Annotated in this window: 105 protein-coding genes (1 of these 105 running past the window's edge); 51 read left to right on the forward strand and 54 right to left on the reverse strand. The window is 69.9% G+C overall.

The annotated features are described in order from the left end of the window. The first annotated feature begins 226 nt into the window (after positions 1-226). Positions 227-607 (forward strand): anti-sigma factor, encoded by a 381-nt coding sequence (locus ABZU72_RS12540; protein WP_141803066.1) that lies wholly within the window; start codon positions 227-229, stop codon positions 605-607. Between the two features lie 49 nt (positions 608-656). Continuing rightward, positions 657-1,406, forward strand: a complete 750-nt coding sequence (locus ABZU72_RS12545; RefSeq protein ID WP_355019181.1) for a SigB/SigF/SigG family RNA polymerase sigma factor — start codon at positions 657-659, stop codon at positions 1,404-1,406. Here ABZU72_RS12545 and ABZU72_RS12550 read toward each other — a convergent pair. After that, positions 1,403-1,801, reverse strand: coding sequence for a hypothetical protein (locus ABZU72_RS12550; protein ID WP_355019182.1), 399 nt, complete (start codon positions 1,799-1,801; stop codon positions 1,403-1,405). The genes ABZU72_RS12545 and ABZU72_RS12550 overlap by 4 nt on opposite strands. A gap of 293 nt (positions 1,802-2,094) precedes the next feature. Here ABZU72_RS12550 and ABZU72_RS12555 point away from each other — a divergent pair, with 293 nt between their 5' ends. After that, positions 2,095-2,349 carry a WhiB family transcriptional regulator gene (locus tag ABZU72_RS12555; protein WP_008362075.1) on the forward strand — a complete coding sequence of 85 codons (255 nt, stop codon included), beginning with the start codon at positions 2,095-2,097 and terminating at the stop codon, positions 2,347-2,349. Positions 2,350-2,385: 36 nt separating this feature from the next. Here ABZU72_RS12555 and ABZU72_RS12560 read toward each other — a convergent pair whose 3' ends face one another. Further along, positions 2,386-3,876 (reverse strand): histidine kinase N-terminal domain-containing protein, encoded by a 1,491-nt coding sequence (locus tag ABZU72_RS12560; RefSeq protein WP_355019183.1) that lies wholly within the window; start codon positions 3,874-3,876, stop codon positions 2,386-2,388. 83 nt (positions 3,877-3,959) lie between these two features. Between ABZU72_RS12560 and ABZU72_RS12565 the strand changes: the two genes are divergently transcribed. Continuing rightward, on the forward strand, positions 3,960-4,799 hold the full coding sequence (locus ABZU72_RS12565; protein ID WP_160027663.1) for a DUF2785 domain-containing protein: 840 nt from the start codon (positions 3,960-3,962) through the stop codon (positions 4,797-4,799). Positions 4,800-5,051: 252 nt separating this feature from the next. On the opposite strand, the gene rsrA is transcribed toward ABZU72_RS12565, so the two are convergent. The 5 genes from rsrA to ABZU72_RS12590 form a co-directional block, all read right to left on the reverse strand. Next, a complete protein-coding gene (rsrA, locus tag ABZU72_RS12570; RefSeq protein WP_355019184.1) occupies positions 5,052-5,315 on the reverse strand; it encodes a mycothiol system anti-sigma-R factor in 264 nt (87 codons plus the stop codon). Beyond that, complete coding sequence (locus tag ABZU72_RS12575) at positions 5,312-5,962, reverse strand: sigma-70 family RNA polymerase sigma factor (protein WP_355019300.1); 651 nt, start codon at positions 5,960-5,962, stop codon at positions 5,312-5,314. The genes rsrA and ABZU72_RS12575 overlap by 4 nt, the downstream gene beginning before the upstream one ends. A 91-nt stretch (positions 5,963-6,053) precedes the next feature. Further along, on the reverse strand, positions 6,054-6,692 hold the full coding sequence (locus ABZU72_RS12580; RefSeq protein WP_355019185.1) for an alpha/beta family hydrolase: 639 nt from the start codon (positions 6,690-6,692) through the stop codon (positions 6,054-6,056). A gap of 1 nt (position 6,693) precedes the next feature. Further along, positions 6,694-7,455 (reverse strand): SOS response-associated peptidase, encoded by a 762-nt coding sequence (locus ABZU72_RS12585; protein ID WP_355019186.1) that lies wholly within the window; start codon positions 7,453-7,455, stop codon positions 6,694-6,696. A gap of 44 nt (positions 7,456-7,499) precedes the next feature. Next, the gene (locus ABZU72_RS12590) at positions 7,500-8,222 is read right to left on the reverse strand and encodes a hypothetical protein (RefSeq protein ID WP_355019187.1); all 723 of its coding nucleotides are present in this window, start codon (positions 8,220-8,222) and stop codon (positions 7,500-7,502) included. Positions 8,223-8,513: 291 nt separating this feature from the next. Here ABZU72_RS12590 and ABZU72_RS12595 point away from each other — a divergent pair, with 291 nt between their 5' ends. The 8 genes from ABZU72_RS12595 (at position 8,514) to ABZU72_RS12630 (ending at position 18,588) form a co-directional block, all read left to right on the forward strand. Continuing rightward, positions 8,514-11,012, forward strand: a complete 2,499-nt coding sequence (locus ABZU72_RS12595) for a sigma-70 family RNA polymerase sigma factor (RefSeq protein ID WP_355019188.1) — start codon at positions 8,514-8,516, stop codon at positions 11,010-11,012. Between the two features lie 57 nt (positions 11,013-11,069). Further along, the gene (gene aroA, locus ABZU72_RS12600) at positions 11,070-12,365 is read left to right on the forward strand and encodes a 3-phosphoshikimate 1-carboxyvinyltransferase (RefSeq protein WP_355019189.1); all 1,296 of its coding nucleotides are present in this window, start codon (positions 11,070-11,072) and stop codon (positions 12,363-12,365) included. Between the two features lie 7 nt (positions 12,366-12,372). After that, positions 12,373-13,383: a ribosome small subunit-dependent GTPase A gene (rsgA, locus tag ABZU72_RS12605; protein ID WP_355019190.1), complete on the forward strand. Its 1,011-nt coding sequence runs from the start codon at positions 12,373-12,375 to the stop codon at positions 13,381-13,383. A 97-nt stretch (positions 13,384-13,480) separates the two neighbouring features. Continuing rightward, a complete protein-coding gene (locus ABZU72_RS12610) occupies positions 13,481-14,353 on the forward strand; it encodes an inositol monophosphatase family protein (RefSeq protein WP_355019191.1) in 873 nt (290 codons plus the stop codon). A gap of 56 nt (positions 14,354-14,409) precedes the next feature. Further along, positions 14,410-14,844: a CBS domain-containing protein gene (locus ABZU72_RS12615; protein ID WP_355019192.1), complete on the forward strand. Its 435-nt coding sequence runs from the start codon at positions 14,410-14,412 to the stop codon at positions 14,842-14,844. 81 nt (positions 14,845-14,925) lie between these two features. After that, positions 14,926-15,609, forward strand: a complete 684-nt coding sequence (locus ABZU72_RS12620; protein ID WP_355019193.1) for a response regulator transcription factor — start codon at positions 14,926-14,928, stop codon at positions 15,607-15,609. Next, complete coding sequence (locus ABZU72_RS12625) at positions 15,606-18,209, forward strand: DUF4153 domain-containing protein (RefSeq protein WP_355019194.1); 2,604 nt, start codon at positions 15,606-15,608, stop codon at positions 18,207-18,209. Before ABZU72_RS12620 ends, ABZU72_RS12625 begins: the two co-directional genes overlap by 4 nt. Before the next feature lie 4 nt (positions 18,210-18,213). After that, positions 18,214-18,588, forward strand: coding sequence for an FKBP-type peptidyl-prolyl cis-trans isomerase (locus ABZU72_RS12630; RefSeq protein ID WP_141795436.1), 375 nt, complete (start codon positions 18,214-18,216; stop codon positions 18,586-18,588). 100 nt (positions 18,589-18,688) lie between these two features. Here ABZU72_RS12630 and ABZU72_RS12635 read toward each other — a convergent pair whose 3' ends face one another. Continuing rightward, a complete protein-coding gene (locus ABZU72_RS12635; protein WP_355019195.1) occupies positions 18,689-18,931 on the reverse strand; it encodes an RNA-binding S4 domain-containing protein in 243 nt (80 codons plus the stop codon). 178 nt (positions 18,932-19,109) lie between these two features. Beyond that, positions 19,110-20,387, reverse strand: a complete 1,278-nt coding sequence (locus ABZU72_RS12640; protein WP_355019196.1) for a DUF445 domain-containing protein — start codon at positions 20,385-20,387, stop codon at positions 19,110-19,112. Between the two features lie 250 nt (positions 20,388-20,637). Between ABZU72_RS12640 and ABZU72_RS12645 the strand changes: the two genes are divergently transcribed. From ABZU72_RS12645 to ABZU72_RS12670, 6 genes are all read left to right on the forward strand, one after another. Then, the gene (locus tag ABZU72_RS12645) at positions 20,638-20,937 is read left to right on the forward strand and encodes a hypothetical protein (RefSeq protein WP_141803049.1); all 300 of its coding nucleotides are present in this window, start codon (positions 20,638-20,640) and stop codon (positions 20,935-20,937) included. A 100-nt stretch (positions 20,938-21,037) separates the two neighbouring features. Further along, positions 21,038-21,886, forward strand: coding sequence for a nitrilase-related carbon-nitrogen hydrolase (locus ABZU72_RS12650; RefSeq protein WP_355019197.1), 849 nt, complete (start codon positions 21,038-21,040; stop codon positions 21,884-21,886). Positions 21,887-21,911: 25 nt separating this feature from the next. Beyond that, complete coding sequence (gene hydA / locus ABZU72_RS12655) at positions 21,912-23,336, forward strand: dihydropyrimidinase (RefSeq protein WP_355019198.1); 1,425 nt, start codon at positions 21,912-21,914, stop codon at positions 23,334-23,336. Between the two features lie 4 nt (positions 23,337-23,340). Further along, complete coding sequence (locus ABZU72_RS12660) at positions 23,341-24,381, forward strand: TIGR03842 family LLM class F420-dependent oxidoreductase (RefSeq protein WP_355019199.1); 1,041 nt, start codon at positions 23,341-23,343, stop codon at positions 24,379-24,381. Positions 24,382-24,621: 240 nt separating this feature from the next. Further along, positions 24,622-25,923 carry an aspartate aminotransferase family protein gene (locus tag ABZU72_RS12665; protein ID WP_355019200.1) on the forward strand — a complete coding sequence of 434 codons (1,302 nt, stop codon included), beginning with the start codon at positions 24,622-24,624 and terminating at the stop codon, positions 25,921-25,923. A gap of 23 nt (positions 25,924-25,946) precedes the next feature. Beyond that, complete coding sequence (locus tag ABZU72_RS12670) at positions 25,947-27,461, forward strand: CoA-acylating methylmalonate-semialdehyde dehydrogenase (protein ID WP_355019201.1); 1,515 nt, start codon at positions 25,947-25,949, stop codon at positions 27,459-27,461. 5 nt (positions 27,462-27,466) lie between these two features. On the opposite strand, the gene ABZU72_RS12675 is transcribed toward ABZU72_RS12670, so the two are convergent. Continuing rightward, positions 27,467-27,655, reverse strand: coding sequence for a hypothetical protein (locus ABZU72_RS12675; RefSeq protein WP_355019202.1), 189 nt, complete (start codon positions 27,653-27,655; stop codon positions 27,467-27,469). Positions 27,656-27,735: 80 nt separating this feature from the next. Continuing rightward, complete coding sequence (locus tag ABZU72_RS12680) at positions 27,736-28,872, reverse strand: endo-1,4-beta-xylanase (RefSeq protein ID WP_355019203.1); 1,137 nt, start codon at positions 28,870-28,872, stop codon at positions 27,736-27,738. 139 nt (positions 28,873-29,011) lie between these two features. Here ABZU72_RS12680 and ABZU72_RS12685 point away from each other — a divergent pair, with 139 nt between their 5' ends. Next, positions 29,012-30,259 (forward strand): FAD-binding protein, encoded by a 1,248-nt coding sequence (locus ABZU72_RS12685; protein ID WP_355019204.1) that lies wholly within the window; start codon positions 29,012-29,014, stop codon positions 30,257-30,259. A 7-nt stretch (positions 30,260-30,266) separates the two neighbouring features. Here the strand turns inward: ABZU72_RS12685 and ABZU72_RS12690 are convergent, their stop codons facing one another. The 6 genes from ABZU72_RS12690 to ABZU72_RS12715 all read right to left on the reverse strand — a co-directional run bounded on the left by ABZU72_RS12690 (position 30,267) and on the right by ABZU72_RS12715 (position 36,011). Further along, positions 30,267-30,557 (reverse strand): chorismate mutase, encoded by a 291-nt coding sequence (locus ABZU72_RS12690; protein ID WP_201451241.1) that lies wholly within the window; start codon positions 30,555-30,557, stop codon positions 30,267-30,269. Between the two features lie 43 nt (positions 30,558-30,600). Next, on the reverse strand, positions 30,601-30,969 hold the full coding sequence (trxA, locus tag ABZU72_RS12695) for a thioredoxin (RefSeq protein WP_355019205.1): 369 nt from the start codon (positions 30,967-30,969) through the stop codon (positions 30,601-30,603). A 121-nt stretch (positions 30,970-31,090) separates the two neighbouring features. Further along, entirely contained in the window at positions 31,091-31,231 is a 141-nt protein-coding gene (locus tag ABZU72_RS12700) for a hypothetical protein (RefSeq protein ID WP_350659602.1), read from the reverse strand. 82 nt (positions 31,232-31,313) lie between these two features. Next, a complete protein-coding gene (locus ABZU72_RS12705) occupies positions 31,314-33,521 on the reverse strand; it encodes a DEAD/DEAH box helicase (RefSeq protein WP_355019206.1) in 2,208 nt (735 codons plus the stop codon). Between the two features lie 306 nt (positions 33,522-33,827). Further along, entirely contained in the window at positions 33,828-34,586 is a 759-nt protein-coding gene (locus ABZU72_RS12710) for an alpha/beta hydrolase (protein WP_355019207.1), read from the reverse strand. A 42-nt stretch (positions 34,587-34,628) separates the two neighbouring features. Further along, positions 34,629-36,011: an NAD-dependent succinate-semialdehyde dehydrogenase gene (locus ABZU72_RS12715; protein ID WP_355019208.1), complete on the reverse strand. Its 1,383-nt coding sequence runs from the start codon at positions 36,009-36,011 to the stop codon at positions 34,629-34,631. A 135-nt stretch (positions 36,012-36,146) separates the two neighbouring features. On the opposite strand from ABZU72_RS12715, the gene ABZU72_RS12720 reads away from it, so the two are divergent. After that, positions 36,147-36,995 (forward strand): acyl-CoA thioesterase domain-containing protein, encoded by an 849-nt coding sequence (locus tag ABZU72_RS12720; RefSeq protein WP_355019209.1) that lies wholly within the window; start codon positions 36,147-36,149, stop codon positions 36,993-36,995. Between the two features lie 50 nt (positions 36,996-37,045). Here ABZU72_RS12720 and ABZU72_RS12725 read toward each other — a convergent pair whose 3' ends face one another. Further along, positions 37,046-39,256: a DNA methyltransferase gene (locus ABZU72_RS12725; RefSeq protein WP_355019210.1), complete on the reverse strand. Its 2,211-nt coding sequence runs from the start codon at positions 39,254-39,256 to the stop codon at positions 37,046-37,048. A 114-nt stretch (positions 39,257-39,370) separates the two neighbouring features. Here ABZU72_RS12725 and ABZU72_RS12730 point away from each other — a divergent pair, with 114 nt between their 5' ends. After that, entirely contained in the window at positions 39,371-40,486 is a 1,116-nt protein-coding gene (locus ABZU72_RS12730; RefSeq protein ID WP_355019211.1) for a glycosyltransferase, read from the forward strand. Positions 40,487-40,645: 159 nt separating this feature from the next. On the opposite strand, the gene ABZU72_RS12735 is transcribed toward ABZU72_RS12730, so the two are convergent. From ABZU72_RS12735 to ABZU72_RS12745, 3 genes are all read right to left on the reverse strand, one after another. Next, positions 40,646-41,557 carry an amidohydrolase family protein gene (locus tag ABZU72_RS12735; RefSeq protein ID WP_355019212.1) on the reverse strand — a complete coding sequence of 304 codons (912 nt, stop codon included), beginning with the start codon at positions 41,555-41,557 and terminating at the stop codon, positions 40,646-40,648. 11 nt (positions 41,558-41,568) lie between these two features. Beyond that, the gene (locus ABZU72_RS12740) at positions 41,569-42,441 is read right to left on the reverse strand and encodes an RNase H family protein (protein ID WP_355019213.1); all 873 of its coding nucleotides are present in this window, start codon (positions 42,439-42,441) and stop codon (positions 41,569-41,571) included. A 104-nt stretch (positions 42,442-42,545) separates the two neighbouring features. Next, positions 42,546-43,226, reverse strand: coding sequence for a DNA-binding response regulator (locus ABZU72_RS12745; RefSeq protein WP_355019214.1), 681 nt, complete (start codon positions 43,224-43,226; stop codon positions 42,546-42,548). Between the two features lie 99 nt (positions 43,227-43,325). On the opposite strand from ABZU72_RS12745, the gene ABZU72_RS12750 reads away from it, so the two are divergent. Further along, the gene (locus tag ABZU72_RS12750) at positions 43,326-44,255 is read left to right on the forward strand and encodes an aldo/keto reductase (RefSeq protein WP_355019215.1); all 930 of its coding nucleotides are present in this window, start codon (positions 43,326-43,328) and stop codon (positions 44,253-44,255) included. A gap of 3 nt (positions 44,256-44,258) precedes the next feature. On the opposite strand, the gene ABZU72_RS12755 is transcribed toward ABZU72_RS12750, so the two are convergent. Beyond that, on the reverse strand, positions 44,259-44,837 hold the full coding sequence (locus tag ABZU72_RS12755; RefSeq protein ID WP_355019216.1) for a TetR/AcrR family transcriptional regulator: 579 nt from the start codon (positions 44,835-44,837) through the stop codon (positions 44,259-44,261). Between ABZU72_RS12755 and ABZU72_RS12760 the strand changes: the two genes are divergently transcribed. Beyond that, positions 44,781-45,260, forward strand: a complete 480-nt coding sequence (locus tag ABZU72_RS12760; protein WP_355019217.1) for a DUF4383 domain-containing protein — start codon at positions 44,781-44,783, stop codon at positions 45,258-45,260. The genes ABZU72_RS12755 and ABZU72_RS12760 overlap by 57 nt on opposite strands. 76 nt (positions 45,261-45,336) lie before the next feature. Here the strand turns inward: ABZU72_RS12760 and ABZU72_RS12765 are convergent, their stop codons facing one another. Continuing rightward, the gene (locus ABZU72_RS12765; RefSeq protein ID WP_355019218.1) at positions 45,337-47,190 is read right to left on the reverse strand and encodes an AMP-dependent synthetase/ligase; all 1,854 of its coding nucleotides are present in this window, start codon (positions 47,188-47,190) and stop codon (positions 45,337-45,339) included. Between the two features lie 182 nt (positions 47,191-47,372). Between ABZU72_RS12765 and ABZU72_RS12770 the strand changes: the two genes are divergently transcribed. After that, a complete protein-coding gene (locus ABZU72_RS12770; protein ID WP_355019219.1) occupies positions 47,373-48,548 on the forward strand; it encodes a 4-hydroxybenzoate 3-monooxygenase in 1,176 nt (391 codons plus the stop codon). A gap of 51 nt (positions 48,549-48,599) precedes the next feature. Here the strand turns inward: ABZU72_RS12770 and ABZU72_RS12775 are convergent, their stop codons facing one another. The 4 genes from ABZU72_RS12775 to ABZU72_RS12790 all read right to left on the reverse strand — a co-directional run bounded on the left by ABZU72_RS12775 (position 48,600) and on the right by ABZU72_RS12790 (position 52,398). Continuing rightward, positions 48,600-49,667: a class I SAM-dependent methyltransferase gene (locus ABZU72_RS12775; RefSeq protein WP_355019220.1), complete on the reverse strand. Its 1,068-nt coding sequence runs from the start codon at positions 49,665-49,667 to the stop codon at positions 48,600-48,602. Between the two features lie 115 nt (positions 49,668-49,782). Beyond that, the gene (locus tag ABZU72_RS12780) at positions 49,783-50,616 is read right to left on the reverse strand and encodes an SDR family NAD(P)-dependent oxidoreductase (protein WP_355019221.1); all 834 of its coding nucleotides are present in this window, start codon (positions 50,614-50,616) and stop codon (positions 49,783-49,785) included. Between the two features lie 6 nt (positions 50,617-50,622). Beyond that, positions 50,623-51,345, reverse strand: a complete 723-nt coding sequence (locus tag ABZU72_RS12785; protein WP_355019222.1) for a DUF4386 domain-containing protein — start codon at positions 51,343-51,345, stop codon at positions 50,623-50,625. Positions 51,346-51,390: 45 nt separating this feature from the next. After that, positions 51,391-52,398, reverse strand: a complete 1,008-nt coding sequence (locus tag ABZU72_RS12790; RefSeq protein WP_355019223.1) for an NAD(P)-dependent alcohol dehydrogenase — start codon at positions 52,396-52,398, stop codon at positions 51,391-51,393. A 174-nt stretch (positions 52,399-52,572) separates the two neighbouring features. Here ABZU72_RS12790 and ABZU72_RS12795 point away from each other — a divergent pair, with 174 nt between their 5' ends. From ABZU72_RS12795 to ABZU72_RS12830, 8 genes are all read left to right on the forward strand, one after another. Further along, entirely contained in the window at positions 52,573-53,238 is a 666-nt protein-coding gene (locus ABZU72_RS12795) for a DUF2470 domain-containing protein (protein WP_355019224.1), read from the forward strand. Between the two features lie 85 nt (positions 53,239-53,323). Continuing rightward, positions 53,324-54,364: a diiron oxygenase gene (locus ABZU72_RS12800; protein ID WP_355019225.1), complete on the forward strand. Its 1,041-nt coding sequence runs from the start codon at positions 53,324-53,326 to the stop codon at positions 54,362-54,364. Positions 54,365-54,407: 43 nt separating this feature from the next. After that, complete coding sequence (gene gndA, locus ABZU72_RS12805) at positions 54,408-55,877, forward strand: NADP-dependent phosphogluconate dehydrogenase (protein WP_355019226.1); 1,470 nt, start codon at positions 54,408-54,410, stop codon at positions 55,875-55,877. 68 nt (positions 55,878-55,945) lie between these two features. Continuing rightward, complete coding sequence (locus ABZU72_RS12810; protein ID WP_355019227.1) at positions 55,946-56,701, forward strand: class I SAM-dependent methyltransferase; 756 nt, start codon at positions 55,946-55,948, stop codon at positions 56,699-56,701. 80 nt (positions 56,702-56,781) lie between these two features. Next, positions 56,782-57,225 carry a MarR family winged helix-turn-helix transcriptional regulator gene (locus ABZU72_RS12815; RefSeq protein WP_355019228.1) on the forward strand — a complete coding sequence of 148 codons (444 nt, stop codon included), beginning with the start codon at positions 56,782-56,784 and terminating at the stop codon, positions 57,223-57,225. A 24-nt stretch (positions 57,226-57,249) separates the two neighbouring features. Further along, positions 57,250-59,700 (forward strand): MFS transporter, encoded by a 2,451-nt coding sequence (locus ABZU72_RS12820; protein WP_355019229.1) that lies wholly within the window; start codon positions 57,250-57,252, stop codon positions 59,698-59,700. 6 nt (positions 59,701-59,706) lie between these two features. Continuing rightward, on the forward strand, positions 59,707-60,525 hold the full coding sequence (locus ABZU72_RS12825) for a YceI family protein (RefSeq protein ID WP_355019230.1): 819 nt from the start codon (positions 59,707-59,709) through the stop codon (positions 60,523-60,525). 171 nt (positions 60,526-60,696) lie between these two features. Then, on the forward strand, positions 60,697-61,581 hold the full coding sequence (locus tag ABZU72_RS12830; RefSeq protein ID WP_355019231.1) for a LysR family transcriptional regulator: 885 nt from the start codon (positions 60,697-60,699) through the stop codon (positions 61,579-61,581). 17 nt (positions 61,582-61,598) lie between these two features. Here the strand turns inward: ABZU72_RS12830 and ABZU72_RS12835 are convergent, their stop codons facing one another. Continuing rightward, complete coding sequence (locus ABZU72_RS12835; protein WP_355019232.1) at positions 61,599-62,531, reverse strand: AraC family transcriptional regulator; 933 nt, start codon at positions 62,529-62,531, stop codon at positions 61,599-61,601. 191 nt (positions 62,532-62,722) lie between these two features. Between ABZU72_RS12835 and ABZU72_RS12840 the strand changes: the two genes are divergently transcribed. Both ABZU72_RS12840 and ABZU72_RS12845 read left to right on the forward strand, forming a co-directional pair. Next, on the forward strand, positions 62,723-63,298 hold the full coding sequence (locus ABZU72_RS12840) for a flavin reductase family protein (protein WP_355019233.1): 576 nt from the start codon (positions 62,723-62,725) through the stop codon (positions 63,296-63,298). Between the two features lie 32 nt (positions 63,299-63,330). Continuing rightward, positions 63,331-64,911, forward strand: coding sequence for a 4-hydroxyphenylacetate 3-hydroxylase N-terminal domain-containing protein (locus ABZU72_RS12845; protein ID WP_355019234.1), 1,581 nt, complete (start codon positions 63,331-63,333; stop codon positions 64,909-64,911). Between the two features lie 55 nt (positions 64,912-64,966). Here the strand turns inward: ABZU72_RS12845 and ABZU72_RS12850 are convergent, their stop codons facing one another. After that, on the reverse strand, positions 64,967-65,302 hold the full coding sequence (locus ABZU72_RS12850; RefSeq protein ID WP_355019235.1) for a hypothetical protein: 336 nt from the start codon (positions 65,300-65,302) through the stop codon (positions 64,967-64,969). Positions 65,303-65,359: 57 nt separating this feature from the next. Here ABZU72_RS12850 and ABZU72_RS12855 point away from each other — a divergent pair, with 57 nt between their 5' ends. Further along, complete coding sequence (locus tag ABZU72_RS12855) at positions 65,360-65,818, forward strand: MarR family transcriptional regulator (RefSeq protein WP_355019236.1); 459 nt, start codon at positions 65,360-65,362, stop codon at positions 65,816-65,818. Positions 65,819-65,833: 15 nt separating this feature from the next. Here the strand turns inward: ABZU72_RS12855 and ABZU72_RS12860 are convergent, their stop codons facing one another. Further along, entirely contained in the window at positions 65,834-66,184 is a 351-nt protein-coding gene (locus ABZU72_RS12860; protein ID WP_355019237.1) for a metalloregulator ArsR/SmtB family transcription factor, read from the reverse strand. An 89-nt stretch (positions 66,185-66,273) separates the two neighbouring features. Here ABZU72_RS12860 and ABZU72_RS12865 point away from each other — a divergent pair, with 89 nt between their 5' ends. Continuing rightward, positions 66,274-67,596, forward strand: coding sequence for an NAD(P)-binding domain-containing protein (locus tag ABZU72_RS12865; protein WP_355019238.1), 1,323 nt, complete (start codon positions 66,274-66,276; stop codon positions 67,594-67,596). Here the strand turns inward: ABZU72_RS12865 and ABZU72_RS12870 are convergent. Together ABZU72_RS12870 and ABZU72_RS12875 are read right to left on the reverse strand one after the other, a co-directional pair. Beyond that, the gene (locus ABZU72_RS12870) at positions 67,583-68,032 is read right to left on the reverse strand and encodes an arsenate reductase ArsC (RefSeq protein WP_355019239.1); all 450 of its coding nucleotides are present in this window, start codon (positions 68,030-68,032) and stop codon (positions 67,583-67,585) included. The two genes, ABZU72_RS12865 and ABZU72_RS12870, sit on opposite strands and share 14 nt — an antisense overlap. Positions 68,033-68,062: 30 nt before the next feature. Beyond that, positions 68,063-68,734 carry an ArsR family transcriptional regulator gene (locus ABZU72_RS12875; RefSeq protein WP_355019240.1) on the reverse strand — a complete coding sequence of 224 codons (672 nt, stop codon included), beginning with the start codon at positions 68,732-68,734 and terminating at the stop codon, positions 68,063-68,065. A 46-nt stretch (positions 68,735-68,780) separates the two neighbouring features. On the opposite strand from ABZU72_RS12875, the gene ABZU72_RS12880 reads away from it, so the two are divergent. Further along, positions 68,781-69,497 carry an MIP/aquaporin family protein gene (locus tag ABZU72_RS12880; RefSeq protein ID WP_355019241.1) on the forward strand — a complete coding sequence of 239 codons (717 nt, stop codon included), beginning with the start codon at positions 68,781-68,783 and terminating at the stop codon, positions 69,495-69,497. On the opposite strand, the gene ABZU72_RS12885 is transcribed toward ABZU72_RS12880, so the two are convergent. The 7 genes from ABZU72_RS12885 to benA all read right to left on the reverse strand — a co-directional run bounded on the left by ABZU72_RS12885 (position 69,484) and on the right by benA (position 80,062). After that, positions 69,484-70,215 carry an alpha/beta hydrolase gene (locus tag ABZU72_RS12885; RefSeq protein ID WP_355019242.1) on the reverse strand — a complete coding sequence of 244 codons (732 nt, stop codon included), beginning with the start codon at positions 70,213-70,215 and terminating at the stop codon, positions 69,484-69,486. The two genes, ABZU72_RS12880 and ABZU72_RS12885, sit on opposite strands and share 14 nt — an antisense overlap. Then, the gene (locus tag ABZU72_RS12890) at positions 70,212-71,435 is read right to left on the reverse strand and encodes a benzoate/H(+) symporter BenE family transporter (protein ID WP_355019243.1); all 1,224 of its coding nucleotides are present in this window, start codon (positions 71,433-71,435) and stop codon (positions 70,212-70,214) included. Before ABZU72_RS12890 ends, ABZU72_RS12885 begins: the two co-directional genes overlap by 4 nt. Further along, positions 71,432-74,098, reverse strand: a complete 2,667-nt coding sequence (locus ABZU72_RS12895; protein WP_355019244.1) for a LuxR family transcriptional regulator — start codon at positions 74,096-74,098, stop codon at positions 71,432-71,434. Before ABZU72_RS12895 ends, ABZU72_RS12890 begins: the two co-directional genes overlap by 4 nt. Positions 74,099-74,118: 20 nt before the next feature. Beyond that, on the reverse strand, positions 74,119-75,402 hold the full coding sequence (locus tag ABZU72_RS12900) for an aromatic acid/H+ symport family MFS transporter (protein WP_355019245.1): 1,284 nt from the start codon (positions 75,400-75,402) through the stop codon (positions 74,119-74,121). Between the two features lie 70 nt (positions 75,403-75,472). Further along, on the reverse strand, positions 75,473-78,154 hold the full coding sequence (gene benC / locus ABZU72_RS12905) for a benzoate 1,2-dioxygenase electron transfer component BenC (protein WP_355019246.1): 2,682 nt from the start codon (positions 78,152-78,154) through the stop codon (positions 75,473-75,475). A 10-nt stretch (positions 78,155-78,164) separates the two neighbouring features. Next, positions 78,165-78,692, reverse strand: a complete 528-nt coding sequence (benB, locus tag ABZU72_RS12910) for a benzoate 1,2-dioxygenase small subunit (protein ID WP_355019247.1) — start codon at positions 78,690-78,692, stop codon at positions 78,165-78,167. A 2-nt stretch (positions 78,693-78,694) separates the two neighbouring features. Further along, entirely contained in the window at positions 78,695-80,062 is a 1,368-nt protein-coding gene (gene benA, locus ABZU72_RS12915; protein WP_355019248.1) for a benzoate 1,2-dioxygenase large subunit, read from the reverse strand. Between the two features lie 193 nt (positions 80,063-80,255). On the opposite strand from benA, the gene ABZU72_RS12920 reads away from it, so the two are divergent. From ABZU72_RS12920 to catC, 4 genes are read left to right on the forward strand one after another with little or no spacing between them, the layout of a single operon-like run. After that, positions 80,256-81,167 carry a LysR substrate-binding domain-containing protein gene (locus ABZU72_RS12920; RefSeq protein ID WP_355019249.1) on the forward strand — a complete coding sequence of 304 codons (912 nt, stop codon included), beginning with the start codon at positions 80,256-80,258 and terminating at the stop codon, positions 81,165-81,167. Further along, the gene (locus tag ABZU72_RS12925; protein WP_355019250.1) at positions 81,164-82,267 is read left to right on the forward strand and encodes an enolase C-terminal domain-like protein; all 1,104 of its coding nucleotides are present in this window, start codon (positions 81,164-81,166) and stop codon (positions 82,265-82,267) included. Before ABZU72_RS12920 ends, ABZU72_RS12925 begins: the two co-directional genes overlap by 4 nt. 36 nt (positions 82,268-82,303) lie before the next feature. Continuing rightward, positions 82,304-83,191: a catechol 1,2-dioxygenase gene (catA, locus tag ABZU72_RS12930; protein ID WP_355019251.1), complete on the forward strand. Its 888-nt coding sequence runs from the start codon at positions 82,304-82,306 to the stop codon at positions 83,189-83,191. Beyond that, positions 83,191-83,469, forward strand: coding sequence for a muconolactone Delta-isomerase (gene catC, locus ABZU72_RS12935; protein WP_355019252.1), 279 nt, complete (start codon positions 83,191-83,193; stop codon positions 83,467-83,469). The genes catA and catC overlap by 1 nt, the downstream gene beginning before the upstream one ends. On the opposite strand, the gene ABZU72_RS12940 is transcribed toward catC, so the two are convergent. Continuing rightward, the gene (locus tag ABZU72_RS12940) at positions 83,466-86,672 is read right to left on the reverse strand and encodes a BTAD domain-containing putative transcriptional regulator (RefSeq protein ID WP_355019253.1); all 3,207 of its coding nucleotides are present in this window, start codon (positions 86,670-86,672) and stop codon (positions 83,466-83,468) included. The two genes, catC and ABZU72_RS12940, sit on opposite strands and share 4 nt — an antisense overlap. 99 nt (positions 86,673-86,771) lie before the next feature. Between ABZU72_RS12940 and ABZU72_RS12945 the strand changes: the two genes are divergently transcribed. Further along, complete coding sequence (locus ABZU72_RS12945; RefSeq protein WP_355019254.1) at positions 86,772-87,479, forward strand: dienelactone hydrolase family protein; 708 nt, start codon at positions 86,772-86,774, stop codon at positions 87,477-87,479. A 123-nt stretch (positions 87,480-87,602) separates the two neighbouring features. Further along, complete coding sequence (locus ABZU72_RS12950; protein ID WP_355019255.1) at positions 87,603-88,643, forward strand: 2-oxoglutarate and iron-dependent oxygenase domain-containing protein; 1,041 nt, start codon at positions 87,603-87,605, stop codon at positions 88,641-88,643. On the opposite strand, the gene ABZU72_RS12955 is transcribed toward ABZU72_RS12950, so the two are convergent. The 7 genes from ABZU72_RS12955 to ABZU72_RS12985 are packed head-to-tail and all read right to left on the reverse strand — an operon-like array spanning position 88,627 to position 97,724. Beyond that, positions 88,627-90,699, reverse strand: coding sequence for an MMPL family transporter (locus ABZU72_RS12955; protein WP_355019256.1), 2,073 nt, complete (start codon positions 90,697-90,699; stop codon positions 88,627-88,629). The genes ABZU72_RS12950 and ABZU72_RS12955 overlap by 17 nt on opposite strands. A gap of 49 nt (positions 90,700-90,748) precedes the next feature. Beyond that, positions 90,749-91,750: an SDR family NAD(P)-dependent oxidoreductase gene (locus ABZU72_RS12960; RefSeq protein ID WP_355019257.1), complete on the reverse strand. Its 1,002-nt coding sequence runs from the start codon at positions 91,748-91,750 to the stop codon at positions 90,749-90,751. Beyond that, complete coding sequence (locus tag ABZU72_RS12965) at positions 91,747-93,093, reverse strand: TIGR01777 family oxidoreductase (RefSeq protein ID WP_355019258.1); 1,347 nt, start codon at positions 93,091-93,093, stop codon at positions 91,747-91,749. Before ABZU72_RS12965 ends, ABZU72_RS12960 begins: the two co-directional genes overlap by 4 nt. Next, positions 93,090-94,439 carry a deoxyribodipyrimidine photo-lyase gene (locus ABZU72_RS12970; protein ID WP_355019259.1) on the reverse strand — a complete coding sequence of 450 codons (1,350 nt, stop codon included), beginning with the start codon at positions 94,437-94,439 and terminating at the stop codon, positions 93,090-93,092. Before ABZU72_RS12970 ends, ABZU72_RS12965 begins: the two co-directional genes overlap by 4 nt. Beyond that, positions 94,436-95,704 (reverse strand): cyclopropane-fatty-acyl-phospholipid synthase family protein, encoded by a 1,269-nt coding sequence (locus ABZU72_RS12975; protein WP_355019260.1) that lies wholly within the window; start codon positions 95,702-95,704, stop codon positions 94,436-94,438. The genes ABZU72_RS12970 and ABZU72_RS12975 overlap by 4 nt, the downstream gene beginning before the upstream one ends. Beyond that, on the reverse strand, positions 95,701-96,456 hold the full coding sequence (locus ABZU72_RS12980; RefSeq protein WP_355019261.1) for a DUF1365 domain-containing protein: 756 nt from the start codon (positions 96,454-96,456) through the stop codon (positions 95,701-95,703). The genes ABZU72_RS12975 and ABZU72_RS12980 overlap by 4 nt, the downstream gene beginning before the upstream one ends. Then, positions 96,453-97,724, reverse strand: coding sequence for an FAD-dependent oxidoreductase (locus ABZU72_RS12985; protein WP_355019262.1), 1,272 nt, complete (start codon positions 97,722-97,724; stop codon positions 96,453-96,455). The genes ABZU72_RS12980 and ABZU72_RS12985 overlap by 4 nt, the downstream gene beginning before the upstream one ends. A 103-nt stretch (positions 97,725-97,827) precedes the next feature. On the opposite strand from ABZU72_RS12985, the gene ABZU72_RS12990 reads away from it, so the two are divergent. The 3 genes from ABZU72_RS12990 to ABZU72_RS13000 all read left to right on the forward strand — a co-directional run bounded on the left by ABZU72_RS12990 (position 97,828) and on the right by ABZU72_RS13000 (position 99,655). After that, entirely contained in the window at positions 97,828-98,265 is a 438-nt protein-coding gene (locus tag ABZU72_RS12990) for an SRPBCC family protein (RefSeq protein WP_355019263.1), read from the forward strand. A gap of 8 nt (positions 98,266-98,273) precedes the next feature. Continuing rightward, the gene (locus ABZU72_RS12995) at positions 98,274-99,170 is read left to right on the forward strand and encodes a MerR family transcriptional regulator (RefSeq protein WP_355019264.1); all 897 of its coding nucleotides are present in this window, start codon (positions 98,274-98,276) and stop codon (positions 99,168-99,170) included. 101 nt (positions 99,171-99,271) lie between these two features. After that, positions 99,272-99,655: a DoxX family protein gene (locus ABZU72_RS13000; protein WP_355019265.1), complete on the forward strand. Its 384-nt coding sequence runs from the start codon at positions 99,272-99,274 to the stop codon at positions 99,653-99,655. A 7-nt stretch (positions 99,656-99,662) separates the two neighbouring features. On the opposite strand, the gene ABZU72_RS13005 is transcribed toward ABZU72_RS13000, so the two are convergent. Then, entirely contained in the window at positions 99,663-100,112 is a 450-nt protein-coding gene (locus ABZU72_RS13005) for a MarR family transcriptional regulator (RefSeq protein ID WP_355019266.1), read from the reverse strand. Between the two features lie 64 nt (positions 100,113-100,176). Between ABZU72_RS13005 and ABZU72_RS13010 the strand changes: the two genes are divergently transcribed. After that, entirely contained in the window at positions 100,177-100,761 is a 585-nt protein-coding gene (locus tag ABZU72_RS13010) for a hypothetical protein (protein ID WP_355019267.1), read from the forward strand. 28 nt (positions 100,762-100,789) lie between these two features. Here the strand turns inward: ABZU72_RS13010 and ABZU72_RS13015 are convergent, their stop codons facing one another. Further along, complete coding sequence (locus ABZU72_RS13015) at positions 100,790-101,560, reverse strand: enoyl-CoA hydratase/isomerase family protein (protein ID WP_355019268.1); 771 nt, start codon at positions 101,558-101,560, stop codon at positions 100,790-100,792. 252 nt (positions 101,561-101,812) lie between these two features. After that, complete coding sequence (locus tag ABZU72_RS13020; protein WP_355019269.1) at positions 101,813-103,705, reverse strand: right-handed parallel beta-helix repeat-containing protein; 1,893 nt, start codon at positions 103,703-103,705, stop codon at positions 101,813-101,815. A 233-nt stretch (positions 103,706-103,938) separates the two neighbouring features. Here ABZU72_RS13020 and ABZU72_RS13025 point away from each other — a divergent pair, with 233 nt between their 5' ends. Beyond that, entirely contained in the window at positions 103,939-104,703 is a 765-nt protein-coding gene (locus tag ABZU72_RS13025; RefSeq protein ID WP_355019270.1) for a FadR/GntR family transcriptional regulator, read from the forward strand. A gap of 35 nt (positions 104,704-104,738) precedes the next feature. On the opposite strand, the gene ABZU72_RS13030 is transcribed toward ABZU72_RS13025, so the two are convergent. Genes ABZU72_RS13030 through ABZU72_RS13040 form a run of 3 tightly spaced genes read right to left on the reverse strand, consistent with a single transcriptional unit; the run spans position 104,739 to position 107,893 of the window. Beyond that, the gene (locus ABZU72_RS13030; RefSeq protein WP_355019271.1) at positions 104,739-105,611 is read right to left on the reverse strand and encodes a carbohydrate ABC transporter permease; all 873 of its coding nucleotides are present in this window, start codon (positions 105,609-105,611) and stop codon (positions 104,739-104,741) included. Beyond that, on the reverse strand, positions 105,608-106,603 hold the full coding sequence (locus tag ABZU72_RS13035; RefSeq protein WP_355019272.1) for a sugar ABC transporter permease: 996 nt from the start codon (positions 106,601-106,603) through the stop codon (positions 105,608-105,610). Before ABZU72_RS13035 ends, ABZU72_RS13030 begins: the two co-directional genes overlap by 4 nt. 30 nt (positions 106,604-106,633) lie before the next feature. Further along, a complete protein-coding gene (locus tag ABZU72_RS13040) occupies positions 106,634-107,893 on the reverse strand; it encodes an ABC transporter substrate-binding protein (protein ID WP_355019273.1) in 1,260 nt (419 codons plus the stop codon). Positions 107,894-108,108: 215 nt separating this feature from the next. Here ABZU72_RS13040 and ABZU72_RS13045 point away from each other — a divergent pair, with 215 nt between their 5' ends. The 3 genes from ABZU72_RS13045 (at position 108,109) to ABZU72_RS13055 (ending at position 111,334) form a co-directional block, all read left to right on the forward strand. Continuing rightward, positions 108,109-109,095, forward strand: a complete 987-nt coding sequence (locus ABZU72_RS13045; protein ID WP_355019274.1) for a hydroxyacid dehydrogenase — start codon at positions 108,109-108,111, stop codon at positions 109,093-109,095. Then, the gene (locus ABZU72_RS13050) at positions 109,092-110,567 is read left to right on the forward strand and encodes a hypothetical protein (protein WP_355019275.1); all 1,476 of its coding nucleotides are present in this window, start codon (positions 109,092-109,094) and stop codon (positions 110,565-110,567) included. The genes ABZU72_RS13045 and ABZU72_RS13050 overlap by 4 nt, the downstream gene beginning before the upstream one ends. A gap of 74 nt (positions 110,568-110,641) precedes the next feature. Further along, positions 110,642-111,334, forward strand: coding sequence for a TIM barrel protein (locus ABZU72_RS13055; RefSeq protein WP_355019276.1), 693 nt, complete (start codon positions 110,642-110,644; stop codon positions 111,332-111,334). 19 nt (positions 111,335-111,353) lie between these two features. Here the strand turns inward: ABZU72_RS13055 and ABZU72_RS13060 are convergent, their stop codons facing one another. Beyond that, positions 111,354-113,657, reverse strand: the 3' portion of a protein-coding gene (locus tag ABZU72_RS13060; RefSeq protein ID WP_355019277.1) for a right-handed parallel beta-helix repeat-containing protein. The gene runs 360 nt beyond the window's last position; the window shows 2,304 of its 2,664 coding nt (coding positions 361-2,664); its start codon lies off the right edge, out of view; it ends in the stop codon at positions 111,354-111,356.

Below are 113,657 nucleotides of genomic sequence, written 5' to 3' on the forward strand. Positions count from 1 at the left end.
GCACCAAGGGCACCCTCGACCTCGAGGTCGCCGACAAGCTCCTCGCCAAGATCGACGAGATCGCCGAGATCTTCTGGGCGACCAAGAAGGCCTGAGCCGCTTTCGAGGTCCAGCACGTACGCCACAGCCGCTCCGGACCGGAGCGGCTGTGGTGCGTTAACGGCACGGCGAGACCGGTCTCGTTGCATAATCGTCGGGACTCCCACAGAAGGACTGACAAACCCAGATGCCCCAGGTCGAGCTGCGCCTTCCCGCAGAAGGCGCTTACGTCTCCGTGCTGCGTACGACCACCGCCGCGCTCGCCGCGCGCCTCGACTTCACGCTCGAGGACATCGAGGACCTGCGGATGGCGGTCAGCGAGGCGGCGGCGATCTGCCTGGAGTGCGCCGCGGAGGCCGCTGACCTGGACGTCGTCTTCGACCTCGGCGAGGACACGATCGGAGTCACCGTGACCACGACCTGCGACGCCGAGGCGGAGATCGACGAGGAGAGCTTCGCCTGGCAGGTGCTCACCACGCTGGCCAGGGAGGTCACCGCCACCCCCGACGGTGATCAGCTCAGGATTTCCCTGGTCGCGGGAGCGACCCCGCTTGGAGCCGCGCGCTGACATGGCGCAGGAGACGATTCGGTCGTCGAGGTCCAGGAGCACCAGCGAGGTGGATGACGCCCGCGCACGCTCCCGGGAGCTCTTCAGGGCCCTCGCCGGGCCGGACCTGCCCGACGCGGAACGGACCGCCGCTCGCGACGAGCTGGTCCACCTCAACATGGCGCTGGTCGAATACTGCGCCTCCCAGTTCTACGGCCGCGGCGAGCCGCACGAGGACCTCGTCCAGGTCGGCGTCGTCGGCCTCCTCAACGCCGTGGACCGCTACGACCTCTCCCGTGACGTGGAGTTCTCGACGTACGCCGTGCCCACGATCCTCGGCGAGATCAAGCGCTACTTCCGCGACAGCCGGTGGGCCGTCAGCGTGCCGCGCCGCCTTCGCGACCTGCAGCAGAACCTCCGCGACGCCACCGCCGAGCTCTCCCAGGAGCTCGGCCGCTCCCCCACGGCCCGCGACCTCGCCACCCGGCTCGGGGTCAGCCTCGAGACCGTCGTCGAGGGCCTGGAGTCGAGCAATGCGTACGCAGCTCTGTCCCTCGACTCCGAGAGCGACGAGACCGCGCCGATGCTCGACTCGCTGACCGCCCACGACCTGCGCCTGGACGACGTCGAGGTGCGGGAGTCGATCAAGCCCGTGCTCGACAGCCTCTCCGCCCACGAGAAGCAGGTGCTGATGCTGAAGTTCTTCCGCAACAAGACCCAGACCGAGATCGCCGCCGAGCTCGGGGTCTCCCAGATGCAGGTCTCCCGGCTGCTCAACCGCTCGCTCCTCCAGCTCCGCAAGGCGCTGGAGGAGGACTAGGGCGCGTCTTCGGGCGACACGCCCGGGCGCTCCTCGAGCGCGGCGATGCTCGGGGGCGCGAAGATGCCGACGAGGGCGACGACCGCGACCACGGCCAGTCCACCCGCGATCGCGAGGTCATCACGCAGGTTCCAGGCCAGACCGAGCACGATCAGCTGGACGAGCACCAACGGCGCGCGGGCCCACGACTCCAGTCGCCAGAACATGGCGGCACACCAGCCGATGCCGGCGGCGCAGAGCAGGAAGAACAGGCCGCCCGCGATCGCGGTCGTGAGCGAGGCGGCGTCGGGGATGCGTACGAACTCAAGCGCTCCCCACACCAGCATCGCCGCGGTCTCGACGCCTGCGGCGATCACGGTCAGCAGGAGGGTCCAGGGGCGATGCGGCGCGGTCACCTCAGCAGCCTAGAACCATCGCCAAGCGTCAGAAAATTCGCAGTAGCATACACCACGGGATTTGCGGGTAACTCACCGCGTTACCGAATTGTCTAGCCCCAGGAAGACTGAGTGTTACGGTCCGGTGACGAACCAGACACTGGTTAGGGGTTGTTTCGGCGTCCATTTCTTGGAACTCTAGAGACCAGCACGCACGTGAAGACATTCACACATCCCCGCCACGTGCCGACTCGCAGGGTCTCGAACCATCAGGGCCTTGCCCATCCTACGTCAGAAAGAGGGTCTACCCAGCCATGGATTGGCGCCACCGTTCGGCTTGTCTCGATGAAGACCCGGAACTGTTCTTCCCCATCGGAAACACCGGTCCGGCCATCCTCCAGATCGAGGAAGCCAAGCAGGTCTGCCGGCGTTGCGACGTCCGGGAGCAGTGTCTTCAGTGGGCTCTTGAGGCCGGTCAGGACCACGGCGTGTGGGGTGGACTGAGCGAGGACGAGCGTCGTGCGCTGAAGCGCCGCAACGCTCGCTCCCGTGTCCGCACCGCCGTCTGACCAAGCCCTAGAGGCCATCAACCCCTAGCGATTCACCTAGAGCTCCAACGGCAGCTCGACCGCAGCTCTCGCCCCATGGCCATCAGGCCGGGGCCCCAACGAGAGTCGGCCCCCGAGCTCGCCTTCGACGAGAGTCTTCACGATCGACAACCCCAAGTTTGTCGATGTGTCGAGACTGAACCCGTCGGGTAGTCCATGACCGTCGTCCTCGATGGTCACCTGGAGATGCCCGGCGGGTTGCTGTCGTACGGACATCACGATCTTGCCGGTCTCGGGATCGCCCGGACCGTTGCCGCGGTAGCCGTGCTCGACTGCGTTCTGCAGCAGCTCGGTGACGACCATCGCCATCGGCGTGGCCACCTCCGAGGGCAGCGACCCGAACGAGCCCTCCCGGCGCACCCGCACCGCGACGCCGACCGAGCTGACCTCTCCGACCATGGAGGCGAGCCGGTCGGCGATCTCGTCGAACTCGACGGTCTCCTCGACGGCCTGCTGCGAGAGGATCTCGTGGACCAGTGCAATGGATCCGACACGCCGTACGGCCTCGTTCAGCGCATCTTGTGCGACACCGGAGTCGACCCGGCGCGACTGCATCCGGAGCAGCGCGGCCACGGTTTGTAGGTTGTTCTTCACTCGATGGTGGATCTCGCGGATCGTCGCGTCCTTGGTGACGAGCTCACGATCACGCCGACGCAGGTCGGTGACGTCGCGCAGCAGCACCAGCGCACCGATCGCCTCACCACGTGGCCGCAGCGGGATCGAACGCATGATGATCGCCATCACCCCGGTGTCGATCTCGGTGTCGCGGTGCGCCCGACCGCCGAGGACAGCGCTCAGCGTCTCCTCGTCGGGGCGCTTGCGCGGCGGCACCAGGGCGCGGGTCATCCCGGCCAGGGACTGGCCGGCGAGGTCGCCGGAGAGCCCCAGCCGGCGGAAGACGGAGAGCGCGTTGGGGCTGGCGTAGTCGACGACGCCGTCGGCATCCACCCGCACGAACCCGTCCCCGACCCGAGGGGTGTCGGTGTGGTCGCTGCGCTGGCCCACCGCGGGGAAGTAGCCGTTGGCGACCATCTGGGTCAGGTCGGCGGCGGTCTGCAGGTAGGACAGCTCGAGCTTCGAGGGCGTGCGTACGCCGAGCAGGTTGGTGTTGCGGCTCAGCACCGCGATGATGCGGCCGGCGCGGCGTACGGGAATGGTCTCGACCCGCACCGGGAGGTCGTCGCGCCACTCCGGGTCACCCTCGCGGACGAGCCTGCCGGCGTCGACGGCGTCGTCGAGGGTGGCGTGGCGCCCCTTCGGCACGAACATGCCGACGATGTCGTCCACATAGGCCGTGGGACCGGTCGTGGGACGCATCTGACCGGCCGCCCAGAAGCCGTTCCCGGACTTGTCCGGCAGCCACAGCACCAGGTCCGCGAAGGACAGGTCGGCCAGGATCTGCCAGTCGGCCATGAGCAACTGAAGCCACTCGACATCATCGCTGTCGAGTTCGGTGTGGCTCTGGGCGAGCTCACTCAGGGTGGGCACGCGGACAGCGTAGATGTAGACCTTGGTAGTGCATTGCGCGGGTCGGTGGTCGGCGCGTGGCCGGGTTTGGCAGGATGTTCCCCATGTCGGAGGCGTACTGGCGGGAGGTTCATTCAACCGGTCTCGCCGTACCCACCGACCGGCCGCTGGGTGACCTCACCATCGAGCTCACCCGGATGCTCGGCGACCCGGATCCGGACGTACGCAGCGGGCTGGCCGTGCCGGCCCTGTCGACGTGGATCCAGCGCGGTGTCTACGACGACCTGCTCGGGGGCCTGGGCGACGGCATGGCGGCCGGCCTCGTGGTCGGTCTCGGCGACTCCGGCAACAACGGCGTCTTCCGCCGGGCCTCCTCGGTCGAGGCTCTGGCCCAGTGCATCGCCCGCGACAACGCCCGCTCGCTGGTGCGCGCGGAGAAGGTGCTGGAGTGGGGCGACCGGATCGCCACCTGGCTGCTGCGCGAGCGTGACCTGCGCGCCTTCGTTCCCGAGCGTGGCTGGGCGCACGCGGTTGCCCGCGGTGCCGACGCGCTCGGCACCCTGGCCGCCTCCGAGCACCTCGGCAAGCCCGAGCTGACGGTGATCCTCGACGTGGTCGCCGACCGGGTACTCGCCCGAGGGGACACCATCTACGCTCACGGCGAGCCTGACCGGCTGGCGGCGGCGACGATGTCCGTGCTGCGCCGCAACCTGGTGCCGCTCAACATCATGGAGCCGTGGATCAACCGGATCGTCACCGTCGCCACCGCCACCCCGGAGACGCCCGACCGCGACCCGTTCCTGCTCACCGGCAACGCCGAGGCGTTCCTGCGGGCCCTCTACATCCAGCTCGCGCTCAGCAACGACATCCCGCAGATCCGCGGCGATCTGCTGCTGGTCGTCGTCGCGGCCCTGAAGAAGTCGAACGCCACCTACCTGACCTGACGGCCGGTCGAGATTCGCCCTCCCGCACCTGGGTTTGAGAGACTGTGCCGAGGCCCCTCGGGGTCTACGTACCCCAATGGAGGAGATCATCATGGGCAAGACTGGCCGCAAGCGCCGCGCGCGCCGCAAGAAGGGCGCGAACCACGGCAAGCGCCCCAACGCCTGACCGCTGTCCCTCTTCAAGGGTCAGAGCTGTCAAGACGTAAGAGCCCCAGCCAATCGGCTGGGGCTCTCGTCGCGTCTGTGGCCGGTTCAGGACCTGGTGCGGAGCTCCTGGATCTGAACCATGATCTTCGCGCGCAGGTCGCCCGGGGCGACCTCGGTGCACGAGCGTGCCACGACCGCCTTGACGATGCGCTGCTGGTCGTACGTCTCCAGGCAGGGATTGCAGCTCTGCAGGTGGAGCTTGACCTGGTCGGCATCCGCCGCGGTGAGCTCGTTGTCGATCAGGAAGACGATCTGCTCGAGGAAGTCCGCGCAGTCGGTCGGTGACGCGTCATGTTTGTGGGCACTCATGACGCACCTCCACGAGCGCCGGTGAGGTCGTTGGTGCGGACGTAGTCCGAGAGAAGATCGCGCAGCTGGCGCCGGCCGCGGTGAAGCCGCGACATCACGGTGCCGATCGGGGTTTCCATGATCTCGGCGATCTCCTTGTAGGCGAATCCCTCGACGTCGGCGAGGTAGACAGCGAGCCGGAACTCCTCCGGGAGGCGCTGCAGCGCGTCCTTCACCTGAGAGTCGGGCAGGTGCTCGAGCGCCTCCATCTCCGCGGACTTCAGACCGGTCGAGCTGTGCGACTCGGCCCGCGCCAGCTGCCAGTCCTCGACGTCCTCGGACATCGACTGCTGCGGCTGGCGCTGCTTCTTGCGGTAGGTGTTGATGAAGGTGTTCGTGAGGATGCGGTAGAGCCAGGCCTTCAGGTTGGTGCCGGGCTTGAACTGGTGGAAGGAGGAGTAGGCCTTGGCGAACGTCTCCTGCACCAGGTCTTCCGCATCGGACGGGTTGCGGGTCATCCGCATCGCCGCCGAGTAGAGCTGGTCGAGGAAGGGCAGCGCGTCCCGCTCGAAGCGCAGCGCGCGCTCCTCGGGTGTCTCGGTGGCCAGGTCGACGACCTCATCATCGTTGTTGTCGCTCATCACGTCCCAGGGTACGCGCGCGACCATCGGGGCGCTCATCGGCGACATATTTGCCACCGGGCGTTCGAGCAGAATGGTCATGTTGCATGAACGCCGCGACGGCCCACAAACATTCCCGCTAGACGATGACCTCGCGGACCAGCCACTCCAGGGTGGACTCGATCAGGATCGCGTCGGCGTCGGCCTGCGTGATCGGGCCACGCTTGCCGACGATGAGGGAGTGGTCCGCCCCCGGGATCGGGGTGACCTCGATCCCCTCCGGGAACTCCTCGGGCTTGCCGAACCTGTCCCGGGTGCCCTGCAGGACCAGCGTCGGCACCCTGGACTCCAGCAGCTCGTAGGCGCGCGAGATGCCCGGTTTGGCGATCGGATGCAGCGGGAAGGCCAGGCAGAGCGCCCCGGCGGCGCCGAACCCGCGCGCCGTACGGACCGCCGAGCGGGCCCCGGCGGAGCGGCCTCCGACCACCAGCGGTGTGCGCACCCGCATCCAGTTGGCAGCCAGGGTCAGCGCCGCGTCGAGCGACTTGGGCGGTGTGGCCACCGGCTTCCCCTTGACCCGCCAGGGCTGCTCGAAGCGGACCACGGTGATGCCCTGGGCCGGCAGCGCGTCGTTGAGCGCCATCAGATCGTGGGTGTCGATGCCGTTGCCGGCGCCGTGGGAGAGCAGCAGGGTCGCCTGTGGTCGCCGCGCCCGGCGGGTGTAGAGCCGCCCCTGTCCGTAGGGCGTGTCGATCATCTGCGTCGTGGTTCCACCCATGTCATCCCCAGGCTTCCTCGATCGGCAGCGGCTCGACGAGCTCGCGGCCGTTGTTGCGTACGTTGCTCACCAGCGTCGAGACCGGGTAGGCCTCCAGCCGGCCGGGCGCCGCCGGGGTCAGCAGATCCAGGTCGCCCGGACGGGTCGGATCGAGCCACTGGTCCCAACGCTCACGTTCCACCATGAGCGGCATCCGGTCGTGGATCCGCCCCAGGGAGTCCTCCGCCTCGGTGGTGATCACCGTGCAGCTCCACAGCCACCGGCCGGGGTCGTCCTCGGCCTTGGCGGGGTCGGGCCACAGCTCGTAGAGCCCGGCCATCGCCAGCACTCCCCCGTCCTTGGGAGTGATGAAGTACGGCTGCTTGCGGGCCCGTCCCTTTCCACTCAGCCCTTTCGCATCCTTCGCCTCGGTGGCGTACCACTCGAAGTAGCCGTCTGCCGGCAGCAGACAGCGGCGCTTGGCGAAGGCCCGGCGGTAGGCGGGCTTCTCGCCCACGGTCTCCATCCGGGCGTTGATCATCCGGTTGCCGATCTTGACGTCCTTGGCCCAGGACGGGACCAGGCCCCAACGTACGGAACGGAGCTGGCGCTCGCTGGACGCATCACCGTCCTCGCGCGGCGGACGCTCGACGACGGCATAGACATCGTCGGTCGGGGCTACGTTGTAGCTCTCGGTGAGCGGCTCCTGCAGGCGCAGCTCATCGATCTCGAACTCCTCGGCCAGCTCGTCGGGTTGGCGGCTGGACGCATAACGACCGCACATACGTTCACCTTAGCGCCGGGTGCCGGTGGTGTTCGGAGGTATTTCTAGGCTCCGCGGGCGAGCTCGTCGAGCAGGATGCCCGCTGACCTGTCGTTCTCGGGGAGTCCCTCGATCCAGATCCGGTCGGCGCTGTGCTCGACCATCCGCTTGAGGAGCCCGAGCCGTTTGACCAGCGTCTCGTCACGCGGGGCGACCACGACCATCCGACTGTGGCCGACCTGTCCGACCGCGGCGGCGGTCGCGAAGACCGAGCGGGCGGTCTGGCCCAGCAGCGACATCCGGCGGGCGGTGGCGATGCTGTCGGTCTTCCCGCTGGCGGCGCCCGGGAGGTGGGCGTCGGTGACGACCAGCGCGTGGCTGCGCGCCGTGGCCTCCCGGTAGAGGTCCGAGATGCGTTCGCGCAGGTGCGCGAGGGTGGCGAGGCCGGTGAGCGGGTCGGCGCAGGAGATGGTGTGCAGGTAGCCCAGCGTCGCCTCGCTCCAGGCGACGGACAGCGCGTGCACCTCGGTGAACGCCGGGTCGCGATCCTCCATGGCCTGAGTCGTCATCCGAAGGTCCTCGAGGCTCTCCCCGAGAGACACGCCTGACTCGGCGAGGTCATGGCCGGCGACCCAACAGGCCTCGGCGACGTAACTGCTGCGCTCGACGAGCGCCTCCGCGACGGCCTCGAACCGCGGCGGGAGCGCCGCGCGCTGCTCGTCGGAGAGCTCTGTGATCTCAGGCGAGGTCGATGCAGGCGCACGCCGACCTCGGGAGAACAGCCGCACAACTCACCTCTTTCCTCGTGTTTCCTGGCGTTGGTGTCGTTCCTTGTCCGAAGTTGCTGGGTCACGGATACAGTGGTGCGCGCGCTGATCTACCGCGTGCCCACATGGACTTGACGTACTAAATCGGCAACCATGACGCGGTAGCGACCCACATTTTCTGGGTTTCGCGAAACTTGTTGTCAGATCCGGGGAGGGGCGTGACGTGCGGGCTTCCGTAGTCGTTAGCACAACGCATGTCTCCCGTCGGCGCAACCCGCGTCATACCTCCGTCCTTCTAACGTCTCTGGTGCTGTGAGCGAATCGACCCCCATCTCTCTACCTACCCTCGACGCCCCTGGCGACGCCGAGCTGATCACCGCTGTCCGTGGCGGTGACCTGGATGCGTACGGGACGCTGTTCGAGCGCCATGTCGAGGCTGCACGCCGCCTCGCCCGCCAGCTGGTGTCGCCCGGTGACGCCGACGACCTCGTCTCCGAGGCGTTCGCCAAGGTGCTCAACGTGCTGCAGAGGGGCGGCGGCCCCGACCTGGCGTTCCGCGCCTACCTGCTGACGTCGCTGCGCCGGCTCCACGTGGACAAGATCCGTGCCGCCTCGAAGCTGACCACCACCGACGACCTGACCCCGTTCGACCCGGGCGTGCCGTTCGAGGACACCGCCGTGTCGGGCTTCGACAACCAGGCCGCCGCGAAGGCGTTCCAGCAGCTTCCGGAGCGCTGGCAGCAGGTGCTGTGGCACACCGAGGTCGAGGGCCAGAAGCCGGCCGAGATCGCGCCGATGCTCGGCATGTCGGCCAACTCGGTCTCCGCGCTCGCCTATCGGGCTCGCGAGGGCCTCAAGCAGGCGTTCATCTCGATGCACGCGCAGGACGCCGGCGAGGAGGCCTGCGCCACCACGCGCGCCAACCTGGGTGCCTACATCCGCAACGGCCTGTCCAAGCGTGACTCGACGAAGGTCGACGACCACCTGCAGGACTGCCGTCCGTGCACCGCGATCTACCTCGAGCTCACCGAGGTCAACTCCGGGATGGGCGCTTGGCTCGCTCCGGCCCTGCTCGGCGCCGCGGGCGCGGGCTACCTCGCCGTCGGAAGTGGCGTCGCCGCCAAGGGTGGCGTGGTGCTCTTCTTCGGGCGAGTCAGGGACTGGGTCCTGGGCGATCCGGTGGGACGTACGGTCGGTGCGGGTGCCGGTGTCGCCGCCGCTGCGGCCGTGGCCGCCGGGCTCGTACTCACCGGCGGCGACCCGGCTCCGAAGGTCCCGGCCGCCGACGAGCCTGCCGCCGAGGCACCGGCCGACCCCGCTCCGGCTGCTCCGGCCGACCCGGCCGCGCCTCCCGCCGACAACCCCGCGGCGCCCCCTCCCGCAGCGGCGCCTCCCGCCGACCAGCCGGCCGACCCGCCTGCCGACCCGGCTCCCGCCCAGACGCAGCAGGCGCCGGTCATCAGCCAGCCGCTGTCGACCGTGAACGGTCAGCCCGGTGGCAAGACCGTCATCGACCTGACCGAGGGGGCGACCGACGCCAACGGTGACCCGCTCTCTGTCAAGGAGGCCACCGTCGCCTCCCCCGCCCACGGCACCGTCACCAAGGGCGGCGCGTCGACCTCGGGTGGCAAGGGCGGCAGCGTCAGCGGCGCGATCTTCGGTGGCCTGCGGATGGCCGACGAGCCCGTCACCACGGTGACCTACCAGCCCGACCTCGGCTGGCGGGGCACCGACACCATCGAGTACGTCCTCACCGACGGCAACGGCGGCGAGGTCGCCGGAACCGTCGACGTGACCACTCCCAACGCCGACCCGAAGGCCGTCGACGACGACGCCACGGCAACGGTCACCGTTGACGACGCCAACAACGGCGTCGGCAACGGCGGCGAGGAGCGCTCGGCCAAGACCACCATCGACGTGCTCGCCAACGACACCGACGACAACGACGACGACGTGCTCCGGCTCGTCACGATCACCGAGAAGCCCGCTCACGGCGAGGCGGTCATCGAGGACGACCAGGTCGTCTACACCATGGCGCCCGACTACACCGGGACCAGCGACACCTTCAGCTACCAGATCTCGGACGGCCATGGCGGCACGGACGTCGGCACGGTGGAGGTGACCTTCGAGGAAGCTCCGCCGGTGCACGATGCCGGAATCGCCCTGGACCACCTGCCCTATGACGGGTACGAGCACGTCGAGGTCACGGCCGAAGGCATCCCCGAAGGGGACTACACCGCGACCTTCAGATACAAGGCGACCGGCGTCACGCAGCCGTATCCGGAGTCCTCGAACCCACAATCGATGTGGGCATGCTCGCAGCTTGCCGTTCCGCCCGTGCCGCAAGGCGGCGTCGTCGAGGGCGAGTGCACCCTGTCCAGCACGAACAACGGCCAGGCCGTACTCCATTTCGACTTCATCGCCGACGGTGAGTGGACGTTCGAGGCGAGCCTCACCGCTGTGGGATACACCGACCCCGAGCCCGGGAACAACGGTGTCAGCGCCGCGGACACCGGATCCCCTGAGCCGTCGCCTACCCCGACGCCGGACGTGCCGCAGGTGCCCACACCGCCGACGATTCCCGACGTGCCGCAGGTGCCCACACCGCCCACGACTCCCGATGTGCCGCAGGTGCCGACACCGTCCTCGGACCTTCCCAGCATCCCGGGCAGTCCCAGCGGCAGCCCCTCGATGCCCGAGGGTCCTGACGTGCCCAGCGCCAGCCCGAGCGCGACGCCCGAGGTCGAGCGCGGCGCCGCAACGGGCGGTCTGACCTGGAAGGGTTTCCTGAAGGCGCTCGGGATCGAGTGATTTCATCCCCGGTGACCGACGGCCGCCTCTGCCGGCGGAACCTCTAAAGTTGGACCTGTGACTACCACGACCGACCGTGCCGCTGACCCTGCCAACGGGCCGACCGACCCCTGGCCGGCGCCCCGTGCGCACGGTCCGGTGACGGCGACGGTTTCGCTGCCCGGAAGCAAGTCGCTCACGAACCGGGCGCTGCTGCTCGCCTCGATCGCGGAGGGGCCGTCCGTCGTACGTCGTGCGCTTCGGTCCCGCGACACGCTGCTGATGGCGGCAGCGCTGACGTCGTTGGGGTCGCAGGTGGACACCTCGGCAGACGACTGGGTCGTGACGCCCGGCGCGTTCGGCGCCGATGCCGAGGTCGACTGTGGGCTGGCGGGGACGGTGATGCGGTTCGTACCTCCGGTGGCCGCGCTCTCCACCGGCACGGTCGCCTTCGACGGCGACCCGCACATGCGCAAGCGACCGGTCGGCGAGGTGCTGCGTGCGCTTCGCGACCTCGGCGTGGACATCGAGGGTGACGGGCTCCCGTTCACGATCCAGGGGCAGGGCGTCGTGCCTGGCGGGACCGTGGTGGTCGACGCCTCGGCCTCGAGCCAGTTCATCAGCGCGCTCCTGCTGGCAGGGGCGCGGTACGAGCGGGGCGTCGATATCCGCCACGAGGGCAAGCCGGTGCCGTCGCTGCCCCACATCGACATGACGGTCGCGATGCTTCGCGAGCACGGCGTCGCAGTCGACGACTCAGACGCCAACCGGTGGACCGTGGCACCAGGACCGATCAACGCGCTGAACCGCACCATCGAGCCGGACCTGTCCAACGCGGCCCCGTTCCTGGCCCTGGCCGCGGTCTCGGGCGGCACCGTGACCGTGCGCGACTGGCCGCAGGCCACGGACCAGCCGGGCGACCAGCTGCGCGAGGTGCTCTCGCTGATGGGCTGCGAGGTGCGGGTCACCGACGACGGACTGACCGTGACCGGGCCGGAGCGGCTCACCGGGATCGACCTGGACATGCACGACATCGGCGAGCTCACCCCCGCCGTCGCGGCGCTGTGCGCGCTCGCCTCGACGCCGTCGCACCTGACCGGCATCGGCCACATCCGCGGCCACGAGACCGACCGGCTCGCCGCGCTCGCGCGCGAGCTGGGTGCGCTCGGGGCCGACGTCACCGAGCATCCCGACGGGCTGACGATCCGGCCGGCGGCTCTGCACGGCGGGGTGTTCCACACCTACGCCGACCACCGGATGGCCCACGCCGGCGTGATCATCGGGGCGACCGTCGAGGACGTCCTGGTCGAGAACATCACCACCACCAGCAAGACCTTCACCGACTTCGCGCCCTTCTGGGCGGGACTCTTCTGAGCACCTGATGGCCAAGGCACAGCGGCGCTACGGGACCGAGGACGTCGAGCACTACGACCGTCCCCGGCGCCGCACCCGGCCGCGGACGAAGGACCGGCCCAGCTACGACGACGCCGACCTCGGGCGAGTGATCACGGTCGACCGTGGCCGGTTCACGCTGGTCATGGACGAGGCCCCCGACGTCGAGGTGTGGGCGGTCAAGGCTCGGCCGCTCGGCCGTAAGGGCGTGGTCGTGGGCGACCGGGTGAAGGTCGTCGGCGACACCTCGGGCGCGGAGGGGGCGCTGGCGCGGATCGTCGAGCTCGAGCCCCGGGAGACGGTGCTGCGGCGTACGGCCGATGACGACGACCCCGTCGAGCGGGTCGTGGTCGCCAACGCCGACCAGCTGGTGATCGTCACCGCGATCGCCGACCCCGAGCCGCGCACCGGGTTCATCGACCGCGCACTGGTGGCTGCCCTGGAGGCGGGCATCGACCCGCTGCTGTGCATCACCAAGGCCGACCTGGCCGACCCGGAGTCGCTGGTCTCGATCTACCGGTCGCTGGGGGTGCCGTGGGTGGTGACCCAGCGCGGCGGCGACATGAGTGCGCTGCGGGACAAGCTCGACGGACGTACGTCGGTCCTCCTCGGCCACAGCGGCGTGGGCAAGTCGACCCTGGTCAACGCCATCGTTCCCGACGCCGGGCGCGAGGTCGGGCACGTCAACGCGGTCACCGGGCGGGGCCGGCACACCTCCACCTCGGCGCTGATGCTGCGGCTTCCGGGGGTCGGCTGGATCATCGACACCCCGGGGATCCGTACGTTCGGGCTGGCTCACGTCGAGCCGGAGCGGCTCATCGTCTCCTTCCCCGATCTGCAGGAGGCGACGGCCGAGTGCCCGCGCGGCTGCTCGCACGCCGCCGATGCGCCGGAGTGCGGGTTGGACACCGCGATCGAGGACGGCAGGCTCGATCCGGAACGGGTCGCCTCGTTCCGTCGCCTGCTCGAGGCGCGGTCGGTGCCGACGTACGCTCTCTGACAGGTCGAGCCCTCGATGCCCCGACCGGTGTTTTCGTGGGGAACCGGTTACCAGGGGAGGGTTCGCACGGCGAGCGGAGCCACTAGAGTGGATCCTCGTGGCGAGCACTCCTGACTACAACGACGACCTGCGGCTGGCGCACCTGCTGGCCGACGACGCCGACTCGCTGTCGACGTCGCGGTTCAAGGCGCTCGACCTGCATGTCATGACCAAGCCCGACCTGACCCCCGTCTCGGACGCGGACAAGGCCGTGGAGGAGTCGATCCGGCGTACGCTCTCCCGCGCGCGTACGCGGGACGCGATCACCGGCGAGGAGTCGGGATCCTCCGGCTCGTCCAGCCGCCGCTGGATCGTCGACCCGATCGACGGCACGAAGAACTTCGTGCGCGGCGTGCCGGTCTGGGCGACCCTGATCGCGCTCGCGGTCGACAACGAGGTCGTGATGTCGGTCGTCTCCGCGCCGCAGCTCGGGCGGCGCTGGTGGGCGGCGAAGGGTCAGGGCGCCCACACCGGCAAGTCGCTGATGAAGTCGACCCGCTGCCAGGTCTCGGACGTACGCCGCCTCGAGGACGCCTCGATGTCCTACTCCTCGCTGCACGGCTGGGAGGAGCGCGATCGGCTCGAGGACTTCCTGGCGCTGATGCGCAGCTGCTGGCGCACCCGTGCCTACTCCGACTTCTGGTCCTACATGCTCGTCGCCGAGGGCGCGGTCGACATCGCGGTCGAGCCGGAGCTCGAGCTCTACGACATGGCCGCGCTGGACATCATCGTGCGTGAGGCCGGCGGCCAGTTCACCTCGCTGGCCGGCGACCCGGGGCCGTGGGGCGGCAACGCGCTGGCCACCAACGGTCACCTGCACGACGCCGTGCTCTCCTTCCTCGGCGGGCTGCCCGACGGCAACAACGACGCCGACTGGCCGGCCGCGCAGCCCGGATCGGTCACCGCGTTCCGCCGTCCGGGAACCGAGTAGGCGCGTTCCGGAACAGACCCTGGCGTGACGCATGTCACGGCCGCTACCGTTGGTGCATGAAGATCGCGGACGTACTCACTCGCAAGGCGATCGCAGAAGTCGTCACGATCGCATCAACCGCCACCGTGCGTGACCTGCTCGGGGTGCTCGCCGAGCACCGCATCGGGGCCTGTGTCGTCAGCAGCGACAGCACCGCCGTCGCCGGGATCGTCTCCGAGCGCGACGTGGTCCGGCGCCTCCACGAGAACGACGCGCTGCTTGCCGCCGAGGTCTCCTCGATCATGACCGCCGAGGTCGAGACCTGTGCCCCCGAGGCCACCATCGACGAGATCCTGGGCATCATGACCACCCGCCGGATCCGGCACATGCCGGTCGTCTCCCCCGACGGCGGTCTCGTCGGCATCGTCAGCATCGGCGACCTGGTCAAGCACCGCATCGACCAGCTCGCCTTCGAGCGCGACCAGCTCGAGGCGTACGTCCACCAAACCTGACCTTCACAGGACCTGCACAACTTCTGCAGCCTTTCCGGCGACTCGGGCTTCTAGCCTGAGCATGTGCCAGAACATGTGACCGTGACACGCCGGGTCCTCGTCGTCGAGGACGAGCCGGTCATCAACCAGGCCGTCTCGGACCGGCTCGAGGCGGAGGGATACGACGTCGTCCGGGCGTGGGACGGCCCCGGGGCGGTCTCCTGCTTCGAGGAGACCTCGCCCGACCTGGTCGTCCTCGACGTGATGCTGCCCGGCTACGACGGCCTCGAGGTGTGCCGCCGGATCCAGGCCGTACGCCCCGTGCCGGTGCTCATGCTCACCGCGCGTGTCGACGAGGCCGATGTGCTTGTCGGGCTCGGCGTCGGGGCCGACGACTACCTGACCAAGCCGTTCCGGGCCCGCGAGCTGGTGGCCCGGGTCAACGCGCTCCTGCGGCGGGTGGAGCGGGCCGCCGAACTGGCCGGGTCGCCGCGGCGTACGGCTGAGATCGGGGGGCTCCGGATGGATCCGGCGGCCCGACGGGTGTGGGTCGACGGCGACGAGGTCAGGCTCACCCCGACCGAGTTCGACCTGCTGGTCTGCCTGGCCGCCGACCCGGGCGCCGTGGTCACCCGCGAGCGGCTGCTCGCCGAGGTCTGGGGTTGGAACGACGCCTCCGGAACCCGCACGGTCGACAGCCACGTGAAAGGGCTGCGCGCCAAGATCGGGTCCGCGCGGGTCCGCACCGTGCACGGCGTCGGCTATGCCCTGGAGGCCGGCGAATGACTCCGCTGGAGCGGGTCTCCTCGATCAAGGTCAAGCTCGGGCTCCTGGTCGCCGCGAGCGCCCTGGTGGCGGCGGTCGTCGCCTCCGTCGGGCGGATCACCGGGGTCTCCCCGTGGATCTCGATCCCGGTCACGATCGGGATCGCGCTCGCGGTCACCCAGCTGCTGGCGGCCGGGATGACCTCGCCGCTGCGGCAGATGACCGTCGCGGCGCGGCGGATGGCCCGGGGCGACTACTCGGTCTCCGTGCCTGCCGTCGGTGCCGACGAGGTCGGTCAGCTGGGCCGTGCCTTCAACACGATGGCCAGCGACCTCGGCGCCGTCGACCGCCAGCGCCGCGACCTGGTCGCCAACGTCTCCCACGAGCTGCGTACGCCGCTGGCGGCTCTCACCGTCGTGCTGGAGAACCTCGTGGACGGCGTCGGATCCGACCCGACCGCGCTGCAGACCGCGCTCGGCCAGGCCGAGCGGCTGAGCCGGCTGGTCGAGGACCTGCTCGACCTGGCGCGCGTCGACGCCGGCAAGGCGCCGCTGAGCACCGTCTCGGTCGAGCTCGGCCCGCTGCTGGAGGCCTGCGTCGCGGAGACGCTGGCCAACGGGCGGCCGGTCACCTACGAGATCGACGCACCGGCCGACCTGGTCGTCGACGCCGACCCCGATCGCCTCAGCCAGCTCGTCGTCAACCTGCTCGACAACGCCTCCCGGCACAGTCCCCGCGGCGGCGTGGTCACCGTGCGCGCCGGAATCGACGGCGAGCGCTACCACCTCGAGGTCCTCGACTCCGGGCCCGGCATCCCCGTCGCCGACCGCGGGCGCGTCTTCGAGCCCTTCGGCACGCTCAGCTCCTCCGGCGAAGGTGGCGGGACCGGGCTCGGGCTCGCCATCGCCCGGTGGGTCACCGACCTGCACGGCGGTTCCATCGCCTTCCTCGACCCGCTCCCCGGCGCCGCCGGCGCCCGGGTGCGCGTCGACCTTCCGCTGCGCCCACCTGTACGTCCTGTCTCCAGTCATCTCACCCCCACCCACGAGGAGAGCCAGATGCCCACCACTCCCCCGGCGGCCGAGCCCGCCGAACCGGCCCAGCCGGTCGACGCCCCCAGCGACGACCCCAAGGCCGCCTATGCCACCCCGTCGGTCCTCGACGACATCTTCGGCACCTACTGGCCCGATTCAGGTGTCGCGGGCCGGTTCGGGCTCTTCATCGGCGCTGTGGTCGCCGGTCTGCTCGGCGGCCTGCTGATCCCCGATCGCAACGCCGGGCTCGGCACAGTCATCGTGCTGCTGGCCGCCGGCGGGGTCGTGATGCTGGCGAGCGAGAAACGTCGCAGCTTGTTCCCGATCGTCTGCTACGTCCTGTTCGCACTGCTCTCCTCGGTCGCGGTGTTCCGCGACGCCGAGTGGCTCGTCGTACTGTGCCTGCTCACGGCGATCGCGGTGATCCTGTGTGCGTCCACGCAGGCGAAGACCCTGCTCGGGATCGTGCTGACCGGGATCTCCTGGCCGCTGGCCGGGCTGCGCGGGATCCCGTGGCTGGGCCGCACGCTGACCAGCGTCTCCGGCAAGGGTCACGGGGCGGCGGTCGCCCGCACCACGGTGCTCTCGCTGCTCGGCCTGGTGATCTTCGGGCTCCTGTTCACCACCGCCGACGCGGTGCTGGGCAGCTGGGTCGACCAGTTCGTGCCGGACGTACGGCCGGACACGTTCGCAGCTCGGATCTTCATGACCGTCTTCGTCTTCGGGGTCGTGATGGGCGCTGCGTACCTGGCTGTGAACCCGCCCCGGATCGACCGCAACGAGCGTACATCCCAGCCCGTCGCCAACCGCTACGAGTGGCTGGCTCCGGTCGGTGTCGTGGTCGCCGTCTTCGCCGCGTTCCTGATCGCACAGGCGACCGCTGTCTTCGGCGGCGAGGACTACCTGCGCGAGACGACGGGGCTGACGTACGCCGAATACGTCCACCAGGGGTTCGGCCAGCTCACCGTCGCGACCGCACTGACCCTGCTGGTGATCTGGGCGGCGGCGCGCAAGGCGCCGGTGGAGACCGTCGCCGACCGGCTGTGGCTGCGGATCGCGCTCGGGCTGCTCGCCGCGGAGGCACTGGTCGTCGTCGGGTCGGCGCTGTACCGGATGCACCTCTACCAGGAGGCGTACGGCTTCACCCAGCTCCGCCTGCTCGTCGATGTCTTCGAGGCCTGGCTGGGCCTGCTCGTCATCGCCGGGCTGGTCGCCGCGGTGACCGGCACGGCGATCGCCGGCGGGCTCTGGCTCGGCCGGTTCGCGCTGGTCAGCGGCGCTGTCGCGCTGCTCGGGATCGCCGCGATCAACCCGGACGCGTGGATCGCCGAGCACAACGTCTCGCGCTATGAGGAGACCGGCAAGATCGACACCGACTTCCTCGCCGAGCTCAGCGACGACGCGGTGCCGGCCCTGAAGAAGCTCCCCGACGACCTGCGCAGCTGTGTGCTCGGGCCCAGCGATCGCGAGGGCGACTGGCTGGAGTGGAACCTCGGCCGGGAGCGGGCCGACGGCCTGACCACGATCTACCCCGGGACGGCCGACACGACCGTGGTGTGCCCCAGCGAGTCTCGATACGTAGACTGAATTCATGAGCCAGAAGCCTGAGATCGACTTCGTCGACCCCACCCCTCCGACCGACCTCGTCATCAAGGACATCACCATCGGTGACGGCGAGGAGGCCACCGAGCGCGACCGCGTATCGGTCCATTACGTCGGCGTTGCGCTGTCCACCGGTGAGGAGTTCGACGCGTCCTACAACCGAGGCGAGCCGCTCGACTTCCGCGTCGGCATCGGCCAGGTCATCCAGGGCTGGGACCAGGGCATCCTCGGCATGAAGGTCGGCGGCCGCCGCCAGCTCGTCATCCCGCCCCACCTGGGCTACGGCGACCGCGGCGCCGGCGGCGCGATCAAGCCCGGCGAGACCCTGATCTTCGTCTGCGACCTGGTCAAGGTCGAGAAGTAGCGGGTTGGAATACCCGGTTAACCGGGTATTCCTGCACTTCTCAGGCAATGCAACGCCAGAGAAGTGCAGGTTTCACCGGTTAACTGGGTATGCCTCCGCACTACCAAGGAACGTCGAAGTCGGCCTCGTCGGAGACCCGGGCCGCTTGGCCGGCGTACTCCACGACGTCGCCGACACGGAGCTGGCGGCCGCGGCGGAGCTCGATCTCACCGTTGACCTTCACCTCGCCGGCGGTGATCGCGGGTCGCGCCTCGGAGCCGGTCTCGACCAGGTTGGCCAGCTTGAGGAACTGACCGAGGCGGATGACCTCGTCTGAGATGGGTACGTCGAAGGGCTCGCTCACACCGCCATCCTCCCCCGCCCGCCGAGACGTCACCAAAAACGGCCGAGGCGTCAGCGCGGCCGGCCGAGTTGGCACGCGATGACGGCTCGACCGACGTACGTGACCTCTCGGCCGACCTGAGTGACGCCTCGGCCGACGCGGGTGACCTCTCGGCCGACGTATCCGACGCCTCGGCGGGTCACTCCATCAGGATGGCGACGGTGTGGATGATCACGCCGACGAGGCCACCGACGATGGTGCCGTTGATGCGGATGAACTGCAGGTCGCGGCCGACGAAGAGCTCGATGCGGCGGGCGGCCTGCTTGCCGTCCCAGCGCTGGATGGTGTGGGTGATGACGGTGGTCGCCTCGCGGCCGTAGCGCTTGACGACGTAGACGGCCACGTCGGAGGCGAGTGCGTCGTAGCGGCGCTGGAGGCTCTCGTCGAGGACGACCTTCTGGGCGTAGCGGACGACCTCGTCCAGGGCGCGGCGACGGACGACGCCGTCGGGATCGCGCAGCGAGGTGGTCAGCGCACGGCGCAGGGCGTCCCAGATGGAGATGGCTGTGTTGATGACGCCGGGGTGGTCGAGCACCCGCTCCTTGAGCCGTTCGGCGCGCTCCATGGTCGCCTGGTCGTGCTGCAGGTTGTCGGCGAGGTCGGCGAGCATCGTGTCGATCGCCTTGCGGGCACGATGCTCGGGGTCGTCGCGGATGTCGGCGATCCAGCGGACCAGCTCGACGTGGATGCGGGCGGTCACCGGCTCACGCAGCACCTGGGGCGTCCACCACGGCGCCCGCTCGCCGAGCACCTCGGTGACGATCTCCTCGTTCTCCTCGAGCCAGCCGTGCAGCTCGACCAGCGCCAGGTCGACCAGGCCGTGGTGGACACCGTCGTCCAGCGCCGCCTGCAGCGTGCCACCGAGGAGCGGTGCGATCTGCTCCTCGCGCAGGCGAGGTACGAACCCGTCCTGGATGATCTCGACGATGTGCCGGTTGCTGATCCGGGAGAGCCCGTCGGCGACCACGGTGGAGACCTCGTCGACGACCCGCTTGGCGTTGGGCTCCTCGGCGAGCCAGAGCGCGAGCCGCAGCGACGGCATCGCGACACCGAGCCGCTCGCGGATCGTCTCCTCCTGCAGGAAGTTGTCCTGGACGAACTCCTCCAGGCTGGCGCCGAGCTCGTCCTTCCGCTTCGGGATCAGCGCGGTGTGCGGCACCGGCAGCCCGAGCGGGTGGCGGAACAGCGCGGTGACCGCGAACCAGTCGGCCATCGCGCCGACCATGGACGCCTCGGCACCGGCGTTCACGAACCCCCAGAACCCGTCCAGCCGAAGGGTCAACAGATAGACGATGGCGGCAACGACCAGGAGACCGGTGGCGACGAAGCGCATGCGGCGCAGTGCCTGGCGGCGTACGACATCGGCCTCGGTCTCGACCATCAGGCCGCCGATGCCGGCGCCCCCAGGAGAACTCATGGGCTCAATTGTGCCGGGTCGTGCCACGCGAGGCGATCTGCAACACCAGGACCAGCATTTCTATAGGCTACTCACGGGTTGGCCCACAGGTCAGTTACAAAGCACCCAAGGGCGTCACCGATCCCTTCCCCTGCTCGTTGGAGTGGGCGAGAGTGCCTCGGGGGAGGCACACGTCCCACCGAGGAGATACATGTCGTCGCACAACGCGGACGGTGTGGGGTCGCATCTGTTCGACTCGTCGAGGAGCGCTATGTCGTTGACCACCGCCGCCAAGGTGGAGGTTCTGAGCGTCCTCGTCCGCGCCGGCCGGGAGGCCCGCGCCCCACTCACCCCGCACGACTGCAACACCGTGGTCGAGACCAGTGCCCATCTCGCCGAGATCGCGCCGACCCTTTCAGAGGGCACGCCCGGCGAGCGGGCCCGTGCGACCCGCTCCGCGATGGAGCTGTTCCTCTCAGTCGACTGCCCTCAGCTCGCGCCCGAGCTCCGCGAGGAGCTCGCCAGGGCGGTCGAGCACGTCGTCGTACGTCATCCGGCGACCGCCGCCTAGCGCAACAGGGTTTCAACCACCTCATCGTCTGAAGCAAAAATGCCGTCGCGACCCCACGGGTCGCGGCGGCGTGCTTGTATGTGAAGCGGGAGGTAGTTGCATGACGATCGTCAGAGCCGCAATCAGCCAGACCACCTGGACCGGGGACAAGGTCTCCATGCTGGACAAGCACGAGGGCTTCGCGCGGGACGCCGCCGCCCAGGGCGCCCAGGTGATGTGCTTCCAGGAGCTCTTCTACGGGCCCTACTTCGGGATCACCCAGGACAAGAAGTACTACCGCTACGCCGAGCCTGCCGACGGGCCGATCGTGCAGCGCTTCGCGAGCCTGGCCAAGGAGCTGGGCATCGTGATGGTGCTGCCGATCTACGAGGAGGCCGACACCGGGGTCTACTACAACACCTCCGTGCTCGTCGACGCCGACGGCACGATCCTCGGCAAGTACCGGAAGAACCATCTGCCCCACGTGGAGAAGTTCTGGGAGAAGTTCTACTTCCGCCCCGGCAACCTGGGCTACCCGGTCTTCGAGTCCGCGGTCGGGAAGGTGGGGATGTACATCTGCTACGACCGCCACTTCCCCGAGGGCTGGCGCGAGCTCGGGCTCAACGGGGCCCACATGGTCTTCAACCCCAACGCCACCAAACCCGGGCTCTCCAACCGGCTCTGGGAGATCGAGCAGCCCGCCGCCGCGGTCGCCAACGGCTACTTCGTGCTCGCACCCAACCGGGTCGGCCTGGAGGACAACGAGTACGGCGAGGAGGCGGTCAACTTCTACGGGATGTCGCAGGTCGTCGACCCCCGCGGCAATTACGTGGGCGAGCTCGGCTCGGGCGAGAAGGAGGAGCTGCTCGTACGCGACCTGGACATGAGCATGGTCCAGGAGATGCGCGACGACTGGCAGTTCTATCGCGACCGGCGGCCCGATTCGTACACCGCCATCCCCCGACCCTGAGGAGGCTCTACCCATGACTGGCCGCATGACCACGCTCATCACGGGCGGCACGGTCGTCTCGTCGACCGGGCGCACCCAGGCAGACGTGCTCGTCGACGGCGAGAAGATCGTCGCGCTCATCTCCCCCGGGAGCACTCCGCTGGGGACGATCGAGGCCGACGTCACCATCGACGCGACCGGGAAGTACGTCATCCCCGGCGGCGTCGACGCCCACACCCACATGCAGCTGCCGTTCGGTGGCACCAACGCCAGCGACACCTTCGAGACCGGCACCCGGGCCGCGGCCTGGGGCGGCACCACGACGATCATCGACTTCGCAGTGCAGCGCTACGGCGAACGCGTACAGGACGGGTTGGCGCACTGGCACGAGCTGGCCGCCGGCAACTGCGCGATCGACTACGGGTTCCACCAGATCATCGGCGGGGTCGACGACGACTCGCTCAAGGCGATGGACACGCTCGTGGACGAGGGGATCACCTCCTACAAGCTGTTCATGGCCTACCCGGGTGTCTTCTACTCCGACGACGCGCAGGTGCTGCGGGCGATGCAGAAGGCGACCGACCACGGGCTGCTGACCATGATGCATGCCGAGAACGGGCCGGCGATCGACGTGCTCGCCGCGCAGCTGGCCGAGTCCGGCAAGACGTCTCCCTACTACCACGGCATCGCGCGTGCCTGGCAGATGGAGGAGGAGGCCACCCACCGGGCGATCATGCTCGCCGATGTGACCGGGGCCCCGCTGTACGTGGTGCACGTCAGCGCCAAGCAGGCGGTCGCGCAGCTGGCCGCGGCCCGCGACCACGGGAAGAACGTGTTCGGCGAGACCTGCCCGCAGTACCTCTACCTCACCCTCGAGGACCAGCTCGGCGCGAGGTCGGAGGAGTGGGGCGACTTCGAGGGCGCCAAGTGGGTCTGCTCGACGCCGCTGCGCTCGCGCGAGGAGGGCCACCAGGACGCGATGTGGCAGGCGCTGCGTACCAACGACCTGCAGATGGTCTCCACTGACCACTGCCCCTTCTGCATGAAGGAGCAGAAGGAGCTCGGCAAGGACGACTTCCGGGCCATCCCCAACGGGATCGGGTCGATCGAGCACCGCGTCGACCTGCTCTACCAAGGCGTGGTGACCGGGCAGATCACGCTCGAGCGGTGGGTGGAGCTGATCGCGACCACACCGGCGCGGATGTTCGGGCTCTACGGCCGCAAGGGCGTCATCGCACCGGGCGCGGACGCCGACATCGTCGTCTACGACCCGAACGGCCACACCTCCATCGGAGTCGGCAAGACCCATCACATGAACATGGACCACTCCGCCTGGGAGGGCTACGAGATCGACGGACACGTCGACGTGGTGCTCTCCCGAGGCTCCGTGGTCGTCGCCGACGGTGAGTTCAAGGGCACCAAGGGCCACGGCAGCTACCTCAAGCGCGACCTCTCCCAGTACCTGGTGTGACGTGATGGACTTCGGTGTCGTCCTCCAGACCAACCCGCCCGCCTGGCGGGTCGTCTCCCTGGCGAAGCAGGCCGAGGCGTACGGCTTCGACTACGTCTGGACGTTCGACAGCCACCTGCTGTGGATGGAGCCGTACGTCATCTACAGCCAGATCCTCGCCGAGACCCGCACCATCAAGGTCGGCCCGTTCGTGACCAACCCGGCGACCCGCGACTGGACGGTGACCGCGTCGGTCTTCGCGACCCTGAACGAGATGTACGGCAACCGCACCGTCTGCGGGATGGGGCGCGGCGACTCGGCGGTGCGGGTGCTCAACGGGAAGCCGTCGACGATCCGCGAGATGCGCGAGGCGACCCGGGTGATCCGCGAGCTCGCCAACCGGCGCCCGGTCGAGATCAACGGCACCACGCTGCAGTTCCCATGGGCCAAGCGCTCCGAGCTGGAGGTGTGGATCGCCGCCTACGGCCCGCTCGCGCTGAAGGCCGCCGGGGAGGTCGGCGACGGGTTCATCCTGCAGCTCGCCGACCCCGACATCACCGAGTGGATGATCGGGGCGGTCAAGAAGGCGGCCACCGACGCCGGCCGCGACCCGGAGTCGCTGACCTTCTGCGTGGCCGCACCTGCGTATGTCACCGACGGGTCGCCCGAGGCGCTGGATCATGCCCGCGAGCAGTGCCGGTGGTTCGGCGGGATGGTGGGCAACCACGTCGCCGACATCGTCTCCAAGTACGGGGTCTCGACAAGCTCGACCAACGTGGTCCCGCAGGCGCTCACCGACTACATCAAGAACCGCGAGGGCTACGACTACAACGAGCACGGGCGGGCCGGCAACACCCACACCCAGTTCGTGCCCGACGAGATCGTCGACCGGTTCTGCCTCCTCGGCTCGGTCGAGGAGCAGGTCGCCAAGCTCGAGCAGCTCAAGAGCCTCGGCGTCGACCAGTTCGCCGTCTACCTGCAGCACGACGCGATGGACCAGACCCTGGCTGCGTACGGCGATCTGGTGATCCCGCGGGTCAACCGGCCGGTGACCACGAAGGCATGAGCGCGCGATTTCGTTGATTGTGGCGTGAGAATGTAACGAAAACGTAGCCGCCGTCCTGATATACCGTCGTAATCAGTATCCCGGATCAGCGGCAACCCCGCTGCCTCCGGCGTAGAGTGAGAGACGACCTGAGCGAGGTCGAGCGGCGAGCTTGCTCGTCCGCTCGCGCCGAGCGAGGGAGTAAGCGCGCGAAGCGCGCAAGCCAGATCCATGTCCATCCACGCACCCCAGGGGACAGCCTTGACCAGCGCCAGCGACGCCCGTGCCTATGACCTCGACCGAGCCCATGTCTTCCATTCCTGGTCCGCCCAGGGGTCGCTGAAACCGCTCGTCATCGCCGGCGGGCAGGGCTCGCGGGTTTGGGACGACTCCGGGCACACGTACCTGGACTTCTCCTCCCAGCTGGTCAACACCAACATCGGCCACCAGCACCCCCGGGTGGTGGAGGCGATCAAGAAGCAGGCCGAGACGCTGACCACGATCGCGCCGACGACGGCCAACCTGACCCGCGGCGAGGCGGCCGAGCGGATCACCGACATCGCGCCGGTGGGCTTCAACAAGGTCTTCTTCACCAACGCCGGCGCCGACGCGGTCGAGAACGCGATCCGGATGGCGCGCATCCACACCGGCCGCGACAAGGTGCTCTCGACCTACCGCTCCTACCACGGCAACACCGGGGCTGCGATCGTCGCAACGGGCGACTGGCGACGGATCCCGAATGAGTACGCCCGCGGCCACGTCCACTTCTTCGGCCCCTACCTCTACCGCTCGGAGTTCTGGGCGACCACGCCGGAGCAGGAGGCCGAGCGCGCCCTTCAGCACCTGCGCCGGGTCATCGAGTCCGAGGGACCCGCGTCGATCGCGGCGATCCTCCTCGAGACCATCCCCGGCACCGCCGGGATCATGATCCCGCCGCCGGGCTACCTCCCCGGGGTCAGGGCGCTGGCCGACGAGTTCGGGATCATGCTCATCCTCGACGAGGTCATGGCCGGCTTCGGCCGCACCGGCGAGTGGCTGGCCCTGGATGCCTACGGCGTCGTTCCCGACCTGATCACCTTCGCCAAGGGCGTCAACTCCGGCTACGTACCTGCCGGCGGGGTGATCATCTCCGACCCGGTCGCGGCCACCTTCGACGACCTGGTCTTCCCCGGTGGGCTCACCTACTCCGGCCACCCGCTCGCGATGGCGTCGATCGTGGCGACCATCGAGGCGATGAACGAGGAGGGCATCGTCGACAACGCCGCGACGATCGGCACCGACCACATCGCCCCCGGCCTCGCCTCGCTTGCCGAGAAGCACGACGTGATCGGCGAGGTACGCGGCACCGGGGTCTTCTGGGCCCTCGAGCTCGTCGCCGACCGCGGGACGCGGGAGCCGCTGCCGGCCGCCACGGTGGGCCGGATCAAGTCCGACCTCATCGCCCGCAACCTGATCCCGTTCATCATGGAAAACCGCATCCACGTGGTGCCTCCGTGCGTCGTCACCCCCGACGAGGTCGCCGAGGCGATCTCGATCTACGACGACGTGCTCGGCTCGCTGTAACAGCTCTCTAAAGGACGCATGACATGACCGACCTCCCCATCCTCGACCACTGGATCGGCGGGGCCACCAACCCCGGCACCGGCACCCGTCTCGGCGACGTCTACAACCCCGCGCTCGGCACCGTCCAGAAGCGCGTACGCTTCGCCTCGGCCGCTGACGTCGACACCGCTGTCTCCGCGGCCAAGAAGGCGTTCGAAGAGTGGAGCGAGACCTCGCTCACCCGGCGTACGGCCGTGCTCTTCAAGTTCCGCGAGCTGCTCAACGCCCGCAAGGGAGAGCTCGCCGAGATCCTCACCGCCGAGCACGGCAAGGTGCTCTCCGACGCCGCCGGCGAGATCGCCCGCGGGCTCGAGGTCGTCGAGTTCGCCTGCGGTCTCTCCCACCTGCTCAAGGGCACGGTCTCCGAGCAGGTCTCCTCCGGCGTGGACGTGACCACGGTTAAGCAGCCGCTCGGCGTGGTGGGCATCATCAGCCCGTTCAACTTCCCGGCCATGGTGCCGATGTGGTTCTTCCCGATCGCGATCGCGGCCGGCAACGCGGTCGTGATCAAGCCGTCGGAGAAGGACCCGACCGCGTCCAGCTGGATCGCGGAGCTGTGGTCGGAGGCGGGGCTGCCCGACGGCGTCTACAACGTCGTGCACGGCGACAAGGAGGCGGTCGACGCGCTCCTCGACAACCCCGACGTCGCCTCGATCTCCTTCGTCGGCTCCACCCCGATCGCCCGCTACGTCTACGAGCGCGGCACCGCCGCCGGCAAGCGGGTCCAAGCGCTCGGGGGCGCCAAGAACCACATGCTCGTGCTGCCCGACGCCGACCTCGACCTGGTCGCCGACTCGGCGGTCAACGCGGGCTTCGGGTCAGCCGGCGAGCGCTGCATGGCGATCTCGGTGGTGCTCGCGGTCGACTCGGTCGCCGACAGCCTGATCTCGAAGATCACCTCGCGGATGGCCACGCTCAAGACCGGCGACGGCACCCGGGACACCGACATGGGGCCGCTGATCACCGGCGCCCACCGGGACAAGGTGGCGAGCTACGTCGACGTGGCCGCGGCCGACGGCGCCGAGGTCGTCGTCGATGGACGAGCTGCATTGAATTCTGAGGGCTCGGTCGACGGCGACCCCAACGGTTTCTGGATCCTGCCAACCCTGATCGACCGGGTGCCGACCACGTCGACCGTCTACACCGAGGAGATCTTCGGCCCGGTGCTCTCGGTCATCCGCGTCTCCGGTTACGAGGAGGGCCTCGAGCTGATCAACTCCGGCCAGTTCGGCAACGGCACCGCGATCTTCACCAACGACGGCGGCGCCGCCCGCCGGTTCCAGCGTGAGGTGCAGGTTGGGATGGTCGGCGTGAACGTGCCGATCCCGGTGCCCGTCGCCTACCACTCCTTCGGTGGTTGGAAGGCCTCGCTGTTCGGGAACGCGAAGGCGTACGGCCCCGCGGGGCTGGACTTCTTCACCCGGGAGAAGGCGGTCACCACCCGGTGGCTGGACCCGTCGCACGGCGGGATCAACCTGGGGTTCCCGCAGAACTCCTGAGAGATCTAGTAGTCGTAGTCGTCCTCGGGGCCGGCTGCGTCGAGCTTCTGCTCGGCGTAGTCGGCCTCGTTGACGTCGTCAGGCGTCGAGGTCACCGTCTCCTCGGCGTCCAGGGGCGCCTCGTCGTCGACGGCCTCCTTCACGACATCGGTCGCCTGCTCCTCGAGGTCTGCCTCTGCTGCGTTCTCGCTCATCTACCCTCGCTCAGCTCGATCCGTGTGCTCGGTCTCCAGTAGACCACCGCCACCCGGGTGCCGCCACGGATCGCTGTGGCTCAGCGCCGGCGTGGTGCCCCCAGGGCAAGGCGGAGATCCTGCTTCAGGGTCGTGTATGCCTCCTTGGGCTGCCGGTTCACATCCCAGAGCAGTGCGTAGCCCTCCCCTTCGAACCAGCCAGGTACCCAGGAGTGGGTGTCGTCGATGCCCCAGACCGTGAACGATGTGCAGGCTCGTACGGCGAGGCAGGCCTGGAGCATCTGGGAGAACTCGTAAGGGTGGGCGAAGAGCGCCAGGTTGTCCGTGGGGACCTGGGTCTCGGCGGAGTCGACGAAGGTGCGTACGTCGGCCTCGGTGACCGCGACCTCGAGACCGAGGTCGGCATAGCGCTGCAGGTCGGCGCGGAAGCGCTCGCCGGAGAAGCCGTACTGGGTGTCGAGGTGGCCCTGATTGCCGACACCGTGGATGGGTACGCCCTGGGCGACCAGGCTCTTGACGAAGGCATGGACCGCGTCAGCCTTGGCGTTGTGGCCGTCCTCGCCGGCGATGTTGTAGTCGTTGTAGAACAGCCGCGCCTTCGGGTCGGCCCGATGGGCCCAGCGGAAGGCGTCGGCGACCACCTCGGGTCCGAGCCGGGAGACCCAGAAGTTGTCCGGGTTGAGCCGCGAGGGGTTGGTGTCGGTGAAGAACTCGTTGGCGACGTCCCACTGGTAGACCTTGCCGCGGAAGTGGGCGACCTCGTCGGTGATGTGCTTCTTGAGGATCCCGCGGAGCTCGTCGTTGCTGATGGTGCCGTTGTTGACGCCCTCCGTCAGCCAGGCGGGATTCTGGTTGTGCCAGAGCAGGGTGTGGCCGCGCACCTTCTGGCCGTGGGCGCGGGCGAACTCGACGACCTCGTCGGCGCCCGACCAGTCGTAGGTGCCACGAGTCGGCTCGACGGTCTCCCACTTCATCTCGTTCTCGGGCGTGATGCTGGAGAACTCGTTCGCGGCGATGCCGGCGAGCTCCTCGTCGGCGAGCACCTCGGGATTGGCGGCGACACCGAGGTGCAGCCCGATCTGGGAAGCGTAGGAGCGGAGCGAGTCGGACGGGGGCCGGAAGCCACGTGGCTCGGCCTGGGCCATGGATGACGCGGTGGCCGCGATGGTCGCGGCCGCGGTCACGGTCACGGTCACGACGATGTGACGAAGTTTCACGGTGCCTCCAGGTGCACTAAGTGTGATCGGCATCACAGACAGGGATCAGGATGGCGAGGGCTCACGGCTTTGTCAATCGTTGTCGATAACGTTTTCTGAAGGCGGGCGCCGACGCTGGATCCCAGCTACGATCCGGTCCATGCCCATCGAGACCTCTGCCCGCGAAGCTCCCGGATCGACGTGGGCCCGCAGCTACGACTACACCGCGCGCGAACTGGTGCGACCGCGTTCCGTGGATGACGTACGCGACCTCGTGCGGCGCGAGCCGCGGCTGCGCGCGCTGGGGTCTCGGCACTCCTTCACCGATCTCGCGGACACACCGGGGGTGCTGGTCTCACTCGACCTGGAGAGCTCGCCGAGCCTGGCCGGTGACGTGGTCCGGGTGCCCGGCGGGATGCGCTACGGCGAGCTCGCCGCCTGGCTGCAGGAGCATGGCCGGGCGCTGCCCAACCTGGCCTCGCTCCCCCACATCTCGGTCGCCGGCGCGGTCGCAACCGGCACCCATGGCTCCGGGGTCGGCAACGGCTCGCTGGCCACCTCCGTGACCGCGCTGGAGATCGTCGACGGGCGCGGCGACCTGGTGCGGCTGGAGGCCGGCTCGCCCGACTTCGCCGGGGCCGTGGTCGGCATCGGCGCGCTGGGGATCGTGACCCATCTCGAGCTGCTGACCTCACCGACCTACCAGGTCGCACAGACGGTCCACGAGGGTCTCACCTACGCTGACCTGCGAGCACACCTCACCGAGATCCTCGGCGCGGCCTACTCGGTGTCGATCTTCACGCGTTGGGCCGACGAGCCGGACGGGTCGGTCGCCAGGGTCTGGGTGAAGTCGCGCTCGACGACGCCGGACCTCCCCGGGACGGTGCTCGCGACCCGGCCGCAGCACGTCATCCCCGGTCTCGACCCGGCCCCGTGCACCGAGCAGCTCGGCGTGCCCGGACCGTGGCACGAGCGGCTGCCCCACTTCCGGCTCGACTTCCAGCCGAGCGTCGGCGCAGAACTGCAGAGCGAGTACCTGGTGCCGCTCGATCGCGCGCAGGAGGCGGTCGACGCAGTCCGGTCACTCGCCGACCGGGTCCGGCCGCTCCTGCAGGTGAGCGAGATCCGCGCCGTCGCCGCCGACGAGCTGTGGCTCTCCCCCGCCAATGGCACGGACACGGTGGCGCTGCACTTCACCTGGAAGGCCGACCCCGTCGGCGTACGCGCCCTCTTGCCCGACCTGGAGCAGCGGCTTCCGGCCGGCACCCGGCCGCACTGGGGCAAGCTCTTCGCCACCAAGGACCCCGGCGCCGAGTTCCCACGCTGGGACGACTTCAGGGACCTCGTACGCCGCTTCGACCCGGACCGCCGGTTCTGGAACGCCTGGCTGGACCGGGTGCTTGGCTGAGGCTCGCTCAGTCCTCGACGAACTGGCGGTGGTTGCGGATCACCTCGGCGATGATCACGTTGAGGATCTTCTCGGCGAACTCGGGGTCGAGACCTGCGTCGTCGGAGAGCCGGCGGAGCCGTTCGATCTGGACCGCCTCGCGGCTCGGGTCGGCAGGCGGGAAGCCCGCGCGCGCCTTCAGCCGGCCGACCTGCTCGGTGCACTTGAAGCGCTCGGCGAGAAGGTGGACAAGGGCGGCGTCGAGGTTGTCGATGCTGCCGCGCAGGCGCAGGAGCTCGTCGTGGGCGTCTTCGGTCACAGCGCTATCAAACCTGATGCGAGGCCCGGAGCGCCGACGAGTCTTACTCGCCGGACTCCTTGGCCGACTGCTCGGCGAGTGCCTTGTCGATGTCGAGGTCGACGACGGCGTCGATGACCTGCTTGAGCGCGGGCGCGGGGAGCGCACCGGGCTGGGAGAAGACGAGGTTGCCCTTCTTGAAGGCCATCAGCGTCGGGATCGAGGTGATGTTGGCGGCACCGGCGAGCGCCTGCTCGGCCTCGGTGTCGACCTTCCCGAAGACGATCTCGGGGTGCTCTGCGGAGGCAGCGTCGTAGATCGGGCCGAACTGGCGGCACGGGCCGCACCAGGACGCCCAGAAGTCGACGAGGACGATCTCGTTGTCGCTGACGGTGCTCTCGAAGTTCTCTGCGCCGAGCTCGACGGTGGGCATGGGGCTCTCACTTCCGGTATGGGGTCGGTGCGCGCCGGATCGGCAGGCACGTACGTCTCAACGCACGTGCCCCGCCGAGGATTCCCCGTGCGGATTCCTCGTGGGATCAGGGCTGGTCCGGTCAGGGAAGGCGCTTGGCCTTCGGCCCGATCTGCCGCTCGATCCGGCTGCGTGGCTGCCCGGTCAGCTTGGCGACGATCGGAACCCGGAACACGTATCCACCGACAGCAGCTGCGATGACCAGCAAGATAATCCAGAACATGTGATCCAGCGTACGCCGGACCACCCAGACCCCACCTCAGGATTACCCCTGAGATGGGGCCCGGATGAGTCCCGGGTCGGCGTCAGGCGGCGCGGCGGCCGCGGCGGCCGGACTCGCGCTTGCGCAGAGCGTCGGTGAGCAACGAGACCAGGGCCTCGAGCTGTACGTCGGCGGAGTCGGTGACCTCCTCGTCGGAGCCGTCCAGGGCACGAGCCGCGAGGCCGGCCTTGGAGTCGATCAGCTCGGCGATCCGGGTGTCGATGGTCTGCGAGGCGATGATGCGCCAGGCGGTGACCGGCTCGGTCTGGCCGATGCGGTGGACACGGTCGATCGCCTGGGTCTGCTCGGCGTCGGTCCAGGAGAGCTCGGCCAGGATCAGGTTGGAGGCGGCCTGCAGGTTGATGCCGACACCTGCGGCGGTGAGCGAGCAGACGATGACCTCGACCTCGGGGTTGTTCATGAACTCGTCGATGGCCTTCTCGCGCGCCTTCGAGGTCTGGTCGCCGCGGATCGTGGAGTAGCGGATGCCACGATCCTCGAAGAGCTTCTGCGCGGCGTCCATCACCTCGATGTGCTTGGCGAAGAAGACGACCTTGCCGACGTTGCGTGCGAGCTGGGCGGCGTAGTCGGCGGCCAGCGAGGCCTTCGCGCGACCGATGCGGCGCATCATGCCGAAGACGTTCTCGCCGGTGGAGGCGTCCTGGTCCTCGCGCTCCCAGGTGGCGACGCGGCGGACCAGCTCGAGGTCGAGCTCGCCCGGGGCCGGCTTGGCGCCGGTCACCCGGGTCTCGATCGCGGTGTCGTAGCGCTGCATCATCCGCTTGGCCAGCTCGGCCTCGGCGGCCCGGATCGAGCGGCCCTCGGCATCGTCGAGCTCGACCGGCAGGTCGGCCACGCGGCGCGCCGGGATGTCGCTGGCGACGTCGATCTTGCGGCGGCGCACGATGCCCTGGTTGACGACGACACGGCGGGCTGCGCCGTAGAAGCTGTTGTCCTGCGGGGTCAGCCCGGTCTCCTCGAGCCCTTCGAGCAGGCCGTTGAGCGGCTTGACGTCGTCGATCCAGCCGAGGAACTGCCAGATCGCCCGGAAGTCCTCGATGTCGTTGATCAGCGGGGTGCCGGTCAGCGCCATCAGCAGCGGGTTGGCCGTACGCTGCCGGATCTTCTCCGAGAGTGCCAGCACGTGCTGGGAGCGCTGGGAGGACTTGTTCTTGATGAAGTGGGCCTCGTCGACGACCATGCCCTTGAAGCCGAAGTCGCCGAGCCAGCCGACGTGGCGGTCGAGGATCTCGTAATTGACCACGATGATGTCGGCGAAGCCGTCGATGTCCTCGCCGTTGCCGTGGACGACGGTCGCCTTCTTGGACGGCGTCCAGAGGTCGACCTCGCGCGCCCAGTTGGCCTTGACGACGTTGGGCACGACGACGAGCAGCGGGTAGGCGTCGGCTGCCTCGGCGGCCAGCAGGGCCTGCGCGGTCTTGCCGAGGCCGGGCTCGTCGGCCAGCAGGTAGGAGCGGTGGCCCTCGGCCGCCGAGGCGACCAGCTGCGCCTGGTGGTGCATGAGCTCGCGGGTGCCGGGCGCGTCGATGTGGCCGGGGCCGTAGGCCGGCGGCTCGGGCAGCGGCATGCAGGAGGGGCCGGAGTCGGCGTACTCGAAGCTTCGGAACAGCGGCCCGAGGAGCTCCCAGCCGGACAGGCGGCGGGCGTGCACCGGTGGGCGGGCGTTGGTGAAGTCGGGCACCAGGAACGGGTTGGAGAGCTGGCGCTGGATGACGCTGGTCGGGACCACGCGCTTGTCGTGGACCACGACGGTGGGCATCTCGTCCTCGTCCTCCTCCTCGTCCTCCGGCACGTCGACGCCACCACGGGCCATCAGCTCGTGCTTGAGGTCGACGGCGGCGTCGGAGATCTCGGCGTCCTCGGCGAGGAGCTCGAACAGGCGCGAGTCCATGGTCGCGGTCTTGGCGAGGATCGTGGCGATCCCGTCCAGACGCTTGAGCTGCTCGGCGCGGCGACCCTCGTTGAGGGTCTCGTCCTCGAGCACGCGGTGGCGCTCGTCTCGGGCGAGGAGCGCGACGACCTGGAACTTGGTCCGTACGTCGGGCATGGCCGAGCGGCGCTGCACGGCCGACTCCACCTCGCGGACGACCTGCGCGAGCACCGGAATGATGCCCTCGTTGTCCTTGTGGACGCCCTTGCGGCGACCGTTCTGCCCGGACTTGCCGGCATTGCCGTTGCTACGCGAACGGCCGGACCGGTTGTTGCGCCGGGTAGCGGCTCCCTGAGCCAACTGAATCCTCCTTGGGGCCACGCACGGGTGAGTGGCATGTCCAAATGCCGACCCTCATCGGCCGGTCGCCCTCCCAGGGCTCACGCAGATCGATGGCAGACGACTGACGACCGCGTCCAAACAGCGGATACGCGCGATCGGCGCCTCATCGACCGGGCCAGTGACTCGTTCGGTCCCCACGACGAACGTCCACGAGCCGGGCGCTTGCAGCGAGTGTAACCCCACCCACACCCGTTAGCGGAAGTCTCGTTCCGCGTTTTCTGTCAATTGATCAAACACGGGGCTCAGGCAGGCCTCGGATGAGCCTCAGTCGATCAGGTACTGATCCGCCCAGGCCGAGATGATCCGGGCGGCGCGCTGGGCCTGGCCCCTCTTCGTGAGGAGGTGGTCGGAGCCCTCCAGCGCCACGAAGGAGCGCGGGTGGCGGGCGGTGTTGAAGATGTCGGAGGCGTTCTCGATGCCGACCGTGGTGTCGGTCGGGCTGTGCATGACCAGGAGCGGCTTCTTGAGCTGCATGATCTTCTGGCGCAGGTCGGCGCGGCGTACGTCATGGACGAAGTCCTTGCGCAGGGTCAGCGACTTGCCGCCGGCCATCCACGGCGACTGGCCGTCCTCGAGCACGCGGGAGAGCACCGCGTCGTAGTTGTGCTCGACGTGTGCCGGCTGGAACGGGGCACCCACGGTGGCCACGGCGTCGACACCGACGGCATCGTTGGCTGCGGCGAGGACCGCCGCACCACCGAAGGAGTGGCCGACGAGCAGCTCGGCCGGGGTGCCACGCTCGGCCATGAAGCGGGTCGCCTCGACGGTGTCGGCGACCTTGTGGGTGAAGGAGCCGTCGCCCCAGTCGCCCTCGGAGTCGCCCAGACCGAGGTTGTCGAAGCGCAGCATCCCGATGCCCTCGGCCGCGAGCTGCTTGCAGATCCGCGCGGCGGCCGGAGACTCCTTCCCGAGGGTGAAGCCGTGACTGAACACGCCCCAGCCACGCACCTCACCCTCGGGCAGGTCGATGAGACCGGCCAGCATGGGTCCGGACGTACTCTTGAAGGTCACCTTCTCAGCCACGCCAGGATTCTCTCAGAATCCGGCGGGCTTGCCCGGGTCTGCTCAGCGCTCGACGTAGAAGAGTCGCTTGTTGAGGAACTCGTCGATCCCGAGCGGGCCGAGCTCGCGGCCGAAGCCGGAGCGCTTGGTGCCGCCGAAGGGGACGTCGGCGCCCTCGCCGGCCGGCGTGTTGACGTTGGCCATGCCGACCTCGAGCTGCTGGGCGACGGCGATCGCGCGCGCCTCGTCGGTGGAGAACACGGCGCCGCCGAGGCCGTACTCCACCGCGTTGGCCAGCTCGACGGCCTCCTCGTCGGTGCTCACCTTGTAGACGACGGCGACCGGGCCGAAGAGCTCCTCGGTGTAGGCGCGCATCTCCGGCGTGACACCGGTGAGGACGGCGGGGGCGAAGAAGGCGTCGGGACCGTCGGAGATCTCGCCGCCGGCATGGAGCGTGGCGCCCTTGGAGACCGCGTCCTCGATCTGGTCGCGCAGTGCCTCGGCGGCCTTGCGGGCCACCAGCGGGGAGTAGACGGTGTCGTCGCCGTCCTCACCCTCGAGCGGCTTCATCGCGGCGGCGCGCTTGGTGAGGGCCGCGACGAAGTCGTCGTAGACGCCCTCGTTCACGATCATCCGCTTGTTGCCGTTGCAGACCTGGCCGACGTTCTCCAACCGGGTCGCCCAGGCGGTCTCGGCGGCCTCGTCGATGTCGTCGGAGTCGAGGATGATGTAGGGGTCGGAGCCGCCGAGCTCGAGGACGACCTTCTTCAGGTGGCGGCCGGCGGCCTCGGCGACCGCCGTGCCGGCGCGCTCGGAGCCGGTCAGGGACACCGCGCGGACCCGCGGGTCGGCGATCATCGTGGCGATCTGCTCGTGGGTGGCGTAGAGGTTCTGGTAGACGCCCTCGGGAAGGCCGGCGTCCTCGAAGATCTTCGCGATCGCGGCCGAGGAGCGCGGGCAGTTCTCGGCGTGCTTGAGGATGACTGTGTTGCCGGCGACCAGGTTGGGCGCGGCGAAGCGGGCGACCTGGTAGTAGGGGTAGTTCCACGGCATGACACCGAGCACCGGGCCGAGCGGGAGGCGCTGGATGACCGCCTTGCCCTCGTGGCCGGGCAGGTCGGTCTCCGCGAGCAGCTCGGGGCCATGATCGGCGTAGTAGGCGGTGATCTCGCCGGAGAACTCGGCCTCGCCGGCGCCGGAGGAGGCCTTCTTGCCCATCTCGGTGCGGATGATCTTCCCGAGCTCCGCGGCCCGCTCGGTGAAGAGGTCCGCGGCGCGCTTCACGATCGCGGAACGCTCCTCGATCGGGGTCGAGCGCCAGGCTTCGTACGCCTTCTTGGACCGCTCCAGCGCCTCCTCCACCTCGGCGTCGGTGGCGAACAGGAAGGTCTCGATCACCTCGCCCGTTGCGGGGTCGGTCACCTGGTAGGGAGGCGTGGTGCTCATCGTCATCCTCTTCGATCGGGGGCTGCTTTTGGTGCGATGGTACGTGGTTTTAGAGCGCTTTTGATGACGGAACCGTTACTCTTTACCGGTTTTCGCAACTGAATCCGAAGTTAGGACACGTTCTAGAATGTCCGCATGGATCTTGCATTCTTCCGGCGCACCGATGACGGTTTCGAGCCTACGCCGATGGCTCGCAGCATGTGGGCCGAGGACCACATGCACGGAGTGGCCGCCAGCGGCCTGATCGCTCGCGGCCTCGAGGACCAGATCGAGGAGCTCGGACGTGCCTCGGAACTGGTGCCCTCCCGCTATCACGTGGACCTGTTCCGACCGCCGCGGATGGTGCCGACGCGGATCCGCACGAGGGTCGTACGCAACGGCCCGCGCATCGCGCTGCTCGACGCCGAGATGGTCCAGTCCTCCGGCGACGGCGAGGAGCGGGTCGTGGCCCGCGCGACCTGCACCTACCTGCTCGCCGGCGAGAACCCGGCCGGCGAGGTCTGGTCGGCGACCGAGCGCGCCACTCCCCCGCCGCTCGAGGTCGCGCCGCCGACCTCCGAGCCGCACGTACCGTTCTTCGTCTCCGAGAACCCCTGGTCCGACGACTTCGGCAAGCACCAGAACGCCGGGCGCCACGTCACCTGGCAGGTCGCGGTTCCGACCGTTGCCGGCGAGCCGATGACCCCGTTCCAGACCGTGGCCTCCATCGCCGACGCCACCTCGATGGTCACCAACTGGGGCAGCAACGGCGTCGAGTGGATCAACACCGACATCTCGCTCGCCCTCGCCCGGCGGCCGGCGGGGATGGAGGTCGGCCTCGCCACCATCGACCACGTCGCCCACGAGGGCATCTCCGTCGGCACCGCCGAGGTCTTCGACCGCGAGGGCACCATCGGCACCGCCACCGTCACCGCCCTGGCCAATGCCAAGCGCACCGTCGACTTCACCGCTCCGGGCGAGGGTGGTCCCGCCACCCCGGTCTAGCCGAGGCGTCACCCCCGTCGGCCGAGGCGTCACTCGCGTCGGCCGAGATGTCATCGTGGTGACGTCTCGACCGACGTACCTGACGTCTCGGCGGACGCTTGTGCCTTCTCGGCGAGGGCGAGGTTCTGGTCGACGAGGGCGGCCATGAGGGCTCGCTGACGGGTCGGGGTGAGGCCGAAGCCGGAGGGGGTGAGGTCGGGGGTGGCCAGGGACTCGTCGATGTCGTGGAGGCGGGCTGTCGCGTGGTTGACGTCGGCGATGGCCTGCCGGAGGTCGGTGGTCGCGGGGTCGTGGGCGTCGGGGTCGCCGACGAGGTTGAGTACGCCGGTGATGCCGAGCCGGCGCTCCTCGCCGACCCGGTCCAGGGCAGCCAGGAGCGCGACGCCGGCCGGGCTGAGCGGCCCTAGGTCCGCGGGGAACGGGTAGGTGGCGCGCAGGCGCGAGGGGTTGTAGCGGTAGGCGGTGTTGAGCATGGTGCCGCCGGCACGTACGGCCCAGACGCGATGGAGGTCGGAGGCCAGGAACGCGTACGCCGCCGGATCCTGCGTCGGGTAGACGACCAGCCCGTTGGAGAAGACGTGGTCGGCACCGACCAGGACGGGCCACAGGTGCTTGCTGTGCTTGCTGAACGCGATGACGTGCGAGAGCCCGGAGGCGTCGCGGTAGAGCTCGTCGACGGGGCTGAGGAAACCCCACCAGCGCTCCTTGAGCTGGGGGTACTTCACGAACTGGCGGCGGCGCTCGGCACGCACCTTCGACCGCACCAGACGCGCGAGCGAACGGTCCTCGGCGAGCTCCTCGAGGCCCAGCTTGCCGACGTCGAGCACGAAGCGGGAGGCGGTCGAGCCGCAGGGCGTCACCAGGTCCTCACCGCTCAGATAGGGGCGCACGGTGTGCCCGAGCGGACCGCGTCCGAGAGCTTCCGCCTCGGTCGGCGTCAGGACGAGCGTGCGTCCGAGCACGATGGTGCCCTGGTAGCCGTGCGGTAGCGGTACGTCGAGATCCAGCCGCGCCGGCTCCGGGAGCGAGAAGCCGTCCTCGAGGGTCCCGGTGATCGCCGGGACCGAGCGCCCGTCGAGCCACGCGCTGTCGAGCGGCCGGGTGGTGAGCCAGATCTTCGCGAACCGCACGCCCGCCGTCGGCCACGGGGCCGAGCGCTCCGCCCGGGCGACCTGCCAGCCCCGATCCAACAGCGCACCGAGGCCGAAGCGCGCGGTGTCACCCTCGCTGATCGAGTCGGTCGTGATCAGCCCGATCTCGCCGCGAGTGAGAGCGGCTGCCCGGAGCAGGAAGTAGATGACGTAGTCGGCCCGCCTCGTGGTGCCGGCGGCGAGCGTGTGCGCGAGGTAGTCGCGCAACTCCTGGCCGATCGCGTCCCGCACCCGCTTCACCCCGAGGTAGGGCGGGTTGCCGACCACCGCGTCGAAGCCGCCGCGCGCCATCACCTCGGGCGCGGCCAGCGCCCAGTGGATCGGCCGGACGGCGGGAACGGGCAGACGCCGGCACCGGCCCAGCGCTGCGTACGCCTCCTCCAGCCGTCTCCCCGGCCGGCCGCCCAGCGGCAGCGCGACCGCGACCTTGGCATCGGCGTACGCCTGAGGGTCGTCCACGCCGGCAGGCAGCTCGTCCGCGTCGACGAGCCCGACCAGCGAGTTGCCGCACAGGATCCGGTCGTCGAGGAAGGTCAGCGGGAGCGAGGGGTCCTCGCAGAGCAGCCAGAGAGAGAGCTTGGCGATGTCGACCGCGACCGGGTCGATGTCGGCACCGTAGAGGCAGCGAGTGACGATCGCGGCCACGGGCCGCTCGCACGAGGACGCCAGATAACGGGCGGAGGCGAGGAGGAAGACGCCGGTGCCGGCGGCGATGTCGACCACGGCCGCGTCTGCCGAGGCGACCGGTGCCAGGGCGTGGGCGACGACCTCGTCGGCGAGCTCGGGCGGGGTGTAGTGGGCGCCGTTGTCGCGTCGCGAGGAGACCTCGAGGAGCGCCTCGTAGACGTAACCGATCTCCTCCAGAACCAGATCATCGACCGCGGTCCCATCCAGGAACAGATAGTTCGACAGCAGATGATCCGACTTCGGACCGTCCGCGCACGACAACAACCCAGCGGCGTCGAGGGCGGCATCGGTGAGCACCATCCCCCGTGCCCGCGCGAACCCCGCCACGACGCTGCGCATCACCGCCGCCACCGCCGAGGGGCCGCCGCCCAGCTCGGCAACCGCCGACCGCGCTCGAGTGCGCAGTGCCCGGGGCGTGATCACAGGATGAACCATAGAACGCCCGCAGGTTCGGGGAGACGAACCGATGGTGAAGAGTGATGCGCCGGGCTGCCCCCGTTCACCACAACGTCACACCGTGCGTACAGAATCCGGCGCATGTCCATCGACTCGGAGCGGCTCGGGCCCCTCCTTCACATCCGGCCCGGCACGGCTCCCCGCGTGGCGATCATCTCCGCGAGCTACGGCGCCGGCCACAACTCGGCCTCCCGGGAGATCTCACGAGCACTCGGGGAGGCCGGGTGCGACGTCGAGATCTTCGACTTCGTCGACCTGATGCCCTGGCGGCTCGGGCACGGGCTGAAGGTCGGCTACAAGATGCAGCTCCAGGTCAGCCCCGACTCGTGGGGCACCACGATGAGCCTGGTCATGCCGGGACGCCCGCTCCACAAACCGTTCAACCAGCTCCTGCGTCTCTCCACGCGCAACCTCACCGAGGCCATGCGCGGCGCCGACCTGGTCATCTCCACCCACCCGTTCTGCTCCCAGGTCATCGGTCACCTGCGCGCCAGCGGACAGCTCACCGTGCCCGCGGTCACCTATCTCACCGACGCCGCGGTCCCGGCGCTGTGGATCAACCCCGGCATGGACCTCAACCTCGCCATCCACGAGGTCGCCGCACGCGAGGCGCGCATGCTCGGCGGCAACGCGGCGGTGGTCCAGCCGCTGGTCCCGCCGGGGGCGGCGTACGTCCCGGGGCAGGTCTTCCCCGATCCACTCGCTGACCTCGACCTGGAGGGTCCGCGGGCGCTGGTCACCGGCGGCTCGCTGGGCGCCGGTGCGCTCGAGCAGACCGCCCGCGACATCCTCGAGCACAGCGACATGACCCCGGTGGTCCTCTGCGCGACCGACCCCTGTCTCAAGCGCCGCCTGGAGCGGATCCCCGGTGTCGTGGCGCTCGGCTGGCGCACGGACGTACGCGCGCTGATGGCGACCAGCGACTGCGTCGTCCAGAACGCCGGCGGCTTCACCTCGCTCGAGGCCCTGGCCTCGGGCACGCCGGTGATCACCTACCGCTCGATCTCCGGCCACGGCGCCGCCAACTCGGCCAACCTGGACCGTGCCGGGCTGATCCCGTGGGCCCGCGACGAGGTCGAGCTCGCCAAGCACCTGGAAGTCGCCGCCGAGTCGCCACGGTTCAACCGGCTCGCGCTCGGCGTCCCCGACATCGTCCAGCTCCTCACCGACAGCTACGACGAGACCGCCGTGGCCTAGTGGCACGTCCCAGAAGTTCCTAGGCGCTTCGCGCCGCCATGGCACGCACCTCGCCGCGTTGGCGCCGCTCGGAAGACGCCCGGTATGACTTCGCGACGCCGCCTTGCGATGCACGCACCCTGACGACGCCAAGCATCCAGGAACTTCCAGGACGCACCACTAGCCGGCCGGCGGCAACCCGAAGAGCCGCGCGGCGTTCTCGTAGAGCACCCCGCGCGTCCACTCGTCACCGAGCCCGAGACCGATGACCCCGTCGACCGCCTCGAGATAGGGATAGGGGATGTTCGGGAAGTCGCTCCCGAATAGCACCCGGTCACCCAGCGCCTTCAGCCGCGGCAGCTCCTCGGCCGGGAAGGGCGTCGACGCCTCGGTGAAAGCGGTGAAGGCCATGGTGGTGTCCAGGCGCACGCCGTCGTACTTCTCCACCAGGTCGAGGAAGCGCGAGTAGTCCGGCAGGCCCATGTGAGCGACGATCAGCACCAGATCCGGGTAGCGTCCGAGCAACGCCTCCATGCCGGTGGGCCCGGTGAACCGACCTGGAGCGGGCCCGTGACCCGAGTGGATCACCAGCGGCGTACGCGACTGCGAGAGCACCTCCCAGACCGGGTCGAGCAGCGGCGAGTTGGGGTCGTAGTCGCCGACCTGGACGTGCGCCTTGAAGATCCGCGCACCCGCCTCGACGGCCTCGCGCACATAGTCCCCCGCACCCGGCTCCGGGTAGAACGTCGCCGACTGCAGGCAGTCCGGCTTGTCCGCCGCGAACTCCGCGCCCCACTGGTTCAGCCACGCCGCCATCCCCGGCTTGTGCGGATAGGTGAGCGCCGAGAAGTGGCGTACGCCGAGATCCCGCAGCACCCGGAGCCGCTCCTCCTCGGAGTGCCGATAGGCGATCGGCCACGGCTGACCGGTCAGGGGCCCGGCCGCATCGAAGTAGGCCCACACCTTGTCGAGCATCCGCTCGGGCAGGAAGTGGGTGTGTACGTCGAAGATGCCGTCCAGGCCCAGCGCATCGAGCCGCGCGCGGAGCTGCGCGGGCTCGTCGGGGGCGATGGTGAGGGTCGGAGGGTTCACGAGGGCCGAATTTACCCGGCGGTGGCGGAGCCAGAGGCCACGGGCGCAGCGAACGTCTCCGCGATCGCGCGTGCCCTCCCGGGCACCTCGTCGGCGGTCAGCCCCCAGGTCCCCTCGGCGAAACGCCGGGCGAGCTTCGCGAGCGAGTCGGCCCCCTCGTTGAGCGCCTCGCCGACGTGGCCGCGCACCCACTCGAACGAGAGCCGATCGGACTCGCGGCACAGGTCGTCGTGCATCCGGGTCAGGCCGGCGAGCTCGGCGCGGTGCTCGCTCTCATAGCCCTTCGGCATCGACAGCTCACCTCGGAGCCAGTCCTCGATCATCGCGAGCGCGACCCGGGAGTCGGTCCGGATGGTCAGCGTGCGGCGGGGCAGCGCCCGCACCGCCTCCGCGATCGCCTGCAGCTCGGCCAGGACCACCAGCGACTGCGGGTCGCGGATCCGGGCGTTGGGCACCTGCCGGCCGAAGCCGTGCTGACCGTCCCCGGCGAGCCATCCCCAGCCGATGAACCCGCGATGGGCCGAGCCGTCGGTCGCCACCACCAGCGGCGGCATCGGGCCGGCCCGATGGATCGCCATCGCCTCCACCGCCTCCGCGCGGATGCCCGCGTCCTCGTCGGCGAACGGGACCACGGTGACCCCGGGATAGGCGTCCGCGATCTCGTCGGTCAGTATCCAGAACCGCGAGTTGGACGGCAGCGCGACCACGACCTGCACCGGTGCGAGCGACTCCAGCGAGTCGTACGCCGCTCCGACCGCCGCGATGATCGCGTCCTCGGTCCCACGCGCGCCCAGCGATCCCGCCGCTTGCAGCCCTGGACCGGCCAGGACCCAGTCCCATCTCTCGGCGTCGCTGCGCTCCTTGACGACGATGAAGCAACGCATTACAGACCTCCTGACCCGCCCGAACAAGTCGTTCTCGACGTTACCGGGCGGCCCCTGAGAAAGAGACTCCGGCGTCAGGATCCGGACACCGCTGACCGGAACGGTCAGACGAGCCCGAGCTCTCGGGCGCGTACGCCCGCCTGGAACCGGGACGCGGCTCCGAGCGCCTCCATGAGCTCGGCGACCCGGCGCCGGTAGGTGCGTACGCCGAGCCCGAGGGTGCGCGCCGCGGCCTCGTCCTTCACGCCCCGGCCGAGCAGGTCGAGCACCTGCGGCGCGATGTCGCGCAGCTCGGCGATCCGGGCGTCGTAGGCCTCCACCGTCGTCGCCGAGCGCCAGGCCGCGTCGAAGAGCGAGGTGACGCCCTGGACCACCTCGGGCTGGGTGACGATGCTGAAGCTGCGCTCGCCCAGGCGCGGGTCGCCGGCGAGGATCGCGACCCGGCGGTCGATCAGGATCGTCTCGTTGATCTCGTCGGGAGTGATCCGGATCTGGGCGCCGCGGACGTCGCGGATCTCGCGCAGATGGGCGGCGGAGACCGGGTCGAGCAGCACGTTGGGCCGGTAGACCTTCCGCAGCCGCACCTCGGCGCCGTCGCGGCCGCACAGCGCGGCCCTGATACCGGATTCGGTGCGCGCAGCCGACCAGGTGCGCAGGTCGATCGCCGCACAGGCGATGTCGGTGGCGGCCGCGAACAGGTGCGAGGTGCGCCGCACGAGCTCCTCCTCGCCGCGTACGACGGCGACGGTGCCGCCCGTCCGGATCGTCCCCACCGTGTTGGTCACGGCATCGATTCTCCCCCGCCCACCAAGTCGCGAGCCGGCAATCGGCAACAACCTGCCAACGGCGTGAGTACGCGGCATCCGGTCGCGACGCTGGAGGGCATGACCACGAACCACATCACCGCCGGTGCCGCCGGCACCTGGCAGCTCGGCGACAAGCGGATCAACCGGATCGGCTTCGGCGCGATGCGCCTGATCGGCAACCTCTCCACCCCGACCGCTCCCGACCGCGAGAACGCGATCACCGTCCTCCGCCGCGCCGTCGAGCTCGGCGTCAACCACATCGACACCGCGACCATCTACTTCACCCCGACACGCTCGGCCAACGAGCTGATCGCGACCGCCCTCCAGCCGTACGCCGAGGACCTGCTGATCGCGACCAAGGTCGGTCCCACCCCGCGCGGCCGCGACGGCGCCTGGCAGTCCGAGCCCCGGCCCGAGCGGCTGCGCGACCAGGTAGAGGAGAACATCCGCCAGCTCGGCCTCGACCACCTCGACCTGGTGAACCTGCGCTGGGGAGTCGGGCGCGAGCGCGGCACCGGATCGATCGCCGACCACTTCGGCGCCCTGCTCGACCTGCGCGAGGCGGGCCTGGTCGAGCACGTCGGCCTCTCCAACATCGGCCCCGAGCAGCTCACCGAGGCGCTCGCGATCGGGCCGGTTGCCTGCGTACAGAACCAGTACGGGCTCACCACCCGCCGCGAAGACGACGCCCTGCTGCGGCTGTGCGGCGAGCACGGGGTCGCGTTCGTGCCCTTCAACTCGATCGGCGCCGCCGTCGCCGGCGCGGTCCCCGGCGCCGCACCCGACGAGACCGGTCGTGATGTCGTCGAGGCCATCGCCGCGGCGCACTCCGCCACCCCCTCGCAGGTACGCCTCGCCTGGACGCTCCACCAGGGCCCGCACGTGCTCGCCATCCCCGGCACCGCCGACCCCGCCCACCTCGAGGAGAACATCGCCGCCGGCGCCCTCCGGCTCACCGACGAGGAGGTGAGCCGCTTGAACGGCGTCGCCGCGCCGGTGGCGCGCTGACCTCTAGGCCGCGGCGCCCAACGCCTCCCGCACCGCGGCCTGTACGGTCCGGCCGGCCACCTCCAGCGGCTCGGTGGAACGCAGCGACCGAGCCAGGACGAAGGCGCCCTCGAGGCTTGTGATGAAGCCGATGATGAGGCCGCGGGCGGCCTCGGGCGGGACTCCCCGCTGCTCGAGATGCCGCCCGCCGACCTCGATCCAATCGGTGAACACCTCGGCGGTCGCCTGCCGCAGGGTCTCGTTGGTGCTCGCGACCTCGAGCGCGACGGTGGCGATCGGGCAGGCGTCGGCGTAGTCGGTCTCGACCAGCACGGCGGCGGCGGCCGCGAACGCGGTCTCGACGTTGGTGACCAGGTCGTCGGGGCCGACGAAGAAGGCCAGGACCAGGTCGCGGTACTCCCCACCCGCGCGCCGGATCGTCTGGCCCGCCAGGTCGTCCTTGCCCCCGGGGAAGAAGTGATAGATCGATCCGAACGGCGCCTTGGCCACCTCGGCGATCTGCTTGAGTCCGGTGCCGGACATGCCTTGCCGGCGGAAGAGCTCGGTGCTGGCCTCGAGGATCCGCGTACGCGTGTTGGTCATCGGCTGATCTTTCCGGTAGCGCCTGTCGCGATCGCCGGGTTCATTGCCGAACCCAGCTTCGAGATCGGCCATCACGCACCGACGGCGAAGGTGCTCGGCATGGACTACAACGGCTGGCACGCGGTCGCCGGGCTCGCCCTGTTCACGCCCGGCCTGTTCCTGTGCCGCCGCAAATCCTGGTCCGTCCTCTACCTCCTGGCGGCCGCCATCGCCGGCACCGTCCCCGGCATCTGGGCGCTCGCATCACCCCAGGTCATGTGGGTCATGCACATGCCCGACCATGTGACCGACGCGGTGATCCACTTCGCTACCGCAGCACTCCTGGTCGTGATCGCGGTCGTGCAGATCCGTCGCGACGGCGGCTGGGCCAACACGATGTCCGACCTGCGGCGGCCCACGTCGACGCAAGTCCGCGACAGATAGTCCGGGACGTTCCAGCCCATCTACCCATGAGTAACGGACCGGATCGTCCCGGACTACCTGCGGCGAGCGGCAGCACTCACTCCTGCGCGGCGTAGAGCCCGTCGATGATGTCGGCGTACTTCTTGCTCACCACGCGCCGCTTGAGCTTCAGGGTCGGGGTGAGCTCCTCGGACTCGGCGGTCCACTCCTGGCTGAGCAGCTCGAAGGCCTTGACCTGCTCGGGGCGGGAGAGGCGGGCGTTGGCGGCGTCGACGGCCTTGGCGACGGCGCCCCGGATAACCGGGTGCTGGGCCAGCTCGGCGAGCGAGCCGGCCTCGACGCCGAGCTTCTGAGCGACCACGGGAGCGATCTCGCCGTCGAGGGTGAGGACGGCGACGACGTACGAACGGCCGTCACCGACCACCATCGCGTGGCCGACGAGCGGGCTCTCCTTGAGGAGGTTCTCGATGTTGGAGGGCGCGATGTTCTTGCCCGCGGAGTTGATGATCATCTCCTTCTTGCGGTCGACCACGGTGAGGAAGCCGTCCTCGTCGAGCGAGCCGATGTCGCCGGTGTGCAGCCAGCCCTCGGAGTCGAAGAGCGCGGCGGTGGCGTCGGGTCGGCCCACGTAGCCCGGGGTCATGATCGGGCCCCGGAACAGGATCTCGCCGTCATCGGCGATGCGCAGCTCGATCCCGGGCTGGGCGCGGCCGACGGTGCCGAGCCGGAAGGCCTCCGGCCCGTTGCCGGTGGCCGCCCCGGTGGTCTCGGTCATGCCGTAGACGTCGTAGATCTTCAGTCCCAGGCCGGCGAAGAACTTCGCCACCTCGATCGGCATCGGCGCGGCCGCGCTGGCCGCCCACTCGACCTTGTCGAGACCGAGCAGTGCGCGCATCGTCGACAGGACCGCCGCGTCGACCTGTTCGAACTGTGCCTGGAGCTCGGGTGAGGTGGTCCGCCCGAACTGCTGCGACTCCACATAGGCCAGCCCGACCGCCATCGCCTTCTCGACACCGGCCTTCTTGGTCTCGTCGGTCTCGGCGGCGAGCAGCGCGGTGACGCCGGTGCGGATCTTCTCCCAGACCCGCGGCACCCCGAAGAAGCTGGTCGGGTGCACCTCCTGGAGGGTGCCGAGCAGCAGTGCCGGGTCCTGGACCAGGTAGACGTGGCCGCCGTTGAACTGCGGGATGTAGAGGCTGAGCACCCGCTCGGCGATGTGCGCGAACGGCAGGTAGGAGACGAGCACCCCCGGCTCCTCGACGCCGGAGACCGTCAGCGAGCTGGTCGTCTCGAAGACGATGTTGCGGTGGGTGAGCACCACGCCCTTCGGCTGCCCGGTCGTGCCCGAGGTGTAGAGCATCGTGACGGTGTCGTCGGGGGTCACCGCGGCACTGCGTGCGTCCAGCTCCTCGCCGACCTCGGCCAGCGCCGCTGCACCCGAGGCCACGAAGTCGTCCCAAGCGACCGCCCGCGGGTCGCCTTCCACGGCGGTGTCGATGGTGACGACGCGTACGACCTCCTCGCGCTTGAGCCCGAGCGCCCAGCGGGCGACGTGGTCGTCGGTCTCGAGCACGACGATCCGCGGGTCGGCGTGCTGGGCGACGTAGCCGACCTGGTCGGGCGCGAGAGTGTTGTAGATGCTGATCGGGACACCGCCGGCGAGCACCGTGGCCATGTCGGCGACGACGTGCTCGATGCGGTTCGCGGCCATGATCGCGACCGACTCCCCCGGCTGGAGCCCGGCGGCGATGTAGGCGGCTGCCAGCTCGCGGGCACGCTGGTGCAGCTCGCCCCACGTCAGGGTGCGCCAGCCCGTGCCGTCGGCGGTGTGCCGGTCGGAGAAGGCCGGCTCGGAGCCACGGTCAGCGACCACCTTGGTGAGTACGTCGACCATGGTCTGGTCGCCGATCTGGGACTCGATGGCGGCGCGGTCGGCGAGGACGTCGGGCATCGGGGCGCTCCTTCTGTGGTTTGTGACTCGGGTCACAATCGGGGTGCCTCGACCGTAGGGACGAGTTGGCACGGACACAAGAGCCCGTCCGCGCTATTTGGGAATCCACCCAGCGGCGCGCTTTCCATTCAGTGGAAGAGCGCTCTGGCGGCGGCCGCCCGAACAGGAGTTGACTCACCCCCATGGCAGAAGAACGTACGCAGGTTGTGATCGTCGGCGCCGGCCCCGCGGGGATGCTGCTGAGCCATCTCCTCGCCGCCGACGGAGTCGACTCGGTCGTGGTCGAGACCCGGTCGGAGGAGTACGTCGCGGCCCGCATCCGCGCTGGGATCCTGGAGCAGTCGAGCGTCGATCTGCTCACCGAGGTCGGTCTCGGCGACCGGCTGGCCCGCGACGCCGACAAGCACCGCGGGATCTACCTGCAGTGGCCCGAGGAGCGCCATCACCTCGACTTCGTCGACCTGGTCGGCCGGGCGGTCTACGTCTACGGCCAGACCGAGGTCCAGAAGGACCTGATCGACGCCCGGCGCGCCGCCGGGCAGGTCGTCCACTACGAGGTCAGCGACACCGCGCTGCACGACATCGAGTCCGACCTGCCGTCGGTGACCTTCACCGACGCCGCCGGGCTCCCCCAGCGGATCCGGGCGGATGTCATCGTCGGCTGTGACGGCTCCTTCGGCCCCAGCCGCGCCGCGATCCCGGCCCGGGAGAGCTGGGACCGCACCTACCCCTACAGCTGGTTCGGCATCCTCGCCGACGTCGCGCCCTCGACCGACGAGCTCATCTACGCCTGGCACCCCGACGGCTTCGCACTGCACTCGATGCGCTCGGAGAGCGTGTCGCGGTTCTACCTCCAGGTGCCCAACGGCACCGACCCGGCGACCTGGTCCGACGACCAGATCTGGGACGCGCTCGCCGCGCGGCTCGGCCACGGCCAGAACGGCTGGAGCCTGCAGCCGGGCCGGATCACCGACCGCAGCGTCCTCCCGATGCGCTCGCACGTCTCCACGCCGATGCGCCACGGCAGGCTCTTCCTGGCCGGCGACGCCGCCCACATCGTCCCGCCGACCGGCGCCAAGGGACTCAACCTCGCGGTCGCGGACGTCGCGCTGCTGGCGCCCGCGCTCGCCGCGCTGCTCAAGGGCGACCCGCGACTGGCCGACGACTACTCCGAGACGGCGCTGCGCCGCGTCTGGCGCTGCACCCACTTCTCCTGGTGGATGACCACGATGCTGCACACCGCTGAAGACCCGTTCGACACCCAGCTCCAGCTCTCCCAGCTGCGCTGGGTGACCTCCAGCGAGCACGCCGCCGCCGGGCTCGCGGAGAACTACGCCGGTCTGCCGATCGGCTTCTGATCGGCCCGCGGGACCGCCTGGTCAGCGTGTGACCAGACAGCCCCGAATGCCTCAGGCCTTAACCTCGTAGACCAGGTTGAACGGCGTCTCGGCGACGGTGCGGAAGGAGCTGAACCCGCCATCGGCGGTCACCTGCTGGATCCGCGCGGGTCCCGCCTGGGTGCCCAGTGCCGCGGCGCCCTCCTGCGAGACCGACCCCGGCGTGCAGAGCAGCGTCGAGAAGCCGTAGTAGGCCCGCCCGACCGGGTTGAAGTTGTCCTCGACGTGGTCCCCGGCCTTCGGCTCGACGATCATCCACGTGCCGCCGTCCGCGAGCTTGGCGCGGACCTGGCGGGCAGCGCCCACCGGGTCGCCCATGTCGTGGAGGCAGTCGAACATCGTGACCAGGTCGTAGCCCTCGCCGCCGAACGACTGGGCCGTTGCCGCCTCGAAGCGCACCCGGTCGCCGACGCCGGCGTCGGCGGCGCGCTGGCGGGCCATCTCGATGGACGGGCCGTGGGCGTCGTACCCCACGAAGCTCGAGCGCGGGTAGGCCTTCGCCATCAGGATCGTCGATGCCCCGTGGCCGCAGCCGACGTCGGCGACGGTCGCGCCCGCCTCCAGCTTCGGCACGACTCCCTCGAGCGCGGGCAGCCAGTCCGGGATGAGATTGGCGTTGTAGCCGGGGCGGAAGAACCGCTCACAGCCGTTGTGCACGTCGGTGTCGTGGTCGCCCCACGCGACGCCGGTCCCCATGCGGGCCGCCTCGATGATGTGCGTGGTGTCGTGCACGGTCCCGAGGGCGATCTGGAAGAAGCCGGGCAGGAACGCCGGGCTGTCCTCCACGGTCAGCGCCACGGCCTGCTCGGGAGGCAGCGTGAAGCGGTCGGTCTCGGCGTCGTAGGTCAGGTAGTCGCCGGCAGCCTGCGCGCGCAGCCACTCCCGGGCGTAGGGCTCGACGGTTCCGGTACGCCGGGCCATCTCCTCGGCCGTGGACGGCCCGTGGGCCGCGAGGTCGCGGTAGTAGCCGAGCTTGTCGCCCATCACGACCAGAGCCGCGTTGAGCGTCGCACCCACTTCGTCGACAGCCCTGAAGACGAACGCCATCAGCTTGTCGGTGTCGATGTCGGTGACGGTCATTGGTGAATCCCCCCTTCTCGTATGCCCGAGAAGGTCCGGTCGGTCGACCGGATCACGTTCGACGCTAGCCACGGCGCCACCCGCCGGATAGTTCACGATCTGAAGCGGCCGGTTCCTAGCGCACTCTGACGAGATCCTCGCTGACCCGCCACAGGCGTGCGGCGAGATCCTGGTTGTAGCTGAGTGGGGCGGAACGCCGGGACCTGCTGTTGGCGAAGTAGCCGCCCGTGGCCCCCACCAGCTCCGGGGCGGATGCCGCGTAGATCGAGGTCTCCGCGCCCTTGGCGGGGCTCTTCATGAACGGCCTCAGGAAGGGGACGAGGATCCGTTGCGTACGCCCGGGGTCCTCGGCGCCGAAGGCGGTGCTCACCACGCCGGGATGCAGCGCGTTGGCCGTCACCCTCGGCTGGCGCCGCGCGAGCTCGTGGGTGAACAGGATGTTGGCGAGCTTGGACTGGCTGTAGGCACGGGCTCCGGAGTAGGCGCGCTCGCCCTGGAGGTCGTCGAAGTCGATCCACCCCTGGGCGTGCGCCTGGGACGCGACGGTCACCACCCGGGCGTACGCACTCCGCTTCAGCCGGGGCAGCAGCAGCTCCGTCAGCAGGAACGGGGCGAGGTGGTTGACGGCGAGGGTGCGCTCGATCCCGTCGACGGTGAGCTGGCGGGTGTCCCAGTAGCCCCCGACGTTGTTGACGAGCACGTCGATCGTCGGCAGGCGGTCGAGCGCCTCCGCGGCCAGCCGGCGTACCTCGGCCTGGCTGGACAGGTCTGCCAGGAACACGAGGACCGTCGCACCGGTGGCCTCGCGGATCTCCCGCGCGGCGTCCTCGGCACGCTCCGCATCACGGCCGGTGATCGCGACGTTAGCGCCCATCCGGCCCAGTCCCATGGCGGTCGCCCGCCCGATGCCACCGGTGCCACCGGTGATGAGCGCGGTTCTACCGTGCATGGCGCCTCACTGAGCCGGCCTGTCGAACGCAGCCGGGTCGAATCCCTTGATGATCAACCAGAGTGCGAGCGTGATCTCGAAGATGGCTCCGGGAATGAGGAGCACGAGACTGATCGGGGCACCGAAGAGCTCGGCGCCGGAGCCCAGCATGTGCAGCGCATAGCCGAGCAGGCCGAGCGCCGCCAGCCACCGGGGAACCAGACCGGTGCGGAAGAGGAGCGCACACAGGAACAGAGCGCCGAACGCGAGCGAGAGCTGCCCGATCTGGTACGCAGTCTCGTTCGCGTCGACCGCGAGCGACCCGAGCGCCTGGGCGGTGTCGGCGCCGATCTCACTTGCCCGGTCGGCCAGCGGGATGACCATGAGCAGCGCGAGCACACCGACGGTCATCATCGCCATCTCGAAGACCATGGTGGCCAGGTAGGCCACGGCCGTACGTCTGCCGTTGCGCTCCAGGACGGGGAAGAAGATGACGGCTTTGCCGATGTCGATCGCCGTGGTCGCGATCATCAGGAACGCGCCGAGGGCGAGAGTGGTCTCCTGGGCACCGACCCCGGCGAGGAAGTCGTCGCCGTCGAGGACCGAGGTGACGAGGAACGAGCCTGTTCCGTAGACGACGAACCCGGCCAGGAACAGAGCCCCGATCAGGCGCGAGGCCCACATCCGGGAGCCGGTGTCGAGACGCCGGGCACGTGTGCCGGCGGGTGGTGAGGTGGCCATGGTGTTCATGGAGCGTGCCTCGAATCCGTGATTGTCGAATCCGAGACGGGACGTTCAGGTCGTGATGATGGCGACCTTGCCGCGTACGCGGCCGGAGTCGAGGAGACGCATCGCCTTCGGGACCCGGTCGAGCGGGAAGGTGTGGCCGAGGCTCGGTACGACGGTGCCGTCCTCCAGGAAGCCGGCGAGGCGCTCCAGGTCGCTGGCGCGCTCCTTGGCGACGTACATGGCGAACCGCTGCCCGATGAACGGCGTGAGCAGGAGCGCCCGGAGGGACCGATTCATGCCACCGGTGAGGTTGCCGCCGTGCTCGCCACCGACCAGCACCACGGTGCCGGTCGGGGTCAGCGCTCGCCGCAGCCGGGACAGGCCGGGGTTGCCGGCGATGTCGAGGATCAGGTCGTAGTGGTTGGCGCCGTCGGCGAAGTCGGCATGGGTGTAGTCGATGACGTGGTCGGCGCCGAGCGAGCGGACCAGGTCCAGCTTCTCCGTGCCGGCGACGCCGGTGACCTCGGCACCGAGTGCCTTGGCGATCTGGACGGCATAGCTGCCCACACCGCCGGACGCGCCGATGACCAGCACCGACTGGCCGGCCTCGAGGTGACCCTGGTCGGTCAGCGCCTGCAGCGCTGTGCCCGCCGAGATCGGCACCACTGCGGCCTGCTCGAAGGAGAGCCGAGCGGGCTTGTGGGCGAGCTTGTCCTCCGGTGCCACCGCGTGCTCGGCGAAGGTGCCGCGGCCGATGCCGTAGACCTCGTCGCCGACCGCGAACTTCGTGACCGCGGACCCGACCGCCTCGACGACGCCCGCGAGATCGCGACCCGGCACCCGGTCCTTGGGCCCCCTGAAACCCATCCCGGCGATCCGCATGACGTACGGCTTGCCCGTCATCAGGTGCCAGGTGCCGCGGTCGAGCCCGGCGGCGTGGACGCGGACGAGAACCTCGTCGACGTCGGGCTCGGGAACGTCGATGCGGTCTAGGTGCAGGTCGCCGGCGTCGCCGTATCTGGTCTGGACGATCGCTCGCATCCTGGTGGACGCGGCGGTGTGCTCAGTGACCATGGTCGACTGCTTTCAGAGAGTAGGACCACGCTATGGGCCTACCCGGCAGCGACGGGTGGCGGCGATCGTCGCTCACCGGGATTGGGTAGGGATCGCCCTCACGATGTGAGCAGCAACTCTTGCTCGATCAGCCGTAGTCGTGTTTAGGTAAGCCTTACCTAAATAGGAGGTGCCATGGATTCGACCGCCAGCCTTGCCCGCAGCATCCTGTCATGCCCCCGCGGCGGCAGCGTGGTGATCGACGGCATCCCCTACTCGATGGAGGAGCTGGAGATGCAGGGCTTCGCCGACGACGGCGGCCGCCCGACCTTCCTGTGCCCGCCCGAGCAGCGGATGGCGTACGCCGGGCGCCGCGGCAGCCATGTCGTGCTGGTCCTCCAAGGCGTGCTCGGCAACGGCGAGGCGGTCCGCCTGACCGGGAGCCTGAGGTGGCTGCGTACCGATGCCTGCACGTGCTGCGAGACGGAGTGGGAGGAGGTCGTCATGGACGTCTCCAACGTGATGCTCGTCCGCCGCACCGGCGAGGCCGTCCCGATCCCCCTCGACGCCTTCACCGACCGCGACCTCGACCTCAACGACGGCGTGCTCCACCGCAACCAGGACCATCTCAACAACCACCACGGAAACGAGCTCCGCGAGGCGGTCGCGACCCGTTCCTACATCCCGGTCGACACGATCCTCGCCGCCCAGATCACCGGGCTCTGCGCCGAAGGCTTCGAGTTCCAGTGGGTCGACGAGGGCGGGGCGCACAGCGCACGCACCACCTTCGACCGCCCGGCCAGGACGCCGGAGGACCTCGTCGCCGGCGTCCGGAAGGCCCTCGCCGCCGAGATCTGCTGAGCGGAACACGCGGGCCGAACCTGTTTCCTGGTACACAAATCCCATGTACCTTGAGGACGTATCAACGTCGTGCAAGGAGGCTCGGATGGTTGTGCAGACACTTCGCTCGATCGGTGGCTACGTGGGTGCGGTCGCCGGCACCCCGGTCCGGATGATCACGCCGACCAGGCCCGAGCCGCGCAGGGAGTACGACGAGACGCTGCGTACGTTGTCCGAGGCGTCGGTCGAGATGTACTTCAACGCCTTCAAGGACGTCACCTGGGACGCGCCCGAGATGGCCCTGTCCGAGGACGACGAGCGGTGGATCCTGCCCACGCTCGACCCGCTCGGCGCCCACCCGTGGTACCAGTCGCTGCCCAAGGCACGGCAGATCGAGGTCGGCCGGCACCGGCTCACCGCCATGGTGAAGACCGGCTCCCAGTTCGAGCAGCTGCTCCTCCTCGGCGGCACCCAGTTCCTGATGGGCGTCGACAACGGCGACCCCGAGTTCCGCTACTTCATGCACGAGCTCACCGAGGAGACCCATCACATCCAGATGTTCCAGGAGTTCACCAACCGGGTCTGCCCCGACGTCGCGGGCGCACCGGGCTGGCTGATGCGCACCATCCCGCTCGTGGGACATCTCGGCGGCCTCTATCCCGCCCTCTTCTTCGCAATCATCCTCGCCGGCGAGGAGCCGATCGACCACGTGCAGAAGGAGGCCATGCGCGCCGGCGGAACCCACCCGCTCCTGGACCAGATCATGGCCATCCACATCGCCGAGGAGGCCCGCCACATCGGCTTCGCGCACGCCTGGCTCGAGGAGCACGCACCCTCGCTCAACCCGGTCTCGCGCCTCGCTCTCGGCATCCTCACCCCGCTCGCGATGCGGCTGGGCTCGGACGCGATCATCATCCCCTCGCGCGCCGACCGCGAGCTCATGGGACTGCCCGACTCGATCGTCCGCGAGGTCTGGGGCACCGGCGCCGAGGCCGCCGCGTTCCGCCGTCATCTCTTCGCCGACGTCCGGATGCTCTTCGACAACCTCGGGCTGCGTACGCCGCTGACGCGGTGGTCCTGGAAGGTGCTCGGCGTGGATGGACGGCCGGCGCGTTTCCGCGCCGAGCCGCCGACCGCCGCTGCTTGACGAGCAGAGTTGAATGGCATCACCGACTCAACCGAGGAGCACGATGCCGAACAACGACAATGGCCGCGCGAACATCGGCGTGGTGGGACTGGCCGTCATGGGGTCCAACCTGGCCCGCAACCTCGCCTCTCGCGAGGGCAACACCGTGGCGGTCTACAACCGCACCTACGCCCGGACCGAGGAGCTCATCACCGAGCACCCGGAGGCAGGCTTCCTCGCCTCCGAGACGATCGACGACTTCGTGGCGACGCTCGCCACGCCGCGTACGGCGATCATCATGGTCCAGGCGGGCAAGGGCACCGACGCGGTGATCGAGCAGCTGGCCGAGCGGTTCGAGCCGGGCGACATCATCGTCGACGGCGGCAACGCCAACTTCAACGACACCATCCGGCGCGAGCGCGAGCTGCGCGAGCGTGGCCTGAACTTCGTCGGCACCGGCATCTCCGGTGGCGAGGAGGGTGCACTCAACGGCCCCTCGATCATGCCCGGTGGCTCGCCCGAGGCCTGGACGACGCTCGGCCCGATCCTGAAGAGCATCGCCGCGGTGGCCGAGGGCGAGCCGTGCGTGACCCATGTCGGCACCGACGGCGCCGGCCACTTCGTGAAGATGGTCCACAACGGCATCGAGTACGCCGACATGCAGCTGATCGCGGAGGCCTACGACCTCCTCCGGCGGGTGGGCGGGCTTTCGGTGGAGCAGCTCGTCGACGTCTTCAAGGACTGGAACACCGGCGACCTGGAGTCCTACCTGATCGAGATCTCCGCGGAGGTGCTCGCCCAGAAGGACGCCGAGACCGGCCAGCCGCTCGTGGACGTCATCCTCGACGAGGCGGGCTCGAAGGGCACCGGCGTCTGGACGGTGCAGAACGCGCTCGGCCTCGGCATCCCGGTCTCCGGCATCGGCGAGGCCGTCTTCGCCCGGGCGGTCTCCTCCAAGCCGGCCCAGCGCGGCGCGATGCGGGCCTCGGTGCTGGCCTCGACGAGGGCACGCCCGAAGGCGCCCGAGGTCCCCGACACGTTCGTCGATGACGTACGCGCGGCTCTCTACGCCTCGAAGGTGGTCGCCTACGCGCAGGGGTTCGACCTGATCGTGGCCGGGGCGAAGGAGTACGGCTGGGACATCGACCTCGGTGCGCTCGCCAAGATCTGGCGGGCCGGCTGCATCATCCGGGCGCGCTTCCTCAACCGGATCGTGGATGCCTACGCCACCAAGCCCGACCTGGAGACGCTGCTGGTCGACCCCTACTTCGCCGACGCGGTCGCGTCCGGCGAGGAGGCGTGGCGGCGCGTCGTCGGGATCGCGGCCGCCTCCGGCGTACCCGCACCGGGGTTCTCCTCGGCGCTCGCCTACTTCGACTCGCTCGCCGCCGACCGACTCCCGGCCGCGCTCATCCAGGGCCAGCGGGACTTCTTCGGCGCCCACACCTACAAGCGCGTCGACAAGGACGGCACCTTCCACACGCTGTGGTCCGACGACCGCTCGGAGATCCCGACGACGCCCTCGACGCACTAGGGCGCCTGCGCCTGGAGATACCGAACTTGGGGCTGTCGGCGTAGCCAACGGCGGACCTAGCCTGAAGCATGGGGTTCGACGTTGCGGCGGAGAGGTATGCCCGCTTCATGGGCCGCTACGCCGAACCCCTCGCACCCCACTTCGCGAACTTCGCCCGGGTCAGCATGGGCCAGCGGGTGCTCGACGTCGGCTGTGGACCGGGCACGCTCACCCGCCATCTCGTGACCCTCACCGAGGCCCACCTGGTGGCCGCGATCGACCCCTCGCCACCGTTCATGGAGACGGTCGCACGGCAGCTGGCCAGGGTCGATGTGCACACCGGTGTGGCCGAGGCGCTCCCCTTCGCCGACAACTGGTTCGACGTCTCGCTGGCCCAGCTCGTCGTGCACTTCATGACCGACCCGGAGGCCGGGATCAGGGAGATGGTCCGGGTCACCCGGCCCGGCGGCACCGTCGCGGCGTGCGTCTGGGACGGCGACACCGGTGCCGTCGCGCCGTTCTGGGCCTGCGTGCACGAGATCGACCCGGAGGCCGAGGACGAGGCCCTGCTCGCCGGCTCCCGGCTGGGTGACCTGGAGAAGCTGTTCAAGAAGGTCGGCCTCCGCAAGGTCGAGCCGAGCGGCCTGGTCGTCCGCATCACCCACCCCACGTTCGAGGACTGGTGGGACCCGTACACCTTCGGCGTCGGGCCGGCGGGCGACTACGTGCAATCCCTCGACGACGCCGGGCGCACCGCGCTCGAGGAGGTCGCTCGGCGCCGGTTCGGCAACGGCCCGTTCACCGTGACCGCGACGGCCTGGGCGGCCCGCGGCACCGTCGCCTAGCAACACGCCCGGTCCTGCCGGATTTGCATTGGACCCCTATCCTCCATATGGTTGTAAAAGTCAACCAACTTGGAGGGATGATGATCGGGCACGCGACGTACCAGGAGCTGATCCATCAGCTCAGCGAGGTCGGAGCCGTACGGAAGGGCCTCGTACGCAGGCTTCCGCCCGAGCTGTCGGCCGGCTCCGCGGGGGTGCTGACGATGCTGCGTCGACACGGCGACATGACCATGAGCGAGCTCACCGAGCTGCTCGCCGTGGACATCTCGGTGACCAGCCGACACGTGGCGTGCGTCGCCGACCAGGGCTGGATCGAGCGCTCCCCCAACCCGGCCGACGGCCGCTCCCGCATCCTCCGTCTCACCGACGCCGGGCGCGACCTGCTCGACAACGCCTCCCACCAGCTCACCGACCTCATCGCAGACCGGCTCAGCGGCTGGGACGAGCGCGACGTACATGAACTCGTACGGCTCGTCACCAAGCTCCGCGACAGCCTCGGCCACTGCGGCACCACCAGCAACTAGGCAGCACCACCAGAAAGGAAGTCCATGGCAACGACGACAGCCGCGCGGACTCACGCCGGTCCACCGGGACGCCCGTCCGAGGGCTCACCCACCTCCCATGGCGAGATGTCCCACCGCGAGATCATGGAGGCGCTCTCGGGCCTGCTGCTCGGCATGTTCGTGGCGATGATCTCCTCCACGATCGTCTCCAACGCGCTGCCCGAGATCATCGCCGACATCGGCGGCGGGCAGTCGGCCTACACCTGGGTGGTCACCGCCTCCCTGCTGACCATGACGGCCACCACCCCGCTGTGGGGCAAGATGTCCGACCTGTTCAGCAAGAAGCTGCTCATGCAGATCGCGCTGGTCCTCTTCGTGGCGGCCTCGGCCGTCGCCGGCTTCGCCCAGAACCCGGGTCAGCTCATCGCTGCCCGGGCGGTCCAGGGCATCGGCATGGGCGGTCTGACCGCACTGGCGCAGGTCATCATGGCCGCGATGATCTCCCCACGTGAGCGCGGCCGCTACTCGGGCTACCTCGGCGCCGTCTTCGCGGTCGCCACCGTCGGCGGCCCGCTGATCGGCGGGGTCATCACCGACGCCGACTCGCTCGGCTGGCGCTGGTGCTTCTACGTCGGCATCCCGTTCGCGGTGATCGCCTTCATCGTGCTGCAGAAGACCCTGCACCTGCCCGTCATCAAGCGCGAGGGCGTCAAGGTCGACTGGGCCGGCGCGTTCTTCATGGCCGCCGGCGTCTGCCTGCTGCTCGTCTGGGTCACCTTCGCCGGCGACAAGTACGACTGGGCCTCCTGGGAGACCGCAGCCATGGTCGGCGGCTCCGTGCTGCTCCTGCTGATCTTCGTCCTCGTCGAGTCGAAGGCCGCCGAGCCGATCATCCCGCTGCGGCTCTTCGCCAACCGGACGATCACGCTCTCCTCGCTCGCCTCGCTCTTCGTCGGGGTGGCGATGTTCGCCGGCACGATCTTCTTCAGCCAGTACTTCCAGCTGGCTCGCGGCGAGTCGCCGACGATGGCCGGGGTGATGACGATCCCGATGATCGCAGGGCTGTTCCTCTCCTCGACCGTCTCCGGCCAGGTCATCACCCGCACCGGGAAGTGGAAGGCCTGGCTCGTCGTCGGCGCCGCCCTCATCGTCGGCGGGCTGGGCCTGCTCAGCACGATCCGCTACGACACCGAGTACTGGCACGTCGCCATCTTCATGGCGATCCTCGGCCTCGGCGTCGGCATGACGATGCAGAACCTGGTCCTCTCCACGCAGAACCAAGTCGCACCCGCCGACCTCGGCGCGGCCAGCTCCATGGTGACGTTCTTCCGCAGCCTCGGCGGCGCGATGGGCGTCTCCGCGCTCGGCGCGCTGATGGCCCACCGGGTCACCGACTACGTCCAGGACGGCCTTGCCGACCTCGGTCCGCGCTACGCCGCGCTGGCGCAGGGCACGTCGGGCGAGATCCCGGACATGGACAAGGTCCCCGAGCCGCTGCGGTCGGTGCTGGAGAGTGCGTACGGGCACGGCATCGCCGACATCTTCATGGTCGCCGCGGGCGTAGCCGTTATCGCGCTGCTGTTCGTGGTGTTCATCAAGGAGGTCCCGCTGAAGACCAAGGGCGGGCTCGCCCAGGCCGCCGCGGAGGCTGCCGAGGTCGACCGACCTGCAGCGGTCGCCGAGGCCGTCGCCGGGGTGCCCGAGCAGCACGCTGCCGCCCTCGCGCCGGTCAACAACGGGATCGCTCTGCACGGCTTCGTCCGCGGCGCCGGAAGCATCCCCATCCCGCACGCCGCGGTCACGCTGATCTCGCTCTCCGGGCGCCAGCTCGGCCGCTCGGTCGCCCACGCCGACGGCTCCTACGCGGTGGACGCGCCGGGGTCGGGGACGTACGTCCTGATCGCCTCGGCCGACGGCTTCCAGCCGCAGGCCTCCACGGTGGTGGTTGGCGGTGAGCCGGTGGCGTACGACCTCCTGCTCAGCGGCACCACAGGCCTCAAGGGCATCGTGCGCGGCGGCGAGGACGGCGCGCCGGTCAAGGACGCGATGGTGATCGTGACCGACGTACGCGGCGACCTGCTCTCCACCGGAACGACCGTCGCCGACGGCACCTTCTTCATCGACGAGCTGGTCCCGGGGCCGGCGACGGTCGCGGTCAACGCCGAGGGCTACCGCCCGCGCGCGGTGCCGATCGAGATCGGCGCCACCGGCCTGACCCGGATCGAGGTGGAGATGGTCACCGGCGCTCGCCTGACCGGTGTCGTCAAGGCGGCCTTCGGGCCCCTCGCCGACGCCCGGGTGACGCTGGTCGACGCGGCCGGCAACGTGGCCGGGACCGCGACGACCGGCCCGGACGGGGCGTACGCCTTCGCCGATCTCGACAGCGGGGACTACACGGTCCTGGCCACCAGCTACCCGCCGGCGGCCGGCGCCGTGAGCCTCACCGGCCACGGTGTGGACGGCCACGAGATCGTCCTCTCCCACCCCGAGGACTGATCCGCGATGGCACTGACCGCAAAGATCCGCACCCGCGACGGCTGGGCCGTGGCGCACGCGGTCGTCACCCTCACCGACACGGCCGGCGGTCAGGTGCTGCGCGCCGAGGCCGACGAGGACGGTGTCGTCACCGACGACACCGTCCTCGCCCCCGGGCCGTACGTCGCGATCGTCACCGCGATCGGCTGGTCCCCCACCGCGGCGACCGCGATCGTCACGGCCTCGGGGACGGCTGCGCTCGGCGCGGTCACCCTGACTCGTCAGGGGGACACGTCGCTCCCGGCCCCTGGGCCGTGGACGATCGACCCCGCCCACTCCACCGTCGGCGCGGTCGCGCAGCACCTGGGCATCTCCAGCGTGCGCGGCCGGTTCACCGACTTCGCCGGGGTCGTCGAGATCGCGCCGGACCATCTGGAGAAATCCCGCGTCGAGGCCGTCATCCGTGCCGCCTCGATCGACACCGGCAACCGGATGCGCGACGACCACCTTCGCAGCGGGGACTTCCTCGATGTCGAGGCGTTTCCCCAGATCGTCTACCGCTCCACCGGCCTCACCCCCGCCGGATCGGACCGCTGGACCGTCCACGGTGAGCTCTCGATGCACGGGCAGACCCGCTCCGTCGACCTCGACGTCGCCTACCTCGGCACCGGCCCGGACGCCTGGGGCGGCACCCGGGCCGCCTTCCGCGCCACCGCTCAACTGCGCCGCGAGGACTTCGCGATGAACTACAACCAGGCCGTCGCCGCCGGCATCGCCGCCATCGGCACGACCCTCAAGGTGGAGCTGGACATCCAGGCCGTCCAGGGCGACTCCCTGCCAGCCTGAGCCCCACGACAGCCGAGACGTCAGTTGCGTCGGCCGAGGCGTCAGTTGCGTCGGCCGAGTTGGCAATGCGGTGCCATCTCGGCCGACGTACGCGACGCCTCGGCCGACGTACGCGACGCCTCGGCAGGCTGAATCAGTGCCGGACGACTGAGACTCTGCGAATATGAGTGCATGGAGCTGCGCCATCTTCGCTACTTCGTCGCGGTCGCCGAGGAGCGGCATTTCGGCCGGGCGGCCGAGCGGCTCCACATGGCGCAGCCGCCGCTGTCACAGCAGATCCGCCAGCTCGAGGCCGAGCTGGGGCTGACCCTGCTCACCAGGACGACGCGGCGGGTCGACCTGACACCGGCTGGTGCTGCGTACCTGGAACGGGCGCGGGAGATCCTCGGCGCCGTGGACGCCGCCGCCCACGAGGCCGCGAGCATCGCCTCGGGGCGGCGCGGGCGGCTGCTGATCGGGTGCGTCGGGTCGGCGACGTACTCGCTGCTTCCCGCCCTAGCGCGCACCCTGCGCGCCGAGCTGCCGGAGGTGGAGTTCGGGTTCCGGGGCGAGATGCTCTCGCCGGATCAGGCCGCGGCGCTCACCGACGGCACCCTCGACCTCGGCCTGCTCCGCCCCCTTCCCGACTCCCCGGGCCTCTCGATCACCCACCTGCGGCAGGAGAACCTGCTGGTCGCGATGCCGAAGGACCACCGGTTCGCCGGCCGTCGCCGCGTACGCATCGCCGACCTCGACGGCGAGGGCCTCGTCATCCACGCCGGCGGCGGCCGCTCGGCGATGAACGCGATGATCCAGGAGCTCTTCGACTCCGCCGGGATCCGCAGCCACATCGCCCATGAGGTCGCCGAGACCTCCACCCTGGTCACCTTCGTCGCAGCCGGCCTCGGCGTCGCCATCGTCCCCGAACCCACCGCGGCCCTCGCCGTCCCGGGCGTCGTGTACGTGCCCCTCACCGGCACCCCCGGCGTCGAGCTCGTCGCCGCCACCCGTGCCGGTGACGAGAGCCCGCTGCTCACCCGCGCGCTCGCCATCCTGGCCGGCCTCAGCAACAGCTAGCCGATTCGGCGAGGGGGTCAGCGGCAGCGCAGGGTCTGCGACGGGGTGACGCCGTAGGTCTGGCGGTAGGCGGCGGCGAAGCGGCCGAGGTGGGTGAAGCCCCAGCGGTAGGCGACCTCGGCGACGGTGTCGCCGCGGCTGGCGAGCAGGTCGGCGTGGACCCGTTCGAGGCGGATCTCCTGCAGCTTCTGGGTCGGCGTGCGGCCGAGGTAGCGCTGGAAGCCCTGCTGGAGGCGGCGGATGCCGACGTCGGCCTCGCGGGCGAGATCGGAGACGGCCCATTCGCGCGCCGGGTCGGCCTCCATGGCCTCGACGACGCGGGAGACGATGCGGGGCCGGACGGAGCCCACGGCCGGCTCCTCGGGGAAGCAGGCGGCGACGAAGGCGGCGGTCAGCGTCCCGGCCAGCCGCGTCCTGACCCGCTCGTCGCCCACCAGCGCCGGGTTGCGCATGGCCTCCGTGCCGAGCGAGCCGAGCAGCCCGATCCAGGCGCGGGCGCCATGGGCACGCAGGTCGAGCTGGGCGGGCAGCCGGTCGGTGTGCAGGCCGACCAGGGCCGCGACCTCCTCGACCAGGTAGTCGCGGTCGACCCGCATCCCGACGATGGAGCAGTCGGCCGACCAGCGCGTCATCTTGGTCTGCCGGTCGGGCGGGCACACGGTCGCCTGGCCGTCGAGCGAGAGCACATGGGCGCCACCGACGTTGGCCTCGAGCACACCGCTGCGCGGGACGTTGACCGCCCAGGCACCCGGGTGGTCCGACTCCACCGACACCTCCGCGCCCCAGCCGATCCGGGTCAGCCGGACCGGACCGAGGTCGACCGCACGCAGCTCCGCCGGGCGCGCGGGTCGGCCGCGCATGGTCAGGGCATGCGGGAAGTACGCCCGGGCGACCTCGTCGGAGAAGCTCTCCATGTCGCCGGACGATGCGGTGAGAGTGCCGGTGCTCATCTGTCACCCCCTAGTGACGTCCTTCACATTAACAGCGCATTCACCCCTCGCCGAGGGCGTCCGGAAACCCGGTGCGCAATCCGGACAGCCCGTTCGCAGAGCGGATCGCCGCCCTCGTGATCCGGATCTAGCGTCGTCCTCCGACGTGACCGCCGGCACACATCCTGCGGCCCCGACGAAGGAGGAGCTCCATGGACCCACGCACGCTGCGGTCGACCTTCGGCCGCTTCGCGACCGGCGTCACCGTGATCACCTGCCGCACCCCCGACGGCGCCCACCACGGCGCCACGGTCACGGCGTTCACCCCGATCTCGCTCGATCCGCCGCTGGTGCAGGTCGCCCTGACACGTACGTCCAAGGCGGCCGCCTATCTCGAGGGCGCGGCCTTCGCGGTCAACGTCCTCGCCGCCGACCAGAGCGACGTCGCCATGCACTTCGCCGGCCGCCCCGGCAGCGACCCGCTCCCCTGGCGCGAGGGTGCGACGGCGCCGCGGCTGGGCGGGACGGCCGCGACGCTGGTGTGCCGCCCGTGGCGTACCGACGACGGCGGGGACCACCTGCTGTTCCTCGGGGAGGTCGTCGAGGTGATCACCACCGACCGCAAGCCGCTGCTCTTCCACGACAGCGCCTTCCACCACATCGGCAACCCGTCCTCCGAGGTCGTCTGGCTCGGCTGCCAGGACGACCCGAGCACCGGCTGGTTCGACGCGACCACGTCGTTCACCGCCATCGAAGTCCCCGCGATCCCGCGATCCACCCACTACTGATCCGACCGAGACCCGATCCAAGGAGAAAGACCATGACCGACACCCTCGCCCCGGAGCAGCACTCAGGCCCCCCGACCACCAATCCCGCCGCCGGTTCCCCGGCCAACAAGCAGACCAACTTCGCCTCCCGGCCGATGACCGGCGATGAGTACATCGAGAGCCTGCGCGACGGTCGCGAGATCTACCTGCACGGCGAGCGGATCGAAGACGTCACCACGCACCCGGCCTTCCGCAACCCGGTGCGGATGACCGCGCGCCTCTACGACGCGCTCCACACCGGTCCGCACGTCGACGAGCTCACCGTGCCGACCGACACCGGCAACGGCGGCATCACGATGCCGTTCTTCAAGACCCCGACATCCTCGGCCGACCTGCTCAAGGAACGCGACGCGATCGCACGCTGGGCCCGGATGACGTACGGCTGGATGGGCCGCTCACCCGACTACAAGGCCAGCTTCCTCGGCACCCTGCACGCCAACAAGGAGCTCTACGCCCCGTTCCAGGACAACGCCGAGCGCTGGTACCGGGAGTCCCAGGAGAAGGTTCTCTACTGGAACCACGCGATCATCAACCCGCCGGTCGACCGCCAGCTGCCGCCGGACGAGGTCGGCGACGTCTACATGAAGGTCGAGAAGGAGACCGACGCCGGCCTGATCGTCTCCGGTGCGAAGGTCGTGGCGACCGGAAGCGCGATCACCAACTACAACTTCATCGCCCACTACGGCCTGCCGATCCGCAAGAAGCAGTTCGCGCTGATCTGCACCGTCCCGATGGACTCCCCCGGCATCAAGCTGATCTGCCGCTCCTCCTACACCGAGCAGGCTGCGCAGAACGGCGAGCCGTTCGACTACCCGCTGTCGAGCCGGATGGACGAGAACGACACCATCTTCATCTTCGACAAGGTGCTCGTGCCCTGGGAGAACGTCTTCATGTACGGCGACGTGGAGCGGATCAACTCGTTCTTCCCGCAGTCGGGGTTCCTGCCGCGGTTCACCTTCCAGGGCTGCACGCGCCTGGCCGTCAAGCTCGACTTCATCGCCGGCCTGCTGATGAAGGCGCTCGACGCCACCGGCTCGGGCGGCTTCCGCGGCGTACAGACCCGGGTGGGTGAGGTGATCGGCTGGCGCAACCTGTTCTGGTCGCTCACCGAGTCGATGGCCCGCGACCCCGAGCCGTGGGTCGGCGACGCGGTCATCCCGAAGCTGGAGTACGGCCTGACGTACCGGATGTTCATGATCCACGGCTATCCGCGGGTCAAGGAGATCATCGAGCAGGACGTCGCCTCCGGGCTGATCTACCTGCCCTCCGGCGCCGCCGACTTCAAGAGCCCCGAGGTGCGGCCGTACCTGGACAAGTACGTCCGCGGCTCCAACGGCATCACCGCCGTCGACCGGGTCAAGGTCATGAAGGCCCTGTGGGACTCGATCGGCTCCGAGTTCGGCGGCCGTCACGAGCTCTACGAGCGCAACTACTCCGGCAACCACGAGAACGTGAAGGCCGAGCTCCTCTTCGCCGCCCAGAACCGCGGCGGGGCGGACGCGATGAAGGGGCTCGCCGAGGAGTTCCTGGCCGAGTACGACCTGGACGGCTGGACCGTGCCCGACCTGTTCTGACCGACAGGTCTTCCGCTGATCAGGCGGCGCCCCTACCCCCTGGGGGGCGCCGCCCTCAGCGCAGGATGTACCAGAGCCCGACCGCCGCCGGCAGGACACCGAGAATCAGCCACGGCGTGAACGGGCTGCGCCGGTGGATGAGGAACCCGCCGGCCAGGCCCAGCACCCCGAAGGCTGCCGCGATGATGCACAGCCCGATCCGCGAGCTCTGGTAGACCGGGTCGATCGCCACGGCCCCGATGACCAGCCCGACCGCCAGGTGGGCGACGGTGAACACGACGAGGACGGACGCGACCCACTGCTTCACGTGGGTGAGCGACTTGTCGTTGACGGGCCGGATCGGGTTGTCCGGGTCCATCAGGTGGCGTGGTCGTCGCGGTTGATCGTTCACGGTCTCATACTTACCAGGCCAACTGTTTGCGCACCAACTATTGGTACGCTAACTCACATGCCGACGAAGAAGGATTCCCTCTCGGAGATCGAGAACCCGCTCGCACTCGATCAACAAGTCTGCTTCGGCCTGGCCGTCGCCGCACGCAGCGTCATCGGCCTCTACCGGCCCCTGCTCGAGCCCATGGGGCTGACCCACCCGCAGTATCTGGTCATGCTGGCCCTCTGGGAGGAGGAGCCTCTCCGTGTCTCCGAGCTGAGCCGCAAGGTGCAGCTCGACCCCGGCACCCTCTCGCCGCTGCTGAAGCGCCTCGAGGCCCAGAACTACATCCGTCGCGAGCGCAACAAGCTCGACGAGCGCTCGCTCGCCGTCGTCCTGACCGAGCGCGGTCGCGCACTCCGCGACGACGCCGAGAAGATCCCACCCGCCATCGTCGAGCGCCTCGACATGAGCGTCGACGAGCTCATGGAGCTCCACCGCCGGCTGCTGGAGGTCATCGCCGCGGCGACCCGGTGAGCCCCGCCCAGCACGCTAGGAGCTGGATGCCAGCGCGTCCGCGAGCGAGTCGAGGACGCCGGGGACGATGGAGAAGTAGGCCCACCGGCCGCGCTGCTCGCGGGTGACGAGCCCGGCCTCGACCAGCAGCTTCATGTGATGGGAGACCGTCGGCTGGGAGAGCCCGACCGGCTCGGTGAGGTCGCAGACGCAGGCCTCCTTGTCCTCGGCGGCGGCGATGATCGAGAGCAGCTTGACCCGGTTGGGGTCACCGAGCGCCTTGAACATCCGCGCCAGCGCCTCGGCCTGGTCGTCATCGAGGACGCCTGCGGTCACCGGCGAGCAGCAGGCAACGGCGGCGGACGGAAGCACGGGAAGAACGGTCATGAGGAAGAGTCTACCGAATGATATTGACGAACGTCGATACGTAGCCTAAGGTCGCCGTCATATCGACGTTCTTGAATCTGAGGAGCATCATGACCGACCTTCCCGTTGCCGTCATCGGCGCCGGCCCCCAGGGCCTCGCGGCCGCTGCCCATCTCCTCGAGCGTGGCCTCACCCCGCTCGTGCTCGAGCAAGGGAGCGAGCCTGCGGCAGCCGTCGCCGAGTGGGGCCACGTACGTCTCTTCTCGGCCTGGCCCGAGCTCGTCGACAAGGCCGCCGCCCGGCTCCTGGAGCCGACCGGCTGGACCGCGCCCACTCAGGGCTACCCGACCGGTGCGCAGTGGCGCGAGCGCTACCTCGCCCCGCTGGCCGACACCCTCGGCGACCACGTCCGCTACCGCACCACGGTCACCGGCGTCTCCCGCAAGGGCCGTGACCGCCTGGTCGACGCCGACCGTGCCGAGCAGCCGTTCGTCGTCCACGTGACCGGCGCGGACGGCACCGAGGAACGCATCGAGGCGCGGGCCGTCATCGACGCCTCCGGCACCTGGCGCCGGCCCAACCCGGCCGGTGCCGACGGGCTTCCGGCACTCGGGGAGCGTGCGGCGCACGCCGCGGGCGCGCTCGGCTACGCCGTTCCGGACCGCGCCCACCCTGAGGCGTACGCAGGCCGGCACACCGTCGTGATCGGCGCGGGTGACTCCGCGTTCAACGCCGTCAACGAGCTCACCGCGATCGCCAGGGAGCACCCGGGAACGAAGATCACCTGGGCGATCCGCCGCGCGGTCTCGACGAACACCTTCGGTGGCGGCGAGGCCGACGAGCTCCCGGAGCGGGGCGCCCTCGGCGTACGCGCGAGGAAGGCGGTCCAGGACGGCTCGGTCGAGCTGGTGACCGGGTTCCGCACGGAGCGGGTGGATGGCGCCACCGTCATCGCCGAGGACGGTCGCGCCATCGAGGCCGACCAGGTGGTCGTGCTGACGGGATACCGGCCGGACACGAGCTTCCTCAGCGAGATGCGCCTCGACCTCGACCCGACGCTGGAGGCGCCGCGCAACATCGCGGTCCAGATCGACCCCAACCTGCACTCCTGCGGCTCGGTCAGTGCGACCGGCGCCAAGGACCTCGCCCAGCCCGAGCCCGACCTCTACCTCGTCGGGATGAAGTCCTACGGTCGCGCGCCGACGTTCCTGGCGATGACCGGCTACGAGCAGGTACGCAGCGTGGTGGCCGAGCTCGCCGGCGACCACGACGCGGCCGCCCGGGTGGAGCTCGAGCTCCCCGACACCGGGGTCTGCGGCGGCGCCGGCGTCTTCGACGACCCGGAGAGCGCCAACGGCGGTGGCTGCTGCGGGACCCCCGCGCCGAGCGAGGAGATCTTCACGATCAGCCGGACGCCGATCACTCTCTCGTGATCGAGCGCTCCGGCGTCACGCCGAGCTCGCCGAGCAGGGTGAGCACTCGCTGCTCGATCTCGTCGCGGATGCCGCGCACGTGCTCGATGCCGCCGCCCTTCGGGTCGGTGACCTTCCAGTCGTCGTAGCGCTTGCCGGGGTAGAACGGGCAGGAGTCGCCACACCCCATGGTGATGACCACGTCCGCGCTCCGGACGACCTCGTCGGTCCAGGGCTTGGGGAACTCCCCGGAGATGTCGATCCCGAGTTCACCCATGGCCTGGACCGCGACCGGGTTGATGGCGGCGGCCGGAGCCGAGCCGCCGGACCAGCCGATCGCCTGGTCACCGGCGTAGTGGGCGAAGAAGCCGAGCGCCATCTGAGAGCGGCCGGCGTTCTCGACACAGAGAAAGAGGACGGCCGGCTTGGCGTCCGTCGCTGATCCGTCGGTGTTCATCGAGTGGTTCTCCTTGCGTGGGGTGTGGGGTCAGGAGTCGAAACGGGAAGCGAGCGTCCGGATCCGGTGCTCGAGTTCGACGTACGCAGTGTCGAAGGCCTCGGGGCCCTTGCCCACCGGGTCGGGGATCGACCAGTGCAGCTCACCGCGGACCTTCGGCGCCTCATGGGCGCGGTCACAGACGGTGACCACAAGATCGTCCGGGTCGAGCACGTCATCGAGATGGCGGGGATCGACGACGGGGAGATCCAGGTCGTGGCGGGCGGCGACATCGACCGCCCCTGGATTGATGTGCTCGGCGGGGTGGGTGCCGGCGGATGCGGCCGGGATCGGGCTGACCTGGCGCCACAGGGCCGCGGCGAGGTGGGATCGCGCCGAGTTGCCGGTGCACACGAACAGGACACGCCTGGGCACCGCCACGGGGGACGCGGTGCCCAGGCTCTCGAGAACGTCCTGCTCGAGGTGCAGGTACGTGCGCCTCCCGTCGCCCTCGGAATGATGACGGGACACGACGCCTGCGCTCACCAGAGTCTGCACGTGGTGAGCAAACAAGTTCGACGGGACATTCAGCATCCCGGCGAGCTCTGTGGGGGAGGCATCACTCATCTGGAGGCTGTCGACGATCCGAAGTCGCACCGGATCACCGAGCGCTGCGTGCATCTTGGCCCGGCGTACCAGCTCCGGCTGTCTCTCAACCTCCATTGACTCAATGTTGACTGAGTAATCGTCGAACGTCAAGAATGCGAGCGTGATCTCTTCCCTTCCGCGCCGCCTGCTGGCCGAGTTCCTGGGCACTGCCCTGCTCGTCGCCGTGGTCGTCGGCTCCGGCATCGCCGCCCAGCAGCTCTCCCCCGACGACGTCGGCCTGCAGCTTTTGGAGAACTCGATGGCTACCGTCTTCGGGCTGGCCGCGCTGATCCTGATGTTCGGTCCGGTCTCGGGGGCACACTTCAACCCGGTGGTCTCGCTCGCCGACTGGCTCCTCGGGCGTAAGGCCGGCAAGGGACTCTCGCTCGCCGAGGTCGGCGCCTACGTGGTCGCCCAGGTCGCGGGCGGGATCAGTGGCGCGGTGCTGGCCAACCTCATGTTCGACCTGGACGCGGTCACGATCTCGACCAAGGACCGCGCCACGACCGGCCACTTCGTGGCCGAGATCGTCGCCACGGCAGGCCTGGTGGCCCTGATCTTCGCCCTCGTACGCAGCGACCGCGGCGCCCTCGCAGCTCCTGCGGTCGGTGGCTACATCGGCGCTGCCTACTGGTTCACCAGCTCCACCTCGTTCGCCAACCCGGCCGTCACGATCGGCCGGGTCTTCTCCGACACCTTCGCCGGAATCGCACCGGGCTCGGTAGCCCCGTTCATCCTCGCGCAGCTCCTGGGCCTGGTCGCCGGCGTACTCCTGATCCTGGCTCTCTACCCCGACGCCGGCGAGCGGGCCGACGACGTCGTCGTCAGACCTGGCTGACCGCGGTGAGCAGGTGCGACCAGGCCGTCGAGGTCGGATCGCCCCAGGCGGTGTGGTCGGCGCCGTCGACCACCTCCAGACGTACGCCGGGGTGTGCTGCCGCGTAGCGCTCGGAGATCGCGAGCGGGATCACCCCGTCGGCGGCGCCGTGCAGGATCCGCACGGGGATCTGAGGCGCGAGGCCGAGCGGGTCGGCGGTGGCGTACGCCTCGGGTGTCTCGGACGGGGTGCCGCCGAGGAACTCCTCGACCGCGCCGTCACCGAGACCCTCCTGGCTCATCGTGGCCAGCGCGGCGGCGGGAGCCAGGGCCACGACACCGGTGACGAGGGTGCCTTCGCGGGAGGCCGCCCACAGGGCGAGCTGGCCACCGGAGGAGTGCCCGACCAGGGTGATCCGGCGGGGTGCGTCGTTGTGGATGGTCCACTCCCGGCCGCTGAGCTGGATCGACTCGATCGCGGTCTCGACGTCCTCGAAGGCCTGCCGCCACTGGCCGGGGCCGTGCCGGTACTCCACCGTCGCGGTCAGATGGCCCGCCTCGGCCAGCGCCCGGCCGGCCGACCAGGTGCGCATCCGGTCGGAGTCGCGCCACATCCCGCCGTGGAGCAGCAGCACGAGCGAGTCGGTCGCCTCCGCCGGTTCGAAGACGTCGGCGACCTGACGGGCGGTGGCGCCGTAGCGCATCGTCGCGTCGGGATAGGTGGTGTCGGTGGTGGTCATGACTTCTCCCTGGTGTTGTTTCGGCCGTCGTGGTCGAGCAGCACGCTGACCGCGACACCGACCACCAGCCCCCAGAAGGCGGAGCCGATGTTGAAGACGGTGATGTCGGCGACGGTCACCAGGAAGGTGACCAGCGCGCCGGTGACGTACGGCCCGCTGAAGGCGGTCTGGAAGGCGCCCTGGAGCGGCTTGAGCATGGCCAGGCCGCCCAGCACGGCGACGTACGCCTCGGGCATGGTGGTGATGACCCGCACCATGCCGGGAGCGAGCAGGCCGAACCCGATCGCGAGTACGCCGCACCAGATCGCCGCGGCATAGTGCCGTCGTCGCTCGCCCGAGGCGGTGACCAGCGCGTTGGTCGGCCCGGCCAGACAGGTGGACACGCCGCCGAACGGGCCTGCGACCAGCGAGGTCACCCCGCACCAGCCGGTCACCTGGTTCATCCGCGGGTCGTGGCCGGCGGCCCGCAGGACCGCCATGCCCTGGCCGTTCTGGACGACCAGGACGGTGATCAGGAGGGGGATGGTGAGCTCGATGAAGGCGGACCCGGTGAAGGCCGGCGTGGTCCAGACCGGGTCGATCATCCAGCGGCCGGAGACCTCGACGGCCGGCCGGTCGGCGAGGCTCACCGCGATCGCGCCGACCGCGAGCGCGACCAGCACCGCCGGGAGCCAGCGGGCGAGCCGTGGGACCGCGCTGACGGCGACGAAGGCGACCACCATCGGCCCGGCGATCGCCAGGTCGCGGTCGACGGCGAGGACCAGGTCGGTGCCGAATCGGAGGAAGACGCCGGCCACCATCGCCATCACGATCGGCATCGGCAGCAGGTGCATGACCCGGTCGACCTGCCGGGTCAGGGCCAGGGCGACCAGGAGCAGGGCCGCCATGACGAAGCCGCCGACCGTCTCCGGCCAGGTCGTGCCGGCGGCCATCGCCTGGCCGACGACCACGGTGCCGGGGATCGTCCAGAAGTAGACCAGCGGCTGCCGGCTCCAGCGCGAGGCGATGATCGTCAGCACCCCGTTGAGACAGAAGACCGCGCTCACCCAGGAGGCGACGACACCGGCGGAGAGCCCGGCACCCTGGCCGACGGCGAGAATCACCGCGACCGGTCCGGTGCAGGAGAACAGGAAGCCGATGAAGCCGTTGACCAGCTCGTGACGGCCCAGGTCGCGCCGCAGACCAGCCCTCGGCTCTCGGACGTCGAGGTCGGTGCTCATGGCTCCTCCGTCGGCTCGGCCGCCATCGCCGCGAGCTCGGTCCGGCTGCGTACGCCGAGCTTCGCGTAGATGCGGGTCAGGTGGTACTGCACGGTCTTGGGCGAGACGAAGAGCTGCGCGGCGACCTCGCGGTTGGAGAGTCCCGAGGCGACCATCTCGGCGACGGTCTCCTCCTGCGGGGTCAGGTCCACCGGGCCACGCTGGCCTCGCGGCGCCCGCACTCCCCCGGCGCGCAGCTCGCGCTGGGCGGCGTCGACGTAGGTCAGCGCCCCGATCCCGTCCCACAGATCGCGCGCGGAGGAGAGCAGCGCCTCGGCGTCGCGACGGCGGCCGGCCCGGCGCAGCGCCTGGCCGTAGGCGAAGGTGACCCGGGCGCGCTCGTAGCGCAGCGGCAGTCCGTCGAGCAGGCCGAGCGCGCGGTCGAACGTGTCCCGGACCCCGGCGAGGTCGCCACGGGCGCCGTGCCAACGGCCCCGGGCGGTGGCCAGCCTGGCCTGGGCGGAGCGGTGCTGCTCCTCACGGGCGCGGGTCTCATGGGGGCGGAGGAAGCCGTCGGCCTCGTCCAGCCTTCCCTCCGCGATCAGCGCGGCGGCGTACGTCTCGGCCCACGGCCAGATGGCCGGCTCGGTCAGCGCGCTGCCGGCTGGGGCCTGGGTGAGCGGCTCGAGGATGCGGAGGACGGCACGGAAGTCGCTGCGGGCCTCGGCGATGTGGGCGCGGGCGAGCAGCGCGGGCACGCGCATGATCTCGTAGCCCTGCGCCCCGATCTCCGCGGCGCGGGCGGTGCGGGCGGCGTCCTCCCAGCTGCCGCGCAGCAGGTGGGTCTCGGTGGCCGTCCACTCCAGCAGCGGGGTGACCAGGGCGATGCCGGACTCGGCGGCCAGCGCCCGGCCGGCCGCGACCGTCTGCAGGGCCGCCTCGCCCTCACCGGTCAGGAACTGCACGCGCGCCAGCCACGCCAGGGCCCACATCGAGATCCGGGTCGAGCCGCCGAGGACCCGCGGGTCGGTGACCCCCTCCAGGCGGCTGCGGGCCTCGTCGGGCTCGTCGGAGAGTACGTCGAGCCAGCCGCGGCCCATCGTGACCCGCTGGGTCTGAGCGCTGTGCCCGACACGGCGGGCGGCCAGGGCGTACGCCTCGTGGGCGTCCTCGAACCGCCCGGCCATCGCCAGCCCGAGCCCGCGGATCGCCGCCGCCTCGACTCCTGCCGCCGAGTCCCGGCCGGCAAGCGAGATCGCCCGGTCGGCCCAGGTGACCAGCTCGTCACCGCGGCACAGCGCCAGCGAGTGCAGGACGTGCCGGGTGGCGATCAGCGCGGCGGTCTCCGGCTCCCGGTCGGCGTTGACGATGTCCCAGGCGCGCTTGAGCCGGACGTCGGCCTCGGTGGCACGGCCGCGCAGGATCGCCAGATAGGCGAGCACCGCGTCGCGCAGCGGCGTCTCGCGCAGGCTCTCGACGATGGGGACCAGCGCCGCGGCGCCCATGCCGTCGCCCGCCGCGACCAGCGCGTCGACGGAGCGGATCAGCCGGTCGTCGCGCCGCACCGGGTCCTCGGTGAGTCGGCTGGAGTCGCGGTAGAGAGCCGCGGCCTCCGCCCAGGCGCCCTCGTCACCGCGTCGTTGGGCCAGCCGGGCGACCTCGTCGGCGAGGTCGGCGTCGGGCAGCGGGGTCGCGGCGACGAGATGCTGGGCCCGGCGGACCTCGTCGTCGACGATCGCGGCGGCGCGCTGGTGCGCGTCGGCGGCCCGGCGAGCGCCCATCGTGGCCAGCACGGCGACGCCGACCAGCGGCGTACGCCACCGGGGGCGGTGGTCGCGGGTGGTCTCGACCAGCCCGGCCGCGGCCAGGGCGTCGACCGCGGAGAGCGGGTCCTCGAGCCCGGCGAGGGCCGCGGCCTGGCCCAGCGACGCGTCCTCTCCCAGGATCGCGAAGGCCTCGGCGAGCGAGCGTCCGGCGGCACCGCACCCGGCGAGGGCGAGCTGGACCTCGTCGCGTACGTGGACCGGCGCGGGCAGCTGGGTGTCGGGCCGTGCCCAGCGGGTCGGCGGCAGCTCGTCGAGCAGCGCGACCGCGTCGCGCGGGCTGCCCGCCGTATGGCGGGTGAGGACCTCGGCCATCGACGGGTGCAGGACCCGTCCGCGCAGCGCGGCGAGCTCGCCGACCGCGGCCGCGTCCAGCCCCTCGATGCGTACGGTCTCGGCGGCGATCTCGCCGAGGAACGAGGTGGTGCGCGTGGCCGCGAGCACCACCAGCACCGGCACGTCGCGGTGCCGGCGCAGCGCGGACGCGATCGCCTGCAGCGAGAGCGTGTCGGCGAGGTCGGCGTCGTCGACCAGGACCAGTCCGGGCTCGTCGGCACACCCGGCCAGGGCTCGCGCGACCAGGGCATCGGCTGCGGCGACCGGGTCGGCCGGCGGCTCATCTCCGAGCAGCTGGCGGAGCACCGCTCCCGGCGAGTCCTGCTCCCAAGCACCGGCGCGCGCCGTCAGCGCCGGCGTCGCGACCCGGTCGGCCAGGCCGCGCAGCAGCGCGGTCTTCCCCAGGCCCGGGTCGCCGAGGACGAGGACGGCGGCGGAGCCGGAGGTGCGGGTGAGGGCCAGCCGCGAGGTGAGCTCGACGAGCTCCTCCTCGCGACCGACACACCCAGCTCGTTCTATGAGCACGGTCACACCCTAGGCCCCCTTCAGGCCGGTACGCCGTCGTCGAGCGTGACGCTCACGACGGTCTCTTCCGGGGACCGGGGCACGGCGGAGGCGACCACGGCACCGAGCACCGCGACGCCTGCGAAGATCTGGAAGGCGGTGGTGCCGCCGACCCCGGCGGCGACCAGTGCGCCGCCGATGATCGGTCCGACGATCCCGCCCAACCGGCCGAACCCGGCGCACCACGCGACGCCCGCGCCGCGGGCCCGGGTCGGGTAGTAGTTGGCGACGAGCCCGTAGATGAGCACCTGCGTACCGATCGTGCCGACGCCGGCGATCGCGACCGCCGGGAACAGGACGGCGAGCGGCAGCCCGAGGGGCAGCAGCAACAGCATCAGGGCGGCGAGCACGAAGGTCGTCGAGACCACCTTCTTGGCGCCGGTGCGGTCGGCGACGTACGAGGCGAGGAGGCCACCGAAGATGGCGCCACCGTTGAGCACCAGCAGGAAGGTGAGTGCGTACCCCTTGCCGTAGCCGTTGTCCTCCATGATCTTCGGCAGCCAGGTGTTCAGGCCGTAGGTGAGCAGCAGGCCGGAGAAGCTCATCAGCCCGAGCACCAGGGTCGGGAACGCGAGCGGGCGGCGGGCCAGGGCGCTGAAGCCGACCGCCTCCTGGGCGGTGGTCGACGCGACCCGGCCGCGGGAGTCGAGCCACAGCTGCGACTCGGGCAGCTTGGCGATCGCGAAGGGCAGCAGGAGCACCAGCGGGGCGGCGCCGATCGCCATCAGGATCCGCCAGTTGGAGCCGCTCGGGTCGATGATGAGCGCCATCACGGAGGCGGCCACACCACCGGCGGGGATGCCGCTGTAGACGATCGCGTTGAGCCGGTTCTTCCGCTCCGGCGGCGCGAACTCGGCGACCAGGGCGCCGACGGTCGCCAGGATCGCGCCCAGCCCGATGCCGGTGAGGAAGCGGAGCATGCCGAAGACGGCGATCGACTGGGCGAACGCGGTCGCAGCCATCCCGAGCGAGAACCAGGTGATGCTGGCGAGCACGACCTTCCGGCGGCCGATCCGGTCGCTGACCGCACCGGCGCTCAGCGCGCCGACGAGCACCCCGACCAGCGCATAGCTCCCCAGGGTGCCCGCCTGGCCCGCGGAGAGCTGCCCGATCTGGGATGGATCGGCCATCAGGGTCGGCAGCACCGTGCCGTAGACCACGAGGTCGTAGCCGTCGAACATCAGGGCCAGCGCGGAGAGCGCGACGACCCAGGCGAGCTGGCGCCCGGTCTTGGCCCGAGTGATTTCATCGGTGTTTTCGGACATGGGTGATCTCCATGGGTGACGCGAGCGTGCTCGCGAAGGGAGGGACGGCCCCGAGAGAGGACCTGGTGGCTCAGCCGAGGTCACCGCCGGCGACGGGAAGGACCGTGCCGGTGATGTAGGAGGCTTCCTCGGAGGCGAGGAAGCAGATCGCGGCGGCCTGCTCGTCGAGCGTGCCGTAGCGGTGCATCAGTGAGGTCTCGAGGGTCTGGTCGATGTGGGCCTGGAACCACGCCTTCTCGGTGTCGGTACGCGGCTGTGGTGTGCCCCGGGAGATCCGGCGCGGCGGAGCCTCCGTACCTCCCGGGGCCGTCGCGGTGACCCGGACGCCCGAGCCGGCGTACTCCAGCGCGAGCGAGGCGGTGATCGCGTTGATCCCGCCCTTCGCCGCGGAGTACGGGATCCGGTGGATGCCCCGGGTCGCGGCCGAGGAGACGTTGACGATGACGCCGTGGCCGCGCTTGACCATGCCCGGCAGGGCGGCCCGGCAGGCGTACAGCGTGGTCATCAGCGACCGGGTGATCTCGGCGTCGATCTGCGCAGGCGTGAACTCGGTGAACGGCTTGAAGTTGATCGCGCCGCCGACGTTGTTGATCAGCACGTCGATCCGGCCGTACGTCTCCAGGGCCCGCTCCACCAGCGCGGCCGCGCCCTCGTAGTGCTCGAGGTCGCACTCGACCGCGGTGACGCTCGCGCCCTGGCCGGTGAGCTCGTGGGTGACCTCGGCGACCAGCGGGGAGCGGTCGGCGAGGACGACCTTTCCGCCCTCGGCGGCCACCCGGCGGGCCACCTGGGCGCCGATGCCCTGGGCCGCGCCGGTGACCACCACGACCTGGCCGGCGAACCGGCCCGGGGTGATGAACCGCGGCCTGGTCGCGGTGGCCGACTCGGCCATGGCGCGCCGCATCGTCTCCTGCGACCGCTCGCTGTGGGCCTTGATCAGTTCGCGGGCTGCCGCCCGGTCGCCGCGCTCGAAGGCCCCGACGATGTCGAGGTGGTCCTGGGTGCACCGCGGGTGGCACCACGTGGCGTTGCGCAGCACGTCCTCCATCCGGCCCTTGACCCCGAGCGCCTGGTAGGCGGCCAGCAGGTGGCTGTTGCCGGTGAGGGTGAACAGGTAGTCGTGGAAGGCGGCGTTCGACTCGGTGTAGCCGTGGGCGTCGAGGAACCGGTCGCCTTCGACGTACGGGAGGGTGGACTCGGCGAGCAGCCGGTAGCCGGCCAGCTGCTGGGAGTCGAGCCGTCCGATGGTCAGATCGAGCGCCCCCACCTCCAGCGCCGCTCGGGCCTCGAAGATCGCATCCGAGGCCGAGATGTCCGGATGCTCCTCACCGATCGTGTAGCCGTCCGCCGTCGTCGAGGCGTCTCCCGCGTCGACCGAGGCGTCAGTCGCGTCGGCCGAGAGGTCATCACCGGGCGGGAACACCTCCTGACCACCGATCCGCCGGGCGTCATCGGTCACGGTCAGACCGTCGTCCTCGAGCACGACACCGTCGACTCCGTCGAGTGCGGCCGGCGCGACCAGCTGACCGGCGATCCGGCGTACGACATCGCCGTCGTCGCGAGCCACGGCAGCCGACCCGCTCGGTCCGAGGTCGAGCGCCGGGAGGATCTGCTGCCCCGCGATGGCCCGCGCCTCCGGATGGGTCTCCAGCTCGACGGGCACGGGTGACGCTTCGGCCGACGCGGGCGACGTCTCGGCCGATGCGGCTGACGCCTCGGCGGGGACTGCCAGGGCGAACTTCTCGTAGTAGAACCCGGTGGGCTGGATGCCGGCACCGGCGACATGCGTACGCACCGCCTCGACCATCGGGGGCGGGCCGCACAGGTAGATCGCGACGTCGCCGTCGTGCAGGTCGTCCTCGCCGATCAGGCTCATCACGTAGCCCTTGTTGGCTGCGGTCGAGTCGGGGGCGGAGACGCAGTGGTCCCAGCTGAACCCGGGCAGCCGCGAGACCAGCTCACCGACCTCGTCGAGCTTGACCAGGTCGTCGTCGGTGCTGACGCCGTAGACCAGGCGGCCACCGCGGTCGCAGCCGTCGACCTCGAGCTGGCGCAGCATCGAGAGCACGGGTGCGAGCCCGGTGCCACCGGCCAGCATCAGCACCGGCCGGCGTGCCTCGCGCAGGAAGAAGGAGCCGTTCGGCCCGGTGAAGGTGACCTCGTCACCGACGGCGGCGCGCTCGGTCAGCCAGGTCGACATCGCACCGCCCGGGGTGAGCTTGACCAGGAAGACGAGCCGCTCCTCGTGCGGGGCGTTCGCGAAGGAGTACGAGCGGGTCACCTCGGTGCCCGGCACGGCGATGTTGACGTACTGACCCGGCAGGAAGGCCAGCTCGCCCCGGTTGGGGATGTCGATGGAGAGCTCGACCGTGGTCGGGCTCAGCCGGTCCAGGCCGACGACGGTGCCGGTGTAGCTGGCGGCGCCGGTCTTGGCGACCTCGGAGGTGGTGGCGATCTGCAGCGCGAGGTCCGAGCGCGGCTTCATCGAGCATGGCAGGGCGTACCCCTCGGCGGCCTCCGCCTCGGAGAGCGCGTCCTCGATGTAGGTGCCACCGTCGTACTCCCCCGACTCGCACAGCGCCTTGCACGTCCCGCAGGCGCCGTCGCGGCAGTCCAGCGGGATGTTGATCCGCTGCCGGTAGGACGCGTCGGCGACGGTCTGGTCCTCACGCACGGTGATGAACCGGGTCACCCCGTCCTCGAAGGAGAGGGCCACCTGATGGGTCGCGATCTCGGTCTCGATTGCAGTCATCGCAGGCGCCTCAGACGTGGTAGATGTCGACGACGTGGTGGATGTAGTCGTTCTTCAGCACCACGCTCTTGCGGCGGATCAGCGGCTGCTCGCCAGAGAAGTCGATGGTGTAGAACGACGTGCCGTAGTAGGGGTCGACGGTCTTGTAGCGGAAGTACATGGTGTGCCAGTTGAAGCGCACGTCGACCAGGTCGCCGCGGCGCTCGATGACCTCGACGTTGCTGATGTTGTGCGAGGTACGCGGCTCGGGAAGAGAGGTGGCCGAGGACCGCTCCGTACGGATCCGGAAGACCCGGTCCTCCAGGCCGCCCTTGTTGGGGTAGTAGATGAGTGACATCTCGGTCTGCGGGTCCTCGGTCAGGAGGTCCGCGTCGTCCCAGCAGGGCATCCAGTAGACGACGTCGTCGGCGTAGCACTCGAGCCACTTCTCGAACTCGCGGTCGTCCAGGAAGCGCGCCTCGCGGTAGAGGAACTGCTCGATCATGCCGTGGGTGATGAGCTTCGCCCCCGCGGGAGCGGCGTTCTGCGTGATCGTCATCGTCAGTTGCCCTTCTCGTTCGCGATGGCCGCGCGCATCTGCTCGGTCCACTGCGCGTGCATGACCGGGTAGAGGCCCTCGTCCTCGTTCTTCGCGCCGGCCGAGATGACGCCCGGCATCTCCAGCGCCTCGGCGACCTCGTCGGGGCCGGTGTGCCAGTGCTCGGCACCGCGGCTCATGTCGTTCCACGGCGCGGCGGAGGCCTGGTAGGTCAGGAAGCAGGAGCGGAACTCCTCCAGGTCGTCGGGCGTGGCCATGCCGGAGGCGTTGAAGAAGTCCTCGTACTGCCGGATCCGCCAGGCCCTCGACTCCGGGCTCTCGCCCTTGGGAGCGATGCAGTAGATGGTGACCTCGGTCTTGTCGACCGAGATCGGCCGGAAGTGCCGGATCTGGGTCGAGAACTGGTCCATCAGATACACGTTCGGGTAGAGCAGCAGGTTGCGCGAGCCCTTGACCATGAACTCGCCCTTCGCCTCGCCGAACTTCTCCTTGAGGACGTCCATCTGGTCCCACAGCGGCCGGTCGGCGGGGTTGGCCGCCCAGGTCCACAGGCACAGGTGGCCGTTCGGGTAGGACCAGTAGCCGCCACCCGCCTTGCCCCAGCTGCCGGCGTCGACGGTCTTGGTGGTGTTCTTCGACTCGCCGGTGTTGCGGCGCGAGGTGGTCGCCGCGTAGTTCCAGTGGGTGGCGGTCACGTGGTAACCGTCGGCGCCGTTCTCCGCCTGGACCTTCCAGTTGCCGTCGTAGGTGTAGGTCGAGGAACCGCGCAGCACCTCGAGCCCCTCGGGCGACTGGTCGACGAGCATGTCGATGACCTTGACGGTGTCGCCGAGGTGCTCCTCGAGCGGCAGTACGTCCTGGTTGAGCGAGCCGAACAGGAAGCCGCGGTAGCTGTCGAAGCGAGCCACGTGAGTGAGGTTGTGGGAGCCCTCGGTGTTGAAGCTCTCCGGGTAGCCAGCGTCGTCCGGGTCCTTGACCTTCAGCAGGGTGCCGTCGTTGCGGAACGTCCAGCCGTGGAACGGGCAGGTCAGGGTCATCCGGTTGTCGGTCTTGCGCCGGCACAGCATCGCGCCACGGTGGGCGCAGGCGTTGATCATGCAGTGCAGCTCGCCGTCCTTGTCGCGAGTGATCATCACCGGCTGCCGCCCGATGTAGGTGGTGAGGTAGTCGCCGGGGTTGGGCACCTGGCTCTCGTGGGCGAGGTAGATCCAGTTGCCCTCGAAGATGTGCTTCATCTCCAGCTCGAAGACCTCCTCGTCGGTGAAGATCCGGCGGTTGGCGCGGTAGATCCCGGCCTCGCGGTCCTCGACCACGGCGTCCGACAGGACGTTCTCGATGTGGCCCAGGCTCTCGGTGAGCGGTGCGGTCATGGTGATGCCTCCAACGGGTGACGGTCACCACACCCTCGCAAGACGTGGCGGCCGTCACACCAGGCGAATGCCCAGTTCCGACCTAGGCACCCATTGATCATTCGAATCGATCAATAGGCGGCAGTTTCGTCCTTGTTGTTTATCTATCGCAGACCTAGTGTGGCGGTCATCACCACCTCGTGAGGAGCGCTTCATGGAGCTACGCCACCTGCGGTACTTCGCCGCAGTCGCCGAGACCTGCCACTTCGGGCAGGCCGCGGCGCAGCTGCACATCGCCCAGCCGGCGCTCTCCCAGGCGATCCGCCAGCTCGAGTCCGAGCTCGACGTCACCCTGTTCACCCGGACCACCCGCCAGGTCTCCCTCACCCCGGCCGGCGAGTTCCTCCGCACCGAGGCCGCCCGGGTCCTGGCCGCCGTCGACGACAGCGTCCGAGGCGTACGCCGCATCGGGGCCGGCCGCCACGGCCTGGTCCGCCTGGGACTGACCGGCACCGCCTCGTTCTCGCACCTGCCGGGCATCGCCCGGGTCGTCAAGCGCGAGCTGCCCGAGGTGGCGCTCGAGATCCACGCCGACCTGCTCACCCCGGCCCAGTGCGAGCGGCTGCAGAGCGGGGCGCTCGACCTCGGCGTACTGCGACCGCCCGCCACGGGCGAGGGACTGACCCTGCGCACCCTCGAGGTCGAGCCCCTCGCGCTCGCCATCCCCGTCGACCACCGGCTCGCCGTCGAGCCCGTCGTGGCCCTGGCCGACCTGCGCACCGAGCCGTTCGTGGCCTACAGCGCCCGCGACTCGGCGGTCAACGAGGCGGTCCTGCGCAGCTGCCGCGAGGCCGGGTTCGTGCCGCGCCGCGAGCACGAGGCACCGAGCACCGCGGTCCTGCTGGCGCTGGTCGCCGCGGGCCTCGGCGTCGCGGTCGTCCCGGCCTCCGTCCGGGCCCTTCCGTTGGAGGGCGTGATCTTCCGCGACCTGCTCGACGCGGGCAGCGTCGAGCTCTCCCTCGCCTATCGCACCGACGACGACAACCCCGTCGTCGACGCCGTCATCGAGGTCCTCGAGGCCGCCGACCTGTTCACCGCACCCCGTCTGGAAGCTCCCCGGTCATGAAGATCACCAAGATCGAGGCGATCCCGTTCGCCATCCCCTACCGCAAGCCGCTGCGCTTCGCCTCCGGCGAGGTCCACACCGCCCAGCACGTGCTCGTCCGGGTGCACACCGACGACGGCGTCGTGGGCGTCGCCGAGGCGCCGCCGCGGCCGTTCACCTACGGCGAGACCCAGACCGGGATCATCGCCGTCATCGACCAGCTCTTCGCCCCGCAGCTCGCCGGGCTCACCCTGCTCGAGCGCGAGACCGCCCGTGTCCTGATGGAGCGCACCGTCGGCAACCCGACCGCGAAGGCCGCCGTCGACATGGCCATGTGGGATGCCCTCGGCAAGACCCTGGACCTGCGGGTCGTCGACCTTCTCGGTGCCTTCACCGATCGGATGCGGGTCTCCCACATGCTCGGCTTCGACGGGCCCGAGGCGATGGTCGCCGAGGCGGAGCGGATGCGGGAGACGTACGGGATCTCGACGTTCAAGGTGAAGGTCGGCCGCTCCCCCATCGAGCTCGACACCGCCGTCGTCCGTGCGCTGCGCGAGCGGTTCGGCGCCGAGATCGAGCTGTACGTCGACGGCAACCGCGGCTGGACCGCGGCCGAGTCCGCCCGCGCGATGAAGCAGATGGCCGACCTGGACCTGCTCTTCGCCGAGGAGCTCAACCCCGCCGACGACGTGCTCGGACGGCGCTGGCTGGTCAGCCAGCTCGATGTGCCGTTCATCGCCGACGAGTCGGTCCCGACGGCTGCCGACGTGACCCGCGAGGTGCTCGGTGGCTCCGCCACCGCGATCAGCATCAAGACCGCGCGCACCGGCTTCACCGGGTCGCAGCAGGTGCTGCATCTGGCCGAGGGCCTCGGGCTGGAGGTCGTGATGGGCAACCAGATCGACGGCCAGCTCGGCAGCGCCTGCTCGATCGCCTTCGGCGCGGCCCACCGGCTCACCTCCCGCCGCGCCGGTGAGCTCTCCAACTTCCTCGACATGGCCGATGACCTGCTCACCGAGCCCCTCGAGATCCGCGACGGCGAGCTCGCCGTACGTCCTGGTGCCGGCCTCGGGGTCGAGATCGATCCGGAGAAGCTCGATCGCTACCGCACCGACAACTGAACACCTGACCCCACCGCAACACGAGAGGACACACCCATGACCACCGACCAGACCCTCGAGTCCACCAAGGCAGCCACCGAGGCAGCCTCCGCGGCCGCCTCGGGCGCCTCCGCCACCGAGCGCTTCGCCGCCGACAAGTCGCCCTTCGACGCCGTCAAGGACACCCCGCCGGAGCGCGTCGACACGCTGGCCAAGCGCGTGCTCAACGCCGTCTACGACACGATCCGCGAGGAGAAGGTCAGCTACGACGAGTACAACGCGCTCAAGGCGTGGCTGATCCAGGTCGGCCAGGACGGCGAGTGGCCGCTCTTCCTCGACGTCTGGGTCGAGCACGAGATCGAGAAGGTCGCCACCGAGCACCGCGAGGGCAACAAGGGCACCATCGAGGGCCCCTACTACGTCCCCGACGCCCCCGAGCAGGGCTCGAACGGCACCATCCCGATGCGTGACGGCGAGTCCGGCACCCCGCTGACCTGGACCGGCACGATCACCTCCACCGACGGCACCCCGCTCGACGGTGCCAAGGTCGAGCTGTGGCACGCCGACGCCGACGGCTTCTACTCGCAGTTCGCCCCCGGCATCCCGGAGTGGAACCTGCGCGGCAGCTTCACCGTCGGGGACGACGGCGCCTTCGAGATCCACACGATCCAGCCGGCGCCCTACCAGATCCCGACCGACGGCTCCTGCGGCAAGCTCATCGCCGCCGCCGGCTGGCACGCCTGGCGTCCCGCGCACCTGCACGTCAAGGTGTCGGCCCCGGGTCACGAGCTGCTCACCGCCCAGCTCTACTTCCCCGGTGACGAGCACAACGACGACGACATCGCCTCGGCGGTCAAGCCCGAGCTGGTGCTCGCGCCCGTGGCCAACGGGGACGGCTCGGTGAGCGTCGACTATGGCTTCGTGCTCGACCCGGCTCGCGGCTGATGCTCTATCACGTACGCATGGACGTCCGGATCCCGCACGACCTGGATCCGGACGTCCGCGACGACACGATCGCCCGCGAGAAGGCCTACGCCCAGGAGCTCCAGCGCGCCGGGAAGTGGCCGCACCTGTGGCGGATCGCCGGGGAGTACGCCAACGTCTCGGTCTTCGACGTCGAGTCCCACGACGAGCTCCACCAGATCCTCTCCGGCCTGCCGCTGTTCCCCTACATGGACGTCCAGGTCACCCCGCTGGCCAAGCACCCGTCCAAGGTCGACTAGAGCTGCCCGAGCACCCGGTCGGCTTCGCGCCGCAACGGCGCGAAGCCGTGCTCGGCGGCCAGCTGCCGCCCCCGGCGGGCGTGGACCCTTGCTGCCGTGGTGTCGCCCTCGGCATGGAGCGCCTCGGCCAGCCCGATCCGGGCACGGGTCTCGGTGAAGGAGGCGACGTGCGTGTGGCTGAGCCGGACCGCGTACTCATACGTCTCGGCGGCGTCGCGGTGGTTCCCGGTCGCATCGAGGGCGGCGGCATAGCTGCACGCCGTCGACGCGACGAAACGTACGTCCCCGTGGGCCCGCGCGGTCCGGTGGGCCCGCTCGGCGAGCTCGAGCGCCGAGGCGTGGTCGCCACGGACCAGGGCGAGCAGGCTGAGCTCCTCGAGCGCGTTGGCCTCGGCGAACGGGCTCCGGTTGCGGGTGGCCTGCGCCAGCGCCGACTCCAGCCGGTCGCCGGCTGAGTCGAGCAGGCCGAGGGCGCGCTCGGCCGCCGCCAGGGTCGCGAGCTCGAGCGGGGTCGCGCTGCCCTGCACCTCGCTCAGCTCGACCGCTTGAAGATGGTGGACGCGTCCCTCCTCGAATCGGCCCTGCTCGGTGCAGGCGATGCCGAGGGCCTGATGCGCCCAGGACCGCAGCCCCTCGGTGCCCTCGACGTCGCCGAGGATCTTCAGCGCGTGCGTGTAGGCGACCTCGGCCTCGCGGCCGGAGTCCGCGACCCGGTGGCGGTGGCCGTCGACGATCGACGCGAACGCCAGCCCCTGCGGCCATCCGCTCGTGTCGAGCAGACTCCAGGCGCGGTCCGATTCCGCCCAGGCCTCCTCCATCCGCCCCAGGACCCCGAGCACATCGGCTTTCAGCGTACGCAGGAAGGCCTCGGCCCGCGCCTCGTCCTCGAGCATGGCGGCCTCGGCCCCGACCGTCACGAGCTCGAGGTAGGTGGTCACGTCGAGGCGGGTGCGGTAGTGGATCCGGGCCTGGTCGACGAGCTTCCAGGCGTAGTGACGCCGACTTGGGTCGGTCGCTGCCTGCTTCGCGAACGCGATCAGCAGCTGCGCCTCGCGGTCGAGCCAGGTGCGAGCGTCGTCGGCCGAGTCGAAGCGGCTGCCCGGCGAAGGTTCGATCTCCAGCGCGCGCAGGCGGCCCGGATAGGCGGTGCCGGCGGCGCTGACCGTGGTGTCGAGCAGCCAGTCGGCGAGCCGGCGCTGCGCCTTCGGTTGCTCCTGGTCGGCCGTGGCCAGATCGCCGGCGTGGAGCCGGAGCAGGTCGTGGTAGTGGTAGCGCCCGACGCCGTCGGCGGAGTCGGCGGTCTGCAGCATGTTGGCGTCGACCAGGTCCTCGAGCAGCCGCTGCGTGGTGTCCGGGTCGCGGTCGAGGACGGCGCAGGCGGGTGCGGGGTCGAAGTCGTAGGCCGAGATCAGCGAGCACAGCCGGAACGCGCGCCGCGCTTCGGCGGGCATCGCGGCGTAGGAGATCTCGAGACTGGCTGCCACGCTCACCTCGCCGACGGCCAGCTCGGCGAGCCGGTGGGAGCTCTCGCTCAGCCGGTCGGCATACGTCTCGATCGACCATTCCGGGCGGCTCAGCAGTCTGGCCGCGGCGATCCTGAGCGCCAGCGGGAGACGGCCGCACGCCAGCGCCAGCGACTCGCTCGCGTGCGGCGCTGCGGCGACGCGCTCATGGCCGACGATCGCACCGATGACCTGGACGGAGACGTCGGTGCTGAGCTCGCCGAGGTGGATCTGGCGGCCCAGGTCGATCGTGCCCGCGAGGGCCGGCAGCCGGTGGCGGCTGGTGAGGATCGTCCGGTTGGCGCCTAGCCCGGGCAGCAGCGGAATGACCTGGCCGGGGCTGTCGACACTGTCCAGCACGATCAGCATCCGGCGGTCGGAGAGCTCGCTGCGGAGCAGGGCCGCGGCGTCGGCGGCGTCGGTCGGGATCTGCTGGCCGGAGAGGCCGAGCGAGCGCAGGAAGCGCCGCAGCACCGTGCCGGGGTCGACCGGCTCGCCCGAGACGCCATGGAGGTCGGCGTAGAGCTGGCCGTCGGGAAAGTCGCCGCTCAGCCTGGCCGCGGCGGTCAGCGCCAGCGCGCTCTTCCCGGAGCCGGCCGGCCCGGTGACCAGCACCGCGGCACCGCCGCCCTCGCCGAGCCCGGCCGCCAGCATCGCGAGCTCGGCGTCACGCCCGATCAGCGCCGGCGCCGCCGGCACCTCCCGAGGTACGTCCCGCCGGCGCGCGCCCTCGACCAGCGTCGGGCGCCGGGTGTGCCAGCGGCCCTCCAGCGTCCCTTGGCGGACATCCTCGAGGACCGGGCTCGGGTCCAGCCCGAGCTCCTCGGCCAGCACGGACCGGACCGTCTCGTAGGCGGCGAGCGCCTCGGCCTGCCGCCCGGCCGCCGCCAGCACCTTCACGTACGCCGCCCACAACGGCTCGTCCAGCGGCCGCAACCGGGCGAGCTCGCCCACGACCGGGAGCGCCTCGATGGCCAAGCCCTCGGCAACGCCGAGGGTCGCCCATCTGAGCACGACCGCGACGTACTCGTCCTCGATGGTGCTCGACAGCCAGGGCGCCTGGTCGAACCCGTCAGGACGCCCACGCCACAGGCCGACGGCCTCGGTCAGCGGGGCCATCTCGTCGGTCGCGGTCAGCTCACGGAAGCGGACCAGGTCGAGCTCGTCGGCCGAGGCGTCGAGGCGGAGGGCGCTGCCGTCCTGGGTGACCGCGATCGGCGCGACGAGGGCGCGCAGACGCCGGAGCAGCTGGGCCAGCCGTCTGCCCGACTCGGCCGAGGTGAGCTCGGGCCACAGCAGGTCGAGCAGCTCGTCGCGCCCGACCTTCTCCCCCGGCTCCAGGGCCAGCCGCCGCAACAGCAGGCCGACCTGGTCGGCCATCTCGACCGGCACTCCGTCGCGGACCACGACGGTCGGCCCGAGGACGGCGATGCTCACCACCGCGCCGTCGGCCTCGCGGGCGGGGGTGAAGGCCTCGGCGAACCGGGCCGTCTCCTCCGCGCTCAGGTCCAGCGCCTCGGCGAGCGCACGCAGCGAGGCCGCCCTCGGACGCCTCGTCCTCCCCTGCTCGAGGTCGCGGATCGAGGCGACGCTGAGCCCTGCGGCCCGCGCCAGCGCGCCCTGTGTCAGCGAACGCGACTCACGCAGCCGGCGGAGCCTGGGACCGAACATGTCCTCATGGCGCACCCCGGCCTCCGTCAAGACCCCGAGCCTGGCGAATCACCACGAAATCCTATCGGGTCGCGCGGCATCCGGCCTGCAGGATCGTCGGACCTGCGAGGATCGCACCGAGGTGATGAGATGTCGATGATCGACTATGCCGCTCCCGCGGGTCCGACGCGTGGCTACCTTTCGGTGCCCGAGGGTGCCGGGCCCTGGCCCGGCGTGGTGGTCGTGCAGGACATCCTCGGCATGACCTCGGACATCAAGCGGATCAGCGACCGGTTCGCGGCCAACGGCTACCTGACGCTGACTCCGGCGCTCTACGAGCGCCGCCCGAAGGTCGGGTGTGTCGTCAGCACGATGAAGTCGCTGGTGACCGGCAAGGGCACCGCGGTCGACGATCTGATCGCCGCTCGCGACCACCTCGCCGAGGATCCACGCTGCACCGGCAAGGTCGGCGTCGTCGGCTTCTGCATGGGCGGCGGTTTCACGCTCCTGCTGGCTCCGCGCGGCATCTTCGACGCTGCCGCGCCCAACTACGGGGTGCTGCCCGGAAGCCTGTCCGCGCTGAGCTCCTCGTGCCCGATGGTCGCGAGCTACGGCGCCAAGGACCGCCTCCTGCCCGGCGCCGCGGCCAAGGTCGAGGCGGCGCTCGCCGCGGGCGACGTGCCCCACGACGTCAAGGATTATCCAGACGTCGGGCACAGCTTCATGAACGACTGGGGCTTCCCCACCCCGGCCCCCGTCCTGGAACGCGTGGTCGGCTTCAACTACTCCGAACCCGAGGCGGAGGACGCCTGGCGGCGCATCCTCGCCTTCTTCGGCGAGCATCTCGACCCGAAATAGCGCGGAAACCTCGGCGTTCTACTGTGGTGGCGCCCGAGTTCAACGGACAGCAAGGCCTCCTGGCCGGGAAAGCGGACACCTCCGGGCACGACCACCCGTCTGCTCCGAACAGGGAGAACAACCGTGAGCACATTCCATGTCCCCGCCGTCGACATCGCAGCGTACGTCCAGGGCGGAACGCCCCAGGAGAAGGCGGCCGTGGCGGCCGCCATCGACGCCGCCTGCCGTGAGGTCGGCTTCATCCAGATCCTCGGTCACGGCGTCGCTCCGTCCGCGGCCGTTGGTCTCGCCGCGGCCATGGACGACTTCTTCGCCCTGCCGCCGGCCGAGAAGGCCCGGTGGCGCCGACCGGCCGCCGAGAACCGTGGCTACACCCCGCCGAAGTCGGAGACGCTCGCGCTCAGCGCCGGCGTCCAGTCCGAGACGCGGATGAAGGACTTCTTCGAGGCCTTCAACGTCGGCTCGTCGGTCTCCGACCACCCCGCCGCCGATCTCGTCGCGGCGCACTACGCGGAGAACACCTGGCCCGCGGTGTCGGACTTCCAGGCGCGCATCGATGCCTGGCGCGCCGAGGCCGCCCGGGTCGCGCGCACCATGGTCACCATCTTCGAGGACGCGCTCGACCTGGAGCGCGGCGCGATCGCGAGCCTCGCGGCCCACCCGATCGAGGTCCTGCGGATGAACAACTACGCCCTCCCGGAAGGCACCCGGGTCGAGGTCGACGAGGACATGATCGGGATGGGCGAGCACACCGACTACGGCATCGTCACGATCCTGTGGGCCGACCGGGTCAAGGGTCTCCAGGTCCTGCACGGCGGCGATTGGCATGACGTCAGCCCGGCCGAGGGGGCGCTGCTGATCAACCTCGGCGACCTCACGACCCGGCTGACCAACGAGCAGTGGCTCTCGACCCTGCACCGGGTCAAGCCGCCGATCGTCGCCGGCACCATCCAGCGACGCCGGTCGGCTGCGTACTTCTTCGACGGCGACGCCGAGGCGATCATCGGCCCGCTGCCGGGGTTCGTCGACGCCGAGCACCCCCGCCTCTACCGCGACGTCACCGTCGACGAGCACATCGCCGCCAAGCTCGCGGGCTCCCGTGCCGGCGTCCTCAACGCCGCCGCCGGCCGGGAGGCAGCCCGCGTGCTCACCGCAGGCTACTGACAGGCGCCTCCTTGGCGTGCCGGCGGGAGATCGCGGCGGGCCACCAGATCTTGTCGCCGACCAGGGCGAAGACCGCCGGCACGACCACGGTGCGGACGAGGAAGGTGTCCAGCAGGATGCCCAGGCCCACGATCAGGCCCACCTGGGTCAGCGTGATGAGGGGCAGCACACCCAGAACCGCGAACACCGAGGCAAGCACGATGCCGGCGCTGGTGATGACGCCACCGGTCAGCCCGACAGCCATGACCATCGCATCGACCGTGTCGTGCTCGGCAGTCTCCTCCCTCGCCCGCAGGACGAGGAACACCGTGTAGTCGACGCCGAGCGCCACCAGGAACAGGAAGGCGTAGATCGGTGTGCTGACGTCGAGCGCAGGGAACCCGAAGACATGCGTGCTCATCCAGGCGCCCAGGCCGAGGGCGGCGAAGGTGGCGATCACACTGATGGTGACGAGCACCAGCGGCGTCACGATCGACCGCAGCACCGCGAAGAGGACGAGCAGCACCACCAGCAGGATCAACGGCACGACGACCTTGAGATCACGCTCGGCGCCGTTGCGGCTGTCCAGGTCCTTGGCCACGCTGCCACCGACCAGAGCGCCAGTGCCGGCCAGCTCGCTGCGCATCGTCTCGATCGTCTCGATGCTCTCCGGGGTCGCCGGTGCGTCCTCCAGCGTCGCGGTGATCTTCACCAGGTCGCCGCTCTCGCCCGACGGGCGAGCGCTGTCGACGCCGTCCATCTGGTTGACCTGGGCGAGAACCGCGTCGGCCTCGTCGGCGCCGACCACGATCGTCACCGGATCGGAGGCACCGGGCGGGAAGTGCTTCGAGAGGGTGTCCAGACCGTCGACGGACTCGGCGTCGACACGGAACTGGTCGGTCTGCGAGAGCCCGACCTTGACGCCCAGAAGGCCGGAGGCGAGTACACCGAGGATCACCGCTGCCACGGCCAGCACCACTGCCGGTCGGCTCACCACGGTGCGCGCGATCCGGAACCAGACGCCGTCGCGAGACTTCTCGTCCTCGCCGTTGCGCGGCACGAACGGCCAGAACAGGCCACGACCGAACAACGACAGCGCGGCGGGCAGGGCGAAGAGAGCGAAGAGCAGGGCCACCAGCAGGCCGATCGCAGCCGAGACCCCCAGGGACCGGGTGTTGGGAGCGACGCTGAACACCAGGGCCAACAGTGCGAGTACGACGGTGAGGTTGCTGGCCACGATCGCCTCGGCGGAACCGCGCACCGCGGCGGCGAGGGCATCGCGGTGGTTCTCATGTCGCCGGAGCTCCTCGCGGTAGCGCGAGACCAGCAGGAGCGCGTAGTTCGTGCCGGCACCGAAGACCAGCACGCTGGTGATCCCCGACGTGGAGCCGTCGAGCCCGTTGCCCGTCCAGTCCGCGACGATCTGGGTCACCACCGAGGCGGTGCGGTCGGCGACCGCGATCACGATCAGGGGCACGAGCCACAGCACCGGCGAGCGGTACGTCAGGATCAGCAGGATGGCGACGACCGCGGCGGTGACGAGGAGAAGCCGCACGTCGGCACCTTCGAACGCCGAGGAGATGTCGGCGGCGAAGGCGGCACCGCCGGTGAGCTGGACCGTGAGGCCGTCGGGCCGGTCCTCGTCGACCGTCTCCCGCAGCTCGCCGACGAGCTCGGTGAGATCGAGTCCGGTCACGTCGGCGTCGACGTCGATGGCGACGATCAGGGCATCGCCGTCGGTCGCCGGGATCGGCGGCGAGACCTCGTTCCCGGTGATCTCGGCCCAACGCTGCGACACCTCGGCGACCCACGCCCGGTCCTCCGCGGTCAGCCCACCCTCACGCTCGACCACCGCGACGGCGGGCAGCACGTCCCCGCCCGGAAAGCTCTGCTGGAGCTCGGCGACCTGGGCCGACTCGGCGTCCGCCGGCAGCGGGTCAGGCGCCGAGCTGGCGGACTCCAGGGAGGATCCGACGACCATCACCGCACCGGCCAGGAGGACCGTGATCACCAGGACCAGCCACGCGGTGGCCTTTCTCGTGGTGAGTTGCGCGAGAGCTGCTAGCGCGGAGCGCATGGTCGGGCCTTCCCAGTAGGGGTGATGAATGCGTCGGGTGGCATCGGAGCTAAGGCCTCTCCAGGCCGGCGGCGGCCGCCGCCCATCTCCACAGCGCCTCGGCCTCGCCGCGACCCGGGCGGGTCGCTGACCGATAGCTCGTGGGCCGCTGGCGACGGTCGTGCCAGAAGGTGCCGGACGGCGGGGCGGGCTCGGTGGCCGCGAGCCACACCGCCGTGTCCGCGCCGGCTTCGGGCGGTCGCAGGAACGGTCGGGTCAGCGTACGGAAGGCGGGGAGCGAGCTGGCGAGACCCGGTGTGTCCGCCCAGCCAGGGTGCATGACGAAGGTGGAGATCCGGTCCGGTGACCAGCGCCGGTCCAGGGCCGGTGCCAGCTCGACCTGCATGCGCTTGGACCTCGCGTAGGCCACGGCACCCTGGTATGTGCCCTGCTCGAACTCCGGGTCGTCCACGGGAAGGGGCTGGGTGTACATCCCGCCCGAGGCGACGAAGACCTGCCTGGCGCCGTGCTCCGAGCGGCGCAGGGCCGGCAGCAGGTGCTCGGTCAGCCGGATCGGCCCGAGCACATGGGTGGCGACGGACAGCTCGTGGCCCTCGACCGACTCGGTCCGCTCGGGCGGCATGACCCCTGCGTTGTGCACGAGCACGTCGAGAGCGGTGCGGCCGCCGTCACGCGCGCAGAATTCTTCGGCGAAAGCGTCGATCATCGTCGGATCCGAGACGTCGCAGCGCTCCGTCCGAAGCTCGGCGGCCCGCCCCTCGACGCGCAGCAGACGCTCGATCCGTGCGACCGCGGGTGCGGCGCGTTCGGGCGAGCGTACGAGGATGTGGACGCGTGCACCGAGCCTGGCCAGGCCCAGGACGGTGGCCTCGCCGAGACCGCTCCCGCCGCCGGTGACCACGGCGGTCCGCCCTGCCAGCGCTTCGGGGCGCGGGTCACCCTCGGCCCAGCGACGGCGACGGATCGCGTAGCCGAGGCGGGAGTAGCCCAGCACGACCGTGCGGTCGAGCACGCGGTCGAGACCCTGGTCGGGTGCTGAGGCCCCGCTCATTCGCGCACGCTCCCGAGGACGTGTCGCAGCGCCTGCTCGGCCTCGACGAACCGGAAGCGGTGGTCGAGCCCGAGGAGGCGCTGCGGGATGACCCGCTGGTCGGCGAAGGCCACCTCCTGCGCTCCTTCATTCCCCAGGAGCAGACGGGGACCGAACGACGGCGTCGGCAGGATCGCCGGGCGGTGCAACGCTCGGCCCAGAGCGGCGGCGTAGGCACGCTGCCGCAGAGGCTCCGGCGCGACGGCGTTCACCGGGCCCGAGAGGCCCTCGTCCACCAGAGCCCGGTGGTAGATGTCGACGAGATCGTCGATGACGATCCAGGACTGCCACTGCTCCCCCGACCCCATCGGGCCGCCGAGGCCGGTGGCGAACAGCGGTCGCTGCAGGCGCAGAGCTCCCCCTCGCGGGCTCTGCACGATCCCGGTGCGCACCAGGACGACCCGCATCCCGGCATCGGCCGAGGCCAGCGCCGCCTCCTCCCAGTCGCGGACGACGCGGGCGAGGAAGTCGTCCCCGGGCGTGGAGTCCTCGGTGAGGACCTCCTCGCCGCGGTCGGCTCCGTAGATCCCGATCGCGGACGCGCAGACGAAGGCACCCACGCCGGCCTTCGCACTGGCCCGGGCGAGCAGGCGGGTGGGTCCGATGCGCGAGCCGCGGATCTGCTCCTTGTGCCTGTCGGTGAAGCGGCCGGCGATGCTGTGCCCGGCCAGGTGGACGACGGCGTCGACTCCGGCCAGCGAGGCCGGGTCGGGATCGTCGGGGTCCCAGGCACGCTCGTCCGGCGCGGTCGGCCGGTGGCGTACCAGGCGGACCACGGTGTGTCCGCCGGTCGTCAGGAAGGCAGAGACCGCACTTCCCACCAGCCCGGATGCGCCGGTGACCGCCACGGTGAGCCGAGGTGTGCCGGCAACTGAGCGGTGAGCCGCCAGGTCGTCGGCGAGCTGACGCTGCCGGTAGGCGAACATCGGCTCGAGCAGCCGCCTCGGCAGTGTCGTCGTGACCCTGTCGATCACTGTGGTGCCCTCACCGGCGCTGTCGAAGTCGTGGCGATGGTGCCATGAGACCGGCACCAGGAACGGACGCGAGACCAGCCGGTCGGCGAAGCTGTGCCCGTCGACGTACTCCTCAGGGAGGTGCTGGGCCACCCAGCGCCGGCCGGCCGGGAAGTCGAGCACCGCCGTGCCTCCGGCGAGATCCTGGGCCTCCTCGGCGATCCGGACCGGCTGCCACGGGGGCACCAGCCGCTGGAACGCGCCGGATCGGCCGTGCCAGCCGAAGACGACGTCCGCCGCGTCCGGCACCGTGTGCCGGAACTCGTGGGTCGTCGTACGCAACAAAGTCATAGGGTCGAGTCCTTCAGCTCTGTCAGCCGGGCCAGCGCCTCGCGGCGCTCCTCGGCATGGTCGACGACGCGTTCAGGGTAGCCGTCGGTAAAGCCCTCGGAGTGGCGCCACGGCTCGTGGGCGGATGCCCCCGGAAGGTGGCGAAGCTCAGGTACCCAGCGGCGGACGTAGTCACCCTGCGGGTCGAACCGGAGCCCCTGGGTGATCGGGTTGAAGACCCGGAAGTAGGGCGCGGCGTCGGTTCCGGTCCCGGCCACCCACTGCCAGCCGTGACTGTTGGAGGCCAGGTCGCCGTCGAGGAGATGGTCGAGGAAGTGCCGGGCGCCGGCCGGCCACCAGATGTGCAGATCCTTGATCAGGAAGCTCGCGACGACCATCCGCACCCGGTTGTGCATCCAGCCCTCCGCGAGCAGCTGACGCATGCCGGCATCGACGAACGGGAAGCCGGTCCTGCCCGCCTTCCAGGCCTCCAGCAGCTCGGGATCATCGTCGTACTGCATGCCCTTCAGCCCGTCCCGCAGGTCACGCCAGGCCGACCCGGGGTCGTGCCAGAGCACGTCGGCATAGAACTCGCGCCAGGCCAGCTCCGCGACGAAGCGCTCGACGTCCTCTCCGGAGGCACCGCTGCCGTGCTGATCCAGATCGGCGAGGAGCGTACGCGGATGGATCTCGCCGAACTTCAAGGCCGTCGAGATGCGGCTGGTCGAGTCGAGGTCGGGCCGGTCCCGGGCCGAGGCGTAGCCGGCCAGGTCCTCGGCGCAGAAGTCCTCCCAGCGGTGGAGTGCCGCACGCTCGCCGGCCTCCTGGTCCAGATGCTCCGGATGTTCCGGCAGCGGGTCCGACTCGAGCTTCGTCATCCACTCGACCTGGGCGTCACCGGCCGGCGCCCTCCACCCGTGCTCGCGCCAGGCCCGCAGGAAGGGCGTGAAGACGCGGTAGGGGGCCCCGCTTGCGTTCCGGATCCTGTCCGGGGTCACGGCGTAGGGGCTGCCGGTGCCGACCAGGCCGATGCCAGCATCCGCCAGCCGCTGCTCCACGGCCTCATCACGTCGCCGGCCGTAGGGAGTCGTCTCGGTCGAGACGTGCACCTGGCCCGCTCCGGCCTCGGCGGCGACCTGGGCCACCACCTCGGCCGGGTCGCCCTGACGGATCACCAGTGCCCCGCCCATCTCCTCGCGCAGCGCGGCGAGCGAGGCGAGCAGCCGCTCCCACCTCCGCCCGGAGCCGGCCAGGCGCGGGTCGAGCACGAACAGCGGCACCACGGGCCCCTCGGCGGCTGCGGCCTGCAGGGCGGGATGGTCTCCCAGCCGCAGGTCCCGCCGGAACCACATCACCGACGTCGTCATGAGTGGTCCCGTTCCCCGGCCTCCAGCCGGATCTGGGCGACGTCGATGGCTCCGGTTCGGAAGCCCGCCTCGCAGTAGGCCAGGTAGAACTCCCAGGTGCGACGGAACTCCTCGTCGAACGCCTCGGACCGGATCGCCGGCCACGCGGCCAGGAAGGCGGAGCGCCAGCGGCGGAGCGTCTCGGCGTAGTCGGCGCCGAACCTGTCGGTGCGGGTCACGCTCAGGCCGACCAGGCCGGCCTGCTCGGAGATCGCCCTGGTGGACGGGATCAGGCCGCCCGGGAAGATGTACTTCTGGATCCACCCGTAGGAGTTCCGGGTCGCCAGATAACGCTGATGCGGCATCAGGATCGCCTGCAGGGCGACGGCGCCGCCGGGACGGACCAGACGGGACAGGGCGGCGAAGTAGTCGGGCCAGTAGCGCTCGCCGACCGCCTCGATCATCTCGATGCTGACCACGGCGTCGAAGGTGCCGACGACGTGCCGGTAGTCCTGCACCAGCACCTCGACACTGTCGGTGTACCCCGCGTCCTCGATCCGCTCCCGGGCCAGCGCCGCCTGCTCGACCGACAGCGTGATGGTGGTGACCCGGGCGCCGCGGCGTGCTGCCTCGATCGCGAGGGTCCCCCAGCCCGTACCGATCTCCAGGACCTCGTCACCGGCACCGACGCCCGCCAGGTCGAGGGCCGCGTTGACCTTGCGCAGCTGCGCCTCTTCCAAGTCCTGATCGGCCACCGGACGGCTGCGGTCGAACAGCGCCGAGCTGTAGCTGAGGCTGGGGTCGAGGAACGCGGCGAACATGTCGTTCCCCAGGTCGTAGTGGGCGGAGATGTTCTCCTGGGTGTGCTCGACGGCGCCGCGCTGGTCGGCGGGGATCGGCAGGTCGACGAGGCGGCTCAGCCGCAGCATCCAGCCCGGCACCAGCCCGGAGAGGCGTTCGGCGTACGGCGCCAGCGCGTCCGCGAGGTCGGTGTCCTCGGCCGCGTGCCAGTCTCCGGCCGTGTAGGCCTCGCCGAGGCCGATCTTCGGGTTCTCCGCGAGTCGTCGGTAGAGCGACTCCGGGCGCTGCAGGACGATGCCCGGCCGCCCCTCCGTACGCGTCCCGCCTCGCTGGTTGAGCAGGCTGCCGTCCGGGAGCACGAGGTCGACCGGGACCTGCCGGGTGACCAGACGCAGAATCTGCTTGGCGACACCGGCTCGTAGGCCCGCGGCGGCCGCGGGCTCCCTCTGCACCGGCAGCTCGAGCGAGACCGGCTCTGCACTCATGATGTGACCTCCTTCGATGGGGTAGGACGGGGGACGATGGGCAACCTGCGCAGCCACAGCCGGATCCCGTGGAACCGGATGAGCGCGCTGACCCGATGGGGCATCAGCAGGTGGGTGAGGCTGACCCGCAGCAGCGCACGACGCGTCGCGGGCTCCGGGGTCCCGCGGGTGGTCGCGGTCAGCACGCGCCCGCCGTCGCGGTCGAGGCCGACGGTCACGGCGACCTGTCCCGGGTCGACCTGTAGCCGGATGTCATAGGTCCCGGCCATGTCGTTGAACGGCGAGACGTAGAAGGCCTTGTCGGTGCTGGCGCGCCCGCTTCGATCGATGTCGAGCAGGTAGGCGTGTCGGCCGCCGTAGGTGTTGTGCACCTCGAAGACGACCGCGCGCAGCACACCGTCGTCCGACTGCACCCAGAAGACGGTGAGTGGGTCGAAGACATGGCCCAGAACGCGGGCGTTCGCCAGCATCAGCACCCGGTCGGTGGGCGCGAGATCGACGCCGCGGCCGGCGAGAAACACGCCGAGGTCGCCACGGACACCACGTCCTGACGAGCCCCCGTCGAGATGGTCCTCGGCCCGGAACCCGGCCAGGGGACGCAGCCAGAACGGCAGTCGAGGCAGATCGTCGACGTCGATGAGCCACTGGTAGCTGCGGTGACGGAACGCGTGCCGCAGCGGCACCTCTCTGGTGTGGCCGACATGACCGACGACCAGCGCGGGAACCTCAGGAAAGACCGGCGACGGGATCACCACGTCACCCCGAACGACTCTGCCGCCTCCACGCCCGAGCGACAGCCGTCCTCGTGGAAGCCCCAGCCGAGGTGGGCACCGGCGAAGGCCAGGCGAGGTCCGCCGGCCGTACGCAGCCGGGCCGCTGCCGCGACCGCCTCGGTGGTGAAGACCGGGTGCTCATAGCTCATCCGTGCGGTGACCTTGGCCGGGTCGACGTGCTCGGTGGCGTTGAGCGTCACCACATGCTCGTCGTCGTCCTCGAGACCCTGGAGCCGGTTCATCCAGTAGCTGACGACGACCTTGTCGGCGCCACCGCCGCACGAGGCGAGGCGATAGTTCCACGATGCCCGGGCACGGGGCGAGGCCGGCAGCAGGGTGGCGTCGCGGTGCAACCAGGTCTCGTTCCGCGAGTACCCGATCGCCGCCAGGTCCGCCTTCTCCTCCGGGGACGCATCGGCCAGGAGCCGCAGGGTCTGGTCGGCGTGGGTCGCCAGGACCACGCGGTCGAAGTACCTGGACCCGGCCTCGGTGCGCACCTCGACCCCGTCTGCGTGCCGCTCCACGGCGGTCACCGCTGCGCCGATACGGACCTCACCCACCTGCTCGGCGATCTTGTCCACATAGGCACGTGAGCCGCCCACGACCGTGCGCCACGTCGGCGACCCGGTCACCTGGAGCATCCCGTGGTGGTCGAGGAAGGCGAACAGGTGCCGCGCCGGGTAGGCGGCAGCGTCCTCGTCACCGCACGACCAGACGCAGGAGACCAGCGGCACGGCGAAGTGCTGGACGAAGTAGTCGCTGAAACCGCCCTCGTCGAGGAACTGCCCCCACGTCAGGTCGCTGTCGGTCTCGAGAAGACGGCGGGCGCGACGGTGGAACCGCGGCACCTGCGCCAGCATGCGGAGGAAGCGCGGGTCACCGAGGCGACGCGGGTCGGCCAGGATGCCGCCCAGCCCCTTGCCGCCGGCGTACGACAGACCGCAGTCGTCGCAGTCGATGCTCATGCTCATCTCGGTCGGCCGAGTCTCGACGCCGAGCTCTCCGAAGAGGCGGAGCAGGTTCGGATAGGTGCGCTCGTTCATCACGATGAAGCCGCTGTCGACCCGGAGATCGGCACCCGACGCGGTCGGGACATCGTGGGTGTGCGCATGGCCACCGAGCCTCCGCTCGGCCTCGAAGAGCGTGACGTCATGACTGCGGCCGAGGAGGTACGCCGCGGTCAGGCCCGAGACTCCGCCACCGATCACGGCAACCGTTGGCCGCGGTGTTTGGGCCGCTCGGCTCATGGGACCTCCCTCGTCAGGCAAACGGCATGGCCGCTGGCTAGTTTCTGAGATTGAACGTACAATGTTTGTACAAGGTATGTCAAAGGTTTGAAAGGGGCACGACATGAGGATCGATCGAACCGTGGAGACCTCCGCACCGACCGCCCAGGTGTTCGACTTCCTGGCCGACTTCACCAACACCGAGGAGTGGGATCCGGGCACGGTTCGCACCGACCGCATCTCCGGAGACGGAGGGGTGGGCACGGCGTACGCGAACACCTCTCGTTTCCTCGGGCGCAACACCGATCTCACCTACGTGGTGGAGGTCTACGAACCCGGCGCGCGCGTCGTGCTCCGCGGCGAGAACAAGACGGTCGTGGCCCATGACACGATGACCTTCCTACCGACAGCCACGGGCGGCACCTCTGTGCGTTACGTGGCCGAGTTCGAGCTGAAAGGCATGGCCAGGATGGTGGCCCCACTGCTGACCCCCGCGTTCACCCGCCTGGGCGACTCCGCGTCCGAGCAGATGCGCACGACCCTGGATCGACTGGGCCGGTAGCCGAGCAGATGTACACCATCAAGCACGCCGCGCAGCGGGTCGGCATCACCACCGCGACGCTTCGTGCCTGGGAACGCCGGTACGGCGTCATCGCTCCCCACCGGTCCGAGAGCGGCTACCGCCTCTACGGCGACCACGACGTCGCCGTGCTGCGCTCGATGAAGCAGCTCGTGGACCAGGGATGGTCGGCCGGCCTGGCCGCGGCCGAGGCGATCCGGCTCGATCGCGCGCAGCCCGCTCACCAGATCGGCATGGACGGGCGGGGCGACGGAGCCAACCCCTCTCCCGACCTCGCGGAGCGACTGACGACCGCCGCGTCAGCACTCGACACCACCGACCTGGCCGCGACCCTGGACCAGGTGTTCGCCCTCGGCGGCTTCGAGACGGTGATGACCGACCACGTCTTCCCCGCCCTGGAGGAGCTCGGGGACGCCTGGGCCGACGGCCGGGTCAGCATCGCCGGCGAGCACCTGGCCTCGAATGCGCTGATGCGGCGCCTCGCCCTTGCGTACGAGGCGGCGGCCGCCCACGGCCACGGGCCCCGCATCGCCCTCGGGACGGCCCCCAACGCTCGCCACGAGATCGGTCTCTTCGCCTTCGCTGTCGCCGCCCGACGGCACGGCATTGACACCGACTACCTGGGTGCCGACCTGCCGATCGACGACTGGCTCGGCGTCGTCGACGATCCCGACCTCGCCGCCGCGGTGCTCGTGATCCCCACCACCGCCGACATCATCGCCACCTCCGCGGTGATCACCGCTCTGCACGACCACCGCCCCGATCTCCTCGTGGCCGTCGGCGGAGCCCAGCAGGGACATGCTCCCGAACCCGCCGTACGCCTCGGCCACGACATCGTGGCCGGCGCGCGGACCCTTGCGGCCCTGATCTCCCAGAAGCAGCGCTGACCTCCTTCTCTGACTGCGACCGGCGGAAGGCTCGCCGGCATGTCACACGGCGTCGCGTCGTCTCGTCTCCAGTGGTGAACCCACGGACAAGGAGAGAACTGATGCACATCGCCCTATGGATCACTGCCGGACTGCTGGCTCTCGTCGCCCTCGCAGGAGGCATCACCAAGACCTTCATGCCACTGGAGAAGCTCGCCCAGCACGACGGCGCCGAATGGATCCGTAACTCCAGGCCGTCCTTCGTCAGGACCCTCGGCGTACTCGAGATCCTGGCGGCGATCGGGCTCACCCTTCCCGCCCTGCTCGGTGTCGCACCTGTTGTCGTGCCCATCACCGCGGCCTGCTGGATCGCGTTGATGATCGGCGCGATGATCACCCACGGCCGTCTCGGCCAGGCGAAGCTGGTCATGGTCAACGTGGTCTACCTCGCCCTGGCCGTCTTCATCGCCGTCGGCCGCTTCGGACCAACACCCTTCACGGCCTGACTCCCCCTCAGGCGTCCCCAGACTCCAGTCGCTCGGTCTCGGCCTTCAGCGCCTCGATCACACCGGTGATCCATCGTCCGATGGCGGCCAGCTCGTCCTGATCGAATCCTTGGTTCATCTCTTCGATCCGCCCAGCGAGCCCGGCGGCCGTCGGGCGCGAGGTCTGCTGGAAGTGAGGCGTGGTGTGGATCCGGAACGACCGGCGATCACGTGAGCTGCGCTCACGCCGTACGTAGTCGGCGGCGACCAGCTTGTCGACGATCTTCGTGACGGCCGCATTGCTGAGGCCGGTCGCGGCCGAGAGCTCGCCGGGGGTGATGCCGTCGGGATGGCGGGCCACGAGATCGAGCATCTTGTGCTCGCTGTTGCTGACACCCAGCCGGCGGGCGATGGCTTCGTGGAACATCACCACACGAAGGCTCAGCTCGGAGCCGAGCCGGTTTCCGTCCTCGGACATGCGGCCCCTCCCGTCTTCCCGAAATTTGTTTCACCTTAGTGAAATAACAGGTTATTCTCCAGCCATGGAGATCGAGCTCTCGCCACCCCGGACGACCACTGATTCACTTACCTTCGCCGGCGCCCTGCTCCGGTGCTACGTCGCCGCACTGCTCGTCGGAGCTCCGCTCGCCGCACTGCTGCTCACCCCGGGGCTCATGCGGAGCCGGGTTGCCCTGGTCCCGGGGGTCACCTCGTTCGGCATCACCGCGTTCCTGGTGCTGTCGTTCCTGCTGATCGCGGTGGCGCCACGACTCTCGGCCCGGGTCGCGCCCGGCGACGGCTGGCGGCCGGGGCTCGTCCGCAAGGTCGGTCCCGCGCTCCGTCGCGAGCTGCCTCGCCAGTGGTGGGGCCGCGCCGGTGAGGCCCTGCTGATCTTCGTCGCGTCCCAGCTCACCGGTGGCTTCATCGCCTGGATGATGCCCTACATCTGGGCCGACCCGGCCTCGCGCGACGACCACGTGATCTGGGTGCTCCACTACCCCAACTACGCGACCCAGGCCGTCTCGATGTACCTCGTCATCTGCCTCGCCGCCGCCTGGTTCGGCACGCGGCTGCGCCAGTTGGCCCTCGGCATCGACTTCGTCGACCACGGACAGCCGGTGTCGTAGCCGGCTCCCGCCAGCGCTCGGCGCAGGCTCAGCGCCCGAGCACGGCGCGGAGCCGATCCACCTGGGCGGTGCGCTCGGCGAGACGCTGCTCGTCGAGGCTCCGGCTCGACGCAGCCGCCAAGAGCTCGTGCGTACGCCGCACCGCGGTCGCATCATGGGCGACGAGCGACCCGACCAGCTCGATGAGGGCCGAGTCCAGCTCAGCGGCCGGCAAGACGCTCTGCGCGAGCCCGATCAACTCGGCCTCAGCAGCGCCCACCCTGCGCGCGGTGGCACAGATCTCGAGCGCTCGCGAATAGCCCACGGCGTCGACCAGCGGCTTGGTGCCGGCCAGGTCGGGAACCAGCCCCAGCGCAGGCTCCTTCATGCAGACCCAGGCGTCGTCGGCCATGATCCGCAGGTCGCACGCCAGCGCCATCTGGAAACCCGCCCCGATCGCGTACCCCTCGACGACCGCGATCGAGATGAACCTCGGGTCCGCCAGCGCCGCGAACGGCCGCTGATACTCCCCGATCAGGTCGATGACCTCCTGGTCGCTCCGCGCCAGCGTCGAGACCAGGCTCCCCGCCACCTCGGTCTGACTCGGGTCGACCAGCGACAGGTCCAGCCCCGCGGAGAACGTGCCGCCCGCCCCGCGCACCACCACGACCCGCACCTCAGCCGGAAGGGACTCGAGGAACTCGGCGATCGCCGCCCACATCGCCGGATGCTGGGCATTGCGTACGTCGGGACGGTCCAGTAGCACGGTCGCCACCACACCGTCGATGCTCAGATCCACACCTGGTTCGTTCATGTTCATGGCTTCGCCGATCCCTTCAGTCAGGAGTACGTCGAGCGACGCGGCACCAACCTAGAGGACCTCTACGTTGGCGTGTAGACGGCAGTGCCATGCGTCCGGCGGGAGCATCGCGCAGCCACCACGGTCATAAGGTCGCCTCATCATCGCTCGTTTCCCGGCAGAGCGATCCAACCCGAGACGGCCGCAGGCCCGGCGCGATGCGCCGGGCCTGCGGTGGTGGTGCTCCCAGCACGAAGCCGGGTCAGCGGGTCCCTAGGAGCGGGCCGCCTCGATCTGGGCAGTCACGTCGTAGGGGAACTCCGAGGTGATGCCGATCTTGTCGTACTCCATCTTCGAGGCGTCGAACCCGTCGTTCCAGTTGCCGTTGGTGACCTCGTTGCACTGGTAGGACTGGTAGGACTGGTCGGTGGTTTCTCCGACCTCGATGTTGGCGAAGGAGAACCCGCAGCCGCCGGCGTCCATGTGGATGCCGCGCGTACCGGAGTCGGGCATCTCCCCGACCGGGTCGGTCAGTACGTCACCGATCACCATCTGCTCCACCTTGTTCTTGACGGGGTGCGGATCCTGGTTGGCCACGCCGTACGTGTAGAACGCGCCCATGTCACCCGAGTCCAGGCCGGCGTTCTGGATCTCGATGTAGCGGAAGGTGTTGTTGTCGGTGTACTGCTCGCCGTCGATGACCTCCGGACGCGACTCCAGGCTGATGCCGTACCGCGCGGAGTGGTTGACGAAGACGTTCTCGACCAGGTTGTTGCCGGTGTCCATCAGCTCGATCCCGGAAGCGTCGCCGGGCACCAGCTCGCCGATGTGGTCGATGAACACGTTGGAGATCGTGTGTCCGTGGCTCAGGTCGCCCTCGCCGGGCCAACCGCCCTCGATCTTGATCGCGTCCGCGCCGATGTTCTCGAACAGGCTGTTGGTGACCTTCAGCCCCTCGTTGGCGAACAGGGCGTAGACACCCATGAACCCGGTGTCGGAGACATGCAGGTTGGTCAGCGTGATGTCCTTGGTGTTCTCCAGCGTGATCGCACCGAACCGGTTGCGCGGCATCTCGATCTGCCGGTCGTACTCGGGGTACTTGTGGGGCTCACCCGAGTCGCCCGCCGAGATCCATCCCGCGCGGTACCAGTCGACGAAGTCGCTGTGCTGCAGCCCGATCCCGTCGAAGGTGATGTCGTGTGCGCGCCGCTCCGGCGTCGCACCCTTCACATCGATCAGCTTCTTCACCGTCGGCGCCATGATCCGCACCTTGCTGATGTCGCCCTTCGGCTTGTAGTAGACCTCGTTGTTGGCGTAGTCGAAGTAGTACTCACCCGCCTGGTCGAGGAACGGGAGAGCGTTCTGGATGAAGTAGCGCGAGCCGCCACCGCTGTTGACCAGCGCGTAGCGGGTCCAGTACTTCAGCGTGGTGAAGCCCTTGCGGTAGTCGGCCCCACCGAGCGGCACGGTGTCGGTGAACCAGCTCCAGGAGCCACCGGACCACACGGTCACCTGGGCGTTGGCCAAGGGGTTGCTGGTCGGGGTGTCGTCCCATGCCGGGTCCCAGTCACCTTCCTCCCAGTACAGCCACTGCCGCACAGCCTCCTTCTCGGGCTCGCCGAGCTTGGAGAAGAGGTACGGCCCGTGCGAGTCCTCCGACCCACGGTTGGGATAACGGGCGACCTCGGCTCGTGCACCGTCCTCGAACAGCGTGTAGAACCGCTGCCCCGGCTCGACCTTGGTCTTGTAGATCCCGTCGCGGAACGGCTCCCACCCGGTCAGCTCCTTCGCGCCGGTCACGACCGCCTTACCCGGTCCGTCCACCGACCGGTAGACCACGTCGTGGCCGTTGCTCCCGCTGTCGCGGTCATCGAGCTCGAGCGTGGAGTCCACCTGGTACTCGCCGGCCCGGACGTTGACCGTGACGTCGCAACCCATCTGGGCATTGAGCTTCTTGTCGCGGATCTGGTCGCGGGCACGCTCCAGGGTCGCGAACGGCGCGCTCTCCGACCCGGCGGCCTTGTCGCTGCCGTCGGTCGAGACCCAGAGGGCCTTGCACTTTCCTCCCGCCGCGTCGGCGGTTTGCGTGGTGACCGCGAAGCCGGTGACCGCTACGACGGCCGCCGCGGCCAACGCGCCCAGGCGGCGCGTCATTGGTTGCTGCATGGTCCGTTCCCTTCTCTATGGGGGCGGAGCGCCCGGCGAGAGACAGAAGGACCACCCAAGGGTGGCCGTGCGGCCTCCGAGACGAGCTCCGTGTGACATACGCCACGCAACTAGGGTGATGTCATACATATGACGTGTCAAGAGCTGACTGGATGATGAGATGCCTCGCATGGGTCCACGCCGCACGGTCAGATGAGCGTCGCGGCGACGTACGATGTCCTACACTTCCGGTTATGCCGCAACCGCTTTCCCGGACCACCACGGTCCTCTCCCAGCCGCGTGACCGGCAGCCGATGCTCGGCGTGGTCGTCGTCGACGAGCTCGTCGACGCGATCGTCTCCGGGCGCCTGGCTCCGGGCGACGCGCTGCCGCCCGAAGGACCGCTCAGCGAGCAGTTCGGCGTGAGCCGCACGGTCGTACGCGAGTCCGTGAAGCGCATCGAGGAGAAGGGCCTCGTCACGATCGCGCGCGGGCGTGGCACCGAGGTGCGCCCGATGACGGCGTGGAACACGATGGACCGAGTGGTCCTCTCCGCCTTGATCAAGCACGACGAGACGCTGGGCATCCTCGACGAGCTCAGTGTCGTCCGCGCCCAGCTCGAGTCGGTGATGGCGGCAGAGGCCGCCCAGCGGCGATCGGACGAGCAGGTCGCCGAGCTCGACCGGGCGATGCAGCGGATGCGAGAGAGCACCGCCGACGAGGACGTCTTCCGCGCCGCCGACGTGGCCTTCCACGAGACCGTCATGGAGCTCTCCCGCAACCGGCTCGCCGGCAACATCGCTCGTACGCTCATGGACCACGCACTGGAGAGCTCCCGCTACCACGGGGTCGACACACCCGACGCGTTTGCCGTGACCCTGCGTGAGCACGAGGCCGTGCATGCCGCGATCTCCGAGGGCGACTCGGTGCGGGCGCAGGACGCGATGAACAACCACATCCTCGAGGCATGGCGCCGCCGCAGGCTGCCCCTGCCCGACGCCGGCAACCGCGAGGACTGAGCCCGTGCGTGGGCGGCCACCCGGCCGCCCACGCCTCACCCCTTGACCGCTCCGGCGGCCAGGCCGCTCATCACCCAGCGCTGCGTGAGCACGAAGATCACCAGGATGGGCAGCACGGCCAGCAGCAGAGTCGGAAACACCTGCGTGTAGTCGGCGGAGTACTCCCCCACCGAGGCGTAGACACCGGTGGTGACCGTGTAGAGGCCCGAGCCGGGACCCAGGATGAGCTGCGGGCTGGCGAAGTCGTTCCACACGCTCAAGGTGTTCAGGATGAACACGGTCGCCACGATCGGCTTCATGAGCGGCAGGATGATCGTCCACAACGTCCGGTACGGACCGGCGCCGTCGATCGCCGCCGCCTCGTCAAGCGAGGCGGGCAGCATCCGGATGAACCCGGTGAAGACGAAGATCGTGAACGGCACCGTCGCCGAGGCCATGAAGAGCACCAGCCCGGGGAACGTCGACATCAGCCCGAGCGCCCGGAGCACGAAGATCACCGGCACGAGGATCACCTGGGTCGGGATGAACATGCCCGAGATGAAGAACAGCAGCGCCGCACCGAACACAGGGCGAGGCGAACGGGCGATGACGTACGCCGCGGGCGCGCACACACCGATGGAGACGATGTTGACGCAGATGACCAACCCGATCGTCACGGCGTAGCCGAACGCGATGTCGAAGTCCGGGTTGTTCCAGGCAGCGACGAGATGCTCGAGCGTGAACTGGCCGGGCGAGAGCGAGAAGGGCCTGCTGACGATGTCGCGCTGGTCCTTGAACGCGTTGACGACCAGGAGGTACATCGGGACCAGCATGAACAGGCACAGCGCGGTGACCGCGGCGTACCAGGCCGGCGTACGACGCTCGCCGGTCAGGCTCCGGCGACCCGTCAGTGCTCGCAGGGCGCTCATTCCTGGACTCCCTGGTCGTGACGGCGTCGCAGCGCGAGCACACCGAACGCGAGGATCGCAGCCACCAGGATGAGGACCACGGCCTCAGCCGAGGCCAGCCCGACCTGCCGCTTGGGGAACTCCACGGCGAGGATCTGATAGGCGAAGGTCTTCGTGGAACCCGCCGGCCCGCCGCCGGTCAGGGACACGACGACGTCGTAGGTCTTGATCAACGAGATCATCGAGGTGATCAGGGCCACCGTCACCGACGGCGCGAGAGCCGGCCAGGTGACGTGGCGGAAGGTCTGCCAGCGATTGGCGCCGTCCATGCGCGAGGCCTCCAAGAGCTCGGCGGGCACGGCCTGGAGCCCGGCGAGATAGATGAGCAGCTGGACGCCGAACTGCGCCCAGGCGATGACGAGGATCAGGGTGGCGAGCGCCCAGGTCTCGTCGCTGAGGAACGGGAGCGGGCTGCTCCCCACGCTCTCCAGCAGCGAGTTGACGGCGCCCTGCGGGCCCAGGATCGCCGACCAGAGGAAGCCGACCACGATCAGGCTGAGCACGTGAGGGTAGAACATGACCACCCGGGCGAACGCGGTGAAGCGGGTGGTCCGCCACAGCAGGAGAGCCAGGCCCAGTGCCGCGGCGTTGATCACCATCGACCCCGCGACCGCGACGATCGCGGTCACGACCATGGAGCCTCTGACGTCAGCGGACTCGAAGAGCCTCACGTAGTTGTCGAAGCCGACGATCTCCGGAGTCTGTGTCGGGAAGCCGTTGTAGTCGGTGAAGCTGTAGTAGACGGCGTACCCGACGGGCACGACGAGGAGGCCGACGAAGACCACCAACGCGGGCAGCACCATCGAGGCCTCCACCCACCGCGAGGTGCGTGGACGGGAACCAGATGACCGGCCGATCGGCCGGCGAGGCCGGCGAGGCCGGGCCTCTCCCTCCCGCGGCAGGTCCGCTGCCGCGGGAGGGGTGTCGGTGTTGCTGGCGCTCATGAGAGCCATCATCGTTCTCCTCGTCGTGGCCCCGAGGGGTCAGCCATTCTGCTCGGCCCAGTCGTCGAGCGCCTTCGCGGCATCCTCGGGGCTGGTTCCGGTGTAGAGGCTCTGCACGATCTCGGTGAACTTGTCGTTGAGGCCCACGACGGGCAGGCGGATGTCGCCCGCGCCCTCGCCCACCGTCACCAGCTCGGGTGCCTCGTCGATGATCGCCTGGATCTCCGTCGCGACCGGGGACTGCTCGACGGAGGCTCCGGCACGGAACACGCCGTCGGCGGTCAGCTGGCTCTCGATCGCAGCCTGGTCGGTCACGAGGTACTCGACGAGCTGGAGGGCTTCGTCGGAGCGCTCGCTACCGGCGTAGACCATGTAGGGGCTGGCCATGGTGGCGCCCTGGGGGCCGGGGTAGGCCATGCCCTTGTCCACCGGCGGGGAGAAGACGCCCACCTCGAAGGGGAGCTCGCCCGCGTTGTCCAGGCTGGCGACGAGCCAGCTCCCGAGCGGGTACATCCCGACCTTGCCGTCCATGAAGTTGGCGTCGGCCGTGGTCGGGTCGAGGCCGACATCGGTCTTCTTGATGTAGCCGTCGCCCAGCCAGGTGGCGTAGTGCTCGAACATCGGCTCGAAGGCGTCACCGAGGGTCAGCTTCTCGTCGGCGACGGCCGACTGCCACTCGGGCTGCTCGGTGTTGAGGGTGGGGTGCCACAGCTGCTGGAGCTGGAGGCCGGTCTCCCACTGGCCCGCGGTCTGCAGCGGGGTGTAGCCGGCCTCGGCGAGCTTGCCGAGCGCGGCGTCGAACTCGTCCCAGGTCTGCGGGGTGGCCTTGACGCCGGCCTTCTCGAAGGCCGTCTTGTTGTAGTAGACGAGCGACTGCGCCTGGGAGCCGACACCGGCGACCAGTCGCTTGCCGTCGATGGCGTAGGTGTCGACCATCGGCGTGTCCTCTACCCAGCTCTCGTCGGAGAGGTCGAGCACCTCAGGAGCGATCTGGTCGTCAGGGAAGATCGACTGCACCACGTCGGGGGCGGTGCCCGCAGCGAGCTGAGAGCTGAAGGTCTCGCTCACGTTGGTGCCGGTCGGACCCTCGATCTTGACGTCGATGCCGGTCTCGTCCTCGAAGGGCTTCACCAGATCGTTCCAGAAGTCCTTGGTGAGGTTGTCGGTCAGGTTGACCAGCACCCGCACCTCCTTGCTGTCGTCGCTGGCGGCGCCGTTGCCTCCGCAGGCCGCGGTCGCGATCAGGGGAAGCAGAACCGCTGCGACAGCACCCGCCCTCCACAAGCGTCGTGTCTCCACAGGAATCTCCGTTTCGTCGTCCGTCGATCTTCATCCGACGGAGGTTGTTCGCGTGGACTCTGGCGATTCGGACTGCCGACCACCGGAGTGAGGAAAGCGCTATCCCGGGCGCCAACGTGACGAAGATAACACATCTTATGTTTAAATGGGCAAGCCCAGATCTCGCCGTTTCCGAAACGGCCCCGACAGCCTCGACGACCGAGAGGATCCGCCTCGTGCGCGCCGCTTTTGCGATGACTCCCCATCTTCAGCATCGGTTCTTCGATGCACCCCTCCTGGCCGAGCTGGGCGAGCTCGTCGACATCGATGCCGACGAGGTGCTGACGTCCTACGACGACCCACGTGCCGCCGAGGTGGAGGTGCTCATCACCGCCTGGGGCACGCCGACCATCGACGCGTCGGCGCTCGCCCGGATGCCACGGCTGCGCGCGGTCGTCCATGCCGCCAGCTCGGTGAAATATTTCTTCACCTCGGCAGCCTGGGAGCGTGACCTCCGGGTCACCTGCGGCGTGGAGCCCAACGCCCGCCCCGTCGCCGAGTACGCCCTGGCCGCGGTGCTGTGGGCGACGAAGTCGGTCCTGCCGCTGACCGAGCGGTTCCGCGCCGAGCGCGTGGCTCCCGATCTCACCGTCGACGACACCATCGACGGTGCGTACGGCACGACCGTCGGCGTGCTGGGCGCCTCGGCCACGGGCCGGGCACTGATCGAGCTGCTCGCCCCGTTCGACCTCACCGTCCTGGTCAGCGACCCCACGATCGACGCGGCGCGCGCCACCGAGCTGGGCGCCGAGCTCGTCGACCTCGACCAGCTCTTCGCGCGCTCGCGCGTCGTCTCGCTCCACGCACCGCTGCTGCCGCAGACCCGGCACCTCGTCGACGCCCGCCTGCTCGGGCTGATGAGCGACGGCGCGACGCTGATCAACACCGCCCGAGGAGGGATCGTCGACCACGACGCGCTCCGCGCCGAGCTGGTGTTGGGCCGGCTACGCGCGGTTCTCGATGTGACCGAGCCCGAGCCGCTGGCCGCTGACGATCCGATGTGGAGCCTCCCCAACGTCACCCTGACCCCGCACATCGCCGGCTCGCAGGGCAGTGAGCTGCACCGCCTGGGCCGCGGCGCCGTCGACGAGGTGCGTGCCCTGATCGAGGGCCGGCCGCCTCTGCGCCCGGTCGACCCCACCAGCCTGGCCACCAGCGCATGACCGACACCTTGAAACCGGAGACCGATGTGACGACCCCCACCCCTGCGCCCGACCTCGCCCACCTGACCCGCTGGTTCCTGACCTGGGTCACCGACGAAGGGGCGATCAACGGCTTCCACAACCACAGCGTGTGGGGCACGAACCCGGCGACCTTCCTCGACTGGACCAGCGGCCACGCCGCCTTCTCCGCGCCGGCGCTCGGCGCCGTCGCACAGCTCCTCGCCGCGCAGCCCGACGACCGGGCCGCCGAGGTGTGGCGCCGGATGATGCGCTTCCAGAGCAGCGCCCTGCAGGACGACGACCAGTACAAGCACGTCGGCTTCCAGGTCGGGGAGTCGGCCACGACCGGCCTGATCCACAACGCCACCGGCAGCATCGGTCTGCTCCTCGGGCTCAAGCACGCCCGGCACCTGCTCGACGACGCCGAGGTCGACCGCATCGTCGACGTCGTCCGCCGCAACCTGGTCGCCCTCCACTCCTTCGGCGGCGGCCGCCCGGCCGAGGACGGCACCTGCAACCAGGAGTACGCCCGGGTCTGGGTCAAGCTGCTGCTCTCCGAGGTGACCGGTGACGACAGTGGGCTGGCCGAGATCGGCGAGGACCTCGACGTCCTCATCGCCCGCCACCACGAGCCCGGAGTCCCGGACGCCGACTCCTCGGGCACCTGGCGGCAGGCCGAGGATCGGGTCACCGGCGGGATCCTCGAGCCCGCGGAGTACTACGGCCTGATGATCATGCCACTGCTGCTCGGCCATCTCCGCCTGGGTGAGCAGCGCTACCTCGACGAGGCGGTGCGGCTGTGCCGCCACGTGGCCCGCTCGGCGTGGACCGACGCGGACGGCCAGACCCGCTTCCACCGCTACTGGTACGTCGCACCCAGCACGACCCTGAAGAGCGACACCCCCATGCTGATCGCAGGCATGGGACTGTCGCTGCACGGCATCCGCGAGGTGTGCCGGGTGCGCCCCGACGCCGAGCTCGAGGAGTTCATGGCGCGTTGCCGGGCGACGTACGCGCACTATCAGGCCCCGGCCGGCTACTTCGCCTCGGCGACCCACTGGGGCACCGAGGCCGACGTCGCCCCGAGCACCGCGTGGCACGCCCACGACCTGGTCTTCCTCGCCGACGACGCCGAGGACCCGGGCCCGGACTTCTGGACGACGGTGCTCACGCCCGACGAGCGCCAGTCGGTGCTGATGACCAACCGTGCCGTGTGGGCGGAGCACGGCGTGCACTGGTGCATCCGCAGCCCGCTCACCGCGGGCGACCTCCACCTCTACGGCCGCAAGGACCGGGCGGTGTTCGGGCGCGACTTCTTCGCATGGACCGACAAGGTGCCGCTCGACGACGAACTGCGCTATCCCGAGGCGCCGCTCTTCCTCGAGACCAACGACGGCATGCGTCGCGTGGACACCTCAGATCGCCCCACGGACGTCTCCACGCTGGGCACGACCTACCGGGGCGCGCTCTGAGCACGCCCACCGGCCGGCCCCTGCTGCGTCCCGGGCTGTGCTCCGTCACGGCCCGTCACCTCCCGACGGACCGGGTGCTCGAGGCCGCCGCGGAGGCCGGTCTGGCCTGCATCGAATGGGGCGCGGACGTCCACGCCCCGCCTGCCGGCGACCTGCGCGGTCTGGCCGACGCGACCGCTGCCGCCGGGCTGGTCGTCAGTTCTTACGGCACCTACTGGCGGGCCACGCCGGACGACGGGGTCGCGCTGATCGGCGCGGCCCTGGCGTTGGGTTGCACACGCCTACGCATCTGGGCCGGCACCACCGGCTCGGCCGAGGCCTCCCCCGCCGAGCGCGCCGAGGTCGTACGCCGCGTACAGAGACTGGCCGACGAGGCGGCTGGCCACGGCCTCGAGCTCGCCTTCGAGCACCACGACCTGACGCTCGCGGACACGGTCGAGTCCACGCTCGATCTAGTCGCCGAGGTGGACCGGCCGAACGTCGGCACCTACTGGCAGCCCCGGGTGGGCGAGCCTGCGGAAGTGGCCCTGGCCGGGCTGGCCCGGCTGCTCCCGCACGTACGTGCGGTGCATGCGTTCTCCTGGTGGCCACGTCACGAGCGCCTGCCGTTGGCGGCCCGCGCCGACCTCTGGCCGGCGGCCCTGGAGATGCTCGCTGCCACCGGGCGACCGACGGACGTCCTGCTGGAATTCCTGCCCGACGACGACATGTCGCTGCTGCCGAGCGAGGCAGGTCGCCTGCGCGAGTGGATCGCGCAGACGACCTGACTGCTCTGTCCGGGAAGGCTCAGCCGGCGGCCGGGCCGCCGGGGAGCCCGATGCCGTCCCTGGTGACCAGCCGGTTCCAGTTCGCCACCCACTTCCGGCCGAAGGTCTGCGCGACCTCGCCGGTGTAGCTGAAGCTCAGGGTGTCGAGGTCGAGCCCGGCGGCCTCGAGCGAGGCAGGCTTGCTGAGGTTGGTGTTGATCTTGTCGCTCCACGTGGCGAGGCGATAGGTCGCGGCCGGGTCGGCGAACGAGTTCTCCCCGGCGCGGTACTCGCCGCCGCCGATGATGACCGAGCGGTCGATCGCATTGCGAGCGGGCACATAGAGGGAGTTCGGGTTCTCCCACACGGTCGCACGGTCGCAGCCGTTGGTGGCAGCGGGCGCGTAGTCCGCCTTCTTGCAGTCCTCGCCGGTCGCGGTGACGCGCGGGACGTACCAGTCCCCGATCTCCGGGAACACGATCGGCTTCCCGTCGGAGTAGCGGGCCTTGCCGCCTGTGTAGTGACGGTGCCAGCGGGCGACGTCCTCATCGGTGGCCGAGTACTTCTCTCCCGGCCGTACGTCGAGGAACGAGTTGTAGCGGCTCTGCACCACCCAGCCGTTGGGCACCGGCAGGCCGGTCTCGCCGTTGCGGTGGTAGAGCTGGTCGTGGCCGGTCTGGTCGACGTCGATGAACACGTTGTCCGTCGCATTGTTGCTGTGGCCCGACTGGAAGAACACACCCGAGTGCGCGTTCTTCACCACGTTGTGGTGGAACCGCATCCCCGAGACGCCGTCATCCATGTAGAACGCGTCGTTGGAGCCGCCGATGGTGTCGAAGAAGTTGTACGCGACCTCGTTGCCCAGATAGGTGTAGTCACGCCCGGTGTAGACGACGCCCTGGTCGCCGGCGTTCTTCACCAGGTCGTAGAAGAAGTTGTGGTTGACGCGCATGTCGTTGCCCATGATCTGCACCGCCATGTGGGGCGCGTCGTGGACGTAGTTGTTCTCGAAGCTGTTGCCGACGCCGTACAGATAGCCGGCCGGCGTGTAGGTCGCCAGCCGCGAGAAACGAGCGATCTCGTTGTTGCGGGCCACGTTGTCGCCGCGCTCGAGAGTGCTGCGATCACCGCCGCCGAGCAGGACTCCGCCGCCGCCGAGGTCGTGGAGGTAGGAGTTCTGCACGACGTTGTCGTGGCCGCCGCGTACGGTCTCGTAGTCGGGCAGGGCGGTGATCGACTCGGTGGTCTCGCCGATGCGGATCGCGTCCATGCTGACGTTGGAGATGTCGACGCCGTCGATCAGCGTCTTCTCGGCGTCGAGCAGCTGGACCGCGCTGATCAGCGAGTCCGACATCGACAGGCCCTTCAGCGTCACGCCCGTGGTGCCCTCGAGCCGGAAGATGTTGTCGTCGAAGGCGCGCAGCGTCGCGCTCTTGCCCTCCATCGTCCCGCCCGCCGGCTTGTAGTAGACGACGTCGTTGCCCGCGTGGCGGTCGATGTAGTACTCACCCTCGGCATCCATCTCGGAGAGGATGTTGATCGCCTTGACCTTGGTGTAGTCGTTGCGGGGCCAGTACATCGAGGGGTACTTGGCGTACATCGTGGTGCCGCTCCAGGAGACCAGCCGCACCATGTCGTTGGCGTAGTTGTTGCCGAGGTATCCCGAGAGCCACGCCTCGGTCTCGTACGTCGCGTTGTCGACGTCGGTGAGCTCCTGCGGGTCGGCCTGCACCGGGATGTGGGAGTAGGCACCGAAGCCGCGGGTGCCGTGATCGATGATCTCCGGCACGCCCTCAGGCGCCCAGCCCTGGTAGCGGTTGTTCTCGAGCAGACGGCCACCGACCTCGTAGAGGGGAGGGGTCATCTTGCGCATCTCGTCCTGGGACCAGGTGTCGCGGTCCGCGGGGTTGGCGAGCTGCTGCTTCTTGTCCTCGAACTGCGCACGCGGCGTCGTCCCGCTGATCGCCCAGTCGGGCTCCATCCCGAACCGGTCTCGCAGCGTCCACTGGATGAGGTCGTTGGTCGCCGGGACCTTCCACTTGCCGCCGTCGCCGTAGAGGTGGCAGCTGGAGTCGGCCCCGGTGCAGCCCTCCTGGTTGGGGAACTGCGCGAGCGTCTGCGTCCCGCCGTCGACGACGAGCTCGGGAGCGAAGGGCTGCGGCAGCCAGTTGAACCCGTTCTTGTAGAGCGTGCCGGGGTCGATGCCCTCGGCGCCCAGGTCGTAGACCCACACGCCCTCACGCAGGGCCGGCGAGTCGAGTCGGGCGTTCGAGGAGAACCGCGGCTGGGCGAGCTCCTCCTCGGACAGGTCCGCAAGCGGCCGCCAGCCCTGGGATTCCAGGGC

This window comes from Nocardioides sp. NPDC004968, assembly GCF_040608935.1.
GTDB lineage: Bacteria > Actinomycetota > Actinomycetes > Propionibacteriales > Nocardioidaceae > Nocardioides.

Coding starts and splice junctions, on each gene's coding strand:
- ABZU72_RS12540 (WP_141803066.1), top strand. CDS start 227: ATGCCCCAGGTCGAGCTGCGCCTTCCCGCAGAAGGCGCTTACGTCTCC.
- ABZU72_RS12555 (WP_008362075.1), top strand. CDS start 2,095: ATGGATTGGCGCCACCGTTCGGCTTGTCTCGATGAAGACCCGGAACTG.
- ABZU72_RS12565 (WP_160027663.1), top strand. CDS start 3,960: ATGTCGGAGGCGTACTGGCGGGAGGTTCATTCAACCGGTCTCGCCGTA.
- rsrA (WP_355019184.1), bottom strand. CDS start 5,315: ATGAGTGCCCACAAACATGACGCGTCACCGACCGACTGCGCGGACTTC.
- ABZU72_RS12575 (WP_355019300.1), bottom strand. CDS start 5,962: ATGGTCGCGCGCGTACCCTGGGACGTGATGAGCGACAACAACGATGAT.
- ABZU72_RS12580 (WP_355019185.1), bottom strand. CDS start 6,692: ATGGGTGGAACCACGACGCAGATGATCGACACGCCCTACGGACAGGGG.
- ABZU72_RS12585 (WP_355019186.1), bottom strand. CDS start 7,455: ATGTGCGGTCGTTATGCGTCCAGCCGCCAACCCGACGAGCTGGCCGAG.
- rsgA (WP_355019190.1), top strand. CDS start 12,373: ATGGCCAAGGCACAGCGGCGCTACGGGACCGAGGACGTCGAGCACTAC.
- ABZU72_RS12615 (WP_355019192.1), top strand. CDS start 14,410: ATGAAGATCGCGGACGTACTCACTCGCAAGGCGATCGCAGAAGTCGTC.
- ABZU72_RS12625 (WP_355019194.1), top strand. CDS start 15,606: ATGACTCCGCTGGAGCGGGTCTCCTCGATCAAGGTCAAGCTCGGGCTC.
- ABZU72_RS12630 (WP_141795436.1), top strand. CDS start 18,214: ATGAGCCAGAAGCCTGAGATCGACTTCGTCGACCCCACCCCTCCGACC.
- ABZU72_RS12640 (WP_355019196.1), bottom strand. CDS start 20,387: ATGAGTTCTCCTGGGGGCGCCGGCATCGGCGGCCTGATGGTCGAGACC.
- ABZU72_RS12645 (WP_141803049.1), top strand. CDS start 20,638: ATGTCGTTGACCACCGCCGCCAAGGTGGAGGTTCTGAGCGTCCTCGTC.
- ABZU72_RS12650 (WP_355019197.1), top strand. CDS start 21,038: ATGACGATCGTCAGAGCCGCAATCAGCCAGACCACCTGGACCGGGGAC.
- hydA (WP_355019198.1), top strand. CDS start 21,912: ATGACCACGCTCATCACGGGCGGCACGGTCGTCTCGTCGACCGGGCGC.
- ABZU72_RS12660 (WP_355019199.1), top strand. CDS start 23,341: ATGGACTTCGGTGTCGTCCTCCAGACCAACCCGCCCGCCTGGCGGGTC.
- ABZU72_RS12670 (WP_355019201.1), top strand. CDS start 25,947: ATGACCGACCTCCCCATCCTCGACCACTGGATCGGCGGGGCCACCAAC.
- ABZU72_RS12675 (WP_355019202.1), bottom strand. CDS start 27,655: ATGAGCGAGAACGCAGCAGAGGCAGACCTCGAGGAGCAGGCGACCGAT.
- ABZU72_RS12685 (WP_355019204.1), top strand. CDS start 29,012: ATGCCCATCGAGACCTCTGCCCGCGAAGCTCCCGGATCGACGTGGGCC.
- trxA (WP_355019205.1), bottom strand. CDS start 30,969: ATGCCCACCGTCGAGCTCGGCGCAGAGAACTTCGAGAGCACCGTCAGC.
- ABZU72_RS12700 (WP_350659602.1), bottom strand. CDS start 31,231: ATGTTCTGGATTATCTTGCTGGTCATCGCAGCTGCTGTCGGTGGATAC.
- ABZU72_RS12715 (WP_355019208.1), bottom strand. CDS start 36,011: ATGAGCACCACGCCTCCCTACCAGGTGACCGACCCCGCAACGGGCGAG.
- ABZU72_RS12720 (WP_355019209.1), top strand. CDS start 36,147: ATGGATCTTGCATTCTTCCGGCGCACCGATGACGGTTTCGAGCCTACG.
- ABZU72_RS12730 (WP_355019211.1), top strand. CDS start 39,371: ATGTCCATCGACTCGGAGCGGCTCGGGCCCCTCCTTCACATCCGGCCC.
- ABZU72_RS12740 (WP_355019213.1), bottom strand. CDS start 42,441: ATGCGTTGCTTCATCGTCGTCAAGGAGCGCAGCGACGCCGAGAGATGG.
- ABZU72_RS12750 (WP_355019215.1), top strand. CDS start 43,326: ATGACCACGAACCACATCACCGCCGGTGCCGCCGGCACCTGGCAGCTC.
- ABZU72_RS12755 (WP_355019216.1), bottom strand. CDS start 44,837: ATGACCAACACGCGTACGCGGATCCTCGAGGCCAGCACCGAGCTCTTC.
- ABZU72_RS12765 (WP_355019218.1), bottom strand. CDS start 47,190: ATGCCCGACGTCCTCGCCGACCGCGCCGCCATCGAGTCCCAGATCGGC.
- ABZU72_RS12770 (WP_355019219.1), top strand. CDS start 47,373: ATGGCAGAAGAACGTACGCAGGTTGTGATCGTCGGCGCCGGCCCCGCG.
- ABZU72_RS12775 (WP_355019220.1), bottom strand. CDS start 49,667: ATGACCGTCACCGACATCGACACCGACAAGCTGATGGCGTTCGTCTTC.
- ABZU72_RS12780 (WP_355019221.1), bottom strand. CDS start 50,616: ATGCACGGTAGAACCGCGCTCATCACCGGTGGCACCGGTGGCATCGGG.
- ABZU72_RS12785 (WP_355019222.1), bottom strand. CDS start 51,345: ATGAACACCATGGCCACCTCACCACCCGCCGGCACACGTGCCCGGCGT.
- ABZU72_RS12790 (WP_355019223.1), bottom strand. CDS start 52,398: ATGGTCACTGAGCACACCGCCGCGTCCACCAGGATGCGAGCGATCGTC.
- ABZU72_RS12795 (WP_355019224.1), top strand. CDS start 52,573: ATGGATTCGACCGCCAGCCTTGCCCGCAGCATCCTGTCATGCCCCCGC.
- ABZU72_RS12800 (WP_355019225.1), top strand. CDS start 53,324: ATGGTTGTGCAGACACTTCGCTCGATCGGTGGCTACGTGGGTGCGGTC.
- gndA (WP_355019226.1), top strand. CDS start 54,408: ATGCCGAACAACGACAATGGCCGCGCGAACATCGGCGTGGTGGGACTG.
- ABZU72_RS12810 (WP_355019227.1), top strand. CDS start 55,946: ATGGGGTTCGACGTTGCGGCGGAGAGGTATGCCCGCTTCATGGGCCGC.
- ABZU72_RS12815 (WP_355019228.1), top strand. CDS start 56,782: ATGATCGGGCACGCGACGTACCAGGAGCTGATCCATCAGCTCAGCGAG.
- ABZU72_RS12820 (WP_355019229.1), top strand. CDS start 57,250: ATGGCAACGACGACAGCCGCGCGGACTCACGCCGGTCCACCGGGACGC.
- ABZU72_RS12825 (WP_355019230.1), top strand. CDS start 59,707: ATGGCACTGACCGCAAAGATCCGCACCCGCGACGGCTGGGCCGTGGCG.
- ABZU72_RS12830 (WP_355019231.1), top strand. CDS start 60,697: ATGGAGCTGCGCCATCTTCGCTACTTCGTCGCGGTCGCCGAGGAGCGG.
- ABZU72_RS12835 (WP_355019232.1), bottom strand. CDS start 62,531: ATGAGCACCGGCACTCTCACCGCATCGTCCGGCGACATGGAGAGCTTC.
- ABZU72_RS12840 (WP_355019233.1), top strand. CDS start 62,723: ATGGACCCACGCACGCTGCGGTCGACCTTCGGCCGCTTCGCGACCGGC.
- ABZU72_RS12845 (WP_355019234.1), top strand. CDS start 63,331: ATGACCGACACCCTCGCCCCGGAGCAGCACTCAGGCCCCCCGACCACC.
- ABZU72_RS12855 (WP_355019236.1), top strand. CDS start 65,360: ATGCCGACGAAGAAGGATTCCCTCTCGGAGATCGAGAACCCGCTCGCA.
- ABZU72_RS12860 (WP_355019237.1), bottom strand. CDS start 66,184: ATGACCGTTCTTCCCGTGCTTCCGTCCGCCGCCGTTGCCTGCTGCTCG.
- ABZU72_RS12865 (WP_355019238.1), top strand. CDS start 66,274: ATGACCGACCTTCCCGTTGCCGTCATCGGCGCCGGCCCCCAGGGCCTC.
- ABZU72_RS12870 (WP_355019239.1), bottom strand. CDS start 68,032: ATGAACACCGACGGATCAGCGACGGACGCCAAGCCGGCCGTCCTCTTT.
- ABZU72_RS12875 (WP_355019240.1), bottom strand. CDS start 68,734: ATGGAGGTTGAGAGACAGCCGGAGCTGGTACGCCGGGCCAAGATGCAC.
- ABZU72_RS12885 (WP_355019242.1), bottom strand. CDS start 70,215: ATGACCACCACCGACACCACCTATCCCGACGCGACGATGCGCTACGGC.
- ABZU72_RS12890 (WP_355019243.1), bottom strand. CDS start 71,435: ATGAGCACCGACCTCGACGTCCGAGAGCCGAGGGCTGGTCTGCGGCGC.
- ABZU72_RS12900 (WP_355019245.1), bottom strand. CDS start 75,402: ATGTCCGAAAACACCGATGAAATCACTCGGGCCAAGACCGGGCGCCAG.
- benC (WP_355019246.1), bottom strand. CDS start 78,154: ATGACTGCAATCGAGACCGAGATCGCGACCCATCAGGTGGCCCTCTCC.
- benB (WP_355019247.1), bottom strand. CDS start 78,692: ATGACGATCACGCAGAACGCCGCTCCCGCGGGGGCGAAGCTCATCACC.
- benA (WP_355019248.1), bottom strand. CDS start 80,062: ATGACCGCACCGCTCACCGAGAGCCTGGGCCACATCGAGAACGTCCTG.
- ABZU72_RS12920 (WP_355019249.1), top strand. CDS start 80,256: ATGGAGCTACGCCACCTGCGGTACTTCGCCGCAGTCGCCGAGACCTGC.
- ABZU72_RS12925 (WP_355019250.1), top strand. CDS start 81,164: ATGAAGATCACCAAGATCGAGGCGATCCCGTTCGCCATCCCCTACCGC.
- catA (WP_355019251.1), top strand. CDS start 82,304: ATGACCACCGACCAGACCCTCGAGTCCACCAAGGCAGCCACCGAGGCA.
- catC (WP_355019252.1), top strand. CDS start 83,191: ATGCTCTATCACGTACGCATGGACGTCCGGATCCCGCACGACCTGGAT.
- ABZU72_RS12945 (WP_355019254.1), top strand. CDS start 86,772: ATGTCGATGATCGACTATGCCGCTCCCGCGGGTCCGACGCGTGGCTAC.
- ABZU72_RS12955 (WP_355019256.1), bottom strand. CDS start 90,699: ATGCGCTCCGCGCTAGCAGCTCTCGCGCAACTCACCACGAGAAAGGCC.
- ABZU72_RS12960 (WP_355019257.1), bottom strand. CDS start 91,750: ATGAGCGGGGCCTCAGCACCCGACCAGGGTCTCGACCGCGTGCTCGAC.
- ABZU72_RS12965 (WP_355019258.1), bottom strand. CDS start 93,093: ATGACTTTGTTGCGTACGACGACCCACGAGTTCCGGCACACGGTGCCG.
- ABZU72_RS12970 (WP_355019259.1), bottom strand. CDS start 94,439: ATGACGACGTCGGTGATGTGGTTCCGGCGGGACCTGCGGCTGGGAGAC.
- ABZU72_RS12975 (WP_355019260.1), bottom strand. CDS start 95,704: ATGAGTGCAGAGCCGGTCTCGCTCGAGCTGCCGGTGCAGAGGGAGCCC.
- ABZU72_RS12985 (WP_355019262.1), bottom strand. CDS start 97,724: ATGAGCCGAGCGGCCCAAACACCGCGGCCAACGGTTGCCGTGATCGGT.
- ABZU72_RS12990 (WP_355019263.1), top strand. CDS start 97,828: ATGAGGATCGATCGAACCGTGGAGACCTCCGCACCGACCGCCCAGGTG.
- ABZU72_RS12995 (WP_355019264.1), top strand. CDS start 98,274: ATGTACACCATCAAGCACGCCGCGCAGCGGGTCGGCATCACCACCGCG.
- ABZU72_RS13000 (WP_355019265.1), top strand. CDS start 99,272: ATGCACATCGCCCTATGGATCACTGCCGGACTGCTGGCTCTCGTCGCC.
- ABZU72_RS13005 (WP_355019266.1), bottom strand. CDS start 100,112: ATGTCCGAGGACGGAAACCGGCTCGGCTCCGAGCTGAGCCTTCGTGTG.
- ABZU72_RS13010 (WP_355019267.1), top strand. CDS start 100,177: ATGGAGATCGAGCTCTCGCCACCCCGGACGACCACTGATTCACTTACC.
- ABZU72_RS13015 (WP_355019268.1), bottom strand. CDS start 101,560: ATGAACATGAACGAACCAGGTGTGGATCTGAGCATCGACGGTGTGGTG.
- ABZU72_RS13020 (WP_355019269.1), bottom strand. CDS start 103,705: ATGCAGCAACCAATGACGCGCCGCCTGGGCGCGTTGGCCGCGGCGGCC.
- ABZU72_RS13025 (WP_355019270.1), top strand. CDS start 103,939: ATGCCGCAACCGCTTTCCCGGACCACCACGGTCCTCTCCCAGCCGCGT.
- ABZU72_RS13030 (WP_355019271.1), bottom strand. CDS start 105,611: ATGAGCGCCCTGCGAGCACTGACGGGTCGCCGGAGCCTGACCGGCGAG.
- ABZU72_RS13035 (WP_355019272.1), bottom strand. CDS start 106,603: ATGGCTCTCATGAGCGCCAGCAACACCGACACCCCTCCCGCGGCAGCG.
- ABZU72_RS13050 (WP_355019275.1), top strand. CDS start 109,092: ATGACCGACACCTTGAAACCGGAGACCGATGTGACGACCCCCACCCCT.